Origin of the sequence: Escherichia sp. WS547 (assembly GCF_046486065.1) — a bacterium.
In the GTDB taxonomy this organism is placed as follows: Bacteria; Pseudomonadota; Gammaproteobacteria; order Enterobacterales; family Enterobacteriaceae; genus Escherichia; species Escherichia coli.
Window position 1 is genome coordinate 1 of the sequence record NZ_JBJQMA010000001.1, and the last position, 115,343, is coordinate 115,343.

97 protein-coding genes, 1 tRNA gene and 4 pseudogenes (1 of these 102 running past the window's edge) are annotated in these 115,343 nt (G+C 51.5%); 44 read left to right on the forward strand and 58 right to left on the reverse strand.

Translation table 11 applies throughout. From position 1 onward, the window contains the following. Positions 1 to 111 precede the first annotated feature (111 nt). From ACJHWK_RS00005 to ACJHWK_RS00030, 6 genes and pseudogenes are all read left to right on the forward strand, one after another. Positions 112 to 2,328, forward strand: a pseudogene (locus ACJHWK_RS00005) (DUF4132 domain-containing protein); the annotation flags it as partial. A 9-nt stretch (positions 2,329 to 2,337) separates the two neighbouring features. Next, positions 2,338 to 4,512, forward strand: a pseudogene (locus tag ACJHWK_RS00010) (hypothetical protein); the annotation flags it as partial. Then, positions 4,507 to 6,030 (forward strand): annotated as a pseudogene (locus tag ACJHWK_RS00015) (DUF5682 family protein); the annotation flags it as partial. The pseudogenes ACJHWK_RS00010 and ACJHWK_RS00015, both read left to right, overlap by 6 nt. Further along, entirely contained in the window at positions 6,023 to 7,159 is a 1,137-nt protein-coding gene (locus ACJHWK_RS00020; protein WP_410234786.1) for a vWA domain-containing protein, read from the forward strand. The pseudogene ACJHWK_RS00015 and the gene ACJHWK_RS00020, both read left to right, overlap by 8 nt. Beyond that, on the forward strand, positions 7,156 to 9,156 hold the full coding sequence (locus ACJHWK_RS00025) for an SWIM zinc finger family protein (RefSeq protein WP_021523183.1): 2,001 nt from the start codon (positions 7,156 to 7,158) through the stop codon (positions 9,154 to 9,156). The genes ACJHWK_RS00020 and ACJHWK_RS00025 overlap by 4 nt, the downstream gene beginning before the upstream one ends. 124 nt (positions 9,157 to 9,280) lie before the next feature. Then, positions 9,281 to 9,742 (forward strand): YehR family lipoprotein, encoded by a 462-nt coding sequence (locus tag ACJHWK_RS00030; RefSeq protein ID WP_001295429.1) that lies wholly within the window; start codon positions 9,281 to 9,283, stop codon positions 9,740 to 9,742. Between the two features lie 41 nt (positions 9,743 to 9,783). Here the strand turns inward: ACJHWK_RS00030 and ACJHWK_RS00035 are convergent, their stop codons facing one another. The 3 genes from ACJHWK_RS00035 to btsS are packed head-to-tail and all read right to left on the reverse strand — an operon-like array spanning position 9,784 to position 12,702. After that, complete coding sequence (locus ACJHWK_RS00035; RefSeq protein ID WP_001295430.1) at positions 9,784 to 10,254, reverse strand: DUF1456 family protein; 471 nt, start codon at positions 10,252 to 10,254, stop codon at positions 9,784 to 9,786. Between the two features lie 46 nt (positions 10,255 to 10,300). Further along, the gene (gene btsR, locus ACJHWK_RS00040) at positions 10,301 to 11,020 is read right to left on the reverse strand and encodes a two-component system response regulator BtsR (RefSeq protein ID WP_000598641.1); all 720 of its coding nucleotides are present in this window, start codon (positions 11,018 to 11,020) and stop codon (positions 10,301 to 10,303) included. Further along, a complete protein-coding gene (gene btsS, locus ACJHWK_RS00045) occupies positions 11,017 to 12,702 on the reverse strand; it encodes a two-component regulatory system sensor histidine kinase BtsS (protein WP_001309587.1) in 1,686 nt (561 codons plus the stop codon). The genes btsR and btsS overlap by 4 nt, the downstream gene beginning before the upstream one ends. Before the next feature lie 221 nt (positions 12,703 to 12,923). Between btsS and mlrA the strand changes: the two genes are divergently transcribed. Together mlrA and ACJHWK_RS00055 are read left to right on the forward strand one after the other, a co-directional pair. Then, positions 12,924 to 13,655: an HTH-type transcriptional regulator MlrA gene (gene mlrA / locus ACJHWK_RS00050; protein ID WP_001240398.1), complete on the forward strand. Its 732-nt coding sequence runs from the start codon at positions 12,924 to 12,926 to the stop codon at positions 13,653 to 13,655. A 59-nt stretch (positions 13,656 to 13,714) separates the two neighbouring features. Continuing rightward, positions 13,715 to 13,822, forward strand: coding sequence for a protein YohO (locus tag ACJHWK_RS00055; protein WP_001216963.1), 108 nt, complete (start codon positions 13,715 to 13,717; stop codon positions 13,820 to 13,822). Here the strand turns inward: ACJHWK_RS00055 and yehW are convergent. The 5 genes from yehW to bglX all read right to left on the reverse strand — a co-directional run bounded on the left by yehW (position 13,803) and on the right by bglX (position 19,985). Then, positions 13,803 to 14,534 (reverse strand): glycine betaine ABC transporter permease YehW, encoded by a 732-nt coding sequence (yehW, locus tag ACJHWK_RS00060; protein WP_000783145.1) that lies wholly within the window; start codon positions 14,532 to 14,534, stop codon positions 13,803 to 13,805. The genes ACJHWK_RS00055 and yehW overlap by 20 nt on opposite strands. 4 nt (positions 14,535 to 14,538) lie before the next feature. Continuing rightward, positions 14,539 to 15,465 (reverse strand): glycine betaine ABC transporter ATP binding protein YehX, encoded by a 927-nt coding sequence (yehX, locus tag ACJHWK_RS00065; RefSeq protein WP_000569374.1) that lies wholly within the window; start codon positions 15,463 to 15,465, stop codon positions 14,539 to 14,541. After that, complete coding sequence (gene yehY, locus ACJHWK_RS00070) at positions 15,458 to 16,615, reverse strand: glycine betaine ABC transporter permease YehY (protein WP_000220845.1); 1,158 nt, start codon at positions 16,613 to 16,615, stop codon at positions 15,458 to 15,460. Before yehY ends, yehX begins: the two co-directional genes overlap by 8 nt. Before the next feature lie 6 nt (positions 16,616 to 16,621). Continuing rightward, positions 16,622 to 17,539: a glycine betaine ABC transporter substrate-binding protein OsmF gene (gene osmF / locus ACJHWK_RS00075; RefSeq protein ID WP_001131232.1), complete on the reverse strand. Its 918-nt coding sequence runs from the start codon at positions 17,537 to 17,539 to the stop codon at positions 16,622 to 16,624. A 148-nt stretch (positions 17,540 to 17,687) separates the two neighbouring features. Continuing rightward, positions 17,688 to 19,985, reverse strand: coding sequence for a beta-glucosidase BglX (gene bglX / locus ACJHWK_RS00080; RefSeq protein ID WP_000871496.1), 2,298 nt, complete (start codon positions 19,983 to 19,985; stop codon positions 17,688 to 17,690). A 195-nt stretch (positions 19,986 to 20,180) separates the two neighbouring features. On the opposite strand from bglX, the gene dld reads away from it, so the two are divergent. Beyond that, positions 20,181 to 21,896 carry a D-lactate dehydrogenase gene (gene dld, locus ACJHWK_RS00085; protein WP_000097400.1) on the forward strand — a complete coding sequence of 572 codons (1,716 nt, stop codon included), beginning with the start codon at positions 20,181 to 20,183 and terminating at the stop codon, positions 21,894 to 21,896. A 38-nt stretch (positions 21,897 to 21,934) separates the two neighbouring features. Here dld and pbpG read toward each other — a convergent pair whose 3' ends face one another. Together pbpG and ACJHWK_RS00095 are read right to left on the reverse strand one after the other, a co-directional pair. Further along, on the reverse strand, positions 21,935 to 22,867 hold the full coding sequence (pbpG, locus tag ACJHWK_RS00090; RefSeq protein ID WP_001319943.1) for a D-alanyl-D-alanine endopeptidase: 933 nt from the start codon (positions 22,865 to 22,867) through the stop codon (positions 21,935 to 21,937). Between the two features lie 173 nt (positions 22,868 to 23,040). After that, positions 23,041 to 23,628: a Yip1 family protein gene (locus tag ACJHWK_RS00095; RefSeq protein WP_001295454.1), complete on the reverse strand. Its 588-nt coding sequence runs from the start codon at positions 23,626 to 23,628 to the stop codon at positions 23,041 to 23,043. Between the two features lie 169 nt (positions 23,629 to 23,797). Here ACJHWK_RS00095 and ACJHWK_RS00100 point away from each other — a divergent pair, with 169 nt between their 5' ends. Further along, positions 23,798 to 24,376: a DedA family protein gene (locus ACJHWK_RS00100; RefSeq protein WP_000365433.1), complete on the forward strand. Its 579-nt coding sequence runs from the start codon at positions 23,798 to 23,800 to the stop codon at positions 24,374 to 24,376. Positions 24,377 to 24,505: 129 nt separating this feature from the next. On the opposite strand, the gene ACJHWK_RS00105 is transcribed toward ACJHWK_RS00100, so the two are convergent. Together ACJHWK_RS00105 and mdtQ are read right to left on the reverse strand one after the other, a co-directional pair. Further along, positions 24,506 to 25,267, reverse strand: coding sequence for an SDR family oxidoreductase (locus tag ACJHWK_RS00105; protein WP_000079537.1), 762 nt, complete (start codon positions 25,265 to 25,267; stop codon positions 24,506 to 24,508). A 52-nt stretch (positions 25,268 to 25,319) separates the two neighbouring features. Then, positions 25,320 to 26,756, reverse strand: coding sequence for a multidrug resistance outer membrane protein MdtQ (mdtQ, locus tag ACJHWK_RS00110; RefSeq protein ID WP_001078043.1), 1,437 nt, complete (start codon positions 26,754 to 26,756; stop codon positions 25,320 to 25,322). A 223-nt stretch (positions 26,757 to 26,979) separates the two neighbouring features. On the opposite strand from mdtQ, the gene yohP reads away from it, so the two are divergent. Beyond that, complete coding sequence (gene yohP / locus ACJHWK_RS00115; protein WP_000691708.1) at positions 26,980 to 27,063, forward strand: small membrane protein YohP; 84 nt, start codon at positions 26,980 to 26,982, stop codon at positions 27,061 to 27,063. Positions 27,064 to 27,435: 372 nt separating this feature from the next. Here yohP and dusC read toward each other — a convergent pair whose 3' ends face one another. Further along, entirely contained in the window at positions 27,436 to 28,383 is a 948-nt protein-coding gene (dusC, locus tag ACJHWK_RS00120) for a tRNA dihydrouridine(16) synthase DusC (protein WP_001264849.1), read from the reverse strand. A gap of 238 nt (positions 28,384 to 28,621) precedes the next feature. Here dusC and ACJHWK_RS00125 point away from each other — a divergent pair, with 238 nt between their 5' ends. The 7 genes from ACJHWK_RS00125 to preA all read left to right on the forward strand — a co-directional run bounded on the left by ACJHWK_RS00125 (position 28,622) and on the right by preA (position 34,623). Further along, positions 28,622 to 29,020 (forward strand): CidA/LrgA family protein, encoded by a 399-nt coding sequence (locus tag ACJHWK_RS00125; protein ID WP_001295452.1) that lies wholly within the window; start codon positions 28,622 to 28,624, stop codon positions 29,018 to 29,020. Continuing rightward, a complete protein-coding gene (locus ACJHWK_RS00130) occupies positions 29,017 to 29,712 on the forward strand; it encodes a CidB/LrgB family autolysis modulator (protein WP_000968208.1) in 696 nt (231 codons plus the stop codon). Before ACJHWK_RS00125 ends, ACJHWK_RS00130 begins: the two co-directional genes overlap by 4 nt. 129 nt (positions 29,713 to 29,841) lie before the next feature. Then, on the forward strand, positions 29,842 to 30,726 hold the full coding sequence (cdd, locus tag ACJHWK_RS00135) for a cytidine deaminase (protein ID WP_000553553.1): 885 nt from the start codon (positions 29,842 to 29,844) through the stop codon (positions 30,724 to 30,726). 149 nt (positions 30,727 to 30,875) lie between these two features. Then, positions 30,876 to 31,595, forward strand: a complete 720-nt coding sequence (gene sanA, locus ACJHWK_RS00140; RefSeq protein WP_000920064.1) for an outer membrane permeability protein SanA — start codon at positions 30,876 to 30,878, stop codon at positions 31,593 to 31,595. Positions 31,596 to 31,597: 2 nt separating this feature from the next. Beyond that, positions 31,598 to 31,837: a DUF2542 family protein gene (locus ACJHWK_RS00145; protein WP_000383045.1), complete on the forward strand. Its 240-nt coding sequence runs from the start codon at positions 31,598 to 31,600 to the stop codon at positions 31,835 to 31,837. A 318-nt stretch (positions 31,838 to 32,155) separates the two neighbouring features. Next, complete coding sequence (gene preT, locus ACJHWK_RS00150; RefSeq protein WP_001136378.1) at positions 32,156 to 33,394, forward strand: NAD-dependent dihydropyrimidine dehydrogenase subunit PreT; 1,239 nt, start codon at positions 32,156 to 32,158, stop codon at positions 33,392 to 33,394. Beyond that, on the forward strand, positions 33,388 to 34,623 hold the full coding sequence (gene preA, locus ACJHWK_RS00155; protein ID WP_000956064.1) for an NAD-dependent dihydropyrimidine dehydrogenase subunit PreA: 1,236 nt from the start codon (positions 33,388 to 33,390) through the stop codon (positions 34,621 to 34,623). Before preT ends, preA begins: the two co-directional genes overlap by 7 nt. 70 nt (positions 34,624 to 34,693) lie before the next feature. Here the strand turns inward: preA and mglC are convergent, their stop codons facing one another. The 6 genes from mglC to folE form a co-directional block, all read right to left on the reverse strand. Further along, the gene (gene mglC, locus ACJHWK_RS00160; RefSeq protein WP_001275118.1) at positions 34,694 to 35,704 is read right to left on the reverse strand and encodes a galactose/methyl galactoside ABC transporter permease MglC; all 1,011 of its coding nucleotides are present in this window, start codon (positions 35,702 to 35,704) and stop codon (positions 34,694 to 34,696) included. Positions 35,705 to 35,719: 15 nt separating this feature from the next. Continuing rightward, on the reverse strand, positions 35,720 to 37,240 hold the full coding sequence (gene mglA / locus ACJHWK_RS00165) for a galactose/methyl galactoside ABC transporter ATP-binding protein MglA (RefSeq protein WP_000255032.1): 1,521 nt from the start codon (positions 37,238 to 37,240) through the stop codon (positions 35,720 to 35,722). A gap of 60 nt (positions 37,241 to 37,300) precedes the next feature. Next, complete coding sequence (gene mglB / locus ACJHWK_RS00170; RefSeq protein WP_001036964.1) at positions 37,301 to 38,299, reverse strand: galactose/glucose ABC transporter substrate-binding protein MglB; 999 nt, start codon at positions 38,297 to 38,299, stop codon at positions 37,301 to 37,303. A gap of 279 nt (positions 38,300 to 38,578) precedes the next feature. Further along, positions 38,579 to 39,619, reverse strand: a complete 1,041-nt coding sequence (galS, locus tag ACJHWK_RS00175; protein WP_001520851.1) for an HTH-type transcriptional regulator GalS — start codon at positions 39,617 to 39,619, stop codon at positions 38,579 to 38,581. A 141-nt stretch (positions 39,620 to 39,760) separates the two neighbouring features. Beyond that, positions 39,761 to 40,918 (reverse strand): DUF418 domain-containing protein YeiB, encoded by a 1,158-nt coding sequence (gene yeiB / locus ACJHWK_RS00180; protein WP_021517207.1) that lies wholly within the window; start codon positions 40,916 to 40,918, stop codon positions 39,761 to 39,763. 16 nt (positions 40,919 to 40,934) lie between these two features. Then, positions 40,935 to 41,603 carry a GTP cyclohydrolase I FolE gene (gene folE, locus ACJHWK_RS00185; protein WP_001139613.1) on the reverse strand — a complete coding sequence of 223 codons (669 nt, stop codon included), beginning with the start codon at positions 41,601 to 41,603 and terminating at the stop codon, positions 40,935 to 40,937. A 257-nt stretch (positions 41,604 to 41,860) separates the two neighbouring features. Between folE and yeiG the strand changes: the two genes are divergently transcribed. Further along, positions 41,861 to 42,697, forward strand: coding sequence for an S-formylglutathione hydrolase (yeiG, locus tag ACJHWK_RS00190; protein WP_021517208.1), 837 nt, complete (start codon positions 41,861 to 41,863; stop codon positions 42,695 to 42,697). A 30-nt stretch (positions 42,698 to 42,727) separates the two neighbouring features. Here yeiG and cirA read toward each other — a convergent pair whose 3' ends face one another. The 3 genes from cirA to yieE all read right to left on the reverse strand — a co-directional run bounded on the left by cirA (position 42,728) and on the right by yieE (position 47,554). Further along, on the reverse strand, positions 42,728 to 44,707 hold the full coding sequence (gene cirA / locus ACJHWK_RS00195) for a catecholate siderophore receptor CirA (protein ID WP_170886093.1): 1,980 nt from the start codon (positions 44,705 to 44,707) through the stop codon (positions 42,728 to 42,730). 291 nt (positions 44,708 to 44,998) lie between these two features. Beyond that, a complete protein-coding gene (lysP, locus tag ACJHWK_RS00200; RefSeq protein ID WP_000253273.1) occupies positions 44,999 to 46,468 on the reverse strand; it encodes a lysine-specific permease in 1,470 nt (489 codons plus the stop codon). Between the two features lie 204 nt (positions 46,469 to 46,672). Further along, a complete protein-coding gene (gene yieE, locus ACJHWK_RS00205; protein WP_000548286.1) occupies positions 46,673 to 47,554 on the reverse strand; it encodes a DNA-binding transcriptional regulator YeiE in 882 nt (293 codons plus the stop codon). 98 nt (positions 47,555 to 47,652) lie between these two features. On the opposite strand from yieE, the gene ACJHWK_RS00210 reads away from it, so the two are divergent. From ACJHWK_RS00210 to ACJHWK_RS00220, 3 genes are all read left to right on the forward strand, one after another. Then, complete coding sequence (locus ACJHWK_RS00210; protein WP_000182053.1) at positions 47,653 to 48,702, forward strand: YeiH family protein; 1,050 nt, start codon at positions 47,653 to 47,655, stop codon at positions 48,700 to 48,702. A 73-nt stretch (positions 48,703 to 48,775) separates the two neighbouring features. Then, entirely contained in the window at positions 48,776 to 49,633 is an 858-nt protein-coding gene (nfo, locus tag ACJHWK_RS00215; RefSeq protein WP_000873880.1) for a deoxyribonuclease IV, read from the forward strand. A gap of 2 nt (positions 49,634 to 49,635) precedes the next feature. Beyond that, positions 49,636 to 50,724: a sugar kinase gene (locus tag ACJHWK_RS00220; RefSeq protein ID WP_001520856.1), complete on the forward strand. Its 1,089-nt coding sequence runs from the start codon at positions 49,636 to 49,638 to the stop codon at positions 50,722 to 50,724. 55 nt (positions 50,725 to 50,779) lie between these two features. Here ACJHWK_RS00220 and ACJHWK_RS00225 read toward each other — a convergent pair whose 3' ends face one another. After that, positions 50,780 to 52,030: a NupC/NupG family nucleoside CNT transporter gene (locus tag ACJHWK_RS00225; protein WP_000382942.1), complete on the reverse strand. Its 1,251-nt coding sequence runs from the start codon at positions 52,028 to 52,030 to the stop codon at positions 50,780 to 50,782. A gap of 99 nt (positions 52,031 to 52,129) precedes the next feature. Next, the gene (rihB, locus tag ACJHWK_RS00230; RefSeq protein ID WP_001520858.1) at positions 52,130 to 53,071 is read right to left on the reverse strand and encodes a ribosylpyrimidine nucleosidase; all 942 of its coding nucleotides are present in this window, start codon (positions 53,069 to 53,071) and stop codon (positions 52,130 to 52,132) included. A gap of 129 nt (positions 53,072 to 53,200) precedes the next feature. On the opposite strand from rihB, the gene ACJHWK_RS00235 reads away from it, so the two are divergent. Next, positions 53,201 to 53,899 (forward strand): transcriptional regulator YeiL, encoded by a 699-nt coding sequence (locus ACJHWK_RS00235; RefSeq protein WP_000658598.1) that lies wholly within the window; start codon positions 53,201 to 53,203, stop codon positions 53,897 to 53,899. Positions 53,900 to 53,966: 67 nt separating this feature from the next. Here the strand turns inward: ACJHWK_RS00235 and ACJHWK_RS00240 are convergent. From ACJHWK_RS00240 to fruB, 6 genes and pseudogenes are all read right to left on the reverse strand, one after another. Then, positions 53,967 to 55,217 (reverse strand): annotated as a pseudogene (locus tag ACJHWK_RS00240) (NupC/NupG family nucleoside CNT transporter). Positions 55,218 to 55,310: 93 nt separating this feature from the next. After that, positions 55,311 to 56,249, reverse strand: a complete 939-nt coding sequence (psuG, locus tag ACJHWK_RS00245; protein ID WP_410234787.1) for a pseudouridine-5'-phosphate glycosidase — start codon at positions 56,247 to 56,249, stop codon at positions 55,311 to 55,313. Next, positions 56,237 to 57,178 carry a pseudouridine kinase gene (locus ACJHWK_RS00250; protein WP_001520861.1) on the reverse strand — a complete coding sequence of 314 codons (942 nt, stop codon included), beginning with the start codon at positions 57,176 to 57,178 and terminating at the stop codon, positions 56,237 to 56,239. The genes psuG and ACJHWK_RS00250 overlap by 13 nt, the downstream gene beginning before the upstream one ends. Before the next feature lie 423 nt (positions 57,179 to 57,601). Then, entirely contained in the window at positions 57,602 to 59,293 is a 1,692-nt protein-coding gene (gene fruA / locus ACJHWK_RS00255) for a PTS fructose transporter subunit IIBC (protein WP_000854461.1), read from the reverse strand. A gap of 16 nt (positions 59,294 to 59,309) precedes the next feature. Then, entirely contained in the window at positions 59,310 to 60,248 is a 939-nt protein-coding gene (gene fruK / locus ACJHWK_RS00260; RefSeq protein WP_000091263.1) for a 1-phosphofructokinase, read from the reverse strand. Further along, positions 60,248 to 61,378: a fused PTS fructose transporter subunit IIA/HPr protein gene (gene fruB / locus ACJHWK_RS00265; RefSeq protein WP_001520863.1), complete on the reverse strand. Its 1,131-nt coding sequence runs from the start codon at positions 61,376 to 61,378 to the stop codon at positions 60,248 to 60,250. The genes fruK and fruB overlap by 1 nt, the downstream gene beginning before the upstream one ends. 367 nt (positions 61,379 to 61,745) lie before the next feature. Here fruB and setB point away from each other — a divergent pair, with 367 nt between their 5' ends. Further along, entirely contained in the window at positions 61,746 to 62,927 is a 1,182-nt protein-coding gene (gene setB, locus ACJHWK_RS00270) for a sugar efflux transporter SetB (protein WP_000551977.1), read from the forward strand. Here setB and ACJHWK_RS00275 read toward each other — a convergent pair. Beyond that, a complete protein-coding gene (locus tag ACJHWK_RS00275) occupies positions 62,924 to 63,178 on the reverse strand; it encodes a YkgJ family cysteine cluster protein (protein WP_000389030.1) in 255 nt (84 codons plus the stop codon). The two genes, setB and ACJHWK_RS00275, sit on opposite strands and share 4 nt — an antisense overlap. A 154-nt stretch (positions 63,179 to 63,332) precedes the next feature. Here ACJHWK_RS00275 and yeiP point away from each other — a divergent pair, with 154 nt between their 5' ends. The 10 genes from yeiP to yejF all read left to right on the forward strand — a co-directional run bounded on the left by yeiP (position 63,333) and on the right by yejF (position 75,772). Beyond that, on the forward strand, positions 63,333 to 63,905 hold the full coding sequence (gene yeiP / locus ACJHWK_RS00280; RefSeq protein ID WP_001136827.1) for an elongation factor P-like protein YeiP: 573 nt from the start codon (positions 63,333 to 63,335) through the stop codon (positions 63,903 to 63,905). A gap of 222 nt (positions 63,906 to 64,127) precedes the next feature. Next, positions 64,128 to 65,594 (forward strand): mannitol dehydrogenase family protein, encoded by a 1,467-nt coding sequence (locus ACJHWK_RS00285; RefSeq protein ID WP_001520864.1) that lies wholly within the window; start codon positions 64,128 to 64,130, stop codon positions 65,592 to 65,594. A gap of 117 nt (positions 65,595 to 65,711) precedes the next feature. Beyond that, entirely contained in the window at positions 65,712 to 66,698 is a 987-nt protein-coding gene (gene yeiR, locus ACJHWK_RS00290) for a zinc-binding GTPase YeiR (protein WP_001520865.1), read from the forward strand. Positions 66,699 to 66,736: 38 nt separating this feature from the next. Continuing rightward, a complete protein-coding gene (lpxT, locus tag ACJHWK_RS00295) occupies positions 66,737 to 67,450 on the forward strand; it encodes a Kdo(2)-lipid A phosphotransferase (RefSeq protein ID WP_001297918.1) in 714 nt (237 codons plus the stop codon). A 411-nt stretch (positions 67,451 to 67,861) separates the two neighbouring features. Continuing rightward, the gene (gene mepS, locus ACJHWK_RS00300; protein WP_000241011.1) at positions 67,862 to 68,428 is read left to right on the forward strand and encodes a bifunctional murein DD-endopeptidase/murein LD-carboxypeptidase; all 567 of its coding nucleotides are present in this window, start codon (positions 67,862 to 67,864) and stop codon (positions 68,426 to 68,428) included. 180 nt (positions 68,429 to 68,608) lie between these two features. After that, on the forward strand, positions 68,609 to 70,165 hold the full coding sequence (locus ACJHWK_RS00305; RefSeq protein ID WP_000470599.1) for a cyclic di-GMP phosphodiesterase: 1,557 nt from the start codon (positions 68,609 to 68,611) through the stop codon (positions 70,163 to 70,165). Positions 70,166 to 70,246: 81 nt separating this feature from the next. Further along, complete coding sequence (locus ACJHWK_RS00310; protein WP_001316494.1) at positions 70,247 to 72,061, forward strand: extracellular solute-binding protein; 1,815 nt, start codon at positions 70,247 to 70,249, stop codon at positions 72,059 to 72,061. Further along, positions 72,062 to 73,156 (forward strand): microcin C ABC transporter permease YejB, encoded by a 1,095-nt coding sequence (locus ACJHWK_RS00315; RefSeq protein WP_087902965.1) that lies wholly within the window; start codon positions 72,062 to 72,064, stop codon positions 73,154 to 73,156. After that, entirely contained in the window at positions 73,156 to 74,181 is a 1,026-nt protein-coding gene (locus ACJHWK_RS00320) for an ABC transporter permease (RefSeq protein WP_000088901.1), read from the forward strand. Before ACJHWK_RS00315 ends, ACJHWK_RS00320 begins: the two co-directional genes overlap by 1 nt. Before the next feature lies 1 nt (position 74,182). Beyond that, positions 74,183 to 75,772: a microcin C ABC transporter ATP-binding protein YejF gene (gene yejF / locus ACJHWK_RS00325; protein WP_000194914.1), complete on the forward strand. Its 1,590-nt coding sequence runs from the start codon at positions 74,183 to 74,185 to the stop codon at positions 75,770 to 75,772. Positions 75,773 to 75,775: 3 nt separating this feature from the next. Here the strand turns inward: yejF and ACJHWK_RS00330 are convergent, their stop codons facing one another. The 3 genes from ACJHWK_RS00330 to rsuA all read right to left on the reverse strand — a co-directional run bounded on the left by ACJHWK_RS00330 (position 75,776) and on the right by rsuA (position 78,366). Beyond that, on the reverse strand, positions 75,776 to 76,120 hold the full coding sequence (locus ACJHWK_RS00330) for a YejG family protein (RefSeq protein ID WP_000202798.1): 345 nt from the start codon (positions 76,118 to 76,120) through the stop codon (positions 75,776 to 75,778). A 332-nt stretch (positions 76,121 to 76,452) separates the two neighbouring features. Then, positions 76,453 to 77,643 (reverse strand): multidrug efflux MFS transporter Bcr, encoded by a 1,191-nt coding sequence (gene bcr, locus ACJHWK_RS00335; RefSeq protein WP_001595981.1) that lies wholly within the window; start codon positions 77,641 to 77,643, stop codon positions 76,453 to 76,455. Positions 77,644 to 77,670: 27 nt separating this feature from the next. Beyond that, the gene (rsuA, locus tag ACJHWK_RS00340) at positions 77,671 to 78,366 is read right to left on the reverse strand and encodes a 16S rRNA pseudouridine(516) synthase RsuA (protein WP_001234850.1); all 696 of its coding nucleotides are present in this window, start codon (positions 78,364 to 78,366) and stop codon (positions 77,671 to 77,673) included. 149 nt (positions 78,367 to 78,515) lie between these two features. Between rsuA and ACJHWK_RS00345 the strand changes: the two genes are divergently transcribed. Both ACJHWK_RS00345 and rplY read left to right on the forward strand, forming a co-directional pair. Then, the gene (locus tag ACJHWK_RS00345) at positions 78,516 to 80,276 is read left to right on the forward strand and encodes a DEAD/DEAH box helicase (protein WP_000578079.1); all 1,761 of its coding nucleotides are present in this window, start codon (positions 78,516 to 78,518) and stop codon (positions 80,274 to 80,276) included. Between the two features lie 124 nt (positions 80,277 to 80,400). Further along, on the forward strand, positions 80,401 to 80,685 hold the full coding sequence (rplY, locus tag ACJHWK_RS00350; protein WP_000494186.1) for a 50S ribosomal protein L25: 285 nt from the start codon (positions 80,401 to 80,403) through the stop codon (positions 80,683 to 80,685). A gap of 138 nt (positions 80,686 to 80,823) precedes the next feature. Here the strand turns inward: rplY and yejK are convergent, their stop codons facing one another. Beyond that, the gene (yejK, locus tag ACJHWK_RS00355; protein WP_000050789.1) at positions 80,824 to 81,831 is read right to left on the reverse strand and encodes a nucleoid-associated protein YejK; all 1,008 of its coding nucleotides are present in this window, start codon (positions 81,829 to 81,831) and stop codon (positions 80,824 to 80,826) included. A 181-nt stretch (positions 81,832 to 82,012) separates the two neighbouring features. Here yejK and ACJHWK_RS00360 point away from each other — a divergent pair, with 181 nt between their 5' ends. The 3 genes from ACJHWK_RS00360 (at position 82,013) to ACJHWK_RS00370 (ending at position 84,171) form a co-directional block, all read left to right on the forward strand. Then, complete coding sequence (locus ACJHWK_RS00360; protein WP_001135667.1) at positions 82,013 to 82,240, forward strand: YejL family protein; 228 nt, start codon at positions 82,013 to 82,015, stop codon at positions 82,238 to 82,240. Positions 82,241 to 82,259: 19 nt separating this feature from the next. Next, positions 82,260 to 84,020: an LPS biosynthesis-modulating metalloenzyme YejM gene (gene yejM / locus ACJHWK_RS00365; RefSeq protein ID WP_000256203.1), complete on the forward strand. Its 1,761-nt coding sequence runs from the start codon at positions 82,260 to 82,262 to the stop codon at positions 84,018 to 84,020. A gap of 74 nt (positions 84,021 to 84,094) precedes the next feature. Next, positions 84,095 to 84,171 (forward strand) — tRNA-Pro (locus ACJHWK_RS00370). A 100-nt stretch (positions 84,172 to 84,271) separates the two neighbouring features. Here the strand turns inward: ACJHWK_RS00370 and yejO are convergent. Next, the gene (yejO, locus tag ACJHWK_RS00375; protein WP_123000197.1) at positions 84,272 to 86,863 is read right to left on the reverse strand and encodes an autotransporter YejO; all 2,592 of its coding nucleotides are present in this window, start codon (positions 86,861 to 86,863) and stop codon (positions 84,272 to 84,274) included. A gap of 319 nt (positions 86,864 to 87,182) precedes the next feature. Between yejO and narP the strand changes: the two genes are divergently transcribed. Further along, the gene (gene narP / locus ACJHWK_RS00380) at positions 87,183 to 87,830 is read left to right on the forward strand and encodes a nitrate/nitrite response regulator protein NarP (protein ID WP_001113637.1); all 648 of its coding nucleotides are present in this window, start codon (positions 87,183 to 87,185) and stop codon (positions 87,828 to 87,830) included. A 34-nt stretch (positions 87,831 to 87,864) separates the two neighbouring features. On the opposite strand, the gene ccmH is transcribed toward narP, so the two are convergent. From ccmH to napF, 15 genes are read right to left on the reverse strand one after another with little or no spacing between them, the layout of a single operon-like run. Then, positions 87,865 to 88,917: a cytochrome c-type biogenesis thiol:disulfide oxidoreductase CcmH gene (gene ccmH, locus ACJHWK_RS00385; RefSeq protein WP_001211549.1), complete on the reverse strand. Its 1,053-nt coding sequence runs from the start codon at positions 88,915 to 88,917 to the stop codon at positions 87,865 to 87,867. After that, the gene (dsbE, locus tag ACJHWK_RS00390) at positions 88,914 to 89,471 is read right to left on the reverse strand and encodes a thiol:disulfide interchange protein DsbE (RefSeq protein WP_000824439.1); all 558 of its coding nucleotides are present in this window, start codon (positions 89,469 to 89,471) and stop codon (positions 88,914 to 88,916) included. The genes ccmH and dsbE overlap by 4 nt, the downstream gene beginning before the upstream one ends. After that, the gene (gene ccmF, locus ACJHWK_RS00395; protein ID WP_001520870.1) at positions 89,468 to 91,411 is read right to left on the reverse strand and encodes a cytochrome c-type biogenesis heme lyase CcmF; all 1,944 of its coding nucleotides are present in this window, start codon (positions 91,409 to 91,411) and stop codon (positions 89,468 to 89,470) included. Before ccmF ends, dsbE begins: the two co-directional genes overlap by 4 nt. Continuing rightward, a complete protein-coding gene (gene ccmE / locus ACJHWK_RS00400; RefSeq protein WP_001026418.1) occupies positions 91,408 to 91,887 on the reverse strand; it encodes a cytochrome c maturation protein CcmE in 480 nt (159 codons plus the stop codon). Before ccmE ends, ccmF begins: the two co-directional genes overlap by 4 nt. After that, the gene (gene ccmD, locus ACJHWK_RS00405; protein WP_000186540.1) at positions 91,884 to 92,093 is read right to left on the reverse strand and encodes a heme exporter protein CcmD; all 210 of its coding nucleotides are present in this window, start codon (positions 92,091 to 92,093) and stop codon (positions 91,884 to 91,886) included. The genes ccmE and ccmD overlap by 4 nt, the downstream gene beginning before the upstream one ends. Further along, positions 92,090 to 92,827, reverse strand: a complete 738-nt coding sequence (gene ccmC, locus ACJHWK_RS00410) for a heme exporter protein CcmC (RefSeq protein ID WP_001295447.1) — start codon at positions 92,825 to 92,827, stop codon at positions 92,090 to 92,092. Before ccmC ends, ccmD begins: the two co-directional genes overlap by 4 nt. A gap of 41 nt (positions 92,828 to 92,868) precedes the next feature. Then, positions 92,869 to 93,531 (reverse strand): heme exporter protein CcmB, encoded by a 663-nt coding sequence (gene ccmB / locus ACJHWK_RS00415; protein ID WP_000971741.1) that lies wholly within the window; start codon positions 93,529 to 93,531, stop codon positions 92,869 to 92,871. Then, positions 93,528 to 94,151 (reverse strand): cytochrome c biogenesis heme-transporting ATPase CcmA, encoded by a 624-nt coding sequence (gene ccmA / locus ACJHWK_RS00420; RefSeq protein WP_000525568.1) that lies wholly within the window; start codon positions 94,149 to 94,151, stop codon positions 93,528 to 93,530. The genes ccmB and ccmA overlap by 4 nt, the downstream gene beginning before the upstream one ends. A 12-nt stretch (positions 94,152 to 94,163) precedes the next feature. Continuing rightward, positions 94,164 to 94,766: a cytochrome c-type protein NapC gene (gene napC / locus ACJHWK_RS00425; RefSeq protein ID WP_000528376.1), complete on the reverse strand. Its 603-nt coding sequence runs from the start codon at positions 94,764 to 94,766 to the stop codon at positions 94,164 to 94,166. 9 nt (positions 94,767 to 94,775) lie between these two features. Then, positions 94,776 to 95,225, reverse strand: a complete 450-nt coding sequence (gene napB, locus ACJHWK_RS00430; RefSeq protein WP_000835174.1) for a nitrate reductase cytochrome c-type subunit — start codon at positions 95,223 to 95,225, stop codon at positions 94,776 to 94,778. Then, a complete protein-coding gene (gene napH, locus ACJHWK_RS00435; RefSeq protein ID WP_000013495.1) occupies positions 95,222 to 96,085 on the reverse strand; it encodes a quinol dehydrogenase ferredoxin subunit NapH in 864 nt (287 codons plus the stop codon). Before napH ends, napB begins: the two co-directional genes overlap by 4 nt. After that, the gene (napG, locus tag ACJHWK_RS00440; RefSeq protein ID WP_000091291.1) at positions 96,072 to 96,767 is read right to left on the reverse strand and encodes a ferredoxin-type protein NapG; all 696 of its coding nucleotides are present in this window, start codon (positions 96,765 to 96,767) and stop codon (positions 96,072 to 96,074) included. The genes napH and napG overlap by 14 nt, the downstream gene beginning before the upstream one ends. A gap of 6 nt (positions 96,768 to 96,773) precedes the next feature. Next, on the reverse strand, positions 96,774 to 99,260 hold the full coding sequence (gene napA, locus ACJHWK_RS00445) for a nitrate reductase catalytic subunit NapA (RefSeq protein WP_000778069.1): 2,487 nt from the start codon (positions 99,258 to 99,260) through the stop codon (positions 96,774 to 96,776). Next, entirely contained in the window at positions 99,257 to 99,520 is a 264-nt protein-coding gene (napD, locus tag ACJHWK_RS00450) for a chaperone NapD (RefSeq protein WP_000557378.1), read from the reverse strand. The genes napA and napD overlap by 4 nt, the downstream gene beginning before the upstream one ends. Continuing rightward, positions 99,510 to 100,004, reverse strand: coding sequence for a ferredoxin-type protein NapF (napF, locus tag ACJHWK_RS00455; RefSeq protein ID WP_000686723.1), 495 nt, complete (start codon positions 100,002 to 100,004; stop codon positions 99,510 to 99,512). The genes napD and napF overlap by 11 nt, the downstream gene beginning before the upstream one ends. A 108-nt stretch (positions 100,005 to 100,112) precedes the next feature. Between napF and yojO the strand changes: the two genes are divergently transcribed. Continuing rightward, the gene (yojO, locus tag ACJHWK_RS00460; protein WP_001296837.1) at positions 100,113 to 100,277 is read left to right on the forward strand and encodes a protein YojO; all 165 of its coding nucleotides are present in this window, start codon (positions 100,113 to 100,115) and stop codon (positions 100,275 to 100,277) included. A gap of 132 nt (positions 100,278 to 100,409) precedes the next feature. Beyond that, positions 100,410 to 100,898 (forward strand): serine protease inhibitor ecotin, encoded by a 489-nt coding sequence (gene eco / locus ACJHWK_RS00465; RefSeq protein ID WP_000849207.1) that lies wholly within the window; start codon positions 100,410 to 100,412, stop codon positions 100,896 to 100,898. A gap of 149 nt (positions 100,899 to 101,047) precedes the next feature. Here the strand turns inward: eco and mqo are convergent, their stop codons facing one another. The 6 genes from mqo to ACJHWK_RS00495 all read right to left on the reverse strand — a co-directional run bounded on the left by mqo (position 101,048) and on the right by ACJHWK_RS00495 (position 108,680). After that, positions 101,048 to 102,694: a malate dehydrogenase (quinone) gene (gene mqo, locus ACJHWK_RS00470; protein ID WP_000758074.1), complete on the reverse strand. Its 1,647-nt coding sequence runs from the start codon at positions 102,692 to 102,694 to the stop codon at positions 101,048 to 101,050. Between the two features lie 217 nt (positions 102,695 to 102,911). Further along, positions 102,912 to 104,555 carry a microcin J25 efflux ABC transporter YojI gene (gene yojI / locus ACJHWK_RS00475; RefSeq protein WP_000422190.1) on the reverse strand — a complete coding sequence of 548 codons (1,644 nt, stop codon included), beginning with the start codon at positions 104,553 to 104,555 and terminating at the stop codon, positions 102,912 to 102,914. A 75-nt stretch (positions 104,556 to 104,630) separates the two neighbouring features. After that, on the reverse strand, positions 104,631 to 105,281 hold the full coding sequence (alkB, locus tag ACJHWK_RS00480) for a DNA oxidative demethylase AlkB (RefSeq protein WP_000884972.1): 651 nt from the start codon (positions 105,279 to 105,281) through the stop codon (positions 104,631 to 104,633). After that, entirely contained in the window at positions 105,281 to 106,345 is a 1,065-nt protein-coding gene (ada, locus tag ACJHWK_RS00485; RefSeq protein ID WP_000786358.1) for a bifunctional DNA-binding transcriptional regulator/O6-methylguanine-DNA methyltransferase Ada, read from the reverse strand. Before ada ends, alkB begins: the two co-directional genes overlap by 1 nt. 73 nt (positions 106,346 to 106,418) lie before the next feature. Further along, on the reverse strand, positions 106,419 to 107,474 hold the full coding sequence (apbE, locus tag ACJHWK_RS00490; protein WP_000406118.1) for an FAD:protein FMN transferase ApbE: 1,056 nt from the start codon (positions 107,472 to 107,474) through the stop codon (positions 106,419 to 106,421). 111 nt (positions 107,475 to 107,585) lie between these two features. Then, a complete protein-coding gene (locus ACJHWK_RS00495) occupies positions 107,586 to 108,680 on the reverse strand; it encodes a porin OmpC (protein WP_000865539.1) in 1,095 nt (364 codons plus the stop codon). Between the two features lie 738 nt (positions 108,681 to 109,418). Between ACJHWK_RS00495 and rcsD the strand changes: the two genes are divergently transcribed. After that, a complete protein-coding gene (gene rcsD / locus ACJHWK_RS00500) occupies positions 109,419 to 112,091 on the forward strand; it encodes a phosphotransferase RcsD (RefSeq protein WP_001590388.1) in 2,673 nt (890 codons plus the stop codon). 16 nt (positions 112,092 to 112,107) lie between these two features. Beyond that, a complete protein-coding gene (gene rcsB, locus ACJHWK_RS00505; RefSeq protein ID WP_001061917.1) occupies positions 112,108 to 112,758 on the forward strand; it encodes a response regulator transcription factor RcsB in 651 nt (216 codons plus the stop codon). A gap of 85 nt (positions 112,759 to 112,843) precedes the next feature. Here rcsB and rcsC read toward each other — a convergent pair whose 3' ends face one another. Further along, a protein-coding gene (rcsC, locus tag ACJHWK_RS00510) for a two-component system sensor histidine kinase RcsC (RefSeq protein WP_113328625.1) crosses the window boundary here: on the reverse strand, positions 112,844 to 115,343 show its 3' portion. It continues 350 nt past the right edge of the window; 2,500 of the gene's 2,850 nt are visible here — the last part of the coding sequence; its start codon lies beyond the right edge, outside the window — the gene reads right to left on this strand; it ends in the stop codon at positions 112,844 to 112,846.

Here is a 115,343-nt window from a genome sequence, read left to right on the forward strand (position 1 = left end):
GTCTAAATAGGCTGATTCAAGGCATTTACGGGAGAAAAAATCGGCTCAAACATGAAGAAATGAAATGACTGAGTCAGCCGAGAAGTATTTCCCCGCTTATTCGCACCTTCCTTAGCACCATTAGGTATTGAGCCAATCAGTTATCTGACAGAAGAAATCAGTAATCAACTTTTGGCGAAATATATCTGGTATTCAAAACACATCACGGTTAGTCATGAAGAAAGTACTGCCAATCTGTTGGCAAGGATGGGTTTTCAACGACGGATCGCTGGTACATATATTAAAGCTCCCGAAGCGGTAGTTGAGGCATGGCTAAATGAAGATTATTCAACTTTAATAAGTGAATTTAAGGTGTTTCATTCACCTACCGGGCATTATTGGCATTTGGGGATTTTGACAACATTGCCGCTGGAGAAAGCAGTAAGAGCATGGAATGCCCTTACTCTATCTCCGCATACCGATACCGAATACGCCATGTTACATTTTGGACTCAAAGGATTACCTGGGTTAGTAAACTCACTTGCACGCTATCCACAGGAAGCCTTGCCCATAACGAATTACTTCGCAGCGAGTGAGCTGGCACCTGCCGTCGCCCGCGCCTTCAACAAACTCAAAACCCTACGACAAGACGCCCGCACCTGGCTGCTGAAATACCCGGAACACGCCATTACCGGCCTGCTGTCTGCGGCGCTCGGCAAAGCCGGTGAAGCACAGGATAACGCCCGCGCTGCATTGCGTATGCTTACCGAAAACGGTCATCAACCATTACTGCAAGAAATCGCCCGGCGTTATAACCAGCCGGAAGTAACAGATGCGGTGAACGCTATGCTTGCGCTCGATCCCTTAGATAATCACCCGACAAAAATCCCCACTCTTCCGGCCTTTTATCAGCCATCGATCTGGACCCGCCCGGTATTAAAAGCAAATGCCCAATCACTGCCCGATAGCGCACTCCAGCACCTCGGTGAAATGCTCCGCTTCCATCAGGAGGAGGCGCTGTATCCGGGATTATTGCAGGTGAAAGATGCCTGTACCGCCGACTCACTGGCTGAATTTGCCTGGGATCTGTTTACCGCCTGGCAGACCGCTGGCGCGCCGTCGAAAGAGAGTTGGGCGTTCACTGCGTTAGGCGTTCTCGGTAACGATGACACCGCCCGCAAACTGACGCCATTAATACGCGCCTGGCCTGGTGAATCCCAGCATAAACGCGCCACCGTCGGGCTGGATATCCTCGCCGCTATCAGTAGTGATATCGCCCTGATGCAGCTTAACGGCATTGCCCAGAAACTGAAATTCAAAGCATTACAGGAGCGGGCGAAAGAGAAAATTGCCGACATTGCCGAAAGTCGCGAACTGACGGTAGCGGAGCTTGAAGATCGGTTAGCACCGGCTCTCGGTCTGGATGATAACGGTTCGCTGCTGCTGGATTTTGGCCCACGGCAGTTCACCGTCAGCTTTGATGAAACCTTAAAACCGTTTGTGCGCGATGTTTCCGGCAGCCGCCTGAAAGACTTACCTAAACCCAATAAAAGCGATGATGAATCACAGGCAAACGATGCTGTTAACCGCTACAAATTGCTGAAAAAAGATGCGCGTACCGTCGCCGCCCAGCAGGTAGCAAGGCTGGAATCCGCCATGTGCCTGCGCCGCCGCTGGTCGCCGGAAAACTTTCAGCTCTTCCTGGTTGAGCATCCGCTGGTTCGTCACTTAACCCGCCGTCTGATTTGGGGCGTTTATAGCGCCGAAAACCAGCTACAGGCGTGCTTTAGGGTGGCGGAAGATAACAGCTACAGCACCGCTGACGATGATCTTTTCACCTTGCAGGAAGGCGATATCTCTGTTGGCATTCCTCACGTTCTGGAAATATCACCGACGGATGCTGTCGCCTTTGGTCAGCTTTTTGCCGACTACGAACTGCTACCACCGTTCCGTCAGCTTGAACGTAACAGTTACGCCCTGACAGAAGCCGAGCGCAACGCCAGCGAACTGACCCGCTGGGCAGGCAGAAAATGCCCGAGCGGCCGGGTCATGGGGCTGGCAAATAAAGGCTGGATAAAGGGCGAACCACAGGATGGAGGCTGGATCGGATGGATGATCAAACCTCTCGGTCGCTGGTCGTTAATCATGGAAATCGACGAAGGTTTTGCGGTGGGTATGTCACCAGCCGATCTTAGCGCTGAGCAGGTCTTAAGCAAGCTGTGGCTATGGGAAGGCAAAGCGGAAAGCTATGGCTGGGGGAGTAATTCAACTCAGGAAGCGCAGTTCTCCGTGCTCGACGACATCACCGCCAGCGAACTCATTAACGATATTGAAGCCCTGTTTGAATAAGGAAAGAGCATGGACAAGGAATTACCGTGGCTGGCGGATAACGCCCAAGTGGAACTGAAATATAAAAAAGGCAAAACGCCGCTCAGCCATCGCAGTTGGCCGGGCGAACCGGTGCCTGTTATCACTGAAAGCCTCATCCAGACACTGGGTGATGAATTGCTACAAAAAGCTGAGAAGAAAAAAAACATTGTCTGGCGTTATGAAAATTTTTCACTGGAGTGGCAGTCGGCCATTACGCAGGCCATCAACTTGATTGGCGAACACAAACCCTCAGTTCCGGCCCGGACAATGGCGGCGCTAGCCTGTATCGCGCAAAATGATAGCCAACAGTTGCTCGACGAAATCGTCCAACAAGAGGGACTGGAATATGCGACTGAGGTGGTGATTGCACGCCAGTTTATTACACGATGTTATGAAAGTGATCCTCTGCTAGTGACATTGCAGTATCAGAACGAGGATTATGGCTATGGTTATCGATCAGAAACCTATAACGAATTCGATCTCCGACTGCGTAAGCATCTCTCTCTGGCAGAGGAAAGCAGCTGGCAGCGTTGCGCCGACAAACTCATTGCCGCACTGCCAGGAATAACCAAAGTTCGCCGCCCTTTTATTGCTCTGATCCTCCCGGAAAAACCAGAAATCGCCAATGAGTTGGTAAGCCTTGAATGCCCGTGGACTCATTTTCATTCTAAGGAGTGGTTAAAAGTTGTTGCTATTGACCCCAGAGCGGTGAGAAAACTCGAACGCTACTGGAGCCAGGATATATTTAGCGATCGGGAAGCCAGCTACATGTCGCATGAAAACCACTTCGGCTACGCGGCCTGCGCTGCCCTTTTGCGCGAACAAGGACTGGCAGCCGTTCCACGCCTGGCAATGTATGCCCATAAAGAAGATTGCGGCAGTCTGCTGGTACAAATTAACCATCCGCAGGTCATCCGCACCCTGCTGTTAGTTGCTGATAAAAACAAACCCAGCCTGCAACGTGTAGCTAAATACAGTAAAAATTTCCCCCATGCGACGCTTGCCGCACTGGCAGAACTGCTGGCGCTAAAAGAACCACCTACGCGCCCTGGTTATCCAATCATCGAAGACAAAAAGCTGCCTGCACAGCAAAAAGCACGTGATGAATACTGGCGTACGCTGTTACAAACGCTGATGGCATCGCAGCCACAACTGGCAGAAGAGGTGATGCCGTGGTTAAGTACTCAAGCCCGGTCAGTGCTGAATAGTTATTTATCGGCACCGCCTAAAACGGTTATTGATAGCACCGATAACAGCCAAATGCCTGAAATCCTCGTTTCACCACCGTGGCGTAGTAAGAAAAAAATGACAGTTCCACGTCTTGATTTGGCACCGTTCGAATTAACGCCGCAAGTTTACTGGCAACCAGGCGAACGAGAGAGGCTTGCCGCCACTGAGTCTGCCCGTTATTTCAGCACGGAATCTCTTGCGGAACGCATGGAACATAAAAGTGGACGAGTTGTACTACAGGAGCTGGGTTTTGGAGATGATGTATGGCTGTTTCTGAATTATATACTCCCCGGAAAACTGGATGCTGCACGCAATTCACTCATTGTTCAGTGGCATTACTACCAGGGGCGGGTTGAAGAGATCCTGAATGGCTGGAACTCCCCGGAAGCACAATTAGCAGAACAGGCGCTTCGCAGCGGTCACGTAGAAGTGTTAATTAACATATGGGAAAATGACAGCTACTCACGCTATCGTCGGGAAAAGAGTATCTGGAACCTGTATTTATTGGCACAGTTGCCGCGTGAGATGGCTTTGACTTTCTGGCTACGTATCAATGAGAAAAAGCATCTGTTCGCGGGTGAGGACTATTTTCTCAGTATCTTCGGATTGGATGCTCTACCAGGTCTGCTGTTGGCTTTTTCACATCGTCCAAAAGAAACATTTCCGTTAATTTTAAATTTTGGCGCAACAGAACTGGCCCTGCCCGTTGCCCGCGTCTGGCGACGTTTCGCGGCGCAGCGTGATCTGGCTCGCCAGTGGATTTTACAATGGCCGGAACATACGGCTACTGCACTTATCCCTCTTGTCTTCACCAAATCCAGCGATAATAGCGAAGCTGCATTACTTGCCCTACGTTTACTTTACGAACAGGGACATGGTGAATTGCTGCAAACCGCGGCAAACCGCTGGCAGCGTACAGATGTATGGCCTGCCCCGGTCTGGCAAAACTGGTGCTGACAGTGGGGCTTACAGCAGGCGGGAGAACAACTGCTAAAAACGGTTCTCACCCGTTTGCGCCAGCACCACTTGCCTGCTTCGACCGCGGATATGGCTGCCGCTCATCTGCATGCGATGGCGCTGGCACAGTTGCGCGGACATAAACTACCGTTACGCACTGACTGGCTGGATGCCATAGCAGGCTCGCTGATTAAAGAAGCCCTGAACGCGCCGTTGCCGTGGAGCTATCGCGGCGTTATTCATCCCGACACCGATCCGATTCTGCTAACGTTGATAGACACATTAGCGGGTGACGGATTCGGTAAACTTGCCCCTTCTACGCCACAACCGCCTCTGCCAAAAGATGTCACCTGCGAACTGGAACGTACCGCAATCTCTCTTCCGGCGGAGCTTACCTTAAATCGCTTTAACCCCAATGGACTAGCGCAAAGTCAGGTGTTACATCGGCTGGCAATACTGGAGATCCCAGGGATTGTACGCCAGCAGGGAAGCACACTGACACTTGCAGGCAACGGTGAAGAACAGTGGAAATTAACCCGCCCGCTTAGCCAGCATGCGGCATTGATTGAGGCCGCCTGCTTTGGTGCCACACTCCAGGAAGCCGCACGCCATAAATTAGAAGCCGATATGCTGGACGCGGGTGGAATCGGCAGTATCACCACATGTCTTAGCCAGGCGGCGTTAGCGGGTCTGGCGTCCTTCAGTCAACAATTATTGGAGCAACTCACATTATTAATCGCCCAGGAAAATCAATTTGCCGAAATGGGCCAGGCGCTGGAAGTGCTATATGCCTTATGGCGGCTGGATGAAATTAGCGGTATGCAAGGCGCGCAGATATTACAAACGACGTTATGCGCGGCTATCGATCGCACGCTGTGGCTGTGTGAATCTAACGGCAGACCAGATGAAAAGGAGTTTCACGCTCACCTGCATAGCTGGCAGGCGCTTTGCCATATCCTGCGCGATCTACATAGCGGCGTTAATTTACCCGGCGTTTCTCTTTCTGCGGCGGTAGCCTTATTGGACCGCCGCAGTCAAGCGATTCATGCCCCGGCGCTGGATCGCGGCGCGGCTCTTGGCGCACTGATGCGTCTGGAACATCCCAACGCCAGTGCCGAAGCGGCGCTGACAATGCTGGCGCAGTTATCCCCGGCACAATCCGGCGAAGCGCTGCACGGTTTGCTGGCGCTGGCCCGCCATCAACTGGCCTGTCAGCCGGCATTTATCGCCGGTTTCAGTAGTCATTTAAATCAACTGAGTGACGACGATTTTATTAACGCCCTGCCCGATTTACGCGCGGCGATGGCCTGGCTACCACCACGAGAACGCGGGACGCTGGCGCATCAGGTGCTTGAGCATTATCAACTGGCGCAACTTCCCGTTTCGGCACTGCAAATGCCGTTGCATTGTCCACCACAAGCCATTGCACATCATCAACAACTCGAACAGCAGGCACTGGCATCGCTGCAACACTGGGGAGTTTTCCATGTCTGAACTGAACGATCTTCTGACCACCCGTGAGCTACAACGCTGGCGATTAATTCTTGGCGAAGCGGCAGAAACGACGCTTTGTGGGCTGGATGACAACGCCCGGCAGATAGACCACGCGCTGGAGTGGCTGTATGGGCGCGATCCTGAACGGCTCCAGCGTGGTGAACGCTCCGGTGGATTAGGTTGCCCAAATCTCACCACCCCTGAGTGGATCAACAGTATTCACACGCTGTTTCCGCAACAGGTGATTGAACGGCTGGAAAGCGATGCCGTACTGCGCTACGGCATTGAAGATGTGGTGACGAATCTCGACGTGCTGGAACGTATGCAGCCTTCTGAAAGCCTGCTACGCGCCGTTTTGCACACCAAACATCTGATGAATCCCGAAGTACTGGCTGCCGCCCGCCGGATAGTACGCCAGGTTGTTGAAGAAATTATGGCGCGACTGGCAAAGGAAGTTCGTCAGGCTTTTTCTGGTGTCCGCGATCGCCGTCGCCGCTCATTTATTCCACTGGCGCGAAACTTTGATTTCAAAAGTACGCTGCGCGCCAACCTGCAACACTGGCACCCGCAACACGGCAAGTTGTATATCGAATCCCCCCGCTTTAACAGCCGCATTAAACGCCAAAGCGAACAATGGCAACTGGTCTTACTGGTTGATCAAAGCGGATCAATGGTGGACTCGGTGATCCACTCAGCGGTGATGGCGGCCTGTTTATGGCAGTTACCCGGTATTCGTACCCATCTGGTGGCGTTTGACACCAGCGTGGTTGATCTCACGGCAGATGTTGCCGATCCGGTAGAGTTATTAATGAAAGTGCAATTAGGCGGCGGAACCAATATCGCCAGTGCCATGGAATATGGTCGGCAACTTATTGAACAACCAGCGAAAAGCGTCATTATCCTCGTGAGCGATTTTTACGAAGGGGGTTCATCATCATTACTGACGCATCAGGTGAAAAAGTGTGTCCAGAGCGGCATCAAAGTGCTGGGACTGGCGGCGCTCGATAGCACCGCAACACCTTGCTATGACCACGATACGGCCCAGGCGCTGGTTAATGTCGGCGCACAAATAGCCGCCATGACACCGGGCGAGCTGGCATCATGGCTTGCGGAGAATCTTCAGTCATGAATTCACTACGTCCGGAATTATTAGAACTGACACCACAAGCTTTGACGGCGTTAAGCAATGCCGGTTTTGTTAAGCGCAGCCTTAAAGAACTGGAAAATGGCAACGTCCCGGAAATCAGCCATGAGAACGGCGCTTTAATCGCCACCTTCAGTGACGGTGTCCGCACCCAGCTGGCGAACGGTCAGGCACTGAAAGAGGCTCAGTGCAGCTGCGGGGCCAGCGGCATGTGCCGCCATCGCGTGATGCTGGTTTTAAGTTATCAGCGACTTTGCGCCACCACCCAGCCTACGGAAAAAGAAGAAGAGTGGGATCCGGCAATCTGGCTGGAAGAACTGGCTACCCTGCCCGATGCCACCCGCAAACGCGCGCAGGCACTGGTCGCTAAAGGTATCACCATTGAGTTGTTCTGTACGCCGGGCGAAATTCCCTCTGCCCGCTTACCGATGAGCGATGTACGTTTTTATTCCCGCAGCAGCATTCGTTTCGCACGCTGTGATTGTATTGAAGGAACACTTTGCGAACATGTCGTACTGGCAGTACAGGCCTTTGTCCAGGCCAAAGCGCAGCAAGCGGAATTTACTCATTTAATCTGGCAGATGCGCAGCGAACACGTCACATCATCTGACGATCCGTTTGCCAACGATGAGGGCGACGCGTGTCGTCAATATGTTCAGCAATTAAGCCAGGCGTTATGGCTTGGCGGCATCAGCCAGCCGCTTATTCATTACGAGGCTGCTTTCAGCCGCGCGCAGCAAGCGGCGGAACGCTGCAACTGGCGATGGGTGAGTGAATCGCTACGGCAACTGCGCGCCAGCGTTGATGCCTTCCACGCCCGCGCCAGCCACTATCATGCCGGAGAATGCTTACGTCAGCTTGCGGCATTAAACAGTCGATTAAATTGCGCACAAGAGATGGCGCGGCGCGACAGTGTTGGTGAAGTTCCTCCGATGCCGTGGCGCACGGTCGTTGGCGCTGGCATTGCCGGAGAAGCAAAGCTTGATCATCTGCGGCTGGTGTCTTTAGGTATGCGTTGCTGGCAGGATATTGAGCAGTATGGTTTACGCATCTGGTTCACCGATCCCGACACCGGCAGTATTTTGCACCTTTCGCGCAGTTGGCCGCGAAGTGAACAGGAAAACTCACCGGCAGCGACGCGTCGGCTATTTAGTTTTCAGGCTGGCGCACTGGCAGGTGGGCAAATTGTTTCACAAGCAGCAAAACGCAGTGCCGATGGCGAGCTGTTGTTAGCTACCCGCAACCGCTTGAGTAGTGTTGTGCCGCTGTCGCCAGACGCCTGGCAAATGTTGAGCGCGCCATTGCGCCAGCCGGGCATTGTGGCTTTGCGGGAATATTTACGCCAGCGTCCCCCCGCCTGCATACGGCCTCTTAATCAGGTGGATAACTTATTTATTCTGCCAGTCGCTGAGTGTATTTCACTCGGTTGGGATAGCAGCCGCCAGACGCTGGATGCGGAGGTAATCAGCGGCGAAGGTGAAGATAACGTGCTGACATTATCCCTACCAGCCTCTGCCTGTTCGCCCTTTGCTGTTGAACGCATGGCAGCTCTGTTACAACAAACAGAGGACCCCGTGAGTATGGTTTCTGGCTTTGTCAGTTTTGTAGAGGGGCAATTGACACTGGAACCACAGGTAATGATGACAAAGACTCGTGCCTGGGCTCTGGACGCAGAAACTACGCCTGTGGCACCGCTACCTTCTGCCAGCGTTTTGCCTGTGCCGTCTACCGCTCATCAGTTGCTGATGCGCTGCCAGGCGTTACTTATTCAACTGCTCCATAACGGCTGGCGCTATCAGGAACAGAGTGCTATTGGTCAGGCAGAGTTGCTGGCGAATGACCTCACCGCGGTGGGTTTTTATCGGCTGGCACATGTGTTGGCACAATTTCGTAATACAGAAAGCGAGGCACGGGTAGAAGCAATGAATAACGGTGTTTTGCTTTGCGAACAATTATTCCCCATGCTTCAGCAACAAGGATGAAATAGTGTTTTTTACTAAGAGTTCCACTCCAGTTCCGGACTGCTCACGCCACGGTATTAGGCATATCCTATATAGCCCCTGGTGAGAGTCACCAGTTTCTTGATTAAATAAAATGGAGTTTTACATGAAGGCTTTCAATAAGCTGTTTTCCCTCGTTGTTGCATCTGTTCTGGTTTTCTCTCTTGCTGGCTGCGGTGACAAAGAAGAATCGAAAAAATTCAGCGCCAATCTGAACGGTACTGAAATTGCCATTACCTATGTCTACAAAGGTGACAAGGTGCTTAAGCAATCTTCTGAAACCAAAATTCAATTTGCCTCCATTGGTGCAACCACCAAAGAAGACGCTGCCAAGACACTTGAGCCGTTAAGCGCCAAATACAAAAACATCGCGGGTGTTGAAGAAAAATTAACCTATACCGATACTTACGCGCAGGAAAACGTGACTATCGATATGGAAAAAGTGGATTTCAAAGCCCTGCAGGGTATTTCAGGAATCAACGTTTCTGCTGAAGATGCCAAAAAAGGTATCACTATGGCGCAAATGGAACTGGTGATGAAAGCCGCTGGTTTTAAAGAAGTGAAATAATCTGTCGGCGGCCATGTTTTTGCATGGCCGCCATACCCGTCTTAGCTTTTCTTCACATGCTGGCGCGCTGCCAGTCCACGCAGAAAATAACGTAAAAATTGATCGCCGCATTCGCGGAAGTTTTTATGATCCGGTGCACGCATCATCGCCGTAATTTCCGGCATCGAAACGCGGAACTGCTGTTCGGTAAGGATCGCCAGAATGTCATCGGTTTTCAGCGAAAACGCGATGCGTAATTTTTTCAGCACGATGTTGTTATTAATGCGACGTTCCGGCTCCAGTGCCGGAGCAGACTCATCCTTGCCGCGTTTTTCATAAATCAGGCCATTGAGGAAGGAAGACAAAACAATGTCCGGACAACGCTGAAAACCCTCTTCGTCTTCTTTACGTAGCCAGACGGCGATCTGTTCCGCGGTGGCTTCGACATTACCCAGCGCCAGAATACGCACCAGGTCATTATTATTGGCTTTCAAAATGTAGCGCACGCTGCGCAGAATATCGTTACTTAGCATGAGGCCTTCAGGTGTTGATGAGGCAAAAAGCCATTTTAGCAGTCTTTTAAAGGCCAATCGCCTCTTTTAAGCTTTTCAGATAACGGCGGCTGACCGGCACGGTTAAGCCATTACGCAAAATCAACTCGGCCTGGCCGTTATCTTCCAGACGAATCTCCTGTAAATGCGCGAGGTTAACCAGATACTGACGATGGCAGCGCAGTAGTGGTGTACGACTTTCCAGGGTACGTAATGTCAATTCGGTAAAGCCCTCTTTCCCTTCGTGGCTGGTAACGTAGACACCGCTCATCCGACTGCTGACAAATGCCACATCTTTCATTTGCAGCAAATAAATCCGACTATGCCCCGTACAAGGGATAAACTTCAGCGCCTGTTGATTTTCCGGTAACAGCGAAACATCCTGCTTGCTGCGCTCCTGACGCAATCGCGCCAGCGTTTTTTCCAGTCGCGCTTCATCAATTGGCTTCAGCAGATAATCAAAGGCATGTTCTTCAAAGGCTTTAATAGCGTATTCGTCAAACGCGGTGAGAAAAACGATATACGGTCGATGTTCGGGGTCGAGCATCCCCACCATTTCCAGACCACTGATGCGCGGCATCTGGATATCGAGAAACAGCACATCCGGGCGCAGTTTATGCACCGCGCCGATCCCTTCTACGGCGTTTGAACACTCTCCAACGATTTCAATATCGCTCTGCTCCTGCAAAAATACGCGCAGGTTCTCCCGTGCAAGCGGTTCATCATCGACAATTAAGACTTTAATCATGCCTCGTCCCTCCATGGTAGTCGTAACGTTATTCGGGTGTAACAATCAGGCTCACAGGCGACGCTTATCCCATAGTCATCGCCAAACCGTTCACGTAAACGCTTATCCACCAGATTCATCCCCAGCCCACTGGCATTGGTTACCGGTTGATACAAACCGGCATTGTCTTCGATCTCCAGCATCAAATGTTGCCCCTCACGTCGGGCGCTGATCGCCACTCGCCCTGTATCCAGCAGTTGTGATGTCCCATGTTTAATGGCGTTTTCCACTATCGGTTGCAGGGTAAACGCGGGCAATTGCTGCTGGGATAATTCTTGCGGAATAGCAATATTGACCTGCAACCGCGACTGGAAGCGCGCCTTTTCAATTTGCAGATAAGCGTTCACATGTTCAATTTCGTCGGCGAGAGTAACAAACTCCGAAGGCCGCTTTAAGTTTTTGCGGAAAAAAGTGGAAAGATACTGCACCAGCTGGCTGGCCTGTTCGCTGTCGCGGCGGATCACCGCTTTAATGGTGTTAAGCGCATTAAACAAAAAATGGGGGTTCACCTGGGCGTGAAGCAGTTTGATCTCTGACTGGGTGAGCATCGCTTTTTGCCGCTCATATTGCCCGGCGAGGATCTGCGCCGAAAGCAGTTGCGCAATCCCCTCACCCAGCGTGCGATTGATTGAACTGAATAAACGGTTTTTGGCTTCATACAATTTGATGGTACCCATCACCCGCTGATTTTCACCACGCAACGGAATTACCAGCGTCGACCCCAGTTTGCATTGCGGATGCAAAGAGCAACGATAAGGTACTTCGTTGCCATCAGCGTAGACCACTTCACCGGTTTCAATCGCTTTTAAGGTGTAAGTCGAAGAAATCGGTTTGCCGGGTAAATGGTGATCGTCACCAATTCCGGTAAAGGCCAGCAATTTCTCTCGATCGGTAATCGCGACTGCACCAATATCCAGCTCCTGATACAGCACCTGTGCCACTTTCATGCTGTTCACTTCGTTAAACCCCTGGCGCAAAATGCCTTCCGTCGAGGCAGCCACTTTTAGCGCAGTGGCAGAAAAAGCCGAAGTGTATTTTTCAAACATCGCGCGTTTATCGAGCAATATACGCATAAACAGCGCCGCGCCGACGGTATTGGTGACCATCATTGGCGCAGCAATATTACTCACCAGACGCACCGCATCTTCATAAGGTCGGGCGATTGCCAGGATGATCAACATTTGCACCATTTCAGCGACGAACGTGACGGCACCGGCGGTAATGGGGTTAAAGACTTTATCAGTGCGCCCGCGACGGATCAGGATGCTGTGTACCAGGCCGCCGAGCAACCCTTCAACGATGGTCGAGATCATGCAACTTAGCGCGGTCATGCCCCCCATCGAATATCGATGTAACCCGCCGGTCAGACCAACCAGCCCACCGACGACCGGACCGCCGAGTAAGCCGCCCATTACCGCGCCTATCGCACGGGTATTGGCAATAGAATCGTCAATGTGCAACCCAAACCAGGTGCCCATGATGCAGAAGATGGAAAAGACGATGTAGCAGAGAAATTTATGCGGCAGACGAACCGTGACCTGCATTAACGGTATGAATAATGGCGTTTTACTCATTAACCACGCAATGACTAAAAAAACGCACATCTGCTGAAGCAGCAGCAACACCAGATTAAAATCGTACATACCCGCAAACCACACTTCCCTTTAAAACGCGTAACATACATTGCCTGCGTTTAACTTTCTTTGAACTCTTGCAGAAAAATGAGAATTCGTGAGTACGATCACTCAAAATCGCCTGGCAAAAATAAAATCACCCTATAGATGCACAAAAAACGGGCAAAACTACCTGGTTCGCAAAACTGCGTCTAAAGTTAAACCGGGACCTCGCGAGCAAGGGTGAGACGATGGCGCTTTACACAATTGGTGAAGTGGCGTTGCTTTGTGATATTAACCCTGTCACGTTACGCGCGTGGCAGAGGCGTTACGGATTGCTGAAACCGCAACGGACAGACGGCGGCCATCGGCTGTTCAACGATGCCGATATTGACCGGATCCGCGAGATCAAACGCTGGATCGACAACGGCGTGCAGGTCAGCAAAGTTAAAATGCTGCTCAGTAATGAAAATGTTGATGTGCAGAACGGCTGGCGCGATCAGCAAGAAACATTACTGACTTACCTGCAAAGCGGCAATCTGCATAGCCTGCGAACGTGGATCAAAGAGCGCGGTCAGGATTACCCCGCCCAGACGCTCACCACACATCTGTTTATTCCTCTGCGCCGACGACTTCAGTGCCAACAACCGACTCTCCAGGCGCTGCTGGCGATCCTCGACGGCGTACTGATCAACTACATCGCCATTTGCCTGGCTTCGGCACGTAAAAAACAGGGTAAAGATGCGCTGGTGGTTGGCTGGAATATTCACGATACCACCCGTCTGTGGCTGGAGGGCTGGATTGCCAGTCAACAAGGATGGCGCATTGATGTCCTCGCCCACTCGCTCAATCAACTACGCCCTGAACTGTTCGAAGGCCGTACATTGCTGGTGTGGTGCGGTGAAAATCGAACCTCCGCCCAACAGCAGCAACTCACCAGTTGGCAGGAACAAGGCCATGATATTTTCCCACTCGGCATTTAATCATTCGTTAACAAATGCGCTTTACTGTACAATCCTTTCGTTAACATAAGGAGTGCATCATGCGCATAGCTAAAATTGGGGTCATCGCCCTGTTCCTGTTTATGGCGTTAGGCGGAATTGGTGGCGTCATGCTCGCAGGTTATACCTTTATTTTGCGTGCTGGCTAAGCGCCTGCACCAGCCTTTCAAACAGGCGGTCTGCAATGATCGCCGCCAGTGCCACCAGTAACGCCCCCTGGATCACATACGCGGTATTAAATCCGCTAAGCCCGATGATGATGGGCGTACCCAGCGTGCTGGCCCCTACCGTTGAGGCGATCGTCGCCGTACCAATGTTGATAATCACCGAAGTTCGCACGCCCGCCAGAATCACCGGAGCCGCCAGCGGTAGCTCGACCTTACGCAGTCGCTGACCACGGCTCATTCCCATACCTTTCGCAACTTCTGTCACGCTGACATCAATCGCTCCCAGCCCGGCAAGTGTCGCCTGCAGGACGGGCAGCACGCCGTAAAGGATCAAGGCGATAATCGCGGGTTGCAGACCAAAGCCGATCACCGGAACGGCAATCGCCAGCACCGCAACGGGCGGAAAAGTCTGCCCAACGGCGGCAATAGTTTCCACCAGTGGGCGAAATTCCGCGCCCCACGGGCGAGTAACAATAATTCCGGCACCAGTACCAATGATCACCGCAAACAAACTCGAAATTCCCACCAGCCAGAAATGAGCCAGTGCCAGAGCTGCAAAGCTTTCCTGCTGATAAACGGGTCGTGGCAGTTGTGGGAACAAGGCAGCAAACAGCGGCTGGCTGTAAGGCAGCCAGAAAAGCAGTGCCACAAACAAAGCAATGAGCCAGAACAGCGGATCGCGCAACATCTTCATACGCTTACGCCTCCACCAGCAGATCCTGAAAATGCAGCGTGCCGCAAGGCTGGCCCTGCGTGTTCACCACCGGCAGCACCTCGCATCCCCGCGCGACAAACAGGGAGAGCGCATCGCGTAGCGTCATCTCTTCTGCCAGTGCCTCACCTTCTGCCCGTTCTTCGCGACGCACGTAATCCGCCACACTACGTAACGAAAGCAGGCGGACACCCAGTTCACTATGCCCAAAAAACTGGCGGACAAAATCATTCGCCGGACGAGTCAGCATCGTCAGCGGATTGCCCTGCTGCACCACTTCACCGTGATCCATCAACACCAGATGTTCTGCCAGTCGTAGCGCCTCATCAATATCATGAGTGACCAGCACAATGGTACGCCCCAGCAAACGGTGTATGCGCGTCATCTCTTGTTGCAACGCGCCGCGCGTTACCGGGTCCAGCGCGCCAAAAGGTTCATCCATCAGTAAGACTTGCGGATCGGCAGCCAGTGCGCGCGCCACTCCCACACGTTGCTGCTGACCACCGGAAAGCTGATGCGGATAACGCTCACGCAAATTTGGCTCCAACCCCAGTAGCGCCATTAATTCGTCGATACGATCGTCGATCCGCGCCCGTGACCATTTTTGTAATTGCGGCACGGTGGCAATATTTTGCGCCACGCTCCAGTGGGGAAACAGGCCAATAGATTGAATGGCATAGCCCATCCGGCGGCGCAACTCCAGCACTGGCAGCGAGCGAATTTCTTCTCCGGCAAAGCGGATCACGCCACTGTCATGCTCCACCAGGCGGTTAATCATTTTCAGAGTGGTGGATTTACCGGAGCCTGATGTACCAATCAGCACCGAAAAACTCCCCTCCTGAAAATTGAGATTGAGATCGTTAACGGCTTTTTGTATGCCGAACAGTTTGCTGACATGGCTAAATTCAATCATTACGTTTCACCTTCAGCAGTGCGATAAGCAAATCGAACAGCGCATCGATCAGCACCGCCAGAACAATTACCGGGATCACCCCTAGCAACACTAAATCAATGGCACTGCTTAGCAGCCCCTGGAAAACCAGCGCACCAAAACCGCCTGCGCCGATTAACGCCGCAATCACCGCCATGCCGACGGTTTGCACCATCACCACCCGCAGGCTACGCAGAAATACCGGTAACGCCAGTGGTAACTGAACATGCAGGAATCGCTGCGCCCCGCTCATGCCCATCGCTCTGGCGCTCTCCAGCACATCGCGCGGGATCTGGTTCAAGCCGACTACCACGCCGCGCACCAGCGGCAGCAAGGCATAGAGCACCAGCGCAATCAGTGCGGGTGTCATTCCGGTTCCTGCTATGCCGAGCTTACCCAGCCACGGAAAGGCCGTAACCAGTGCGGCAAGCGGCGCAATCAACAGGCCAAAGAGCGCCACCGAAGGCACGGTCTGAATGACATTCAGCAGAGAAAAAATCGCCCCCTGCCGCGCAGTGGAAAAGTAGCACCAGACGCCCAGCGGCACACCAATCACTAACGCAGGCAGCACCGCACCAAACAGCAACGTCAGATGTTGCGCCAGCGCGTCATCAAACACATCCTGACGGTTGGCGTATTCTTTCATTAGCGAGAGATCGTTAAGCGCGCCGGAATACAGCAACCACAGCGGAATGATGGCAATCTGCATATGCAACAACCAGCGCCACAGCGGATGCGTGGAGATTCGGCGGATGGCATCGCTACAGGCCAGCAATGCCAGCGCCGCAGCCAGCCAGAAACCACTGCCGAGGCTGGTACGCGCCAGCGCACTGCCATTTTGTGCCAGTTGTGTCGCCGCCTTTCCTGCTCCCCACACCAGCAATACGAAGACGAATTGCGCCAGAATGAGTGCAAAAATGCTGCCTTTTTTAGCGGGAATAAAACAGGCTGTCATCCAGGCGCAACCAACGCCCACCAGCATCCAGATCGTTTGCGGCCACAGCTGCCAGAGATGACGCCCCTCACCCGAAACTAAACGATTAGGCGCGTAACTGATAAACGGCAGCGCCGCTGCGATTGCCGTCAGCAACAGCAGCAGCGCCAGAACAGGATTAATACGGAAATAAGTCACGGGAAATTACTTCGTCCACCCTTTTTGTTTCAGGTAGTCGGCAGCCACTTTTTTGGCATCCAGTCCTTCCACAGCAATGCTGGCATTCAGTTGCTGCAATGTTTTTTCATCGAGGCTGGCGAAGACTGGCTGTAGCCACTGTGCCATTTGTGGATACTCTTTCAACACCGACTCACGCACCACTGGTGCAGGCGCGTAGATAGGTTGCACGCCTTGCGGATCGCTTAAGGTTTGCAGCCCCAGCGCCGCGACCGGGCCGTCAGTGCCGTAAGCCATCGCCGCATTAACGCCAGAGGTTTGCTGGGCAGCGGCTTTGATCGTCACCGCCGTGTCGCCACCAGCCAGTGACAGCAACTGATCCTGACCGAGCTTAAAGCCATAGGCTTTTTCAAACGCGGGTAACGCATCGGCGCGTTCAATAAATTCTGCCGAGGCCGCCAGTTTGAAGGTGCCGCCCTCTTTCAGATAACGACTCAGGTCGGCAAGCGAAGTGAGTTTGTTTTTCTCTGCCACATCCTGACGCACGGCGATAGTCCAGGTGTTATTTGCAGGCGCGGGCGTCAGCCAGATTAACTTGTTTTGCTCTGCATCGAGTTTTTTGACTTTCTCGTAGCCTTGCCCGGCATTTTTCCATGCCGCATCGTTTTCATCTTTAAAGAAAAACGCGCCATTGCCGGTATATTCCGGATAGATATCCAGTTCACCGGAAGTAATCGCCCCGCGCACCACGGGAGTCGTTCCCAGTTGCACTTTATTTACCGTAGGAACACCGTGACTTTCCAGCACCTGCAAAATGATATTGCCGAGCAGCGCGCCTTCGGTATCGATTTTTGAACCGACCTTAACGGGGGAAGCCGCCTGTAGCGGCAGGCTCACGGCTGCCAACAAAACCAATGAACCTGCCCAGAGCTTTGAGAGTGGCATGATGCTTTCCTCATTCTTTTACTGTTGTTTTCAGCGAATTAAGAGAAAAGCATAGTTGATAATGACAGGGTTAGCCTGTCTGGGCGGATTCAGTTGCAGAATCAGATAAATACTTAAAGGGCGCAGACGTCGCGCCCTTACTAAAGCATTACAGCAACTCAAACTCGCCTTTCTTAACGCGTGCGGAATCAGTGCCGATAAAGACATTGAACTTGCCAGGCTCGGCGTCATATTTCATCTGTTGATTCCAGAACTTCAGCGCCTCGATATCAATCGGGAAGCTGACGGTCTGGGTTTCGCCCGGTTTCAGGGTGATTTTCTCAAAGCCTTTCAGCTGCTTCACCGGACGACTCATGGAAGCCGTCACATCCTGCAAGTACATCTGCACTACCGTCGCCCCTTCGCGCTTACCGGTGTTCGTCACCTGCACACTGGCGGTCACTTTGCCGTCACGCTTCATGGTCGGCGCAGAAAGTTTCACATCAGAGACGGTGAAAGTGGTATAGCTCAGACCATAGCCGAACGGATAAAGCGCCCCGTTAGCTTCATCAAAATAACGCGAAGTGTATTTGTTCGGCTTATCGGCGTTATACGGGCGACCGGTATTCAGATGGCTGTAGTACACAGGGATCTGCCCGACAGAACGCGGGAAGGACATCGGCAGCTTGCCGGACGGGTTGTAATCGCCAAACAATACATCGGCAATCGCATTCCCCCCTTCAGTCCCCGCAAACCAGGTTTCCAGAATCGCATCAGCCTGCTGATCTTCTTTCACCAGCGCCAGCGGACGCCCATTCATCAGCACCAGCACCAGCGGTTTACCGGTGGCTTTCAGCGCCGCAATCAAGTCACGTTGGCTTTGCGGAATAGTGATATCGGTACGGCTGGAAGCCTCGTGCGCCATCCCCTGTGCTTCACCGACCACAGCCACCACCACATCAGATTGTTTCGCGGTTTGCACCGCTTCATCAATCATCTCTTGCGGCGAACGCGGATCGACTTTGACCGCTTCTTCATACTGATTCAGGAAATCGATAATGCCTTTGTCACTGGTAACGTTAGCCCCTTTGGCATACAGCACTTTACCGTTTTCACCGACGGCATTTTTAATCCCGGTCAGCACGGTCACGGATTGATCGGCAACCCCTGCCGCCGACCAGCTGCCCATCACGTCACGCTTGCTGTCTGCCAGCGGGCCAACCACCGCAATGGTTGCGGATTTTTTCAGCGGTAACGTTTCGAGACGGTTTTTCAGCAACACCAGGCTTTCGCGCGCCACTTCACGCGCTTCTTTGCGGTGCAGGCGGCTTTCGGCATTGGTATCCACCGGGTCAGACTCTTTCGGCCCCAAATGGCTGTATGGGTCGTTAAACAACCCCATATCATATTTAACGTTCAGTACGTGGCGGGCTGCATCGTCCAGCTCTGCCATGGTCACTTTGCCGGATTTGATCAACCCAGGCAGATACTTCGAGTAATACTCGTCGCTCATACTCATGTTGATGCCGGATTTCAGCGCCACGCGCACCGCGTCTTCCGGGTCTGCCGCCGTGCCATGTTTAATCAGCTCTTTGATTGCGCCGTGATCGGAAACGGTGATGCCTTTAAAGCCCCACTGGTCGCGCAGAACATCTTTCAGCAGCCAGGAGTCGGAGGTGGCTGGCGTACCGTTCAGCGAGTTCAGCGCCACCATCACCGCGCCGCTGCCTGCCTCCAGCCCCGCTTTGTACGGCGGCATATAATCATTAAACAGGCGCTGCGGACTCATATCGACGGTGTTGTACTCTTTACCGCCTTCTACCGCGCCGTAAGCGGCAAAGTGTTTGACGCTGGTCATCACCGAGTAGCGATCTGCCGGACTTTTACCCTGCATCGCTTCCACCATGGTTTTCCCCATTATTGAGGTGAGATACGTATCTTCGCCAAAACCTTCGGAAGCACGTCCCCAGCGCGGATCGCGCGAGACATCGACCATTGGTGCCCAGGTCATATTCAGGCCATCATCTGCCGCTTCATAAGCAGAGACACGCCCGACTGTTTTCACCGCATCGAGGTTAAAAGACGAGGCCAGACCGAGGCTAATCGGGAACACCGTGCGCTGACCGTGCAGCACGTCGTAAGCAAAGAAAAGAGGAATTTTCAGGCGGCTTAATTCCATCACCTGATCCTGCATGGCGCGGATATCCTGACGGGTTACGGTGTTGAAAATCGCCCCAACCTGCCCGTCTTTGATCATCTCGCGGATCGCCTCTTTCGGGTTATCCGGGCCGACGCTGATTAAGCGCAGCTGACCAATTTTCTCATCAACTGTCATTTTCTTAAGCAGTTCGGTGACGAACGCATCCCGCGCTTCAGGCGTTAATGGATGGTTACCGAATAAATCATCCGCCAGTGCTGGCTGCAGAGCCAGACTCACCGCGATTCCTACTGAACATAGCCATTTCATATGGATTTTTCTTCCTTTGTTGCCCGACGTGGCAGCGAAAATGGTGCAAAAACCGTAGTTTGCCATAAGCATGATGGAGAGAGAAAAAGAATGCTCAGTTTATTGTCTGAATTTTCAAAATATTCACTCGCTGAATTGTCATACAAGGCGCTATTCTAGTTTGTGATATTTTTTCGCCACCACAAGGAGTGGAAAATGTCTTCCATGACAACAACTGATAATAAAGCCTTTTTGAATGAACTTGCCCGACTGGTGGGTTCTTCACACCTGCTCACCGATCCCGCAAAAACGGCCCGCTATCGCAAGGGCTTCCGTTCTGGTCAGGGCGATGCACTGGCTGTCGTTTTCCCTGGCTCACTACTGGAATTGTGGCGGGTGCTGAAAGCCTGCGTCACCGCCGACAAAATTATTCTGATGCAGGCAGCCAATACAGGTCTGACCGAAGGCTCGACGCCAAACGGTAACGACTATGATCGCGATATCGTGATCATCAGCACCCTGCGTCTCGACAAGCTGCACGTTCTTGGCAAGGGCGAACAGGTGCTGGCCTATCCGGGCACCACGCTTTATTCGCTGGAAAAAGCCCTCAAACCGCTGGGACGCGAACCGCACTCGGTGATTGGCTCATCGTGTATAGGCGCATCGGTCATCGGCGGTATTTGTAACAACTCCGGCGGCTCGCTGGTGCAGCGTGGCCCAGCGTATACCGAAATGTCGTTATTCGCGCGTATAAATGAAGACGGCAAACTGACGCTGGTGAACCATCTGGGGATTGATCTGGGCGAAACGCCGGAGCAGATCCTTAGCAAGCTGGATGACGATCGCATCAAAGATGACGATGTGCGCCACGATGGTCGTCACGCCCACGATTATGACTATGTCCACCGCGTTCGTGATATTGAAGCCGACACGCCCGCACGTTATAACGCCGATCCGGATCGGTTATTTGAATCTTCTGGTTGCGCCGGGAAGCTGGCCGTCTTTGCGGTACGTCTTGATACCTTCGAAGCGGAAAAAAATCAGCAGGTGTTTTATATCGGCACCAACCAGCCGGAAGTACTGACCGAAATCCGCCGTCATATTCTGGCTAATTTCGAAAATCTGCCGGTTGCCGGGGAATATATGCACCGGGATATCTACGATATTGCGGAAAAATACGGCAAAGACACCTTCCTGATGATTGATAAGTTAGGCACCGACAAGATGCCGTTCTTCTTTAATCTCAAGGGGCGCACCGATGCGATGCTGGAGAAAGTGAAATTCTTCCGTCCGCATTTTACCGACCGTGCGATGCAAAAATTCGGTCACCTGTTCCCCAGCCATTTACCGCCGCGCATGAAAAACTGGCGCGATAAATATGAACATCATCTGCTGTTAAAAATGGCGGGCGATGGCGTCGGTGAAGCCAAATCGTGGCTGGTAGATTATTTCAAACAGGCCGAAGGCGATTTCTTTGTCTGTACGCCGGAGGAAGGTAGCAAAGCGTTTTTACACCGTTTCGCCGCTGCGGGCGCAGCAATTCGTTATCAGGCGGTGCATTCCGATGAAGTCGAAGACATTCTGGCGCTGGATATCGCTCTGCGGCGTAACGACACCGAGTGGTATGAGCATTTACCGCCGGAGATCGACAGCCAGCTGGTGCACAAGCTCTATTACGGCCATTTTATGTGCTATGTCTTCCATCAGGATTACATCGTTAAAAAAGGCGTGGATGTGCATGCGTTGAAAGAACAGATGCTGGAACTGCTACAGCAGCGCGGCGCGCAATACCCTGCCGAGCATAATGTCGGTCATTTGTATAAAGCACCGGAGACGTTGCAGAAGTTCTATCGCGAGAACGATCCGACCAACAGTATGAATCCGGGGATCGGTAAAACCAGTAAGCGGAAAAACTGGCAGGAAGTGGAGTAATAATTACGGATGGCAGAGTATCGCCATCCGTAATTCATTTAATCGTTCTGTGCCGTCTGCCCCGCCGCCGCCATTTGGGCGGCTTTTTGTTTTTTATAGCTCAACGCTGCTGCCGGAACAGGCATCACTTTACCGGTTTCAATCCAGGTACGCAGGCGGCTGGCATCGGCAAAATGGGTATATTTGCCAAACGCGTCCATCACTACCAGCGCCACCGGTTTATTATTGATAACCGTACGCATCACCAGACAATGGCCCGCCGCATTGGTAAAGCCGGTTTTGGTTAACTGAATATTCCAGTTATCGCGATACACCAGATGGTTAGTATTGCGGAACGGCAGCGTATACGTCGGGTTAGAGAAGGTTGCCATATCTTCCCGGGTGGTACTTAACTGCCCGATCAACGGATATTGTTTGCTGGCAATGAGCAGTTTGGTTAAGTCACGGGCGGTTGAAACGTTATGCACCGACAATCCGGTCGGTTCAACAAAGCGCGTGTTGTTCATTCCGAGCGATTTCGCTTTCGCATTCATCGCCTTAATAAAGGCTTTGTAACCACCGGGATAATGGTGCGCAAGGCTTGCCGCCGCGCGGTTTTCTGAAGACATCAGCGCCAGCAACAGCATATCTTTACGGCTGATTTCGCTATTCAGTCGTACGCGCGAATAGACCCCTTTCATCTCCGGCGTCTGGCTGATATCCACTTTTAGTTTTTCATCCAGCGGCAGTCGTGCATCCAGCACAACCATCGCGGTCATTAATTTGCTGATAGACGCAATCGGGCGCACCAGATCCGGGTGGTTCGAATAGATCACTTTGTTGGTATTCAGATCAACAATCATCGCGCTACCGGAGGCAATTTCCGGCTGTGAAGCGGTGGTAGCGGCTGCCGTTTTCGCAACGGCCTGCGGTGCAAAAGGCACAGCCAGCATCAGGGCCAGGCTAAATAAAGAAACTCGAAATTTCGGCATGATGAGCATTCAGATAGTGGTTCACGCGCACGGGTTGCGCACCGCCGGAGTAAGGATTTACTGAGGCTAGCGACGCCATCATAACGAGCAAAAAGTGCGATCGTCAAAGGAGAATCGTGAGGAAATGCTGCATTGCTGACATTTACGCCAGCAATGCAACACAAAAGAACTTTCTAGAACAAACGATAACCGTAACCCCATAGTATAACGGTAAGGGCGAGCAGCACTTCCAGCACCAGCACGCCTATCGCCAGCGTCGAACTGGAGAAGCTAAGGCCTTCCTCTTTGTTGATATTCAGGAAGCTCGGAATACCGAGATAAAGCAGGTAGCCGGTGTAAAACAGCGCCACCGTGCCGACCAGCGCACACAACCAGACCAGCGGATAAAGCGCCACCAGACCGCTTAAAAACAGCGGAGTTGCAACGTAGCCCGCGAAGACCATGCAGTGCGCAAGTGACGGACGCTGTGGGTAATTGCGCGCCATCCACCAGATGACCCGCCCCATCACCGCGACCCCAGCCAGCATAACGCCGTAAAACAAGACAGCCAGCGCCAGTCCGGTAAACCAGGATAACTTCAGAATAGTGCCATCGCCAAAATTCCAGCCAATCTGTGTAGTGCCAATGAAGGCGCAAATCACCGGAATCGCCGCCATCAGCAAAACGTGGTGGGTGTAGTGATGAGAAATCGTTTCGTTTTCACGATTAATCACCTGCATTTCACGATCGGGATGGGAAAACAGTCCCCAGACATGGCTCATACCGCCCCCTTGTTGTGAGTTCATGAACCTGACAGTTCAAGTATAAGCCAGCTTGTGATTATTTTTTGTTCGCTCATATAATTTGCACCGTCTGATGTACGTCCTTTTTCAGCGTGAACTATTCACAGGGTGTATGCTTACAGGCAACTAAAGGGAGACAGACTGGCCTATGGATCTCAATACACTCATCTCACAATATGGTTATGCCGCGCTGGTGATCGGTAGCCTGGCGGAAGGTGAAACCGTGACTTTGCTGGGAGGCGTTGCGGCACATCAGGGGCTATTAAAGTTCCCGCTGGTGGTACTTTCTGTGGCGCTTGGCGGCATGATTGGCGACCAGGTGCTTTATCTGTGCGGGCGGCGGTTTGGCGGCAAGCTGTTACGCCGTTTCTCGAAACATCAGGATAAAATTGAGCGGGCGCAGAAACTTATCCAACGCCATCCGTATCTGTTTGTCATTGGTACGCGTTTTATGTATGGCTTTAGGGTGATTGGCCCGACGCTGATTGGTGCCAGCCAGCTGCCGCCGAAAATCTTTCTGCCACTGAATATCCTTGGCGCATTTGCCTGGGCGTTGATTTTTACCACTATCGGTTACGCTGGTGGTCAGGTGATTGCGCCGTGGTTGCACAATCTCGACCAGCATTTGAAGCACTGGGTCTGGTTGATTCTGGTCGTGGTTCTGGTGGTAGGCGTGCGCTGGTGGCTGAAACGACGCGGGAAGAAAAAGCCGGATAATCAGGCGTAAAACCATTGCCTAGGATAAGGCGTTCGCGCCGCATCCGACATCCGGTGCACCATGCCTGATGCGACGCTTGTGCGTCTTATCATGCCTACCCAAATATTACCCATTGAAATAACCACGCACCTCACTGCGCTATTCTGGGTTGAACTGCGGATTCGCCAGCATAAAGCCGCCATCCACTATCAACGACTGCCCAGTGGTGTAATTTGCGCCCTCCGAACAAAGCCACACCACCAGGCTGGCAATCTCATGCGTTGCGCCAAAACGCCGCAAGGGAATCGAAGGCTCCGCGCCGGGCTTCACGTCGCCATCATCCATGCCGTTCATTGGCGTGGCGATCGCCCCAGGTGCAACCGCATTCACCAAAATCTTATGCCTGACCAGCTCCAGCGCCATCGCTTTGGTTAACCCGCCGAGCGCATGTTTAGCGGCTGTGTAGGCGCTGGCATCCGGCAACGGCGTATGTTCATGCACCGACGTAATGTTGATGATGCGACCACCCTGCCCTTGTTTCACCATCTGGCGGGCAGCAATTTGCGAGCATAAAAATGCACCATCGACATCAACGGTAAAAATCTTGCGCCACTCATCGAAAGCCATATCAAGAAACGGCGCTTTGGTCATTGCACCCGCATTATTCACCAGCACATCAATACGCCCCAGCCGTTGAATGAGTTTCTCCAGCGCCAGTGCCCCTTCTGGTAGATTGCCGAGATCCAGCTGCACGATCTCCGCACGTACGCCGTGGCTAACTACCTCACGCGCGGTATCTTTTGCCCCTTCTTCATCTGAGTGCCAGGTAATACCAATATCAAACCCCTGCTGCGCCAGTAATAACGCGCACTCTTTGCCGATCCCCGAATCGGAAGCGGTAATAATCGCAACCTGTGCCATCGAGTTCTCCACTTAACGCTGAATAAACGTTAAGTATAGAAGGCGCATATCATCAGCGTTTGTAACCCCCGCCCAACGCACCAGTGAGTTGAATGGAGGCATCCAGCCACTGCCCTTGCAATAACAGGCCATTGGCCCGCTCACGCAGCGCGGGGATTCTGGCTTCGCTGACCCGGGAACCCGCAATGAGGCCCGCGTTAAAGCGCGCCTGCGCAAGACCTACTACACGCAAGGCATCGCGCTCAATTTGCGCCTGATGCTGGTTTTTCTCCGCCAGTGTCTGAACCTGACTGGCTGCCTGCGCCACGTCATTCACCGCTTCAACCACCGCTTTGTTGTAGCTGGCGATAGACAAGTTGCTTTCGGCTTTTGCGATATCGAGGTTGGCGTTAAGACGACCACTATCGAAAATGGGTAGCGTCAGGCCTGCCGTAACGCCCATTTGCTGCGCGGAATGACGGAACAGATCGCTTAAGTGCAACGCATCCTGTTGCAGGAAGGCCATCAGGTTGATGTCAGGATAAAATGCCGCTTTTGCCGCATCAATAGTGCTTAACGATGACTCAACGTACCAGTGCGCCGCCTGCAAATCTGCCCGCCGGGCCAGTAAGGAGTACCCCAGTTCATCAGGAAGCTGGCTTGCCACTTTCGGCAACGCGACCGGATTAAGCTTCAATGCCTTTGTCTGGTGATTTGTAAGTGCGCTTAACCGTGCCTCAATAATTTTCATTTTCCCCGCGACATCGTTGAGCTGCTGCCGGGTTTTGCTGGCATTAATATCGGTTTCCACACCTTCAACTGAAGAAGTAATCCCGTTCTGATATAGCTGGCGATCGGTGGCGATAATAGTGTTCTGCTCTTTTTCGATTTGCTGTAAGACCGTGTTTAACGCCGCCTGGGTTTGCCACTCCCAGTACAGACGGGCTACGCTGCCAGCCAGCAATTGGCGGGTTTGCTCGCGTTCCGCCGCCCGTGCTTTAACCGTACCCAGGCGAGCAGTAACCTCCGCCCGATTCTTTCCCCAGATATCGAGATGCCAGCCCGCCGTTAAGCCAAAAGTACCGTTGGTGTACCACGGACCGGTCGTACCTGCGGCAGGATCGTTCAGAGCAAACGGCCCCATTAACCCTTCTGCAGACATTTTTTGCCGCTCCATATCCGCAGAAAAGTCGATCTGCGGACCATCCTGAGTGGCAATTGCCTTCGCCTGGGCTTCAGCCAGCTGAATGCGCTGTTCAGCCACCTGCATATCCGGTGCGCTCTGTAGTGCGTTATTAATTAAGGAAGTGAGTTGATTATCGTGATACTCCAGCCACCATTGGCTGTCTGGCCAACCATTTTTCAGCGCCGTGGGTAATGCGGTGTCAACTTGTGCAGCGGGCGTTTGCTGGCTTAACGCCTGGCGGGTTTCATGCATAGGCGCACACCCGGTCAGCATCAGTAACAGCGGAAAACAGGCGATGGCTGGATAAAAAAAATCACGATTCATGGGGGAATAATCAGGTAAGAAAAGGTGCGCGGAGATTACCGTGTGTTGCGATATATTTTTTAGTTTCGCGTGGCAATACATCAGTGGCAATAAAACGACATATCCAGAAAAATATACACTAAGTGAATGATATCTTCCGATTTATCTTAATCGTTTATGGATAGCGGCAAAGGGCTTCGTTTTTTCCTATACTTATTCAGCACTCACAAATAAAGGAACGCCAATGAAAATTATACTCTGGGCTGTATTGATTATTTTCCTGATTGGGCTACTGGTGGTGACTGGCGTATTTAAGATGATATTTTAAAATTAATTAATGTCATCAGATCCGAAAATAACGAGAATATTTCAGTCTCTCATCCTGTTGCGCTCCTGTCATGTGCATTGCTTCATATAATCACTGGCGCAAGGAGCGCGCAGGGGGCGACCAATCGCCGCCGCCCCCTGCACCCCCGGGCTCTGGCGAACAAAATCGCCGCTGCGCGGTGCCCTCGGCTTATCCCTTACGGCTACCGGGTCGGGCGCGAGGTAACATCCCTGTAAAACGCGCCCTCAGCCCACATCCATGTGGGCTGCCCCGGCCTTCAGGGAACGCCTCGGCGATTTTGACGCCACCAAACAACCGTGCGGCCTATTGATAAAGAGCTAACACATTGTCAAAAAACATCACTATGGTTTCTTAGAGTTTCTCGATATCAATTGCCTGAATAGCCCTTGCAATATCATGGGAATTATTCAACACCCGAACATGCTGAAATAATTCCGTTGCTTCATCGTATTCTTTACGCAAATAACTCAACCACTGTTTAATCCGCGCTACGTGATATAACCCGGTATCGCCCTGCTTTTCCAGACGGGTATATTTTTGCAGCAAAGCAACCACCTCCGGCCACGGCATTCGCGGTTCGTTATATTTTACCACACGGCTCAGGTTGGGAATATTGAGCGCCCCGCGACCAATCATCACTGCGTCGCAGCCGCTGATCGCCATGCATTGTTGCGCGCTCTGCCAGTCCCAGATTTCACCGTTGGCAATCACCGGAATATTCAGCCGCTGGCGAATATCGCCAATCGCCTGCCAGTCAATATGCTCCGCGCGGTAACCCTGCTCTTTCGTCCGCCCATGCACCACCAGCTCCGTAGCGCCAGCCTGTTGCACCGCGTCGGCGATTTCAAATTTCTTCTCACCGCTGTCCCAGCCCAGACGCACTTTTACGCTGACGGGCAAATGCGCTGGTACAGCTTCACGCATCGCTTTTGCCCCCTGGTAGATGAGTTCAGGATCTTTGAGTAACGTCGCCCCACCGCCGCTACCGTTAACCGTTTTCGACGGGCAGCCGCAATTGAGATCCACGCCCCAGGAACCTAACTCCACCGCACGGGCGGCGTTCTCTGCCAGCCATTGTGGGAACTGACCTAACAACTGCACGCGCACCAGCGTACCGGAAGGTGTCCGGCTGGCATTTTGTAGCTCAGGGCAAATGCGATGAAAGACTTTTATTGGCAGCAGTTGATCCACCACGCGGACAAACTCGGTGATGCACAGATCGTAGTCGTTAACTTCGGTCAGCAATTCACGCACCAGAGAGTCAAGCACTCCCTCCATCGGTGCCAGTAACACACGCATATCATCACCCGCAAAAAAATGAGGCGCTATGTTAGCGCCTATAGTCAACGGATTAAAGGTCTGCAAAGAGGGATTGCTGCAAACTGCAATCCCTCTCTATTCTTGATGTATGCCTGAGTTCGCTGCTCATTGCGTAATGCCCGGGAGCGAAAAAATAAGCGCTGATTTCTTAATGTGATCGGTAGCACGTTTTACGAATTAATTGTATGATGAATCCATCTCATCTGGGGTGTTGATTATGAGTAAGACACTGAACATTATCTGGCAATATTTACGTGCTTTTGTCCTGATTTATGCCTGCCTGTATGCAGGCATTTTCATTGCTTCACTGCTACCGGTAACCATTCCGGGCAGCATCATCGGGATGCTGATCCTGTTTGTCCTGCTGGCCTTGCAAATTCTTCCGGCGAAATGGGTCAATCCGGGGTGCTACGTACTGATTCGCTATATGGCGCTATTGTTTGTGCCGATTGGCGTAGGCGTCATGCAATATTTTGATTTGCTCCGCGCACAGTTTGGCCCGGTAGTGGTTTCCTGTGCAGTCAGTACGCTGGTGGTTTTTCTGGTGGTGAGCTGGAGTTCGCAACTGGTGCATGGTGAACGTAAAGTCGTAGGTCAGAAAGGATCAGAAGAATGATGGCGAATATCTGGTGGTCATTACCGCTGACATTGATTGTCTTTTTTGCCGCCCGCAAACTGGCGGCACGGTATAAGTTTCCCTTGCTTAACCCGTTGCTGGTAGCAATGGTGGTGATCATTCCTTTTTTAATGCTGACCGGCATCTCTTACGACAGCTACTTTAAAGGTAGCGAAGTGCTAAACGATCTACTGCAACCGGCGGTCGTTGCGCTGGCCTATCCTTTATATGAGCAGCTACACCAGATCCGCGCGCGCTGGAAATCGATCATCACCATCTGTTTTATCGGCAGCGTGGTTGCGATGGTGACGGGGACTTCCGTGGCATTGTTGATGGGCGCTTCACCGGAAATCGCCGCGTCAATCCTGCCGAAATCAGTCACCACGCCTATTGCAATGGCGGTTGGCGGCAGTATTGGCGGTATTCCGGCAATCAGCGCAGTTTGCGTGATTTTCGTCGGCATCCTCGGCGCTGTGTTTGGCCATACATTGCTTAATGCGATGCGTATCCGTACCAAAGCTGCGCGCGGTCTGGCAATGGGGACTGCCTCGCACGCCCTCGGTACGGCGCGCTGCGCCGAGCTGGATTATCAGGAAGGTGCGTTTAGTTCGCTGGCACTGGTGTTATGCGGGATTATTACTTCGCTGATCGCACCGTTCCTTTTCCCGATTATTCTGGCAGTAATGGGCTAAAATTTGCGATGCGTCGCGCATTTTTGATGTAAGTTTCACGCGTTGCATAATTAATGAGATTCAGATCACATATAAAGCCATAACGGGTTCGTAAACTGTTATCCCATTACATGATTATGAGGCAACGCCATGCATCCACGTTTTCAAACCGCTTTTGCCCAACTTGCGGATAACTTGCAATCTGCACTGGAACCTATTCTGGCAGACAAGTACTTCCCCGCTTTGTTGACCGGGGAGCAAGTCTCATCGCTAAAGAGCGCAACGGGGCTGGACGAAGACGCGCTGGCATTCGCACTACTTCCGCTGGCGGCGGCCTGTGCGCGTACGCCATTGTCGAATTTTAATGTTGGCGCAATTGCGCGCGGTGTGAGCGGAACCTGGTATTTTGGTGCCAATATGGAATTTATTGGTGCGACAATGCAGCAAACCGTTCATGCCGAACAAAGCGCGATCAGCCACGCCTGGTTGAGTGGTGAAAAAGCGCTTGCAGCCATCACCGTTAACTACACGCCTTGTGGTCACTGCCGTCAGTTTATGAATGAACTAAACAGCGGTCTGGATCTGCGTATTCATCTGCCGGGCCGCGAGGCACACGCGCTGCGTGACTATCTACCGGATGCCTTTGGGCCGAAAGATCTGGAGATTAAAACGCTGCTGATGGACGAGCAGGATCACGGCTATGCGCTGACGGGTGATGCGCTTTCTCAGGCAGCGATTGCGGCGGCAAACCGTTCGCACATGCCTTACAGTAAGTCGCCAAGCGGTGTCGCGCTGGAATGTAAAGACGGTCGTATTTTCAGCGGCAGTTACGCTGAAAACGCCGCATTCAACCCGACTCTGCCACCGTTGCAGGGAGCGTTAATTCTATTGAATCTCAAGGGTTATGATTACCCGGATATCCAGCGCGCGGTTCTGGCAGAAAAAGCCGATGCGCCGTTGATTCAGTGGGATGCCACCTCCGCAACACTGAAAGCTCTCGGCTGTCACAATATCGACCGCGTGCTTCTCGCTTAAGCCTGGTGCCGGATGCGGCGTGAACGCCTTGTCCGGCTTGCCAGCCCTCTCCTGGTGTCGAAAATCCCGGCAAACAGTTTGCCGTTTCTTGCGCAAAACCAGCGGGTAAAGTAGCCTGATGGAAATTTTCCTTAGATCGAGTCTCCTGCATGTTAAAGCGCGTGTTCCTCAGCCTGTTAGTCCTGATCGGCTTGCTGCTGTTGACTGTGCTCGGCCTCGATCGCTGGATGAGCTGGAAAACCGCGCCTTATATCTACGACGAATTGCAGGATCTCCCCTACCGCCAGGTCGGTGTGGTGCTCGGCACAGCAAAATATTATCGTACTGGTGTAATTAATCAGTATTATCGCTACCGTATTCAAGGAGCGATTAATGCCTATAACAGCGGTAAGGTAAATTATCTATTACTGAGCGGCGATAACGCATTGCAAAGTTATAATGAGCCGATGACCATGCGCAAAGATTTAATCGCTGCTGGTGTCGACCCATCAGATATTGTTCTCGATTACGCAGGCTTTCGTACGCTGGATTCCATCGTGCGTACACGCAAAGTTTTCGATACTAATGATTTCATTATTATCACCCAACGTTTCCACTGTGAGCGGGCATTATTTATTGCGCTGCATATGGGGATTCAGGCTCAGTGTTATGCCGTACCGTCACCGAAGGATATGCTGTCAGTACGTATTCGCGAATTTGCCGCCCGTTTCGGTGCGCTGGCTGACCTTTATATTTTTAAACGTGAACCGCGTTTTTTAGGGCCGCTGGTCCCTATTCCGGCTATGCACCAGGTGCCGGAAGATGCGCAGGGGTATCCCGCCGTCACGCCCGAACAGTTACTTGAATTACAAAAGAAACAAGGAAAGTAGTTATGGATGTACAGCATTTTTTTGTCGTTGCCGTTTTTTTCCTCATTCCGATATTTTGTTTCCGCGAAGCATGGAAAGGCTGGCGCGCAGGCGCGATTGATAAACGGGTTAAAAATGCACCGGAACCGGTGTATGTCTGGCGAGCAAAAAATCCCGGACTCTTCTTCGCTTATATGGTGGCATATATCGGCTTCGGAATTTTATCTATCGGCATGATTGTTTATCTTATTTTCTATCGTTAATATTTTCTCTTTTCTGTTAATTATTGAGAATAATTATTACTTCACTCAATAAGCTGCGGATATAACATTCTGAACCGCAGCTATTTGTGAATCCTTTCACAGTTTAAATTTCCCCACGCGCATAGCCTTAATATCAGCACGCAATATTTATACTCTAAATAATTCAAGTTGCAGGAAGGCGACAAGTGAGTGAGTCCCCAGGAGCTTACATAAGTAAGTGACTGGGGTGAGCGAACGCAGACGCAGCACATGCAACTTGAAGTATGACGAGTATATTTAGCGTTCGCCTTAATTACTCATAGCATTAAGGAAGATCACATGCCGCAACAAAATTATCTGGATGAACTCACTCCGGCTTTTACACCGTTACTGGCGATTAAAGAAGCCTCTCGCTGCTTATTATGTCACGACGCTCCCTGTAGTCAGGCTTGCCCGGCACAGACCGATCCGGGGAAATTTATTCGCTCAATCTACTTTCGTAATTTTAAAGGCGCTGCCGAGACAATTCGTGAAAATAATGCCCTCGGTGCCGTTTGTGCCAGAGTGTGCCCGACGGAGAAATTATGCCAAAGCGGTTGTACCCGTGCCGGTGTTGATACTCCCATTGATATCGGTCGCTTACAGCGTTTTGTTACTGATTTTGAACAACAAACTGGGATGGAAATTTATCAGCCCGGTACTAAAACGCTCGGCAAAGTCGCCATTATTGGCGCGGGTCCTGCCGGATTGCAGGCCAGTGTGACACTGACAAACCAGGGTTATGACGTCACGATCTATGAGAAAGAAGCACAACCCGGTGGCTGGTTGCGTAACGGCATTCCGCAATTCCGGTTACCGCAATCAGTACTGGATGCAGAAATCGCCCGTATTGAAAAAATGGGCGTGACCATTAAGTGCAATAACGAAATCGGTAAAACACTCACCCTGGAGCAGCTGAAAGCGGAAAACCGCGCGGTACTGGTCACCGTGGGGTTATCTAGCGGTTCCGGGCTACCACTGTTTGAGCATAGCGACGTTGAGATTGCCGTCGACTTCTTGCAACGTGCACGACAGGCGCAAGGCGATATCAGCATTCCACAAAGCGCATTAATTATCGGCGGCGGTGATGTCGCGATGGACGTAGCCAGCACGCTGAAAGTTCTCGGCTGTCAGGCAGTAACTTGCGTAGCGCGTGAAGAGTTAGATGAGTTTCCGGCAAGCGAAAAAGAGTTTGCCAGCGCCCGGGAGCTGGGCGTTTCGATCATTGATGGATTCACGCCAGTAGCCGTGGAAGGCAATAAAGTCACGTTTAAGCATGTACGGTTACCGGGCGAACTGACGATGGCGGCAGATAAAATTATTCTCGCCGTCGGTCAGCATGCCAGACTGGATGCCTTTGCGGAGTTAGAGCCGCAGCGTAACACCATCAATACACAAAATTACCAGACCCGCGACCCGCAAGTCTTTGCTGCTGGCGATATTGTTGAGGGTGACAAAACCGTGGTCTATGCAGTGAAAACCGGGAAAGAAGCCGCCGGGGCGATTCATCATTATTTAGAGGGAGCTTGCTCATGTTAACGAAAGATCTTTCTATTACCTTTTGCGGCGTGAAGTTTCCCAACCCGTTCTGCCTCTCTTCTTCGCCGGTAGGCAACTGCTATGAGATGTGTGCCAAAGCCTACGACACAGGCTGGGGTGGCGTGGTGTTTAAAACGATCGGTTTTTTTATCGCCAACGAAGTCTCGCCGCGTTTTGATCATCTGGTGAAAGAAGATACCGGTTTTATCGGCTTCAAAAATATGGAGCAAATTGCTGAACATCCGTTGGAAGAGAATCTGGCCGCCCTGCGTCGGCTGAAAGAAGATTACCCGGACAAAGTATTGATCGCTTCGATCATGGGCGAAAATGAGCAGCAATGGGAAGAGCTGGCGCGTCTGGTGCAAGAAGCTGGCGCGGATATGATCGAGTGTAACTTCTCCTGTCCGCAAATGACTTCTCATGCGATGGGTAGCGATGTCGGGCAAAGCCCGGAGCTGGTAGAAAAATATTGTCGGGCAGTAAAACGTGGTTCCACGCTGCCGATGCTGGCGAAGATGACGCCGAATATCGGTGATATGTGCGAAGTGGCGCTGGCTGCGAAGCGCGGCGGCGCAGATGGCATTGCGGCGATTAACACCGTTAAATCCATCACCAATATCGATCTTAATCAGAAAATTGGTATGCCGATCGTTAACGGTAAATCGAGTATTTCCGGATATTCCGGTAAAGCGGTAAAACCGATCGCTCTGCGCTTTATTCAGCAAATGCGCACCCATCCAGAGCTGCGCGATTTCCCGATCAGCGGTATCGGCGGTATCGAAACCTGGGAAGATGCGGCAGAGTTTTTATTGCTCGGTGCAGCGACGTTGCAGGTGACCACCGGCATTATGCAGTACGGCTATCGCATCGTAGAAGATATGGCGAGCGGGTTGTCGCATTATCTCGCCGATCAGGGATTTGATTCGTTGCAGGATATGGTAGGTCTGGCGAATAACAATATTGTCCCGGCGGAAGATTTAGACCGCAGTTATATTGTCTATCCCCATATCAATCTCGATAAATGTGTTGGCTGTGGACGCTGTTATATTTCCTGTTACGACGGCGGTCACCAGGCGATGGAATGGAGCGAGAAAACACGCACGCCGCATTGTAATACCGAGAAATGTGTTGGTTGCCTGCTTTGTGGTCACGTCTGCCCGGTGGGTTGTATTGATCTCGGAGAAGTGAAGTTTAAGAAGGGAGAGAAAGAACACCCGGTAACGTTGTAAAACCAGCGACGCATCCGGCATTTGGCACCGATTGCCGGATGCGACGCATCCGGCAATACCCACAATCACATCACTTCTTACGCGCGTATTTCAGTGAATCCAGCGCTACGGCGAAGATAATAATCGCCCCTTTGATGATGTACTGCCAGTATGGGTTTACACCGATGTACGTCAGGCCATAGTTAATGACCGTAAAGATAATTACCCCGGTCACCACGCCAATCACCGTCCCCACACCGCCGCTGAACGATACACCGCCTACCACGCACGCCGCGATAGCATCCAGCTCATACATAAAGCCGAGGTTGTTGGTGGCAGAGCCGATACGTCCGGCTTCTAACATCCCGCCAAAGGCATAGAACACGCCAGACAACGCGTAGATCATCAGCAGGTTCAGGCCGACGTTGACACCAGATACTTTTGCCGCTTCCGGGTTACCGCCAATGGCAAAAATGTTCTTACCGAAGCGGGTTTTGTTCCACAACACCCAGACGAACGCCACCGCAATCAACGCGTAGAAGGTGATGTAAGAGAGACGGAAACTCCCCAGCGCGACAAAGCCCTGAGCAAAGGTAGAGAAGCCACTGTCAAAACCAGAAATTGGCGACGCACCGACAAAGTCGTAATAGAGCGAGTTGATGCCATAGACGATGATCATCGTGCCGAGCGTGGTAATGAACGGCGTCACGTTGAGATAAGCGATAATCAGGCCGTTAATCAAACCGATCACCGCACCAATGGCACAGACAATCAGAATAACCAGCGCAATCGGCATCGTCGCCATTTCCGGGAACACTTTGTTGGCGTTATCCATCGACTGCAATAACGTCGCCGCTACTACTGCCGCCAGCCCCACCTGGCGACCTGCGGAAAGGTCAGTCCCCTGGGTGACAATTAACCCTGCCACGCCGAGCGCGATAATAATACGCACCGATGACTGGGTGAGAATATTACTTAAGTTCAACAAACTTAAAAATGTTGGATCCTGGAAAATAATAATGGCCAGCAAAACTAAAAGAACGACGTAAATTCCGCCCTCTTTCAGGTAAGTAAGAAAACTTTTCTTATTTAACGCACTCATGGGAAGCCCCTAATCTTAAAGGTGCAAAGACGCAAGACGCAGAATTTCGTTTTGCGTTGTTGTTTTTGTATCGACAATTCCAGAAACGAGACCATTGCTCATGACCAGAATACGGTCTGTTATCCCTAACAGCTCTGGCATTTCGGAGGAGATAATAATAATCCCCTTGCCTTTCTTCGCCAGCTCGGCAATTAACTGATAAATTTCAAACTTCGCTCCAACATCAATACCGCGCGTCGGTTCATCGAGCATTAATATTTCTGGTTGCGTTAGTAGCCAGCGACCAATAATCACCTTTTGCTGATTACCACCGGAGAGCGAACCAATTTGCGTCCGATGACCCGGCGTTTTTACCCGCATCGAATCAATCACCCACTGGGTATCGCTTTTCATCCGCGAGTTATCCAGTAAACCAACTTTATTTTTGTAGTTGCGAATATTGGAAATTAACGAGTTAAAACCGATATCCAGATAGGCATAAATTCCCGTTGAGCGGCGCTCCTCAGTTACCAGAGCAAATCCGTGGTTTATGGCTTCATTGGCATTATGGTTATTGATCTTTTTGCCGTGCAACGTAATGGTGCCAGCCGATTTCTCGCGAATACCAAATAACGTCTCAACAATATCGGTACGTTTCGCCCCCACCAGCCCGGCAATACCGAGGATCTCCCCTTTATGCAGGTCAAACGACACATCGCGAATCGATGGCTGGCGCAGCGACGTCAGGTTACGTACTTCAAGAATCACTTCGCCCGGCTTGTTTTCTTTGTCAGGGAAACGCTGGTTAAGAGAACGCCCAACCATCATGGCGATGATCTTGTCCATCGTCAGCCCTGCCAGCGGTTCGGTAGCGATCCACTGACCGTCGCGCAATACGGTAACTTCATCACATAACTGGAAGATTTCTTCCATTTTATGCGAGATATAAACAATACCGCAGCCGCGCTCTTTTAATTTACGAATAATAGTGAACAGATGATTGACCTCTTTTTCGGTTAACGAAGAAGTCGGTTCATCCATAATCACAATTTTCGCGTTATAGGAAAACGCTTTGGCGATTTCGATCATCTGCATTTGCGAAACGGATAATGTGCCGACGCGCGCACGCGGATCGATATCAATATCCAGTTCATCAAAAATCGCTTTGGTTTCGCGGTACATTTTGTCCTGATCGACAAACATGCCTTTGGTGGGATATCGCCCCAGCCACATGTTATCCATCACCGAACGTTGTAATACCAGGTTTAACTCCTGGTGTACCATCGAAATACCATTTTCCAGCGCTTCTTTTGCAGAATGGAAATCGATCTCTTTACCCTGGAATAAAATGGTGCCGGAGTCTTTTTGATAAATACCAAACAGGCATTTTAATAATGTTGATTTTCCTGCGCCGTTTTCCCCCATTAATGCATGGATAGAATGTGGCCGGACTTTTAAATTAACGTTATCAAGTGCCTTAACACCAGGAAAAGACTTGTTGATACCGCTCATTTCCAACAAGTATTCCCCGGAAGACGGAGTCGTTGAGCTGACCATATAATTTTACCTTGTTGGCCATACAATAAGGGCGCAGTAAACGACTGCGCCCAATCAGTCTTATTTCTTGCTGAATTCAGCCAGGTTGTCTTTATCTACGCCAACATAAGGTACGCGGACCACTTTGTTGTCGATTTTCCAGTTGGTGCCATCAGCCGCACCTTTGCCATCGGCCAGGTTTTTCGCCAAATCAAAGGTCGCTTTCGCCTGGTTGTTAGCATCGTTCAGTACGGTGCCCGCCAGTGCACCGGATTTCACCAGCGCCAGCGCTTCTGGCAGCGCATCGACGCCAAACACCGGAATGCTGGACTTGTTGTGTGCTTTCAGTGCTTCTACCGCGCCCATTGCCATCGCATCGTTGTTGGCGATAACCACTTCGATTTTGTTGGCGTTCGGGCCAGACAGCCAGGCGTCCATCTTATCTTTCGCCTGAGCGGTATCCCACATAGCGGTATCTAACTGTAACTGTTCAGTTTTGATGCCTTTGTCGTTCAATTCTTTAATCACGTAAGTGGTACGTGCTTCTGCATCCGGATGGCCCGGCTCACCTTTCAGCAGTACGAACTGAATCTGACCGTCTTTGTTCAGATCCCAACCCTGATTCGCCGCCCAGTGTTTAGCAATCAAATCGCCCTGAATAATGCCGGACTCTTTGGAGTCAGTGCCAACGTAGTAGGCTTTGTCGTAGCTATCCAGCGCCTTACGAGATGGTTCTTTGTTAAAGAAAACCACCGGCACGTTTTGCCCACGCGCTTTCTCAATCACCGTACCCGCAGCTGCCGGGTCAACCAGGTTGATTGCCAGTGCCTTCACCCCTTTCGCCAGCAATACGTCGATCTGATCGTTCTGCTTGGACTGGTCATTCTGAGAATCATTCATCAGCAGCTGAACATCTGGCGCGGCTTTCGCATCTTGCTCAATAGCCTTGCGCACTACAGACATAAAGTTATCGTCGTACTTATAGATTGTTACACCAATGCGAGTATCAGCAGCGTGTGCAGCGGCACCGAATAACATGCTGGCCATCACAGCAGATAGGGTTAACACCTTCTTATTCATGGTATCTCCGGTTTTTCTTATGCAGGGTAGTGCTTGAGATAAATGCTCGGCGGGGCAGTAGAGTTAATGAAGTGTTACTGAACGCCGAAGCTCACTTTTTAAAATTCGTTCTTCCATGCCCGGTAACGCTCCAGAAAACGGCTTTAATTGTTGTTATGACGCTATTACCTCGGTGAAAGTGATTATTCACTGTTACATACGGGTTACAACGTTAAAACGGTGCAATCATAGCTATCACATTGTTAAGATACTGTGAAATCACTCACAGATTGAAAGCGGTTACATCGCCAGATTTGTTGAGTTAGTGATCGCCGCCGCATTCTGGCGCGTTGCGACAGAATGGCGACGCACTAACGTCGGCATAAAACAGTGGCTGGCACGCGGATCAATATTGCCTGCTGCCCCCTGCAAGGCCAGTTCGGTGGCTAATTTAGCCATTGAAGCAATGGGATAACGCACAGTCGTTAATTGCGGGTCGGTGTAACGGGCGATGGGAATATCATCGAAACCGATGATTGAGAGATGTAACGGAATCGCAATGCCATTATCTTTTAATGCTGTCAGTGCGCCAGCGGCCATATTGTCGTTATAAGCAAATACAGCGGTAAGTTGTAGATTGCGCCCCAGCAGTTCAACCATCGCCGCCTCACCGCCCGGCATGTCCGGCGTGCCAGTGCCAATCCAGCTTTCCGGCGGAATAATATCCTGCTCTTTCAACGCACTCATCCAGCCTGCTTTACGCATGGCGTCATCTTCAATGCCGTGACTGGAAGAAAGATAACCAATACGTTGATGACCGTTATTCAGCAACATGCGCGTCGCCATTCGGGCACCGCTGAGATTATCCAGGCAAACGCAACGATGGGCGTACCCCGGCACAACGCGGTTGATTAACACCATACCGGGAATGTTATCCATAAATTGTGCCAGTTCATCGTCACTCAATGCTTTTGAGTGAACAATCAACGCATTACAACGCTGGCGAATTAACACCTCAATGGCGTGACGCTCTTTTTCCGCTTCATGATAGCTATTGCCGATTAGCACGTATTTCTGATGCTGCTGGGCGACCAGACCCACCGCTTTTACCAGCGCGCCGAAAAACGCATCAGAAACGTCCATCACCACCACGCCAATGGTGTCGCTAACCTGAGTTGCCAGCGCCTGGGCATTGGCATTTGGTCGATAATCCAGCTCACTAACGGCTTTCATTACTGCTTCACGCGTGTCGGCACTGACCAGCGTGCTGTTATTGAGCACTCGGGAAACCGTTGCCACAGAGACGCCAGCCTGACGCGCTACATCACGAATGGTGATCATATTCACTACCTGTTATGAGATTGCAGTAAATGACTGCTTGCTGGCGGCTATTTTGTCAGCACTGAATACAGGACTTCGTGAATCGAGTCACAGCAATGGAAACGGTTACAGCCGTTTTGTTAACGAATGTGATCCAGATCGTTATCTTGATGTTTTAGATATTGCCGGTCCGGCAGCACGCAAAGTTAACTGACGCCAGAGCCATTCCATCGGCCCCTGGCGGAAGTAACGCAGCCAGATAACAGAGAAGAGGATATTCGCCAGCCATACCGGAATAACAAACGCCAGCAGCTCCAGGCGGTCAAACAGCATAAACAAACCGAGGTGGTAAAAAAGCGTGGTACAAATCAGCGTTTGCAATAGATAGTTGGTCAGTGCCATCCGTCCGACGCAGGCGATTGCCAGTACCAGCTTAAAGCGGCTTAATTGCGGCCAGAAGCCATAAAACAGCGACGCATAGCCAATCGCCTGAAACGGCGCACTCAGTTCCCGCGGCATTTGAAGTAAGAAGGCACACCAGCGATACGCCCAGTCCAGCTGCCATTGCAGGGCGATGGCAGGAAGGTTAATGGTCACCCCAATCGCCACCAGCACAAAACCAGTACGACGATAGTGACGTAAGCTGAACTGCCCTTTCAGCCAGCCGCTGCGCATCAGCGCCGCACCAATGAGCATCATCCCTGCCAGTTGCCAGCCATACTGTGCGCCCAGTGCCAGTAAACTGTTGCCAACACCGTCGGCACGATTACTGATCGCTTCAACGCCGCCGTGAAGCTTCCAGTATTTTTCATACAAAATAGCCGATGCATCCGGCGTCCAGGCGCGGCTGGTCTGGCTGTCGGAAATCAGCCCCAATAACATCAAAACGCCAAGCCCCACCAGATAAAGCATGACGCCTGTATTAAACAGGCTTTTTACTGATGGCGCATCGCGCACCAGCCGCCAGCAGATTAAGCCCACCAGCCCGTAAGCCAGCAGAATATCGCCGTCCCAGAACAATAAACCGTGAATAAAGCCCAGCAAGACTAACAGCGTTAACCGCGACTGGATCCAGCGTCTGCCACGGGGCAGCAACATTTGCAGGCCAGCACCAAACAGCAGCGCAAAAAGCGTGAGGAATTTCACCTGGCCGATGAGATCGAGAAATGCCCAGGTCCATGCATCCTGCGGCGTAATAGCGCCGTACCAGGCGGGATTGAGATAAGCCGCCTTTGGTAGCCCAAAGGCGCTGATGTTTAATAGCAGGATCCCCAGAATGGCGACGCCGCGAACAAAATCGAGCGTGACGTTGCGCTCCATGGTTCCTGCCTTTTAATCAGTTGTGATGACGCACAGCGCGCAGAAATTCGTGGCGCGTATTCTGACTGGATTTGAACAATCCACCAAGAGAGGTCGTTGTTGTGGCACTGGTTGCGTCGCGGATGCCACGCGCTTTCACGCAGTAATGCACCGCGTCGATAGAGACAGCCACGTTATTGGTGCCCAGCAGCGTTTGTAGCGCAATGAGAATTTGCTGGGTCAGACGTTCCTGCACCTGCGGACGCTGGGCAAAGAACTGCACGATGCGGTTAATTTTTGACAGACCGATCACCGAATCTTTCGGGATATAAGCCACCGTCGCTTTGCCATCTATGGTAACAAAATGGTGTTCACAGGTGCTGGTCAGGGTGATATCGCGCACGGTGACCATTTCATCGACCTTCATTTTGTTTTCAATGAGGGTGATTTTCGGGAAATTGGCGTAATCCAGACCGGAGAAAATTTCATCGACATACATTTTAGCGATGCGATGCGGCGTTTCCATCAAACTGTCATCAGCCAGGTCGAGATTCAGCAGCTGCATGATTTCGGTCATATGACCAGCAATAAGGCTTTTGCGCGTTTCGTTATCCATTTCATGCACGGGCGGGCGCAGCGGTGTTTCCAGTCCTCGCGCAACTAACGCTTCATGAACCAGGGCCGCTTCTTTACTGAGTGATGGCATTTATGATTTCTCCTGCAGGTGTGACGCCTCCGCCCTGCGTGGGGGCAAAGTTATTAAGCTGATTTACAGCCTGATTATTGTGCGTGAGGCGGCGCACATAATCCAGTATTCACAGCGATAATTATTGTAATTGCCGCTGCCTTTCATCAGCAGATGTTAAAACATCGTTATGCAAATACGGAAGTGAAAGTTACTCACAGCACATTGAATAAACGGTATGATGAAGAAATTGCAAACAACACAACAAGGAGCCACGCATGGAAATGCTCGAAGAGCACCGCTGTTTTGAAGGCTGGCAGCAACGCTGGCGACACGACTCCAGTACCTTAAACTGCCCGATGACGTTCAGTATCTTTCTCCCACCACCTCGTGATCACACCCCGCCACCAGTGCTGTACTGGCTTTCCGGATTAACCTGCAATGACGATAACTTCACCACCAAGGCGGGTGCCCAGCGCGTGGCGGCAGAACTGGGGATTGTACTGGTAATGCCAGACACCAGCCCGCGCGGCGAACAGGTTGCCAACGACGATGGCTACGATTTAGGCCAGGGCGCGGGGTTTTATCTTAACGCCACGCAACCGCCTTGGGCGACGCATTACCGGATGTATGATTATCTGCGCGATGAATTACCGGCGCTGATTCAGTCGCAATTTAATGTCAGCGACCGCTGCGCTATTAGCGGTCATTCAATGGGTGGTCACGGTGCATTGATTATGGCGCTGAAAAACCCGGGCAAATACACCAGCGTTTCCGCCTTTGCGCCGATTGTGAATCCATGCAGCGTACCCTGGGGCATTAAAGCGTTTAGCACCTATTTAGGTGAGGACAAAAATGCATGGCTGGAATGGGACAGTTGTGCGCTGATGTATGCCAGTAACGCGCAGGATGCGATCCCGACGCTTATCGATCAGGGTGATAATGATCAGTTTCTTGCCGACCAGCTGCAACCCGCAGTGCTGGCAGAAGCCGCGCGCCAGAAAGCGTGGCCGATGACGCTGCGTATTCAGCCGAGATATGATCACAGTTACTACTTCATCGCCTCTTTTATAGAGGATCATTTGCGCTTCCATGCGCAACATTTACTGAAGTAAAGTCTGCCCGGTTCGCCGGGCATCTTCTCATCAGAAGCGATAATCCACTGCCATAAAGTAACGACGTCCGTCTTCGTTATAGCTGTAATCGTCACGACTGAGATCCTTGTCGCCAAGGTTCAGCACGCCTGCGCGCAGTTTGACGTCTTTAGTCACCTGCCAGGCCGCACCGGTATTCCAGATGGTATAACCGCCCGGTGTTTTAGCCGTCGCGCTGTCGGCGCGTTTCTGCCCGGTATAGTGACCAGAAACATAGAATGACCAGTCTTCCAGCGCCAGCGGTTTCCAGTCCAGCGTACCGTTAGCGGTATGGAACGGCAGATCGGATAAAGGTTTATTTTCGCCGTTGCTGACATCACGACCATCGTTGTAGGTGTAGTTGAGTGACAGTTTCCATTCATCGTTGAACGGAATTTTCAGCTCGGTTTCCACGCCCTGAATACGTGCTTTGTTAACGTTGTAGTAGCTGAATACCGGCACACCGTTCGCTGTAAAACCAACAAAGTTTTGGTAGCCCGGTGCAGCGTTGACGTCAGACGTACGGCTGATGCTGATACGATCTTTCACATCGTTACGGAAAACGGTAACGCTGGACTCCACCCCTTCCAGCCAGCCGTCTTCGCCCATGTAGTAAAGCCCCAGTTCCCAACTTTCGCTGGTTTCTGGTTTCAGATCCGGGCTACCCACAATCTTACATGCGCCACGGCAAGAATTGCTCGTCCAGTCAGGGCTAAGTTGCAACAGAGAAGGTGCTTTAAATGCCGTCGCCCAGCCCCCTTTTACCGTTACGGTGTCGGTGGCGTTATAAACCAGGTAGGCACGCGGACTCCAGCGTTCACCGTAGGTTTCATGATCGTCCATACGTACGCCGGTCGTCAGCGCCAGCGGCTCGAAGATCCGCCATTCATCTTCCACAAACAGCGCGTACTGGCTGGCAGACGTTTTGGAGCTGGTTCCCCCAGTCAGGTTCACCGCATCGCTAAGTTTGTCGTGACGCCATTCACCGCCAACCGTGAGAAACTGATTAATCGCCGTCAGCGGCAACGTGTATTTGCCGTCGACCGTATTGCTTTCGGAAGTTATCGGGCTGCTGTTGCCAGGGTTTTTGTTCTCGACTTTCTCACCGTAGTATTTCAGTTCGCTGGTGCCGTAATCCCAACGCCCATTATGGCTGACGGAGTAGTTCTGGCGTTCCAGGCGGTTTTTGTCCAGCGAGTCGGAATCACGATCCTGACGGTCGAAACCGTATCCGGCAGTAAAATCGTGATTTTGATTCGGTGTCCAGGCAAATTCGACATTGCCGTCGCGGCTGGAGAATCCTTCAATACGCGGCGTTTCTCCGGTATCGGTGGTCGTTGAGTTTTGCGGGTCATCCTTTTCACGTTTTGCCAGGCTGCCGTAAGCTTTCATTCCCAGCACACCGTCAATTAATGGTCCGCTGGTAAAGAACTGACCGTTATAGGTATCACCGCGATCGCGATGTTCCTGAATGGTGGTATCGACGGTAACGGTACCCGACCATTTCTGACCGATTTTTTTGGTGATGATATTCACTACACCGCCGAGCGCATCGGAACCGTACAGCGACGACATCGGGCCACGGACCACTTCAATACGTTCGATGGAATCGACCGGGATCCAGTTCAGATCGAAATCATTGTGGCGGAAGACGGCATTGCGGGAGTTAACGCGTTTACCGTCGACGAGAATCAGGGTGTAGCTGCTGTCAAGACCACGAATACTAACGCCCTTACGGTTATCCCCTTCGTTCGTCAGTTGTACGCCAGGCACTTCTTTGAGGACATCCTTCAGATTCTGTACCGGTTTTCGCTGCAGGTCTTCCTGGGTAATGACGCTGATACTGGCGGGTGCATCTTTAAGGTTTTGCTCAACGGAAGATGCAGTGACAACCATCGTTTCGCCATCATCATCGACCGCTAACACAGGCCATGCACAAGAAATAGCGGACAAACACAGCCCGACCCGTACGAAAGGGTTCAACCTAAACATTCCATATCTCCATGAGGTAACTACGAAAATAAAATGGGTATCGCTCACATCTTCTTTACGTCCCCTTGCGTACGGCAGCATCGCGGTGGACTTATTTGTATGCAGGTGATCATCCCAGAAAGCCGGAACAGCCTCTGATTTGTCAGCCTTTTTTGATTGCGGCGTAACGATAATGCAAACGATAACAATTATCAATCCAAATGTTAAATTTTATATCCGCATGATTTGTCAGGGAAATGGAATTGAAAAAGCCCTCTCGGTTGAGAGGGCTTAGCAAGGAAGGGAGGAAACTTATTTCTTATCGTTCTGCGGGAACTTCATTTCACTGTAGCGTACGAAGTGAGTTCCTTTAATCAGCTTGTAGCCGAACCAAATAATCAGGAACAGCGGGATACCAATATACGTTGCCGCTACGCCGCCCCAGTCAATGGTATCTTTAAGGAACGCTTCGTAGTTCTGGCCCAAAGTGATAATCAGACACAGAATGAATGCGAAGATCGGCCCCAATGGGAAGAAACCTGAACGGTACGGCAGATCGTTAATGTCGTGTCCCTGCAATACGTAACCGCGACGGAAGCGATAGTGGCTAATGGCAATCCCCAGCCAGGCGATAAAACCGGTCATCCCGGAGGTGTTCAGCAGCCACAGGTATACCGTCTGGTTGCCAAACATGGAGGTCAGGAAGCACAGACCGGCAATCACCGTCGTCGCATACAGCGCATTACGCGGCACGCCACCACGCGACAGTTTAGCGAAAATGCGCGGCGCTTTACCGTCACACGCCAGGGTGTACAGCATACGAGTAGACGCATACATACCGGAGTTACCCGCTGACAGCACCGCCGTCAGAATAACTGCGTTCATCACCGCCGCCGCAGAGAGCAGACCCGCGTGCTGGAACACCAGGGTGAACGGACTGACGCTGATGTCTTTAACATCGTTACGCAGCAGGCTCGGATCGGTGTACGGAATAATCAGGCTGATAATCAGGATCGCGAACACATAGAACAACAGGATTCGCCAGAACACCTGACGTACCGCGCGTGGAATGTTTTTCGCCGGATCTTCGGACTCGCCTGCAGCAATACCGATCAGCTCGGTTCCCTGGAAAGAGAAGCCGACAATCATAGCTACGCCGATCATCGCCGCAAAACCACCAGCAAACGGCGCTTCGCCGATTGTCCAGTTGCTCCAGCCCGCAGGCTGCGCGCCTTTGAAGATACCGATAATCATCAGCACGCCAACGATGATAAAGACAATAACTGTCGTGACTTTGATCAGTGAGAACCAGTATTCCGCTTCACCAAAGCCGCGAACTGAGATGTAGTTCAGCAGGAAGATAACGCCGAGGAACAGCGCACTCCAGATCCAGCCCGGTGTATCCGGGAACCACCAGCTCATGACCAGCTGAGCTGCAACCAGGTCAACGGCGATAGTCACCGCCCAGTTGTACCAGTAGTTCCAGCCCAGCGCGAAGCCAAAGCCTTCTTCAACATAGTTCTGACCATAAGTGGCAAACGAACCGGAAACCGGCATATATGCAGCCAGTTCACCGAGACTGGTCATCAGGAAGTAAACCATCAGGCCAATCAACATATACGAGAGCAATGCCCCGCCCGGACCTGCCTGAGAAATCGTTGCGCCAGAGGCAACAAAAAGACCTGTACCGATGGAACCGCCAATGGCAATCATCGTCAGGTGACGCGCCTTTAATTCACGGCGTAAGCCCGGCGCTTCTGTGGTTTTAGTTTCGGAAACCATACAAAAATGCTATCCATCTTAAAAATGAGGCGCGATTGTAGCAGACGATTGGCAATCCTTCCGGCAGAAATACACGGTTATAAGACACCTTCATGATCGCCCAGGGATTATAAGTAAAGCAGCCAATCTCTTTTCTGGCGAATGCATGCTGAGGGCGCTGCGTCACGAAATCGACACAGCACCAGCATGTTCTTGTACAGCAACTTAACGCGGTACATTCGCGGGATCGCAATAGTCCAGAAAGCGCCGTAGCGCGTTGGAAAGGTGTTTTTGCCGATGATGTATACGCCACAACGTACGCATCAGGCGCGGCAGAGGGACCGCAACTTCACTTAATGTGCCTGCCTGCAATTGATCTTCAATCACCCGTCGCGACAGGCAACTAATTCCCAACCCATGACGCACCGCATGTTTGATTGCCTCGGAGTTACCTAATTCCATCGCCATCTCAAACTTCGGTAAATGTGACAGCAACAGATAATCGACAATCTCCCGCGTGCCGGAGCCGCGTTCACGCAGGATCCACGGCGCAGCGGCCAGCTGTTCTAAGGTGACAGGTCCACGAGCCAATGGCGAAGTCGGCGCGGCGAAAACCACCAGCTCGTCTTCCAGCCACGGTTCTGAGATGATTTCAGTGCTGTGGCACGGTCCTTCAATAAAGCCAATATCAACGCGGAAATCCAGCACCGCTTGCATCACGTCCTGGCTGTTCCCAACGCTAAGTTCAATCGGCAACTGCGGATAATCATGGCGATAACGGGCGATAACTGCAGGCAGAATGTAGTTACCGATGGTACTACTGGCATAGATACGAATCGCACCGTTGTCTTCGCGAAACAGTTGTTCGATTTCGATCGCCTGTTCAAGCAGTGCCAACGCGCGCGGATAGAGCAGCCGCCCGTGTTCATTAACAACCAGTCTTTTCCCCACGCGATCAAACAGTTGCACGCCAAGCTGCCCTTCCAGGTCGGTCAAGGCTGCGCTCACTGCTGATTGCGACAACGCCAGCATCACCGACGCCTGGGTGGTTGATCCACTTTTCAATACTTCTGCAAAAACTTCCAACTGCCGGAGGGTGATGTGCATAGTCGCTTACCACTTATAAAGATTAATTATAAATATATAATCAATTTTATTTTTAAACCAGTTAGTCGTAACCTTATGCCCGGTTAAAGGAGAGGGTTATGACGAATATCACCTTACAGAAACAACATCGTACACTGTGGCATTTTATTCCGGGGTTAGCCCTGAGTGCAGTTATCACCGGGGTCGCCCTGTGGGGTGGTTCCATTCCCGCGGTTGCGGGTGCCGGGTTTAGTGCCCTCACCCTCGCAATCTTGTTGGGGATGGTTTTAGGCAACACCATCTATCCGCACATCTGGAAAAGCTGTGACGGTGGTGTGCTGTTTGCCAAGCAATATTTATTACGTCTGGGTATCATTCTTTATGGCTTCCGTCTGACGTTCTCGCAAATTGCCGATGTCGGTATCAGTGGGATCATCATTGACGTGTTGACGCTGTCCAGTACCTTCCTGCTGGCTTGCTTCCTGGGGCAGAAAGTGTTTGGTCTGGATAAGCACACCAGCTGGTTGATCGGTGCCGGTAGCAGTATTTGTGGTGCTGCCGCGGTACTGGCGACTGAGCCGGTAGTGAAAGCGGAAGCCAGTAAAGTAACCGTGGCTGTTGCAACCGTTGTTATCTTCGGGACCGTCGCGATTTTCCTCTACCCGGCGATATATCCGCTGATGTCTCAATGGTTTAGTCCGGAAACTTTCGGTATCTACATTGGTTCTACTGTGCACGAAGTGGCGCAGGTGGTGGCGGCAGGTCATGCCATCAGCCCGGATGCAGAAAACGCAGCAGTTATTTCCAAAATGCTGCGCGTGATGATGCTGGCTCCGTTCCTCATCCTGCTGGCGGCGCGTGTTAAACAGCTGTCTGGGGCGAACAGCGGCGAGAAAAGCAAAATCACTATTCCGTGGTTTGCCATCTTGTTCATCGTAGTTGCCATCTTTAACTCGTTCCACCTGTTACCGCAGAGCGTGGTGAACATGCTGGTAACGCTGGATACCTTCCTGCTGGCAATGGCGATGGCGGCGCTGGGTCTGACCACTCACGTCAGCGCGCTGAAAAAAGCCGGGGCGAAACCTCTGCTGATGGCACTGGTACTGTTTGCCTGGCTGATTGTTGGTGGTGGTGCGATTAACTATGTGATTCAAAGCGTCATCGCATAAACCACTACATCTTGCTCCTGTTAACCCGCTATCATTACCGTTTTCCTCCAGCGGGTTTAACAGGAGTCCTCGCATGAAATACATTGGAGCGCACGTTAGTGCTGCTGGCGGTCTGGCAAATGCCGCAATTCGCGCCGCCGAAATCGACGCAACCGCGTTTGCCTTGTTCACCAAAAACCAACGTCAGTGGCGTGCCGCACCGCTCACGACGCAAACCATCGATGAATTCAAAGCCGCCTGTGAAAAATATCACTACACATCGGCGCAAATTCTTCCCCACGACAGTTATCTGATTAACCTCGGACATCCGGTCGCTGAAGCTCTGGAAAAATCGCGCGATGCGTTTATAGATGAAATGCAGCGTTGCGAACAGCTGGGGCTTTCTTTGCTCAACTTCCACCCTGGCAGCCATCTGATGCAGATTTCAGAAGAGGATTGCCTTGCGCGTATTGCCGAATCCATCAACATTGCGCTGGATAAAACTCAAGGTGTAACCGCGGTGATTGAAAACACCGCCGGTCAGGGCAGTAACTTAGGGTTTAAATTCGAACATCTCGCGGCGATTATCGACGGCGTGGAAGATAAATCCCGCGTCGGCGTCTGCATTGATACCTGCCATGCTTTTGCTGCCGGGTATGATTTGCGTACTCCTGCCGAATGCGAGAAAACGTTCGCGGATTTTGCCCGTATTGTCGGCTTTAAGTATCTGCGCGGGATGCACCTTAACGATGCGAAAAGCACCTTTGGCAGCCGCGTTGACCGCCATCATAGCCTCGGTGAAGGCAATATCGGTCATGATGCGTTCCGCTGGATCATGCAGGACGACCGTTTCGACGGCATTCCGCTGATCCTTGAAACCATCAACCCGGATATCTGGGCAGAAGAGATCGCCTGGCTGAAAGCGCAACAAACTGAAAAAGCGGTAGCCTGAAGATGAACAACCGGGAGAAGGAGATCCTTGCAATTTTACGGCGTAACCCGCTGATTCAGCAGAACGAAATTGCGGATATGCTGCAAATCAGCCGTTCGCGCGTTGCGGCGCATATTATGGATTTAATGCGCAAAGGCCGGATTAAAGGCAAAGGTTACATTCTCACCGAGCAGGAATACTGCGTAGTGGTGGGGACAATCAATATGGATATTCGCGGGATGGCGGATATCCGTTACCCGCAAGCGGCTTCTCATCCCGGTACCATTCATTGCTCGGCAGGCGGCGTTGGACGCAATATCGCCCACAATCTGGCGCTGTTAGGCCGCGACGTCCATTTGCTTTCAGTGATTGGCGATGACTTTTATGGCGAAATGCTCCTGGAAGAAACGCGCCGCGCCGGCGTGAATGTCTCCGGCTGCGTTCGTTTACATGGCCAAAGCACATCGACGTATCTGGCAATTGCCGATCGAGACGATCAAACCGTGCTGGCGATTAACGATACCCATCTGCTGGATCAGTTGACACCGCAACTACTGAACGGGTCGCGCGATTTACTTCGTCATGCGGGCGTGGTACTGGCTGATTGCAACCTGACAGCCGAGGCGCTGGAGTGGGTCTTTACCCTCGCTGATGAAATCCCGGTGTTTGTCGATACCGTTTCAGAATTCAAAGCGGGCAAAATCAAACACTGGCTGGCGCATATTCACACCCTGAAACCCACTTTACCGGAGCTGGAAATTTTATGGGGACAGGCGATCACCAGCGATGCTGACCGTAATGCCGCAGTGAATGCGTTGCATCAGCAAGGCGTTCAGCAACTGTTTGTTTATTTGCCCGATGAGTCAGTTTATTGCAGCGAAAAGGATGGAGAGCAATTTTTGCTGACAGCGCCAGCGCATACGACAGTAGACAGTTTTGGTGCTGACGATGGTTTTATGGCGGGCCTGGTATATAGCTTTCTGGAGGGAAACAATTTCCGTGACAGCGCCCGTTTTGCGATGGCCTGCGCGGCAATTTCACGCGCCAGCGGCAGCTTAAACAACCCTACCCTGTCTGCCGATAACGCGCTTTCATTAGTGCCGATGGTGTAACAATGTTGCCGGATTCGACGCTTGACCGCGTCTTATCCGGCTCATAACTCGCGCACTACGCTAAGCCAATAAAGAATCCTGCAATGGTGGCACTCATCAGGTTAGAAAGTGTCGCCGCCGCCAGCGCGCGTAAACCAAGCTGGGCGATTTCCGGTGCACGGTGTGGCGCAACCGCAGAAAACGCCCCCACCACCACCCCGATAGAACCAAAGTTAGCGAAACCGCACAACGCGAAGGAAATAATCGCCACGGTTTTAGCATCCAGAGTGCCAGCTGTTTGCAGATAAGGTGAGAAATTGAGGTAAGCGACAAATTCATTAATCGCCAGTTTCTGTCCAATCAAACTCCCGGCAAGATTCGCATCACTCCAGTCAACCCCCATCACCCACGCCAGCGGGGCCAGCAGGTAACCTAAAATGGACTCCAGCGAGGCATGTTCAAAACCAAACCAGCCGCCAACGCCGCCGATAATACCGTTAATCAACGCAATTATTGCAACAAATGCCATCACCACTGTCGCCACACCTGCGGCGATTTTCAGTCCGGTCATAGCCCCTGTAGCGGCGGCTTCAATAATGCTTTTTGGCGGTGTTTCGGTGAAAGAGAGGTTATTAAAGGAAACCTGCGAAGATTCGGTAGCCGGGCTTAACAGGCGGGCAAACAAGATCCCGCCGGGGATCGCCATTAACGATGCCGCTAGCAGATATTCCACAGGCACGCCCAGTGCGGCGTAACCAATCATTGTCGAACCAGCAATCGAGGCCATGCCACTACAAATAGCCGTAAATAATTCATTGCGATTCAGACGATCGATAAAGGGTTTGACGATTGCCGGAATTTCGTTTTGCCCGAGGAAAATGGTAGTGACCGCGACGAATGACTCGATCTTGCTGATATTTAATGCTTTCTGGAAGATACCGCCGAGAATGCGAATTAAGATCCCCATCACACCGATGTAGTAGAGAATACTCACCAGTGCTGTAACGAAGATAATTGCCGGTAATACCCTGAAACCAAAGATAAATCCTGCGCCATCAAATAAGGTATCCATTTTCGGTCCGACCAGAGAACCAAAGATAAATGCGCTACCTGCATCGCTGTACGCCATCACTTTATGCACGCCAAAAGCGACTTTTTCTGCGACCCAACGCCCTGGTGGTAACCAAAGCATAATGCCGCCAATCACGACCTGTAACACTAACGCCGCGCCAACGGTACGCAGGCTGATCTTCTTCTTGTTTACTGACAGCAAAAACGCAATTGCCAGCAATACCACCATTCCCAGAACACTTCTCATGACATCCATAGTTATTATCTCTTCATGTCATTTTGGGCGACGGCTTTCTGCCCATCAGAAATAGCCGGGCCTGCATCTTGCGATACTGTCCCGGCTTGTTATCAACACTTAATGGGTTTTGATGTAGCCGCGCACGCACTCTTCGACTAATCCCCAGAACCAGTCGGTATCAATAGTGATGCCGACTTTGGTATTGGCGGGCTTGCCAAGAACGCCCAGCTCGTCGCAGACGGTACGCCCATAGCAAGGGCCACTGTTAACGTCCACGTCGACGTACATCTCCTGGGTTTTAATGCCATCAGGGTTAATCAGATAACCGATGCAGGTGGCGTCATGCACCGGGCCGCCAGCAAGGCCGTAGTTTTCGAACTGCGTTTTGAGAGTGAAGTTCATGATGTCGCTGAACAGCTCTCCGGCGGGGCCGCCTGCCCTTTCCATCCGTGCAATCACGTCCGGGGTGCAAACGGTCTGGTTGGTGAGATCGAGGCCCATCATCACTAATGGAACGCCGGAGGTGAACACCACGCGTGCGGCTTCCGGGTCAGCAAAGATGTTGAACTCGGCGGATGGCGTAAAGTTGCCAGTACCGTAAGCGCCGCCCATCAGCACAATTTCACGGATTTTCGGCAGGATCGCGGGTTGCATACGCATTGCCACCGCGATGTTTGAAAGTGGACCAACCGGCACCAGAGTGATATCGCCATCGCTTGCCATCAGGGTATCAATGATGTATTTCACCGCATGGGTACTTTCTGCCTGGCGGGTCAGCGGCTCGAATACCGGGCCATCCAGTCCTGTTTCACCATGAATATTGTCGGCAACGATTTGTTGACGCATAATGGGCTGTGGCATCCCCGCATAAACCGGAACATTAATCTCCAGTTTCTGGCAAACATTCAGGCCATTAATTAATGTTTTATCAAGCGTCTGATTACCCGCCACAATGGTGATGCCTAATAAATCTATTGCCGGATGTTTCGCTGCCATCATTATGGCAATAGCATCATCATGACCCGGATCACAATCCAGAATAATTTTTCTCTTTTCCATTGTTTATTTCCTCTGTTTCCAGTTGCGTTATTTTTTCTACAGCAAAGAAAATTCGACCGGGCCGATGATTGAATCTTAACAACAGCGTAAGTATGCTAAATATGAGAAATCTCATAGCGGATAAACATCGTGAAAGAAATCCACAATAATGACCTTAAGCAGCAATTGATGAGTGAATCCGCGTTTAAGGATTGCTTTTCAACGGATGTTTCAGCCGATACGCGGCTGTTTCATTTTTTAGCGCGTGACTACATTGTGCAGGAAGGGCAACAGCCGTCCTGGCTGTTTTACCTGACGCGAGGCCGCGCCAGGCTTTACGCCACGCTAGCTAATGGTCGCGTGTCGCTGATCGATTTCTTTGCCGCTCCCTGTTTTATTGGCGAGATTGAGTTAATCGACAAAGACCATGAACCGCGTGCGGTACAGGCTATTGAAGAGTGTTGGTGCCTTGCGCTCCCTATGAAACATTACCGTCCGCTGTTATTAAACGACACGCTATTTTTACGAAAACTCTGCGTTACTTTAAGCCATAAAAATTATCGCAATATTGTTTCTTTAACTCAGAATCAATCATTTCCGTTAGTGAATCGCCTGGCAGCTTTTATATTACTCTCGCAGGAAGGTGATCTTTATCACGAAAAGCATACGCAAGCGGCAGAGTATTTAGGCGTTTCTTATCGACATCTTTTATATGTTCTAGCGCAATTCATTCACGACGGTTTATTAATTAAAAGCAAGAAAGGGTATCTAATTAAAAACAGAAAGCAGTTGTCAGGACTGGCACTGGAGATGGACCCGGAAAATAAATTCTCAGGGATGATGCAGTAAAAATTATTTGCAATAGAGCGATTGCCGGATGTGACGCTAAATAAGCGCGTACATCCGGCAATGAAACTCAAGCTAAACCAATAAAGAACCCGGCAATGGTCGCGCTCATCAGGTTGGAAAGCGTTGCTGCTGCCAGCGCCCGTAAACCAAGCTGGGCGATTTCCGGTGCGCGTTTAGGCGAAATAGCCGAAAATGCGCCAACGACAACACCGATAGAACCAAAGTTAGCAAAACCACAAAGCGCAAAGGAGATAATCGCAATGGTTTTCACTTCCAGCGTGCCGCCCGTTTGCAGGTATGGGGAGAAACTCAGGTAAGCGACGAATTCGTTAATCGCCAGTTTCTGCCCAATCAGGCTACCCGCAAGATTGGCATCACTCCAGTCCACACCCATGATCCACGCCAGCGGTGCCAGCACATAGCCAAAAATACTTTCCAGAGAGGCATTGGCGAAACCAAACCAGCCGCCAATTCCGCCGATAATGCCGTTGATCAGCGCAATAATTGCGACAAACGCCATTACCACCGTCGCTACACCAGCGGCGATTTTCAACCCGGTCATCGCACCGCTCGCCGCTGCTTCGATAAAGCTTTTTGGCGGCGTTTCGCTGAACGACAGATTTTCAAATGTGACCTGCGAAGGCTCGGTTGCCGGACTAAGAATACGTGCAAACAAAATACCACCAGGGATCGCCATCAGCGATGCCGCTAACAGGTAGTCAATTGGTACGCCCATTCCGGCATAACCAATCATCATCGAACCCGCAATGGACGCCATCCCGCAACAAATTGCGGTAAACAGCTCGTTGCGATTCATGCGATCGATAAACGGTTTAACGATCGCCGGGATCTCATTTTGCCCGAGGAAAATAGTGGTAACCGCAACAAAAGATTCGATTTTGCTGATGTTGAGAGCTTTCTGAAAAATGCTGCCAAGAATGCGGATTAGCAGCCCCATCACGCCAATCTAGTACAGCAGGCTGATGAGCGCAGTGACGAAGATAATCGCCGGGAGTACGCGAAAGGCGAAGGTAAAACCCGCACCGTCAAAGAGGACATCCATTTTCGGCCCGACCAACGAACCAAAAATGAAGGCGCTACCGGCATCACTGTAAGACATCACTTTATGTACGCCTAATGCCGCCTGCTCTACCGCCCATTTTCCTGGTGGAAAATAGAGCATGATGCCGCCAATGGCGATTTGTAGCAGCAACGCGGCTCCAACCGTGCGCAAACTGATGCTCTTTTTATTCACTGACAACAAAAATGCTATTGCCAGTAACACCACCATCCCCACAACACTTCTCATTATATCCATAATGATTTTCCCTTCATGCCAGTAAACCCGGCGTCAGCGCCAGGTTTTGGTATGTATGATCAGTACGGGCGACGGCTTTCTGCCCGTCAGAAATTAACCCGCGAGACGCTGGTATTCTTTGGCTATTTCACTCGCCAGGATGGCGTTGTTGAACACCAGCTGGATGTTGGATTTCAGGCTGTCACCGCCGGTCAACTCAGCAACGCGCGCCAGCAGGAATGGCGTACTTTCTTTACCAATAACACCCTGCGCTTCAGCTTCAGCTACCGCCTGATCGATCGCCGCATTGATAGTGTGTTCCGGCATAGCAAACTGTTCCGGGATCGGGTTCGCTACCACGAGGCCACCGTTCAGCCCGCTTTGCCATTTCACCGCCATTGCACGGGCAATTTCGCTGGCGCTGTCGAGACGAATGCTCACGTCAAACGGGCTGGTGCGGCAGAAAAACGCAGGCAGCGCTTTGGTCTGATAGCCAATTAGCGGTACACCGAAAGTTTCTAAATACTCAGTGGTTAATCCTAAATCGAGAATAGATTTCGCCCCGGCACAAACAACGGTGACATTAGTATTTGCCAGCTCTTGCAAATCGGCAGAAATATCGAAGGTATGTTCCGCCCCGCGATGCACACCACCAATTCCCCCGGTGGCAAATACTTTAATTCCGGCAAGCGCCGCAATAATCATCGTTGAAGCAACGGTAGTTGCGCCATTTTTTCCGACGGCAACAACAAAAGGTAAATCGCGACGACTAACTTTGGTCACGTTATGCCCTTCACGACCCAGCAATTCAATTTCTTCTTTGCTTAAACCCACTTTCATCACGCCGCCAATAATGGCGATAGTGGCAGGTACAGCGCCCTGTTTACGAATAGTTTCTTCAACTTCAATTGCGGTCTGGGCATTTTGTGGGAACGGCATCCCGTGAGAAATAATGGTCGATTCCAGCGCCACAACCGGTTTTTTTTTTTTTAAAGCGTCCTGCACTTCCGGGGAAATTTGTAATAATTCAGGGGGAATTTTTAATTCAGACATTCGGCGTTCTCCACTAACGATATAACGTTGGCAATCGATAAATCGGGGTTATTGGTGTATTCACAGGAGAGCGCCATTGACGAACATCCCTGTGCGAAACGAACAGATTCGGCAAACGGCATTCCGTCTACCCAACACGAAGCAAGTCCCGCCATCATGGCATCGCCCGCTCCGGTAACATTAATGACATTGGTTTTGATCGGCGCAGACCAACCACTTTCACCGCTGATATCACTGTAATAAACGCCGTCGCCGCCCATGCTCAATACCAGTCGGTTCAGGCCATGTTGATGGAACCAGGCAGCAACTATTGCCACATCTTCACGCCCTGACAAAGCAATCCCACTCAGGGTTTCCGCTTCAAGGCGGTTTGGCTTGAGAGTGTGGATTTGATTTAGACGGTCGCGCACTTTGACACATTTCCATGCGGAAACCGGATCGACAAATACAGGTACATTGGCGGCATTATCCAGAATCCATGCCAGTGCCTCTTCACTGATATTACAGTCTGCGACAATGACCTTTGCCCTCTGAATAAATTCACCGTGCTGTGCGAGATATTCAGCTGTAATAGCGTTGCTAATATTCATGTCATTTATAGCAACCAGCATTTCACCGGTATTATCGAGTAATGATAAATAGCTTGACGTATTTTCTCCCGGCACAATCAGGCATTTATCGACATAAACGCCAGATTGATTGGTTTGCGTTAGCAGCGATTGACCATAAAAGTCACTGCCTACTGCGCTCATTAGCCAGGCTTTGTTCCCCAGCAACGCTAGATTTTGTGCAATATTGCGCCCGACTCCACCAGGCGTAAATTTTATTTTACCTGGATTTGAATCCGCATAATTTAATGATTCATGTGAATATCCGGCGACATCAATATTCGCCGAACCTATAATTACGACATAATCCTTTTCGCGCATAGCACGTCCTCTGGTAAAAAATTACCAACCCTGTCAATCCACAAGAATATTGATACTGCAAAGACGGTTTAAACATGTGTTCATATTTAAACATGTGCTCATAGTATGCATGTTTTACGTAAAGTAAATTACCGCCAGAGAGGCAAAATGGGCAGATTTGAGCAGGCTCACAAAACGCGATTAAATGCCTGAATTACAAAAACGGGGAATTTGTGACGGGATGCACAGAACAGGAACAATAAAAAAGGGCAGAAATTAATCTGCCCTTGAGGAAATAACCTTAGTGTTTGATGAACGTTTCAGGTTTCTACTGAAAGATAAAACCATTTAAATTCATAAAATTACATTCACAAACCGGTCATTCCCTTTGCGCTCATCAAATGTTCCAGGGCAGGAAATTTCTGCCCTGGAACACACCTTTTATTACGCTGCTTTCGCTACTGCGTCCACTTCCGGACGTTTCAGGAAGGCATAGGCCAAACCCGCCACCAGCGTACCGGCAATAATGGCTACCAGGTAACCCAATACCGGCGTAATCGCGCCAGGGATCAGCAGAACAAACAGACCACCGTGCGGTGCCATCAGTTTCGCACCAATCGCCATTGAGATTGCGCCAGTCAGCGCCCCACCCACGATACAGCACGGCAGCACACGCATCGGATCACGAGCAGCAAACGGAATTGCACCTTCCGAAATGAAGCACAGTCCCAGTACCAGAGCGGCTTTGCCCCCTTCCTGCTGCGCTTTGTCGAATTTGCGACGCGCCACCATTGTTGCCAGACCCATTGCCAGCGGTGGCACCATACCTGCCGCCATAATCGCCGCCATCGGGCCATAGGTTTGAGTACTCAGCAGACCCACACCGAATGCGTACGCTGCTTTGTTTACCGGACCGCCCATGTCAGTACACATCATGCCACCGAGGATCGCCCCCAGCAGAACCGCATTCGCAGTCCCCATGGTCTGCAGCCAGTGAGTCAACCCTTCGAGAATGCCAGCAACCGGTTTACCGATCAGGTAAATCATCGCCAGACCGACCACCAGACTGGAAATTAGCGGAATGATCAGGATCGGTTTCAGCGCCTCCATACTCTGCGGCAGTTTCAATTGCGTACTGATTAACTTCGCAATGTAACCAGCCAGGAAGCCCGCAATAATACCGCCAATGAAGCCAGAACCGGTGCTGACCGCCAGCATACCGCCAATCAGACCCGGCGTGAGACCCGGACGATCGGCAATGGAAAAGGCAATATAACCTGCCAGTACCGGCACCATCAGCGCAAAGGCTGAACCACCACCAATCTGCATCAGCGCCGCAGCCAACGTACCCGGCTCTTTAAACGCTTCGATACCAAAAGCAAAAGAAAGCGCGATACACAGACCACCTGCAACGACCATCGGCAGCATGTAAGAGACGCCCGTCAGCAAGTGACGGTAAGCGCCTGCACTCTCTTTCTTACCTTCAGTGGTCGCTGTTTGAGTTTTGCCCGCCGGTTCATACGGCGTTGCTTCAGCAACCGCTTTATCCAGTTCCTGCGCGGTTTTCTTCAGCGCCAGACCGGTAGAGGTACGATACATCGGTTTACCAGCAAATTTCGCCAGATCCACTTCAATATCTGCCGCCACAATCACCAGATCCGCTGCGGCTACTTCTTCAGGGGTGATTGCATTACCCGCGCCAACAGAACCACGGGTTTCAACTTTCACCCACCAGCCACGTTTTTTCGCTTCGGTTTCAATGGCTTCAGCCGCCATAAAGGTGTGTGCTACGCCAGTCGGGCAAGCAGTCACCGCAACTACGCGTTTCGGACCGCTGGCGGCAACCGGTGCTGTCGCAGAGACCGGCGCAGTGTAAGGTTTCGCATGGCCTTTGGCTTCACTCAGGAACAGCTCAGGGTGCGCAACTGCCCGGGAAATATCGCCCAGCCAGACATTTTTACCGTTCAGCGCGCTGTCGTTCGGGATGGAATCACCGAGAACAATCGCCATTTCAGCGTCGTTCGGATTGTCGATGATTTCCAGTTTTGCTTTTCGCGCCGCCGCGCCCAGCAGGGTCTTCGCCATATAGGCGCGTGCCTGACCGAGATTAGCGTCAATAATCAGCAGCGTTTTCATTATGCCTCTCCTGCTGTCAGTTAAAAGGTTGTAAGTCGACGCGCGCCATCATTGCGGCCAACTGCGGACGATCGGTAATACCCACATTGCTTTGACTTACCGCCAGGGCTGCAACAGCTGTCGCCAGACGCAGTGTGTGTTCACTGGATTCACGCATCAGCAAGCCATAAATCAGGCCACCAACCATAGAATCCCCTGCGCCAACGGTGCTTACGACATCGACTGACGGTGGTTTGGCGATCCATTCGCCGGAGGCATTAACCCAAAGCGCGCCTTCGGCACCCAGTGAAATAACAACATGCGCAATACCTTGTTCACGCAGCGCATGTGCAGCTTCAATCACATCTTTCATTTCAGGCAGTTTACGGCCTGCCCAGATTTCCAGCTCGCGGCGGTTAGGTTTCACCAGCCACGGTGCCGCTTTCAAACCTGCTACTAACGCTTCACGGCTACTATCAAAGATAATGCAAGGACACTGACTACGCAGGCGAGTCATCCAGTCGGTGAACGCTTCCGGGCTGACGCCTGACGGTAAGCTTCCGCTGACACAGACCATATCGAACTGACCGAGCCAGCTCAGAGAATCAGTCACAAAGCGTTCCCAGTCGGCGGGGGTGACTTCAAAACCCGAGAAGTTGAAGTCGGTCACTTCGCCGTCTTTTTCCGTCAGCTTAACGTTAATTCGGGTGCGCCCCTGTACAACCTGGAAACGGTTGGCAATGCCCAGCTCGCTGAACAGTTGCTGAAAACCATCCTGATTGTCTTTACCGAGGAAGCCGCCAACGGTGACATCAATTCCCAGGTCTTTTAATACTTTGGCCACGTTGATGCCTTTACCCGCCGCATGCAGACCGGTGGTTTTCACCAGGTTCACTTCGCCGCGTTCAATTTCCGGGCAGAAACCAACAAGGTCATAAGCCGGATTAAGGGTGATAGTAGCAACACGTCTGCTCATTATGCGCCCTCCCCAAGACCAGCAGCGATAGCGTCGCCAATGGCTTTCAGCGCCTGTTCAGCATCTGCACCCTGGGCGGTAAAGCGTAGGCGATGACCTTTCTTAACGCCAAGTGCCACAACTTTCATCAGACTACGTCCGTTTGCCGGTTTGCCGGTGCCATCAAGGTTTGTCACGGTAATATCACTGTTAAATTGTTTAATGGTATTGACCAGCATGGTACCTGGACGAGCATGCAGGCCGTGTTCATTGCGCACCACAAACTCCGCGCTTAACACATCGTCGGTCGGCGCATCATCGCTGGTCAGCAGCGCCAGCAACGTTGCCGCATCCGCTTTCAGCAAGCGGTCAGCTTTATTATCGAGCAACAAATCGGCGAGACGCTTAAGAACCGCAATGGGCTGATCGTCATTCATCGCCACACTCACCAGCATGGCTGCCGTTTCGCCGTCCACATCAAAAGCATTTGCCGCACGGCTTACCGCAATCGCGCTACGCAGATTGCCTTCGGCGCTATCGCTCAGCCAGATACCCTGTCCGAGGTTCAGCGGTTGTTCATTGATGGCTTTGGTGACGAAAGTGGCGTTAACTGCCCCCGCTTCTTTCAGACGTGCAGCGTTCAGCGCCTGAAGAGTCAGCAGATCGCTGGCGACGATATCCAGCGTCAGCATTTCGTTGTCGAGCTTCAGCTGCTCACTCTGCTTTTCGCCCATCAGCAATGCGCGAAGTTCTTCTGCTGTTGTTGCTGACTTCAGTTGTTCAGCAACGGAATCATCGCTCAGTACGTGGGTCAGCTGGCGTAGCAGGCCCAGATGTTCATCCGAGCTGGCAGCAATACCGATCGCCACGTACGCTACCTGGCCGTCACCCCAGGTGACGCCTTCCGGGAACTGAAATACCTGAACGCCGGTTTTCAGCACCTGATCGCGGGTGTCGGTAGTGCCGTGTGGAATAGCAATACCATTGCCGAGGAACGTAGAGGTTTGCTGTTCGCGCGCCAGCATGCCATTGACGTAGCCTTCAGCTACATTACCGGCCTGCACCAGCGCCGCAGCGACCTGGCGAATCGCCTCTTCTTTGTCTCCGGCCTTTTCGCCCGGATGGATGTCCTGTACGGATAACTGGAACATAGTTCTCCTCTCTTGCTGAATTGAAACGATTCAGCTTCTATGAGAAAAAAAGCGCCAACCTGGCTTAGGGTTAAAGACAAGATCGCGCTGAAACGTTTCAAGAAAGCATAATACTTCTGTTTCAGCACGCAAGGAAAGCCGTAAAGTTATGAGCAAAAGTTTGATGTGCTGCACAATTTTTTGCCATTTTTCCTAATTGCTGATGGGAAAATCCGTTATCAGCAATTTCATTTCAGCAGCGTCAGCAGCCAATCAGCAACAGTGAAATGGCATTTTGATTATTCGTGGCGCTTTTGATTTCGCTGTCTGTTTATTTTCTGACAAGCAGCGTAAACTCCGCGTCTTCCTCTTCCAGTGATCGACCAGCATGCATAACTCCCCCGCAGTCTCCAGCGCGAAATCGTTTGACCTGACCTCGACGGCGTTTTTAATCGTTGCCTTTCTCACCGGTATTGCGGGCGCTCTGCAAACCCCGACACTCAGTATTTTTCTTACCGATGAAGTACATGCCCGTCCGGCGATGGTGGGATTCTTCTTTACCGGCAGCGCTGTCATTGGGATTCTGGTAAGTCAGTTTCTCGCCGGGCGCTCTGATAAGCGCGGCGATCGCAAATCGCTGATTGTCTTTTGCTGCCTGTTAGGCGTGCTGGCCTGCACCCTTTTTGCCTGGAATCGCAACTACTTTGTTTTGCTATTCGTTGGCGTCTTTCTTAGCAGCTTTGGCTCGACCGCTAACCCGCAAATGTTTGCCCTTGCCCGTGAACATGCCGACAAAACCGGACGTGAGGCGGTGATGTTCAGCTCTTTTTTACGCGCTCAGGTTTCACTGGCATGGGTCATTGGCCCACCGCTGGCTTATGCGTTAGCGATGGGTTTCAGCTTTACGGTAATGTATCTGAGCGCAGCGGTAGCGTTTATTGTTTGCGGCGTGATGGTGTGGCTGTTTTTACCGTCGATGCAAAAAGAGCTTCCGCTGGCGACCGGCACGGTTGAAGCGCCGCGCCGTAACCGTCGCGATACGCTACTGCTGTTTGTCATTTGTACATTGATGTGGGGCTCGAACAGCCTGTACATCATCAACATGCCGCTATTTATTATCAACGAACTGCATCTTCCCGAGAAACTGGCCGGTGTGATGATGGGGACCGCCGCCGGGCTGGAAATCCCGACGATGTTGATTGCCGGATATTTCGCCAAACGTCTGGGTAAGCGTTTCTTAATGCGCGTTGCTGCCGTGGGTGGCGTCTGTTTTTACGCAGGAATGCTGATGGCGCATTCACCTGTCATTCTGTTGGGCTTGCAGCTGCTAAATGCTATTTTTATTGGCATTCTGGGCGGCATCGGGATGCTCTATTTTCAGGATCTGATGCCCGGTCAGGCGGGTTCAGCCACCACGCTCTATACCAACACGTCGCGCGTGGGCTGGATCATCGCAGGATCAGTGGCGGGCATCGTCGCCGAGATCTGGAATTATCACGCTGTGTTCTGGTTTGCGATGGTGATGATTATCGCCACTCTGTTTTGCTTACTGCGGATTAAAGATGTTTAAGGCGCGGTCAGCATTTCCAGATCGATAAGCCAGGTCATCGCCTGCTGACGCGAGTTACCGCACATTTCAGCGCTGGCTTGTAAGCCTGCACAGACTTTCGGTCGCAGTGGCGAGGTGAAAATTTTACAGCGTTGCTGTTCATCAAGCTGAATGCAGGGCGTATTGGCGGGCTTGCCATCTGGCATACCGGGAATAGGGCTGGAAATTGAAGGGGCAGTGCAACACGCCCCGCAACCCGGACGGCATTCCATACGTTGTTCTCTTAAGGTTAACCACCGGATTGATGAGCGCGCACAGTACCACCTTTTTTGCACCAGCAAAAGTGCGAATACCACTTGCCCGAAAGGCCCGTCGCGAGTACTTTGTCGCGATATTTTTGACATTTTCGACTACAGGAATTTTTCGATGCCAAGAGCGAACGAAATTAAAAAAGGTATGGTACTGAATTACAACGGCAAACTGCTGCTGGTTAAGGATATTGATATTCAGTCGCCCACTGCCCGCGGTGCCGCTACGCTGTACAAAATGCGTTTTTCTGATGTCCGTACCGGGCTGAAAGTAGAAGAGCGTTTCAAAGGTGATGACATCGTTGACACCGTGACGCTGACCCGCCGTTACGTTGACTTCTCCTATGTCGATGGTAACGAATATGTCTTTATGGATAAAGAAGACTATACCCCGTATACCTTCACCAAAGATCAGATTGAAGAAGAGTTGCTGTTTATGCCAGAAGGCGGCATGCCGGACATGCAGGTGCTGACCTGGGACGGTCAACTGTTGGCGCTTGAGCTGCCGCAGACCGTTGATCTGGAAATCGTTGAAACCGCACCAGGCATCAAAGGGGCATCTGCCAGCGCCCGTAACAAACCGGCGACATTGAGCACTGGTCTGGTGATTCAGGTACCAGAATACTTAAGCCCGGGCGAAAAAATTCGTATCCATATCGAAGAACGCCGTTATATGGGTCGTGCTGACTAACTTCAGCCGCATGCAGAAAAGGGATAGCTCAGGCTGTCCCTTTTTTAATTTATTATACCAATCTTCTATTTTGCGCTTCCTGAACACCTTACGTCCTCAATTTTCACTCGTTGATTGATCGCCCTCACACTTCATCGCATTAACAATCCAGACCAATTTCAATTGCTGTCATATAACTTTACACTGTCATTGTTAATTAATCGTTACTAAGACGTGACTCCTATGAATACAATCGCCTCCGTTACGCTCCCGCATCATGTACACGCTCCACGCTACGATCGCCAGCAGTTGCAATCACGTATCGTTCATTTTGGCTTTGGAGCCTTTCACCGCGCACATCAGGCGTTACTGACCGATCGTGTGCTGAATGCCCAGGGCAGCGACTGGGGGATCTGTGAAATCAGCTTGTTCAGCGGTGATCAACTGATGAGCCAGCTCCGCGCACAGAACCATTTATATACCGTGCTGGAGAAAGGGGCGGACGGCAATCAGGCGATAATTGTCGGTGCCGTTCACGAATGCCTTAATGCAAAACTGGATTCCTTAGCGGCAATTATTGAGAAATTTTGCGAGCCACAGGTGGCAATTGTTTCCCTGACGATTACCGAAAAAGGCTATTGTATTGACCCGGCCACCGGTGCACTCGACACCAGCAATCCGCGGATTATTCACGATCTACAAAACCCTGAAGAACCTCACTCCGCGCCGGGTATTCTCGTCGAAGCACTGAAACGACGCCGTGAACGCGGCCTTGCACCGTTTACCGTACTCTCCTGCGACAATATTCCCGACAATGGCCATGTGGTGAAAAACGCGGTGCTGGGGATGGCGGAAAAACGTTCACCAGAACTCGCCGGGTGGATAAAAGAACACGTCAGTTTTCCGGGAACCATGGTCGACCGTATTGTTCCGGCAGCAACCGACGAATCACTGGCGGAAATCAGCCAGCATCTGGGGGTGAATGATCCCTGCGCGATTAGCTGCGAACCGTTTATCCAGTGGGTGGTGGAAGATAACTTCGTCGCTGGGCGTCCTGCCTGGGAAGTCGCAGGTGTACAAATGGTGAATGATGTCCTGCCATGGGAAGAGATGAAACTGCGTATGCTTAATGGCAGCCACTCTTTTCTCGCTTATCTGGGTTACCTCTCAGGATTCGCCCATATCAGTGATTGCATGCAGGATCGCGCATTTCGCCATGCCGCCAGAACATTAATGCTGGATGAGCAAGCGCCAACATTGCGAATTAAAGATGTCGATTTAACACAATATGCGGATAAGTTAATTGCACGTTTTGCTAATCCGGCGCTGAAACATAAGACCTGGCAAATCGCGATGGATGGCAGCCAGAAATTACCGCAACGTATGCTGGCAGGTATTCGCATACATCTGGGGCGCGAAACGGACTGGTCGTTGCTGGCATTAGGCGTTGCAGGCTGGATGCGTTACGTCAGCGGCGTTGATGATGCCGGAAATGCCATTGATGTTCGCGATCCGCTTAGCGATAAAATTCGCGAACTTGTTGCGGGCAGTAGCAGTGAACAACGCGTAACCGCCCTGCTTTCCCTGCGTGAAGTTTTCGGTGATGATCTGCCAGATAACCCGCATTTTGTGCAGGCTATCGAACAAGCCTGGCAACAAATCGCACAATTCGGCGCGCATCAGGCGCTATTAAACACCCTCAAAATTTAACGATTTCTGCGGTTAAAGCGGATGAAGCTCGCCTTCGTCCGCTCCCCCCTTCTCTTTTCTGCCTTTTTTAGCCAGGATTAACGCTCAGTTAACTTTTAAGAGTATTGCGGAGCCGTTGTGACCAGGACCAACCTCATCACCGGTTTTCTCGGCAGCGGGAAAACTACGTCGATTCTTCATCTGTTAGCCCATAAAGATCCCAACGAAAGATGGGCGGTACTGGTTAATGAATTTGGGGAAGTCGGAATTGATGGTGCTTTGCTCGCCGATAGCGGCGCATTGCTGAAAGAGATCCCCGGCGGCTGCATGTGCTGCGTTAATGGTTTACCCATGCAGGTAGGGTTGAATACCTTACTGCGTCAGGGAAAACCAGACCGCTTGTTGATAGAGCCGACCGGACTGGGTCATCCGAAACAGATCCTAGATCTCTTAACCGCGCCCGTGTATGAACCGTGGATAGATCTGCGCGCCACGTTGTGCATTCTCGATCCACGCCTGCTGCTGGACGAAAAAAGCGCCAGCAATGAAAACTTCCGTGACCAGCTGGCTGCCGCAGACATTATTGTCGCCAATAAATCCGACCGTGCGACGCCCGAAAGTGAGCAAGCGCTACAGCGCTGGTGGCAGCAAAATGGTGGCGATCGGCAATTAATTCACAGCGAGCATGGGAAAATTGACGGTCATCTTCTGGATTTGCCGCGTCGCAATTTAGCCGAGTTGCCCGCCAGCGCCGCACATTCTCATCATCATAGCGTGAAAAAAGGGTTAGCAGCGTTAAGCCTGCCAGAGCATCAACGCTGGCGTCGCAGTCTGAACAGCGGGCAAGGATATCAGGCCTGCGGCTGGATATTCGACGCTGATACGGTATTCGACACCATTGGCATTCTGGAATGGGCGCGACTTGCATCGGTAGAACGCGTCAAAGGCGTGCTGCGTATTCCCGAAGGGCTGGTGCGAATCAACCGTCAGGGCGATGACCTGCACATTGAAACGCAAAACATTGCGCCACCGGACAGCCGTATTGAGCTGATTTCCAGCAGCGAAGCTGACTGGAATGCCTTGCAGAGCGCGCTGTTGAAGCTTCGTTTAGCGACTACCGCGTAAGGTTGCCTGCGTTTTTCAGTAAGATAATTAGAGAAAATATGATTAAAAATTTGCCGCAAATAGTGTTGTTGAATATTGTCGGCCTCGCGCTGTTTCTTTCCTGGTATATTCCCGTTAATCATGGATTCTGGTTGCCGATTGATGCGGATATTTTTTATTTCTTTAATCAGAAACTGGTCGAAAGTAAGGCCTTTTTGTGGCTGGTTGCATTGACCAACAATCGCGCTTTCGACGGTTGTTCTCTGCTGGCGATGGGAATGTTGATGCTGAGTTTCTGGCTGAAAGAAAACGCCCCTGGCAGACGACGTATCGTGATTATTGGTCTGGTCATGCTATTAACTGCAGTGGTATTAAACCAGCTGGGTCAGGCATTAATTCCTGTAAAACGGGCCAGCCCAACATTGACTTTTACCAATATTAACCGCGTCAGCGAACTGCTCTCTGTTCCCACGAAAGATGCCTCACGAGATAGCTTTCCCGGCGATCACGGCATGATGCTGCTTATTTTTTCGGCATTCATGTGGCGTTATTTCGGCAAAGTTGCAGGCCTTATCGCCCTTATTATTTTTGTGGTTTTTGCGTTTCCCAGAGTAATGATTGGCGCACACTGGTTTACTGACATCATTGTAGGTTCGATGACCGTGATATTGATCGGTTTGCCCTGGGTGTTGCTGACACCATTAAGTGATCGATTAATCACCTTTTTTGACAAATCACTACCGGGAAAAAACAAACATTTCCAAAACAAATAACTCACAGTAATTAACATCATCAGGGTTATTTTTATAGTGAGGATAATCCTGATGATGCGCACCGTGCTTTCATCCATCGCGCGCAAAAATCATTCTCTAAGTAAATGAATGGATTGCATGCGTTTCACTCAATCGTACTTTAATTGACCAATCCCGCTTATTAACTTTCTGTATCACTTTTTCTTATAAAAAATCATGTAAAACCGCTCGCCAAGACCGCACCAATCGGGTAATCTCGAACTCGTTTTGCCTCGGCGGTAGATTATCCTCACAGCATATAATTTTGTGCGTTAGTCCACAGATTTGGCCTTAAGGAATTGTTTCAACATGCCCAGGTAATTAGTCTCGTGTCGCTTGGCATTTTTTTATAACGATATTTGTCGTTAAGGACTTCAAGGGAAAACAAACAACATGGTCAAATCTCAACCGATTTTGAGATATATCTTGCGCGGGATCCCCGCGATTGCAGTAGCGGTTCTGCTTTCTGCATGTAGTGCAAATAACACCGCAAAGAATATGCATCCTGAGACACGTGCAGTGGGTAGTGAAACATCATCACTGCAAGCTTCTCAGGATGAATTTGAAAACCTGGTTCGTAATGTCGACGTAAAATCGCGAATTATGGATCAGTATGCTGACTGGAAAGGCGTACGCTATCGTCTGGGCGGCAGCACTAAAAAAGGTATCGATTGTTCTGGTTTCGTACAGCGTACATTCCGTGAGCAATTTGGCTTAGAACTTCCGCGTTCGACTTACGAACAGCAGGAAATGGGTAAATCTGTTTCCCGCAGTAATTTGCGTACGGGTGATTTAGTTCTGTTCCGTGCCGGTTCAACGGGACGCCATGTCGGTATTTATATCGGCAACAATCAGTTTGTCCATGCTTCCACCAGCAGTGGTGTTATTATTTCCAGCATGAATGAACCGTACTGGAAGAAGCGTTACAACGAAGCACGCCGGGTTCTCAGCCGCAGCTAATAAACCGTTTGGATGCAATCCCTTGGCTATCCTGACGAGTTAACTGAAAGCACTGCTTAGGCAGTGCTTTTTTGTTTTCATTCATCAGAGAAAATGATGTTTCCGCGTCTTGATCCAGGCTATAGTCCGGTCATTGTTATCTTTTAAATGTTGTCGTAATTTCAGGAAATTAACGGAATCATGTTCATACGCGCTCCCAATTCTGGACGTAAGCTCCTGCTTACCTGCATTGTTGCAGGCGTGATGATTGCGATACTGGTGAGCTGCCTTCAGTTTTTAGTGGCCTGGCATAAGCACGAAGTCAAATACGACACACTGATTACCGACGTACAAAAGTATCTCGATACCTATTTTGCCGACCTGAAATCCACTACTGACCGGCTTCAGCCGCTGACCTTAGATACCTGCCAGCAGGCTAACCCCGAACTGACCGCCCGCGCGGCGTTTAGCATGAATGTCCGTACGTTTGTGCTGGTGAAAGATAAAAAAACATTCTGTTCATCTGCGACCGGTGAGATGGACATTCCACTCAATGAATTGATTCCGGCGCTCGACATTAATAAAAACGTCGATATGGCGATCTTACCCGGCACGCCGATGGTGCCGAACAAACCCGCAATCGTCATTTGGTATCGCAACCCGTTGTTGAAAAATAGTGGCGTGTTTGCCGCGCTGAATCTCAATCTGACGCCTTCACTCTTCTATAGCTCACGGCAGGAAGATTACGATGGTGTCGCCCTCATTATTGGTAATACTGCGCTATCTACCTTTTCGTCACGTTTGATGAATGTTAATGAATTAACCGACATGCCGGTCCGTGAAACTAAAATTGCGGGCATTCCTCTGACCGTTCGGCTTTATGCGGATGACTGGACATGGAACGATGTGTGGTACGCATTTTTACTGGGCGGCATGAGTGGAACTGTCGTTGGCCTGCTCTGCTATTACCTGATGAGTGTACGTATGCGCCCCGGCAGAGAAATCATGACCGCCATCAAGCGCGAACAATTTTACGTGGCCTATCAACCGGTGGTGGATACACAATCTTTGCGAGTAACGGGCCTGGAAGTACTGCTACGCTGGCGGCATCCTGTCGCGGGAGAAATACCCCCGGATGCCTTCATTAACTTTGCCGAATCGCAAAAGATGATTGTGCCACTGACTCAGCACCTGTTTGAGTTGATTGCCCGCGATGCCGCAGAATTAGAAAAAGTACTGCCGGTAGGCGTCAAATTTGGCATTAACATTGCGCCGGACCATCTGCACAGCGAAAGCTTTAAAGCAGATATCCAGAAACTGCTCACTTCCCTGCCCGCACACCATTTCCAGATTGTGCTGGAAATTACCGAGCGCGATATGCTGAAAGAGCAAGAAGCCACGCAACTCTTTGCCTGGCTACACTCGGTCGGCGTAGAAATTGCTATTGATGACTTCGGTACCGGGCACAGCGCGCTTATCTACCTTGAGCGTTTTACGCTCGATTATCTGAAAATTGACCGTGGATTTATCAACGCCATCGGTACGGAAACGATCACTTCACCTGTACTTGACGCGGTGCTGACGCTGGCGAAACGCCTCAATATGCTGACGGTTGCTGAAGGGGTCGAAACGCCGGAACAGGCGCGATGGCTAAGCGAACGCGGCGTTAATTTCATGCAAGGCTACTGGATTAGTCGCCCGTTACCGCTGGACGATTTTGTTCGCTGGCTGAAGAAACCGTATACGCCGCAGTGGTAAGGTGTGCTTACGTCCCTTATTATTCATAGAGAAAGCATGCCGGATTGCGGCTAATGATGAGTAAAAGGAAATCCGTTGCAGATGATTGTGCGCATACTGCTGCTGTTTATCGCTCTGTTCACCTTTGGTGCGCAGGCGCAGGCTATCAAGGAAAGCTATGCCTTTGCCGTGCTGGGCGAACCCCGGTACGCCTTTAATTTCAACCATTTTGATTATGTGAACCCCGCCGCGCCAAAAGGGGGGCAGATAACGTTGTCAGCCCTCGGCACCTTCGATAATTTCAACCGCTATGCACTGCGCGGCAACCCGGGCGCACGCACCGAGCAGCTGTACGACACGCTATTTACGACTTCCGATGACGAACCAGGCAGTTATTACCCGCTGATTGCTGAAAGTGCACGCTATGCTGACGATTATTCCTGGGTGGAGGTCGCTATTAATCCGCTCGCCCGTTTTCATGATGGTTCGCCCATTACTGCCCGCGATGTAGAGTTTACTTTTCAAAAATTTATGACCGAAGGCGTGCCGCAATTTCGTCTGGTCTACAAAGGCACCACCGTCAAAGCCATTGCGCCGTTAACCGTGCGCATTGAGTTAGCTAAACCCGGCAAAGAAGATATGCTGAGTCTGTTTTCGCTGCCGGTGTTTCCAGAAAAGTACTGGAAGAATCACAAACTTAGCGACCCGCTCGCCACGCCTCCGCTTGCCAGTGGTCCGTACCGAATTACGTCTTGGAAAATGGGGCAAAATATTGTCTATTCCCGCGTGAAAGATTACTGGGCAGCAAACTTACCGGTAAACCGTGGACGCTGGAATTTCGACACCATTCGCTACGATTATTACCTCGATGATAATGTCGCCTTTGAAGCGTTTAAAGCCGGTGCCTTTGATTTGCGTATGGAAAACGACGCCAAAAACTGGGCCACGCGCTATACCGGTAAAAATTTCGATAAGAAATACATCATCAAAGATGAGCAAAAGAACGAATCAGCCCAGGATACGCGCTGGCTGGCGTTTAATATCCAACGTCCGGTATTCAGCGATCGCCGGGTGCGGGAAGCGATCACTCTCGCCTTTGACTTTGAATGGATGAACAAAGCGTTGTTTTACAATGCCTGGAGTCGCACGAACAGTTATTTTCAGAATACCGAATACGCGGCCAGAAATTACCCCGACGCCGCGGAGCTGGTGCTTCTGGCACCAATGAAAAAAGATCTACCGCCAGAAGTCTTCACGCAAATCTACCAGCCGCCGGTATCCAAAGGCGATGGCTACGATCGTGACAACCTGTTAAAAGCCGACAAACTTCTCAACGAAGCGGGCTGGGTGCTGAAGGGTCAGCAACGCGTAAATGCCACAACGGGTCAGCCGCTCAGCTTTGAGTTATTGCTACCTTCGAGCAGCAATAGTCAGTGGGTATTGCCGTTCCAGCACAGCCTGCAACGGCTGGGTATCAACATGGACATTCGCAAAGTGGATAACTCGCAAATCACCAACCGCATGCGCAGTCGCGACTATGACATGATGCCGCGCGTATGGCGGGCGATGCCGTGGCCCAGTTCCGATTTACAGATTTCCTGGTCATCGGAATATATCAATTCCACTTATAATGCCCCCGGCGTGCAAAGCCCGGTTATCGACTCGCTGATCAACCAAATTATTGCCGCGCAGGGAAATAAAGAAAAATTACTGCCGTTGGGGCGAGCACTGGATCGCGTATTAACGTGGAATTATTACATGCTGCCAATGTGGTATATGGCGGAAGACCGTCTCGCCTGGTGGGATAAATTCTCTCAACCCGCAGTGCGCCCTGTTTACAGCCTGGGTATCGATACCTGGTGGTATGACGTTAATAAAGCGGCCAAACTGCCGTCAGCCAGACAACAGGGAGAGTAGATGGGCGCTTATCTGATTCGCCGTCTGTTGCTGGTGATCCCAACGTTATGGGCGATTATCACTATCAACTTTTTCATCGTGCAAATTGCGCCTGGCGGTCCGGTCGACCAGGCTATCGCCGCCATTGAGTTTGGTAATGCCGGAGTATTACCCGGCGCAGGCGGTGAAGGTGTTCGCGCCAGCCATGCGCAAACGGGCGTCGGCAATATCAGCGACAGTAATTACCGTGGCGGACGCGGATTAGATCCAGAAGTGATCGCCGAGATCACTCATCGCTACGGTTTCGATAAGCCGATCCACGAACGTTACTTCAAAATGCTCTGGGACTACATCCGCTTTGATTTTGGCGACAGCCTTTTTCGCAGCGCCTCGGTACTGACGCTGATTAAAGATAGTCTGCCGGTTTCCATCACCCTCGGATTATGGAGCACGCTGATTATCTATCTGGTGTCGATTCCGTTAGGCATTCGCAAAGCTGTTTATAATGGTAGCCGCTTTGACGTCTGGAGTAGTGCATTTATCATCATCGGCTACGCCATTCCAGCCTTTTTGTTTGCCATCCTGCTGATTGTCTTCTTCGCGGGCGGCAGCTATTTCGACCTGTTCCCTCTGCGCGGCCTGGTTTCCGCTAACTTTGATTCGCTGCCGTGGTATCAGAAAATCACCGATTATCTGTGGCATATCATGCTGCCGGTGCTGGCGACAGTGATTGGCGGCTTTGCGGCGCTGACCATGCTGACAAAAAACTCATTCCTTGATGAAGTGCGCAAGCAATACGTGGTGACCGCCCGTGCGAAAGGGGTAAGTGAAAAAAATATTCTCTGGAAACATGTGTTCCGCAACGCCATGCTGCTGGTGATTGCCGGTTTTCCGGCGACGTTTATCAGCATGTTTTTTACCGGCTCGCTGCTGATTGAGGTGATGTTTTCACTCAATGGTCTTGGCTTACTGGGCTACGAAGCGACCGTCTCGCGCGATTATCCTGTAATGTTTGGTACCTTGTATATTTTCACCCTGATTGGCCTGCTGCTGAATATTGTCAGTGATATCAGCTATACGCTGGTCGATCCGCGTATAGATTTTGAGGGACGTTAATGTCGCGACTCAGCCCCGTCAATCAGGCCCGTTGGGCGCGTTTTCGTCATAACCGTCGCGGCTACTGGTCGTTATGGATTTTCCTCGTTTTGTTTGGTTTGAGTTTGTGTTCTGAACTGATCGCCAACGATAAACCGTTGCTGGTACGTTATGACGGCAGTTGGTATTTCCCGTTGTTGAAAAACTACAGCGAAAGCGATTTTGGCGGCCCGCTGGCAAGCCAGGCTGATTATCAGGACCCGTGGCTGAAACAGCGGTTGGAAGATAAAGGCTGGGTACTATGGGCACCGATTCGCTTTGGCGCTACCAGTATCAACTTTTCTACCGACAAGCCCTTCCCCTCCCCACCCTCCCGGCAAAACTGGCTGGGAACGGATGCCAATGGCGGCGATGTGCTGGCACGTATTCTCTATGGCACGCGGATCTCAGTTCTGTTTGGCCTGATGCTGACCCTCTGCTCCAGCGTGATGGGCGTGCTGGCGGGGGCGCTACAAGGCTATTACGGCGGTAAAGTCGATCTCTGGGGGCAACGTTTTATTGAAGTATGGTCGGGGATGCCGACGCTGTTTTTGATTATTTTACTTTCCAGCGTCGTACAGCCTAACTTCTGGTGGCTGTTGGCAATTACCGTCTTGTTTGGCTGGATGAGTCTGGTCGGCGTGGTGCGGGCGGAGTTTTTACGTACCCGTAATTTCGACTACATCCGCGCGGCGCAGGCGCTTGGCGTCAGCGATCGCAGTATCATCCTGCGTCATATGTTGCCAAATGCCATGGTCGCTACCCTCACCTTTTTACCGTTTATTTTATGTAGTTCGATCACCACCCTGACCTCACTCGATTTCCTCGGCTTCGGTCTGCCGCTCGGTTCACCGTCACTCGGCGAACTGCTGTTACAAGGGAAAAATAACCTTCAGGCCCCGTGGCTTGGGATCACCGCCTTCTTGTCGGTGGCGATATTGTTGTCTTTGCTGATCTTTATTGGTGAAGCCGTCCGCGACGCATTTGATCCTAATAAGGCGGTGTAGCATGACGCAAACTCTGTTAGCGATTGAAAATTTGTCGGTGGGTTTTCGCCATCAGCAAACCGTACGTACAGTAGTCAATGATGTTTCACTTCAGATTGAGGCTGGCGAAACGCTGGCGCTGGTGGGTGAGTCAGGTTCAGGCAAAAGCGTTACCGCGCTGTCAATTTTACGCCTGCTCCCTTCCCCGCCGGTTGAATATCTCTCCGGCGATATTCGTTTTCATGGCGAATCGCTGCTTCATGCCAGCGATCAAACGTTGCGCGGTGTACGCGGTAATAAGATCGCCATGATTTTTCAGGAGCCGATGGTGTCATTAAATCCATTGCATACCCTGGAAAAACAGCTTTATGAAGTGCTTTCACTCCACCGCGGGATGCGTCGGGAAGCGGCTCGTGGCGAAATTCTTAACTGCCTTGATCGCGTCGGTATCCGCCAGGCGGCAAAACGGCTGACAGATTATCCGCATCAGCTCTCCGGCGGCGAACGCCAGCGGGTGATGATTGCGATGGCGCTGTTAACGCGACCGGAATTATTAATTGCCGATGAACCAACCACCGCACTGGACGTCTCTGTTCAGGCGCAAATTTTACAGCTGTTGCGCGAACTGCAAGGCGAGCTGAATATGGGTATGCTGTTTATTACTCATAACCTCAGCATTGTCAGAAAACTGGCCCATCGCGTGGCGGTAATGCAAAACGGTCGCTGTGTCGAGCAAAATAACGCCGCTACGCTATTTGCCTCACCCACTCATCCTTACACACAAAAGCTACTCAACAGTGAACCGTCAGGCGACCCGGTACCATTGCCAGAACCTGCCTCAACGTTGCTGGATGTTGAACAGCTTCAGGTTGCCTTCCCCATTCGCAAAGGGATTTTGAAGCGCATTGTGGATCATAATGTGGTGGTGAAAAACATCAGTTTTACGCTACGAGCGGGTGAAACACTGGGTTTAGTAGGCGAGTCAGGTTCCGGGAAAAGCACGACGGGACTGGCGCTGCTGCGACTGATTAACTCTCAGGGCAGCATTATCTTTGACGGTCAGCCACTGCAAAATTTAAATCGTCGCCAGCTGTTACCTATTCGTCATCGCATTCAGGTGGTATTTCAGGATCCAAACTCCTCGCTCAACCCACGACTCAACGTTTTGCAGATTATTGAGGAAGGCTTACGGGTTCACCAGCCGACGCTTTCTGCCGCACAACGCGAACAACAAGTGATAGCCGTGATGCATGAAGTGGGATTAGATCCTGAAACACGCCACCGTTATCCGGCGGAGTTCTCTGGTGGTCAGCGGCAACGTATTGCGATTGCCAGGGCGTTAATTCTTAAGCCCTCGCTGATCATTCTTGATGAACCAACATCATCGCTCGACAAAACGGTACAGGCGCAAATATTGACGCTATTGAAATCATTGCAACAAAAGCATCAACTGGCCTATTTGTTTATCAGTCACGATTTGCACGTTGTCCGCGCGTTATGTCATCAGGTTATCGTACTGCGACAAGGGGAAGTAGTGGAACAAGGACCGTGCGCGCGCGTGTTTGCCGCACCGCAGCAGGAGTATACGCGTCAGCTACTGGCGTTGAGCTGACGCTTAAAAAGGATTGTAGTTTGAGAAGGGTTCGGCAATTGCCACACCAAAATTTTTCAATCGGCATGTTGCAGCAAACTCGTCCTGGCGATTTACAAACAGGCACGGCTCACCTTCACACTCCAGTACCGAACATGGAACTTCGATGTCGCTTAACGCCTGGCTGAGTTTGTACATCACCGACCATGCATTATCACCATCCGGGCTAAGCAATTTAAGCGCCACCAGGCTGTTGTCACCGCACGGTCCATTTTGCGGAATCGGTTCAACCTTCGAACCTGCGAAACCAGCAGACCAGCGATAGTTCTGCGGCAGTCGATGGACGATTGAGAGTTGTAATGAAGTCACTTATTTTCCCCGGAAGCACATTTACCTCACAATTTGTTTACATAAATTTTAACACATCATCAACAATCCGTCTTTATACAGATCGTAAAGATTGATGCCTCGCCAGCGTGGCCTCTATGGCTCTGATTTAAATAATATCTGCGGGCGTGGTCACGTTTGCGGGGCTATATGTACCCGTTTCTGCGATCTAACTCAACCTTTTTAACTACAATGATGTGACTTTTTACATAAATTGATTTTACATAAAATAAACATATATCGGGGGAATGATGGATTTGTGGTTGACATGCATCAACAAAGGAAGCCTTTTAGCTTCCTCGTTGTGCAATAGATCACCGTTTTTTCGGCCGACTGGCGTACAGACAGAAGAGAATGGAGCTGGTTGCGCAGAATGCAATTGACCAAATCATCGGCCATGCAGAGTTAAAGGTCGCAAGAGAAAGTAATGCGCCAACAATTGCCCCTATGCCGAAACGGAAGGTTCCTGCCAGCGAAGATGCCGTTCCCGCCATATGGGGAAACTCATCAAGAATGACCGCCATCGCATTAGATGACACCATCGACACGCAGCCCACAAACGCCGCAACGCCAACCACCAGCGACCAGAATCCCAGCCCCAGCAGCGCACTGATGACCATCCACGCCGCCATAATAAACTGTATCCACAACCCCGAGCGGAACATATTTAACGCGCCAATTCGGCGGACGAAGCGGCTGTTAAAGATGGTCATCACGAACAGGAAAACAATGTTTAGCGCAAAGTAATAACCAAAGTTTTCCGGCGCGACGTGGTTAATTTCAATATAGACAAACGGTCCGGCGCTCAGGAACGAGAACATCCCGGCAAAGCTGAAACCGCTGGCCAGCATATAACTCAGGACACGCTTATGACGGAACAGCGCCGCAAAGTTACCAATAGTGGTACGAATGTGAAAAGGCTGGCGACGCTCCGGTGGTAAGGTTTCTTTGATCAGAAAGAAGATCATTGCCGAAGCCAGAATCGCCGCCACGGCGAGGATCCAGAAGATGTAATGCCAGCTCAGCCACACCAGTACCCAGCCGCCAACTATCGGTGCCATCAGCGGTGCAATGGTCGTCACCAGCATGACAAACGACATCATCCGCGAGAACTCTTCTTTCGGGTAGATATCACGCATTAAAGCGTTGATAACCACGCTGGCCGCAGCAGCCGCCAGTCCGTGGAAGAAACGCATCACAATCAGCTGCTCGATAGTTTGTGCCAACGCACACGCCACCGCGGCGGCGGCAAACACCAGCGTACCGCCAAGAACCACCGGCTTACGCCCGAAGCTGTCTGCCATCGGCCCGTAGATTAACTGCCCCAACGCAAAGCCCAGAATATAAGTACTGAGGGTCATCTGCGTACTGCCCGCCGGTACGCCAAACTGAGCTGAAATTACCGGTAGCGCAGGCAGATACATATCAATCGACAGCGGCATCAACATGGCCAGCAGGCCAAGGATAAAAACAATAGCAAACGACGAATGCTGTCGGGTGGTCACAACGGGCTCCTGAAAGTCATTGAAAAGTTAGACGACGCTGGCAATTTCTTCTTCAGTTAACGGACGATATTCACCGGGGGCTAAATCAGCATCCAGCGTAATGCCGCCAATACGTTCACGATGCAGCTCAACCACATGGTTACCCACGGCGGCGAACATACGTTTCACCTGATGATAACGCCCTTCGCTGATGGTCAGACGAACCTGCGTTGGGGTAATCACTTCCAGCACCGCCGGCTTAGTGAGATCTTTTTCGTTATGCAGCTGCACGCCTTTAGCAAATTGCTCTGCCGTATCGTCAGCTACGGGTGATTCCAGCGTCACCAGATAGGTCTTCTCGCAATGATGGCGCGGGGAAGTAATGCGGTGCGACCACTGACCATCATCTGTCATTAGTACCAGACCGGTGGTATCGATATCCAGACGCCCTGCGGCGTGCAGTTTCCACGCTACCGGTTCATCCAGAAAATAGAGCACCGTTGGGTGATCCGGGTCGTCCGTGGAGCAAACATAGCCCTGAGGCTTATTGAGCATGAAGTAACGTGGACCGTGTTGCTGCGCCAGCGGGTTGCCATCGTAAGCGACATCATGTTCAGGGAGCAGTTTGAACGCTGCATTACGGACGATTTCGCCATCGACCGTGACACGATTGCCGCGGATTTCACGCCCGGCAATAGCACGGCTAACGCCGAGTTGCTGTGCGATAAATTTATCAAGTCGCATGTGTGTGATTTTGCCTGTAAAAAACGGAGGTCGGGTAATTACCCGAAAATCTGAACTGTTGTCTGCCCAGTATAGCGGTCTAATAACTTCCCTCAAGGGAAAAAGATCCGTGGCATACTATTAGCAGAATAATCTACCTACGCGAGACCATGATTTTTACACTCCGCCCATATCAGCAAGAAGCCGTGGATGCCACGCTCAACCATTTTCGTCGTCATAAAACCCCTGCCGTCATCGTGCTGCCCACCGGTGCAGGTAAAAGCCTGGTGATAGCGGAACTGGCGCGGCTGGCTCGTGGTCGCGTGCTGGTGCTGGCACACGTTAAAGAACTGGTGGCGCAAAACCATGCAAAATATCAGGCGCTGGGGCTGGAAGCCGATATTTTTGCCGCCGGGCTAAAGCGCAAAGAGAGCCACGGTAAAGTGGTATTTGGCAGCGTGCAGTCGGTCGCCCGTAATCTTGATGCCTTTCAGGGTGAATTCTCGCTGTTGATTGTCGATGAATGTCACCGTATTGGTGACGATGAAGAGAGCCAGTATCAGCAAATCCTCACTCACCTGACCAAAGTGAATCCCCACTTACGCCTGCTGGGGCTGACTGCCACGCCTTTTCGACTGGGCAAAGGCTGGATTTATCAGTTCCATTATCACGGCATGGTACGCGGGGATGAGAAAGCCCTTTTCCGTGACTGCATTTATGAGCTGCCGCTGCGTTATATGATTAAACACGGCTATCTGACGCCGCCAGAACGGCTGGATATGCCGGTAGTGCAATACGATTTCAGCCGCTTGCAGGCACAGAGTAACGGGCTTTTCAGCGAAGCCGATCTCAACCGCGAGCTGAAAAAACAGCAACGTATTACCCCGCACATCATCAGCCAGATTATGGAGTTCGCCGAAAAGCGTAAAGGAGTGATGATTTTCGCCGCCACCGTTGAACACGCCAAGGAGATAGTGGGACTGCTGCCTGCCGAAGATGCAGCACTGATTACTGGCGACACACCCGGCGCTGAGCGCGATGTGTTAATTGAAGATTTTAAAGCCCAGCGTTTTCGCTATCTGGTCAACGTCGCGGTACTGACCACTGGATTTGACGCCCCGCACGTCGATCTTATTGCTATTCTGCGCCCTACCGAATCGGTGAGTCTTTACCAACAAATTGTCGGGCGCGGTCTGCGTCTCGCTCCAGGCAAGACTGATTGCTTAATTCTTGATTATGCGGGTAACCCTCACGATCTCTACGCGCCGGAAGTTGGTACACCGAAAGGCAAAAGTGACAACGTTCCGGTACAGGTTTTCTGCCCTGCCTGCGGTTTTGCCAACACCTTTTGGGGGAAAACGACCGCCGACGGGACATTGATTGAACACTTTGGTCGCCGCTGTCAGGGATGGTTTGAAGATGACGACGGTCATCGAGAACAGTGTGATTTCCGTTTCCGTTTTAAAAATTGCCCGCAATGTAACGCGGAAAACGATATTGCCGCCCGCCGCTGCCGCGAATGTGACACCGTACTGGTTGATCCGGATGATATGTTAAAAGCGGCGCTACGACTGAAAGACGCGCTGGTATTACGCTGTAGCGGCATGTCTTTGCAGCATGGGCACGACGAGAAAGGCGAATGGTTGAAAATCACCTATTACGATGAAGACGGCGCGGATGTGAGTGAGCGTTTCCGTCTGCAAACGCCCGCTCAGCGTACCGCCTTCGAGCAGCTTTTTATCCGCCCGCATACGCGCACACCGGGCATCCCTCTGCGCTGGATCACCGCCGCCGATATCCTCGCCCAGCAAGCCTTACTGCGACACCCGGATTTTGTCGTCGCCCGCATGAAAGGTCAGTACTGGCAAGTGCGTGAAAAAGTGTTCGATTACGAAGGTCGTTTTCGTCGGGCGCACGAATTACGCGGTTAATGGTAGTTTTGATTGATGTATAAGGCGATTGAGTATAGAATCTCGCCCGCTTTTGCATACGCAAAGCAGATCACTTACCTGTTGCTGGGTCGCCTGTAGCAGGATTAATTTAAGAGAGAAAGAAATGTTTACTATCAACGCAGAAGTACGTAAAGAGCAGGGTAAGGGTGCGAGCCGCCGCCTGCGTGCCGCTAACAAGTTCCCGGCAATCATCTACGGTGGCAAAGAAGCGCCGCTGGCTGTCGAACTGGATCACGACAAAGTCATGAACATGCAAGTTAAAGCTGAATTCTACAGCGAAGTTCTGACCATCGTTGTTGACGGTAAAGAAATCAAAGTTAAAGCTCAGGACGTACAGCGTCACCCGTACAAACCGAAGCTGCTGCACATCGACTTCGTTCGCGCTTAATTGCTGAATAAGTTGTAAAAAACCCCGCTCCGGCGGGGTTTTTTGTCTCTGCAAATTATGCCTGATTACGGTATTGCTATTTTTTGCAGGCCAGATAAGGCGTTCACGCCGCATCTGGCATTCAGAACACAAAACCGATTAATTGCCGCCGGACGTCCGGCGCTGCAATTGATCGCGCAGGTTCGGCGGCGTGCCTTTAATAGTCAGGGTATCGGTCGCCGGATCCCAGAAAATCCGTTCGCCCAACAGCATCGCATCAAAGTTAATAGTCAAGCCACCGCCGCTACCGGCAAACTTCGTCAACTGACGCAGTGTGCTACGGTCTGCCGGGAAGCTCTCTTCCAGTTCGTAGCCTTTTTCAGCCGCAAACTCCGTGAAGCTCACTTCGCTGACGCCTGCCAGCTCTTTCGACAGCGATTCCAGTTCAATCTCTTCACCTGCCTGTAGCTGCTCATTACAGTAGCTATAAACCTGCTGGCGCACGTTCTGTCGCTCTGCTTTATCCAGTTGTGCTTCGGCAGTGAAATCATCGACCGCTTGCAACAGCCCACGGTTTTGCGCTTTCGCGTTTAACCCTTCGCTGGCACCGAGGAAATCCATAAAGAAATCTGCCACTTTGCGCCCTACTCGCCCTTTCAGGAAAGTGAGATAGCGGGTCGACTCTGGATTGGTTTCCCATTCGGTTAAATCGATACGCGCAACAATATCTGCATGATTGATATCAAGATAATGGGTTGGATTGATGTCGAGATTTTCGTTAACGCGCATACTGCTCAGGTTGCTCAGGACTGCCACCAGCAGATACTCCACCGCCAGATAGCGATAGTGGCAAAACAGCACGAATCCACCGTCAGCAAAAGGATATTTCGCTAATTCGTCACGCAGGCGACCGGTTGCCGCGCGGCTAAATGCCAGAAAGTCCTCTTCGCCCTGACGCTGTAAGCGCAGCGTCTGCGCCAGTTCACTCTCTTCGCTAAACAAGCCGTAAGCTTTATTTTTGGCGCTATAGACCCGATGCAGTTCTGCCACCATCTCAACGACGGTTTCCGTCGGTTCCAGCAATGAATCGCGCAACACCAGCTCAAGGTTCTGCTCATCACGCTTGATAAGCTGGTGCAGAGCAATCTGGTTGATATCCAGACTCATGATAAACTCTCCTTTAAGACCGGGCGGTATTCAACCACCGCCGGTTAAGCGACGCAATAAAAGATGGCGGTCATTTTACAGAAGGCAGCGTAACGAGAATGATTTAACGCATAAAAAAGCAGAAAAAAAACCGTTGCTACGGTAATATGTTGCCCTTTCATCAACTAACTGATTTCGATTTATGCCACAAATTTCCCGCTACAGTGATGAACAGGTTGAACAATTGCTCGCAGAGCTGCTCAACGTACTGGAAAAACATAAGGCTCCGACCGACCTTTCCCTGATGGTGTTAGGCAACATGGTCACTAACCTTATCAACACCAGCATTGCCCCGGCCCAACGCCAGGCAATTGCCAACTCTTTTGCCCGCGCCTTACAGTCCTCTATCAACGAAGACAAAGCGCACTAAGGGAAACAGATAACAGGTTATGGTAACTCATCGTCAGCGCTACCGTGAAAAAGTCTCCCAGATGGTCAGTTGGGGGCACTGGTTTGCACTGTTCAATATTCTGCTTTCGCTCGTCATTGGCAGCCGTTACCTGTTTATCGCCGACTGGCCGACAACGCTTGCTGGTCGCATTTATTCCTACGTAAGCATTATCGGCCATTTCAGCTTCCTGGTGTTCGCCACCTACTTGCTGATCCTCTTCCCGCTGACCTTTATCGTCGGCTCCCAGAGGCTGATGAGGTTTTTGTCCGTCATTCTGGCAACGGCGGGAATGACGCTATTACTGATCGATAGCGAAGTCTTTACTCGTTTCCATCTCCATCTTAATCCCATCGTCTGGCAGCTGGTTATCAACCCAGACGAAAATGAGATGGCGCGCGACTGGCAGCTGATGTTCATCAGCGTGCCGGTTATTTTATTGCTTGAACTGGTGTTTGCGACGTGGAGCTGGCAAAAGCTACGCAGCCTGACGCGTCGTCGGCGCTTCGCGCGCCCGCTGGCCGCATTCTTATTTATCGCCTTTATCGCCTCGCATGTGGTGTATATCTGGGCCGATGCCAACTTCTATCGCCCGATCACCATGCAGCGCGCTAACCTGCCTCTTTCGTACCCGATGACGGCGCGACGTTTTCTTGAGAAGCATGGCCTGCTTGATGCGCAGGAATATCAACGCCGTCTTATTGAGCAAGGTAATCCAGACGCCGTTTCCGTTCAGTATCCGTTAAGCGAACTGCGCTATCGCGATATGGGCACCGGGCAGAATGTGCTGTTGATTACTGTCGATGGCCTGAACTACTCACGCTTCGAGAAGCAGATGCCTGCGCTGGCAGGTTTTGCTGAGCAAAATATTTCGTTCACGCGCCATATGAGCTCCGGCAACACTACAGACAACGGCATCTTTGGCCTGTTCTATGGCATCTCGCCGAGCTATATGGATGGCATTCTGTCGACCCGTACGCCTGCGGCGTTAATTACTGCGCTTAATCAGCAAGGATATCAGCTGGGGTTATTCTCGTCAGATGGCTTTACCAGCCCGCTGTATCGCCAGGCATTGTTGTCAGATTTCTCGATGCCAAGCGTACGTACCCAATCCGACGAGCAGACCGCCACGCAGTGGATCAACTGGCTGGGCCGCTACGCACAAGAAGATAACCGCTGGTTCTCGTGGGTTTCTTTCAATGGCACTAACATTGACGACAGCAATCAGCAGGCATTTGCACGGAAATATAGCCGGGCGGCAGGCAATGTCGATGACCAGATCAACCGCGTGCTCAATGCACTGCGTGATTCTGGCAAACTGGACAATACGGTGGTAATTATCACTGCCGGTCGGGGTATTCCGCTGAGCGAAGAGGAAGAAACCTTTGACTGGTCCCACGGTCATCTGCAGGTACCATTAGTGATTCACTGGCCAGGTACGCCGGCGCAGCGTATTAATGCTCTGACTGATCATACCGATCTGATGACGACGCTGATGCAACGCCTGCTACATGTCAGCACACCTGCCAGCGAATATTCGCAAGGTCAGGATTTGTTCAACCCTCAACGCCGTCATTACTGGGTTACCGCCGCGGATAACGATACGCTGGCAATTACCACCCCGAAAAAGACGCTGGTGCTGAACAATAACGGTAAATACCGTACTTACAACTTACGTGGTGAAAGAGTGAAAGATGAAAAACCACAGTTAAGTTTGTTATTGCAAGTACTGACAGACGAGAAGCGTTTTATCGCTAACTGATTAATTATAAATCAGTTAGCAAAATATCTTACTTGCAATCGGTGTGGAAAACGGTAGTATTAGCAGCCACGAGTCGGCACGTAGCGCAGCCTGGTAGCGCACCGTCATGGGGTGTCGGGGGTCGGAGGTTCAAATCCTCTCGTGCCGACCAAAAATCCCAAAAAAACCAACCTTTACGGTTGGTTTTTTTATATCTGCATTTAATTCGATAAACAGACCGCGACACATCACGGCCTGTTTATTTTCTGTTATCAGAACGACCAGACCACACCCGCCTGAGTATTCCACGGTGATTCTACCCCTGCGCCATTGCCATAACTGACTGACAAATGACCGCTTAACGTCGGGGTAAACGATGACCTTATCCCAGCCTGATAAACGCCACGGGTTCCAGCCACATCATTATTAAATTTGCCATCGTCATTAACTTTCACCTGGTTAGAATCGGCGTATTCCTGACGCACGGCGGCTTTCAGCCAGGGTTCCAGCGTCGTACCGTTTTGCAGGTCCATGTGATAGCTTACCGCCGTTCCCGCTTCAGCGCGTAATATCCGGGTATTTCCCACATCCGCGCGCATGCCGTTTGATAACGTGTAGTCCTGACCATCTGTGGTAAAGCCGGTAAAGGCCAGATAGGGTCTAACACTCCACAATCCGTCAACCCAACGGAACCCGCTCTCAACATGAGCACCCGCGCCGTTACTATTGTAATCGCCAAACGCTGTTGCCCCATTACTCATCTTGCCATGGATGGTGTTGGCAAAACGGTCAACTTTCACCACCCCATCAACATAGGCACCGTTCTGATGCTCCCAACCGGCATAAGCCCCCAGGGTGTAGCTATCGACATTGCCTTTGCCGCCGCGATCAAAACCAATATCAGAATGAGAGTAACCAAAGAACAAGCCGCGAATTGTACTGCTTTCTTCACGGGAGAAACGGCTATCGATACCGAGCGTCAGCCCCGTCAATGTTTGCTCAAAGCCAGCTCCCGCATCAGTGGTCACGTTGTTGCGGGTGTTAATTGCCGAACTCCACATCGCCGTATCGTAATTAACGCCTTTTACGCTACCAAGACGCTCACGCACGGTGTCCAGTTCTGCATCAAATACCAGCGGTTGTGCTGCCGCCATATTCAGCACATCAGTGGTTGAAGGGGTAATTTGCGCGCGATTCTCTGCGAGGCTCCAGCTATGGTTGCCATTATCCAGCAAGGTATATTCATACGTACCGATATCAACAACGCCTCCGGCATTGCCCAACGTAAATGCAGCATCACCGCCGCCCGTTGTTACCAGTGTAAGGCTATCACCTGCTGCCGGGCTGGCACCGGTGTCCGTAACGAATATTTTGAAATCACCTGTTGCCTGACCGGTGACGTTGAGCTGATCGCTCTGATGATTAGCCATATCGGTACGCATATAAAAATTGCCGTTTCCCGATAGGGTATTGGTGGTCAACGTAGTGAAATTTTCCGCACTTGCCGTCACAGATGAACGAGTCACTGGCTCAGCCATCATAATCACATTTGCGCCAGACATCGCAAGGTTGGCTAAGTTGAGGCGAGTGTTTTGGTTCGTCGTAGTGATATCGGCAATGATGGTCCATGCGCTATTTTCGAGCGAAACATCCGCTTTGCTGGTATCCACGGCTCCATGCGTTCTAAAAGAAGCGCCCTCAGAAACCACTACCTTACCCACCAACATAGCGGGTGCATAATTTATTTGCGGCTTCATGACCTCAAGAATGCCATCATTCCCTCTGACTGAAACGTTAACCATCGTGCCAGCCCAGACATTAGCGCGGCCATTGTTGATAACCATATTTTCAGAGATGGCTTTAGAGGAATACGTTATACATCCATTCTGATCTGATCGACCGAGATCATATACCGCATTTGCCTGCACTCTCGTACCAGTATCCTTTCCCAGCGATTGCATAGTGGCATGCTCATCAAGGATAGTGTCAATGGCCTGCGTGTCCTCCATAACAATAAGCCCGGAACCATCATCCAGCTCATAATTTTTTGACACGCCATCTTTTATACTAAATTGGCCTTTACTGTTTGTACCACTCACTTCCAGCGCATTCGTTGAGACAATTAATTTTCCGCCTGCTTTTTTATCAACGCCAGTTGCAGTCCCGCCATCCATAACCTCCAGTAAGCCGCCACTATCCACAGTGGTATTATAAGCGAAGTCATTTTCTTCAACTCGCAAACTTCCGCCGTTTTCCAACAGCATATTATTAGCAATACCATCCTTGATATCGAACTGACCGAGACGGTTTGTTCCGAATACCTCCATGGCCCGGGTGGTTGTTTTAATCGCACCGCCTGCTTTCTGATCTACCGCAAATGCTAATCCCCCCTCTTTAACCTCCAGTAATCCTCCCTTTTCGATAGCGGCAAAGACGGTAATCCCATCTTTTTCAATAATTAAGCGCCCGCCTTTAATGGTAGTATCATTCGCTGCGCCATAAACCTGTAGCACACCATTATTGAGGGTAGTCTGGTTTGCCGCGCCACCCATTTGAACAATTTGATAACCATCATTTAATACTGAGTATTCTGCGGTGCCATTCATTTCAATGTACTGATACCCGCCGTTAATTTCAGTATTACTACTTATACCAAATTCTTTAATATGCTGTTCTCCGCCAGGATTGATTTTCGTATTATTGGCGGTCCCATAAACCAGCTGGATATCTTTTTCCAGGACAACACCATCAACTGTCTCACCATACTCAACTGTTGATGCCAATGCTATGGGTGAATATAACGCTGTAGCCACCAGAACAGATATTGCGGAACGACAAAGAGAAACAGAACCAGATTGATGCATTGAGCTTTCATCCTATGAAATTAATTGCTGTTAAAAGCATTGGGTAAAGAAAATACCCATAGCTCCATACCCGGAGTCAGTTTTTAAAAACTGTTTAAAGAAATGCACAAGTATTGTGATTGATTTTTTAGTTGTTTTTCTTGATGAGAAGCTGATGCAAAATTCCGTCTTTATAATGAAAATGATGCCAAAGCGAACGACAAGGTTGTAGTTTTCACTACATGTCCATACATAAAATGGGGTAACATTCACGCGCCTGGTAGCGTTACCAACGCTACGCTCAAACATAATGATTCTAATAAAACCTCAGGAGACTACTATGCCTGAAGCAACGCCTTTTCAGGTGATGATTGTGGATGATCATCCACTTATGCGACGCGGTGTTCGTCAGTTACTGGAGCTTGATCCTGGCTTTGAAGTGGTCGCCGAAGCGGGCGACGGCGCGAGCGCGATCGATCTGGCGAATAGACTGGATATCGACGTGATCTTGCTGGATCTCAATATGAAAGGTATGAGTGGCCTGGATACCCTCAATGCCTTGCGCAGGGATGGCGTTACCGCGCAAATTATTATCCTGACTGTATCAGATGCCTCCAGCGATGTCTTTGCGCTGATAGACGCAGGCGCAGACGGTTATCTGTTGAAAGATAGCGACCCGGAAGTGTTGCTGGAAGCGATTCGTGCCGGAGCGAAAGGCAGCAAAGTCTTTAGCGAACGCGTCAATCAGTACTTACGTGAACGTGAAATGTTTGGCGCGGAAGAAGATCCCTTCAGCGTGCTGACGGAGCGCGAGCTGGATGTTCTGCACGAGCTGGCACAGGGGCTGTCAAATAAACAGATTGCCTCGGTGTTGAATATTTCCGAGCAGACAGTAAAAGTACACATTCGCAATCTGCTGCGTAAACTCAATGTCCGCTCACGCGTGGCGGCCACCATTCTGTTCCTGCAACAACGCGGGGCACAATAAAAATAGCCCGATGGCATCACCATCGGGCCTCTTTTTATTTACTCTCCTGCGGCGACAAATGTTGCATCGCCTGCGCGATACTACGTTCAATCACTGCACGGCGAGTATCGTTGGCAGGTAAGAGTTTCAACATCATCTCCCACGCGGCAACCGCTTCGCCAAATCGCTGCTGCTCAAAGGCATTAAACGCATACATGCTTAACACACGGATATTGCTATGGTCCGTTCTCACCAACTGGCGTAGCAGTTCACCACCGAGGCGGTTGTCGTTGGGATCAGATGAACGTGTCAACGCTTCAGCGTATCCGAGCGCCGCATCACTGTTCTTCGGATCGAGGCGATATGCAGTAGCGTATGCATCGGTGGCAATACTGGCGTTACCCAGCGCCATGCCAACGCGGCCCAACATAATCCAGCCTTCTATATCTCCCGGATTTTTTTGCAGTTGAGTACGCATCCCCAGCGCCAGGCGCGACATCTCTTCTTCGTTGAGCGGATCGGCTTTCGGATCCAGCGCCCTGTCCAGTAACGCCGGAGCCTGTGCCGTGGCCTGCTGCCAGATTTTCACCTGCTGATAATTGCCCGTCTGGTAGTAGCTGACGCCAGCCACAATTAACGCCACCACAATACCCGGCAGATAAACAATATATCCGGCACGCTTACCTTCCGGCACGCTTTGTTCAGGAAACGCGTCCGGCACCACGCGTACCCGACGCCGCGAGCGGGCGTATATGACCCAACCGCCAATGCCAATAGCCACTACCGGAAGCACCCACAGCAGCATGGTCAGCGGCGTTAACGGCGGATCGTAAGTGACGAAGTTGCCGTAACGCGCCACCATATAATCGACAATCTCTTTTTTACTTTTACCTTCCTGCATCAGTTCATACACTTTCTGGCGCAGGTCGGTGGCAATCATCGAGTTGGAATCGGCAATGCTGTTGTTCTGGCATTTCGGGCAGCGTAGTTCTTCAGTGAGTTGCCGGAACTGCTGCTCCTGCGCTTCATCCTTAAACTGCAACACGTCGATGGTCGCCAGCGCTGAGCCGGAGATCATCAGCATCAGCACGCCCAATAAAAACCTCATTGTGCGGCCTCCTTACTGTATTTCTCCCACAGCGGCTTGATCTCTTCTTCCCAGACGCGAGGATTGAGATCGCCCGCATGGCGATAGCGAATGATGCCGTTGCCGTCGATGAGGAACGTTTCTGGCGCGCCATAGACACCGAGATCCAGTCCTAACATGCCGTCGCCATCAAACAGGCTTAGTGCGTAAGGATTGCCCAGCTCTTTCAGCCAGCTGATTGCCTTCTGGCGATCGTCTTTATAGTTCATGCCGACCACGCGGATGCCCTGCGCAGAAAGCTGATTCAGATATTGATGTTCCGCACGGCAGGTCGGACACCAGGTCGCCCAGACGTTAAGCAGCACTGGTTTGCCCTGAGTCAGCACATCCGCCTGATAAAACTGCCCCGGATTGTCCAGTGATTCGAGGCGAAACTTCGGCACCGGCTTGCCAATGAGCGCCGATTCCAGATTGGTCGGATCATCCCCTTCGGCATTACGCGCCAGCTGCCACAGTAGCGCCGCGGCAATCGCCAGGAAGATAATCAACGGAATTAACAATACTTTGCGCTTCATACAGCCTCCGGCGCAGTTTTTTGCGGACTCACGCGCTTACGATAGCGAGGATCAAACAGACACAGCAGTCCGCCCAACGCCATCATCAGCCCGCCCGCCCAAATCCAGCGAACAAACGGTTTGTAGTAAAGACGCACAGCCCACGCGCCGTTTTCCAGCTCTTCACCGAGCGCGGCGTACAGGTCACGCGTGATGCCACCGTCAATCGCCGCTTCGGTCATCATCGACCCGGCAGTGTTGTAATAACGTTTTTCCGCATACAGCACTGTTTCCGGCTTGCCATCGCGCGTTACGCCGATAGTCGCCACACCGCCACGCCAGTTCGGACCAGTCACCTCTTTGACATCACGGAAAGTGAAGCGATATTCATGAATATCGACGCTATCGCCGGACTTCATGCGCACATCACGCTCAACGCTATAGTTCTGACTAAAAGCAATGCCAACAATTGTCACTGCCAGCCCCAGGTGAGCCGCCACCATTCCCCAATAACTGAAGGTGGTTTTCGTACCGCGTGAAATACGCAGCGCAGCTTCCGCAATTGCCAGCACCGCAATCCAGCAGGCCATTGCCAGGCCGAGCACCGTCATCGCCACAACTTTGCTTTCGAACAGCCACGGCAACAGCAGAGACAGCACCAGCGTAGAGATAAAGGCGAAAATCAATAAATTGCGGATCTTACGTGGGCGATCGCGCCCCCAGCGCACCAGAGGACCGACACCAAGCAGTAGCGCAAACGGCACCATCAGCCAGGTAAACATGGTGTTGAAGAACGGTTCGCCAATCGAAATACTGCCCAGTCCCAGTTGCTTGTGCACCAGCGGCAGCAACGTCCCCAGCAACACCACCAGCATCGCGGCGACCAGCAAAACGTTGTTCGCTAACAGCAAAGATTCCCGCGACCACAGTGCATTGTTTACGCGTGAGCGAACTTTGTGTCCACGCGCGGCAAAAAGCAGCAGCGAACCGCCAATCACCAGCACCATAAAGGCGAGGATAAACATACCGCGTGCCGGATCAGACGCAAACGCGTGTACCGATACCAGTACGCCGGAACGCACCAGGAAAGTCCCCAGCAGACACAACGAGAAGGCACTGATTGCCAGCAGTAATGTCCACGCTTTGAAGCTGGCGCGTTGTTCAGTGACCGCCAGTGAGTGCATCAGCGCAGTCCCCACCAGCCACGGCATAAACGAGGCGTTTTCTACCGGATCCCAGAACCACCAGCCACCCCAGCCGAGTTCGTAATAGGCCCATGCGGAACCAAGCACAATGCCGAGCGTCAGGAAAATCCACGCTGCCAGCGTCCACGGACGAGTAAAACGCGCATAAGTGCTGTCCAGACGCCCACTCAACAAAGAAGCAATGGCGAAAGCAAACGCCACCGAGAAACCGACGTACCCCATATAGAGCAGAGGCGGATGGAAGATCAGCCCCGGATCCTGCAACAGCGGGTTAAGATCGCGCCCTTCAATCGGGAAATTCGGCAGCGTGCGTGAGAATGGGTTAGAGGTAAATAGAATGAACAGCAAAAAGCCGACACTGACCATCCCCATTATCGCCAGTACGCGGGCCACAATATCCAGCGGAATACGCTGACTAAAAATCGCCACCGCAAAGGTCCAGCCGCTCATCAGCAGCACCCACAGCAGCAGTGAGCCTTCATGTGCGCCCCAGGTAGCCGCCACGCGATACCACACCGGAAGCTGGGTATTGGAGTTGCTGGCAACATAGGTGACGGTAAAGTCGTTGACCACGAAGGCATTGACCAGTACCAGAAATGCGCCAGCCACAGACATAAACAGCAGCCAGGCAAACAAGCGGGAAGACGCCATCATGCGCGCATCTCCGCGCGCTACGCCCCATAGCGGATACACGGACAGCAGCAGCGCAATCCCTAACGCCAGGCACAGCAGCCCGTTACCAATTTCCGGCATCATGATGCTGGGTCCTTATAAACACTCGCCGGGCGACGGTGGTTAGCTTCCATCGCTTTCTCAACTTCTGGCGGCGTATAGTTTTCATCATGTTTCGCCAGCACTTCTTTCGCGAGGATATGATTGCCTTTTTCCAGCTCGCCCTGCACTACAACGCCCTGCCCTTCACGGAACAGATCCGGCAAAATGCCTTCGTAAGAGACATCTACTGAACCTTCAGCGTCGTAAATGGTGAAAGTTACTTTTAGCGAATTGGGATCGCGCTGCACACTCCCCGGCATCACCATCCCGCCAACGCGCAGACGCTGACCGACTTCCGGCATTTGCTGAGTTTCACGCTTGCCGTAGAGAATTTCCCCCGGCGTATAAAAGAGATCGATATTCGAGCGCAGCGCATACAGCACCAGACCGATAGTCAGCGCCAGCCCCGCCAACACGGCACAGGCAATCCACAAGCGGTTTTTACGGCGAATATTCATGCAGCCTCCTGCTGTTGCGCAGCACGTAAACGCGCCTCACGCGCCCGCTGTTGCGCCACGCCACGCAGAATTGCGCGATGCTGCATCACCGAGTGCACGACCAAAACCACCAGCGGAATAACGGTCATCACCACCGCCAGCCAGACAAAAAAGGCGTAACCGCCCATTGCGAAAAATTCATTCCAGGAAGCAAATGCAGGGGTCATTTACGGCCTCTTTTCAGTATCAGTTCACTCACCCACGGACGGCGTTTTTCCATCAGCAAAATCAAATTACGCATCCGCATCAGCGTCAGCGTGGCAGACAGCAGCAGGAAGCCAAAAATCGACCAGCGCAGCGGCGAACGCATCGCCGGATCGATACTTTGCTGCATCCGCGTTGATCCCTGATGCAGGGTGTTCCACCACTCCACGGAGTAATGAATAATCGGCAGATTCACCACGCCAATTAGCACCAGAATACCTGCCGCACGGCCCGCCAGACGGCGGTCGTCGAAGGCGTGCCACAGGGCAATTACACCAACATACAGAAACAGCAGCACCAGTTCAGAAGTCAGACGTGCATCCCATACCCACCAGGTGCCCCACATCGGTTTTCCCCATGCAGAGCCGGTAACCAGGGCAATAAAGGTAAACACGGCACCAATGGGGGCCATCGCCGCTACCGCCAGGTTGGCCATTTTCATCTGCCAGACAAGGCCAATAAAAGCCGCCACCGCCATTGATGCATAAATGCCCATCGACCAGATCGCCGCAGGCACATGCAGGTAGATAATGCGGTAGCTATTTCCCTGCTGATAATCAGCCGGAGCAAAGCCGAATCCCCAGATCCAGCCAACGGTAAGCACGACCACACTGGCAATTGCCAGCCACGGTATAAACCAGCCACAGATTTGATACAGCCGTGGTGGGATCGCCAGTTGATGCAGTGTTTTCCACATAGTTTCGATACCAGACTCGAACAAAAATCAGTAATCCAGCGTTATTGAATGCTGATTCGTAACGCTGCCGCCGTCGCAAAAGGACTTAATGTCGCGGTGCCTGCCAGCAACGCGCCTAAAATTGCCAGATACCCGTCAACGGGCAAATGCATGGAAGCCGCGTCCATCGCGGCGGTGGCAAAGATGAGTAATGGGATAGTCAGCGGTAACACCAGTATGCTGAGCAGCACACCACCGCGCTTAAGTCCCACTGTCAGCGCCACGCCCGGTGCACCGAGAAAGCCAAGCGTAGGCGTTCCCAGCAGCAGCGTCAGCGCCATCACTTGCCAGCCATAAACATCCATTCCCAGTAGCATTGCTACCAGTGGCGAAAGGATGAGTAACGGCAGACCGGTTACCATCCAGTGCGCCATCACCTTCGCCAGCACAACGGCGGGCAAGGGTAACGGCAACAACATCAATTGTTCAAGACTGCCGTCCTGCAAATCGTCACGGAACAGACGCTCCAGTGCCAGCAAGGATGAAAGCAGCGCAGCAACCCAGATAACGCCCGGTGCAATACGCGCCAGCAGTTGCGGCTCCGGACCGATACTGAGCGGAAAAAGGGTAATGACAATCAGGAAGAACCACAGCGGGTTGGCGATTTCGGCGCTGTGGCGAAACGCTACGCGCAGCTCAAGACGGAAAATGCGCCAGAACATCATGCGGCCCTCGTTTGCGTCAGTGAAATGCGGCGAATTTTACTTTCAGCAACGTTGAGCGGCTGGTGGGTAGTCAGAATCACAATCCCCCCCTGCTCCGTATGCTGCGCCATACGCTGGGTCAGACGATCGACGCCGTTAACGTCAATCGCGGTAAAAGGCTCGTCGAGGATCCATAACGTGGCACGGGTCAGCCACAGACGCGCTAAAGCGACGCGGCGTTGTTGCCCGGCAGAAAGTTGATTTACCGGAATATCTTCGAATCCGGCAAGCCCAGCCTGCGCCAGGGCTTCCAGACATTGTGCGGTATCGCCATCGCGATGATAAAAGTGCAGATTTTCTAACGCCGTCAGCCGGGTTTTGATCCCCGGCTGATGGCCTATCCATAACAGGTTTTGATGGTAGCTGTCGCGTACCTGATGCAAGGGCTGCCCTTGCCAGAGAACGTCACCCGCATCAGGGCGAGACAACCCCGTCAGCAAACGGAGAAGCGTTGTCTTCCCCGCGCCGTTGCTACCGGTGATTTGTACCCACTCTCCTGCGTTCAGCGTAAATGACAAGCCACTAAATAAGGTTCGTTCATCCCGCTCGCAAAGTAACTCTCTGGCTTCAAGCATACCCACGCAATAACCCTGTTAAAAACCTGGCTCGACTTCGCGCATATCGGGCAGCTTGTGCGCTATCCCTTTATGGCAATCAATACAGGTTTGCCCATCTTTCACCGCCTGGTCATGCATCTTCGCGGCAACCGATTTCTGGGCGGTTGTATCCATATACTCGAAGTTGTGACAGTTACGGCACTCCTGCGAGTTATTGTCCTTCATGCGCCGCCACTCATTCTGTGCCATCGTCAGGCGATGAGCTTCAAATTTCTGCGGCGTGTCAATAACGCCAAAAATTTTACCATACAGCTCTTTACTTGCTTTGAGCTTGCGTATCATCTTCGGCACAAACTCGTGCGGAACGTGACAATCCGGACAGGTCGCACGAACGCCGCTACGGTTGTTGTAGTGCACGGAATCCATGTATTCCTGATACACCGTGTTACGCATTTCGTGGCAGCTAATGCAGAACTCTTCGGTATTGGCTTTTTCCATCCCGGTGTTAAAGCCGCCCCAGAAGACGATGCCGCCAACAAAGCCGATCAACAGCAGCGTCCCCAGCGCCAGACGGCTGGGGGTACGCCACCATTTCCACAGGCGCTTAATCAGACCAGGCTTACGGTCAGAATTTCCCATAATAACCTCTTATTTCCCGTAACCTTTTGATGGGGTAAAGGTATTCCCCACGATTGGCGCGGTATCGGCCTGCGGTACGTGACATTGCAGACAGAAATAACGACGCGGAGCCACTTCCGCGCCCACTTTGCCGTCGCTGTCCATAAAGTGAGTAGGACTGATGCGCGGCGCGCCAGTGGTGCGATAGCTTTCGACACCGTGGCACTGCAAGCAGCGGTTGGTATTGGTCGTTACCTGATAACCTTCAACGCTATGCGGGATCATTGGCGGCTGATTCACATAGTTCAGCGGCATCCGATCCTGCTCTTTTGGCATCCGAATGGCCCCTTCCTGCGTCCCGGATACTTCCGGCGACTGGCTAAAATCGACGCCATTAGCCGCCCAAACCGCGCCGCTCACCACCAGGGCCAGCATCGCCGTCCATTGACACAGCGCTTTCTTCAGGTCATGGCTTTTCATGATTTCGCTCCCGAACTCCATCGTGTAGTTATTGTAAATACATCCTCAGAACAGACATCCACGCAGCGACCGCACGTCATGCAATCGCGGCTGGTGACCTGCACCGGGCTTTGTTCATCCAGCACCGGGGCACGTAGCACATGCGGTTCCGGGCAAACATGAAAACAATCCATACAGCGGTTACATTTCTGCCGATCGGTGGCCGCAACGGTAATGACACCTTTGCTACCCAGCACGCCATACAGCGCGCCAACCGGACAAATGTGCCCGCACCAGCCGTGTTCAACGACCAGTAGATCAAATAAAAACAGCGCGAGAATAAGCAGCGCGCCGCTGCCGAATCCCATTACCAGACTGCGCCCCATCAGGGAAACGGGGTTGATCCATTCCCAGATGAGTGTGCCGGTTAAGGCCGATCCCAGCAGAATGACCACCAACAGCACGTAGCGAATGTGGCGAGGGATCGTCGCAGACTGATTGAGGTCAAAGCGCCTGCGTAACCAGTTCGCTAAGTCGGTAATCGGGTTCAGCGGGCAGACCCAGCTGCAAAATAATCGCTTTGCTGCCAGGGCGTAGAGCACGGTGATAATTACCGCACCGGTCAACGCCACCGTGGCAGGCAGATGACCGCTGGCAAGACTTTGCAGCGTCATCAGCGGATCGGTCAGCGGAACGGTGTCGAATAACAGGCTACTGCTGTAGTTGCCGTGCAAGATCCACACACCAAACCACGGACCGCTCAAAAACATCCCCAGCACGAAGAACTGACAAAGGCGACGTAACACCAGCCAACGGTGGCTGCGCCACCAGCCTTTTTTCTCCAGCGCCTCGCGCCCGGCGTCACGTTTACGATTTGCCATTGTTCCCCTCCAGCCAGCCGAAGCGGTAATGGTGACCTAACTCCCCTTTCGCCAGTGACAGCGGTAACACCTTGATTGCCGGTTGTTCCAGCACGCACACTTTTTCGCACTTACCGCAGCCGGTACAGGCGTCGCTGTGAACCGTCGGCAGAAAGCGGGCGTGCTTACCGGTACGCGTGTTGCGCTCCAGCTCCAGGGTGATTGCCTCATCAATTTTCGGGCATTCGCGATAACAAACATCGCAGCGCAGCCCCTGAAAGTTGAGACAGTTTTCCTGGTCCACCAGTACCGCCAACCCCATCCGCGCGTCGTCGATCGATTCGATCTCACGATCCAGCGCACCGCTCGGGCACACTTTGGCGCACGGAATGTCCTCACACATTTCGCAAGGAATATCCCGTGCGACAAAATATGGCGTGCCCGCCGACAGGCCAGAAGCCAGCGTCGCCAGTTTTAAGGTGTCATAAGGGCAAGCCTGAACACACTGACCGCAACGCACACAGGCACTGGCAAAGGCGTTCTCGTTTATGGCTCCGGGCGGGCGCAACCGCACGCCAGATGCGCGTGCGGTTTGCTGTTGTAACCCCAGCGCCACACCCACGGCAGCCAGCCCGCCAGCTGTGCGAACGACATCGCGCAGAAAGCGGCGGCGACCATTTTGAGGTTTCGCTGACCGGGACATAATGGCTTACACCTTCTCCAGTTTGACCGCGCACTTCTTGAAGTCCGTCTCTTTCGAGAGCGGATCGGTCGCGTCCAGCGTCAGTTTGTTAACCAGCTGTGCGGCGTCGAAGAACGGCATGTACACCAGGCCCTGCGGCGGACGGTTACGACCGCGCGTTTCGACAATCGAGATCACTTCGCCACGGCGAGAAACCACTTTCACTTTGTCGCCACGGCGCAGATCGCGCGCTTTCGCATCCAGCGGGTGAATAAACAGGACCGCTTCCGGGAAGGCGCGATGCAGTTCCGGCACACGGCGAGTCATACTGCCGGTGTGCCAGTGCTCCAGGACGCGTCCGGTAGAGAGCCACAGGTCGTACTCTTCATCCGGTGCTTCCGCCGCCGGTTCGAACGGCAGTGCGAAGATCACCGCTTTGCCATCCGGTTTACCGTAGAACTTATAGCCTTCGCCCGCTTTCACGTACGGGTCGTTACCTTCGCTGTAACGCCACTGTGTTTCTTTACCGTTCACCACCGGCCAGCGCAGACCGCGCGCTTTGTGGTAGTCATCGAACGGTGCCAGATCGTGACCGTGACCGCGACCAAACCATGCGTACTCTTCGAACAGCCCTTTTTGCAGATAGAAGCCCAGCTCGCGGGATTCATCGTTCAGCTGATCTTCCGCCAGTTCGGATACAGGGTATTTGCTCACTTCCGGGGTGGCATACAGAACTTCGTACAGCGTTTTGCCACGCAGTTCCGGTTTCTTCGCCAGCAGCTCTTCCGGCCATACTTCTTCAGTTTTGAAGCGGCGGGAGAACTGGACTAACTGCCAGAGATCCGATTTCGCTTCGCCCGGTGCCTGTACCTGCTGACGCCAGAACTGAGTACGGCGTTCGGCGTTACCGTAAGCGCCCTCTTTTTCTACCCACATTGCGGTCGGCAGGATCAAGTCCGCTGCCAGCGCACTGACTGTCGGATACGGATCGGAGACGATGATGAAATTGCGCGGATCGCGCCAGCCCGGCATACGCTCTTCATTGATGTTCGGCCCGGCCTGCATGTTGTTGGTACACATGGTCCAGTAAACATTCAGCTTGCCGTCTTTCAGTGCACGGTCTTGTGCTACCGCATGCAGACCGATTTTTGCCGGAATGGTGCCGCTCGGGATATTCCACTTCTTCTCGCAGATATCACGATGTTTCTCGTTAGTCACCACCATGTCCGCAGGCAGACGGTGAGCAAAGGTGCCCACTTCACGCGCAGTACCACACGCGGAAGGCTGCCCGGTCAGGGAGAACGGACCGCAACCCGGCTGGGAAATTTTGCCGGTCAGCAGGTGCAGGTTGTAGACCAGGTTGTTGGCCCACACGCCACGAGTATGCTGGTTGAAGCCCATCGTCCAGTAGGAGATGACTTTCTTGTTCGGATCGGCATACAGCTGCGCCAGTTGTTCCAGCTGATCTTTTGGTACGCCAGTCATTTCGGCGGTTTTTTCCAGCGTATACTCGGCAACGAAGGCTTTGTAATCTTCAAAGCTCATCGGTTCGGAGGCGTCAGAACCTGGATTCTTCGCTGCTTTTTCCAGCGGATGGGTCGGACGTAAACCGTAGCCGATGTCCGTCGCCCCTTTGCGCAGGTTAACGTGTTTGCTGAAGAAGTCCTGATTTATCGCATTGTTTTGAATGATATAGTTGGCGATATAGTTCAGGATCACCAGGTCAGATTGCGGCGTAAAGATGATGCCGTTATCTGCCAGCTCGAAGCTACGATGCTGGTAGGTAGAAAGCACCGCCACGGTAACGTTCTGGTTAGAGAGACGACGGTTAGTGATGCGCGACCAGAGGATCGGGTGCATCTCCGCCATGTTTGCGCCCCACAGCACAAACGCGTCAGCCTGCTCGATGTCGTCATAGCAGCCCATCGGCTCATCCATACCAAAGGTACGCATAAAGCCAACTACCGCCGACGCCATACAGTGACGCGCGTTCGGGTCGATGTTGTTCGAACGGAAGCCCGCTTTGAACAGCTTGGACGCGGCATAACCTTCCCAGATAGTCCACTGACCAGAACCGAACATACCGATCGATTCCGGCCCTTTTTCTTTCAGGGCGGTTTTGAATTTCTCTTCCATCACATCGAAGGCCTGATCCCAGGTGATTGGGGTAAATTCGCCTTCTTTGTCATATTTACCGTTTTTCATACGCAGCAGCGGCTGCGTCAAACGGTCTTTACCGTACATGATCTTGGGCAGGAAATAGCCCTTAATGCAGTTCAGACCACGGTTAACCGGTGCGTCCGGGTCGCCCTGACAGGCCACCACACGCCCCTGCTGCGTTCCGACCAGAACGCCGCAACCAGTACCGCAGAAACGGCACGGCGCTTTATCCCATTTAATGGCTTCCTGCTGACCAACAACGGCGCGGGCAACGCCCGGCACGCTGAGACCGGCAGCCGCCGCAGCGGCCGCAACGGCGTTAGCTTTCATAAAGCTACGACGACTGAGTTTCATGGTGTTTCCTCACCTTGCTCTTCCTGCTGGTGATAAACCAGCGACACCGCCAGCACGCCCTCTACGTTGCGTACTGACTCAATGGTTTGGATCAGCGTTTCGCTGTCTTCTGCTTCCACCACCACAATCAACTGACCGCTCGGCGCGTCGCTGACAGCAACTTCACAGCCGGGAAAGGCGTTCAGTTGGGTGCTGATGTCTGAAATTCGTTCGCTTTTGGCCTGCACGACCAGGCTGCAAACTTGCCAGTTAGTGTGCATGGAGATACTCCGCAGTTATGGCTGATACCGGACAGCTGGCTGCACATGCTCCACATCCGTTGCAAAGTTGGCTATTAAGTTGCGGCTGGTAGATCCCGGAGAGCGTCGGGCGAAAGATAATTGCCATTGGCTCACAGCTATCCTGACAGCGGCGGCATTCAACTGACTGATACGCCAGGCACGCGTCCCCAATGGTGAACTGCAAATCCCAGGCCCTGGTGTGGCGCGGAGAAAATAGCGATTCGGGGCAAGCCTGCGCGCAGGCGTAACAGAAGCTGCACTCGTTATTTTTGAAGTTAACGCTCGGATAGCCGCCCGCGCCGCGTTGCAGAATGTTGTTTTCACAAGCATTAATACAGGCGTCGCAGCGGGTGCAATGGGTCAGAAAATGAGATTCATCACCGGACCAGGGCGGACGGATACCGTTACTGGCTTTGCGCCAGCGACCAGTGAGTATGCCCCGACGGGATGCATCAATCTTCACATTGACCTTCCATCATTAACGCGCTCTGAAAATTGAGAGCGACCAAATAAACCGCATAATTAATAAGCCATTTTTATAGCCGCTAAGATATTAAAGGATGTGTCAAAGATGCATACCCCGATCGGGGTAAAACCTGTAGCAGGATCAAAAGAGTGGCGGGAAGCGTGGCAAAAACGGGCTTTTGCTCACATTTCAAATGGTTATAAACATATTTATATAGCGATTAATTCACCAGAAATATTTCTGTTGGTTTGCTCTCTCATCAGAATTTAACACTAAAAGAGCAGGTAAAATCATCTGAATGTTCTTTAAGTTATTCATAAAGCAAATTAATAAATCTGATGAATATGTTAACCTTCAGCGACATCATCGGTGAAAACCTATAAATGAAGAAGGAAAGCAAAAATGAAGACCATTCTACCTGCAGTATTGTTTGCCGCTTTCGCCACCACCTCCGCCTGGGCGGCAGATAGCGTCCAGCCACTGGAAAAAATCGCGCCTTATCCGCAAGCTGAAAAAGGCATGAAGCGTCAGGTGATTCAGTTAACCCCGCAAGAAGATGAATCTACCCTGAAAGTAGAACTGTTAATCGGTCAGACGCTGGAAGTCGATTGCAATTTGCATCGTCTCGGCGGGAAGCTGGAAAGCAAAACGCTGGAAGGCTGGGGCTATGATTATTATGTCTTTGATAAAGTCAGTTCCCCGGTTTCGACGATGATGGCCTGCCCGGATGGCAAAAAAGAGAAGAAATTTGTCACCGCGTATCTGGGCGATGCTGGAATGCTGCGTTACAACAGCAAGCTGCCGATCGTGGTGTATACGCCAGACAATGTGGATGTGAAGTACCGCGTCTGGAAGGCGGAAGAGAAAATTGACAACGCGGTAGTTCGCTAAACTGCTGTGAAGTGCGGCACCCCGTAGGTCGGATAAGGCGGTCACGCCGCATCCGACATCTAACGCCCGAGCCGGTTGACTGATGCGACGCTGACGCGTCTTATCTGCATACGCCACATCCGGCATACCATGCCGGATGTGGCACATCATCACAACGCAATATCCGCCACTTCTTTTTGAACGGGTTGCGGTTTCAACTGCGGTTTCGGCGTACTATCTGCTGCCTGCGGCTTGTCGTATTTCAGCCCCAGCACTTCGCTGGTGTACTGCAACTCGCGCTCCGTTGCCGCTACATCACCGTTCAGCTTGCGTCCATAAGACGGAACGATCGCTTTCAACGTAGCCTGCCATTGCGGGCTGGAAACGCGATCACCAAATACTTTTTCCAGCAGATCCAACATAATCGGCGCGGCGGTTGACGCCCCTGGCGATGCCCCCAGCAGCGCGGCAATAGTCCCTTGCTGGTCACTGACGACTTCGGTACCCAGACGCAGTACGCCACCTTTCTCTGCATCACGCTTGATAATCTGCACGCGCTGCCCCGCTTGCCACAAACGCCAGTCCTCTTTTTTCGCCTGCGGATAGTACTCTTTCAACGCTTCAAAACGATCCTCTTCACTCAACATCACCTGACTCACCAGATATTTAACCAGATCGAAATTATCCAGCCCGACGTGCATCATCGGCATCACGTTAGAGGTGGTGGTGGAACTCATCAGATCCCACAATGAACCGTTTTTGAGGAATTTGGTTGAGAAGGTGGCAAATGGCCCAAACAGCACGACGCGTTTACCGTCCAGAACACGGGTATCGATATGCGGAACCGACATCGGTGGTGCGCCAACGGATGCTTTACCGTAAACCTTCGCCAGATGGTGATTAACCACGTCCGGGTTTTCCGAAACAAGGAACTGACCGCCCACCGGGAAACCGGCGTAGTCTTTCGCTTCCGGAATCCCCGATTCCTGTAACAACTTCAGCGCCGCACCGCCCGCGCCGATAAAGACAAATTTGGCGCGGATGTTCTGTGCAGTGCCGTTTTTCAGATCGGCAACAGTGACGGTCCAGGTGTTATCGTCATTACGCTTTAGGGCGCGGACTTCGCTGCTGAGTTGCAGCGAAAAATTAGATTTCTTCTGCAAGGAAGCAATTAACTGGCGGGTGATCTCGCCATAGTTCACATCAGTACCGATTTCCGTACGCGTGGCTGCCACTTTCTGTTGCGGATCGCGCCCTTCCATCACTAACGGTGCCCACTCTTTGATCTGCGCGTGATCTTCAGAGTAACGCATACCACGAAACAGCGAGCTTTGTTGTAACGCGGCGTAACGGGCGCGCAGGAAATTGACGTTATCCTCGCCCCAGACAAAGCTCATATGCGGAACGGTATTGATAAATGAACGCGGAGTACGCAGCACGCCGCGCTCGACCTGGTGTGCCCAAAACTGGCGGGAAATCTGAAATGCTTCGTTAATGGCGACTGCTTTTTCAATACTGATGCTGCCATCGGCGTTTTGCGGAGTGTAATTGAGTTCCATCAGTGCAGAATGCCCGGTTCCGGCGTTGTTCCAGCCGTTCGAACTCTCCTGCGCGACACCCTCCAGGCGCTCCACCATGGTCATCGACCATTCAGGCTCCAGCTCGCGTAAATAGGTCCCCAACGTGGCGCTCATAATGCCGCCGCCAATCAACAGTACATCAGTTTCCTGCTCCTCGGACGCTTTCGCTTTTGCCGCCATCGAAACGGCATTAAGCCCCACGGCCATCGAGAAGAGCATGGCAGTCACTTTTTTCATCTTGTTAATGCCTTACTTTTAGTCGCTTTATTGCAGGTGAGATTTGCGCGGCATCAACGGTAACACTTAAGTAACAATATTTAAATAATGTTTATAAATTATATTCTAATTTTAGAAACATTATAATTTCGTTGATTAATTATAGGGTTATTAGAAATGAAGGGATTTTTAGCATATTGACCTGGCGACAGCAGTCCGCCAGGTCAGCGTCGTAATATTATGCCGTCCGGGCAACGGCATCACGCGAAGCAGCATCGCGCTCTTCGCCTATCAGCTCGCTAAGTTGCCCGTTGCGCATTTCCAGCAGGCGGTCGGCGTGGATAAAGTAATGATCATCATGACTGATGGCGAAAATAGTTTTACCCATCTCCTGCATCAGCGGCAGCAACACCTGATAAAACTCACGACGGAAGTGTGGGTCCTGATCCGCCGCCCATTCATCCAGCAGGATAATATCGCGTTCTTCTGCCAGCGCCAGCAACAGCGCGACGCGTTTTTTCTGCCCTTTCGATAACTTCAGGTTAACAATACGCCCGTTGCTTAACTCAAGCTTATGAGCCATTTTCAGTTGCGCCAGCCACTTCTCAATCAGTTGCGGGTTAGCGGGTTGACCCTCCGGCCCCAGCAGTTGATCGAACAGCCAGACATCGGTAAACACTGCCGAAAACAGTTTGCGATAATCTTCCGGTTGTTCGCCGCTGACAGGTTTGCCATCCAGCAAGATTTCGCCGCTTTGTGGCTGATACAAGCCCGTCAGCAACATCGCCAGCGTCGATTTTCCGCTACCGTTGCCGCCAATCAGAAACAGCAGCTCGCCACGTTTGATGGTGAGATTAATCGGACCAACGGAAAACGCGTTATCCTGATAAGCAAACGTCACGTTACGCAGCTCCAGCGTTTGCCAGTTGGGAAACGCCTGCGGGCGCGGAAACTCTGCTTTGAAAGGCGCGAGCGCGAATTTGTTCAGCTTGTTAAACGCCACCTGCGCCGTCAGCAGCGTCGGTAATGCGCCAACCGCCGAAAGCAGCGGCGTACGCAGGAATAACAGCGTCAACGAATAGGTCGCGGCAACGTTGGTATCAGCCCAACCGAGACTGTTCGCCATCCAGAACACCAGGCCGATTGCGCCCAGCATCATGATGTTTGACCAGTTCACGGCACTAAGATGGAAGGTGTCTGCGCGGATAATATGATGGCGATACTCTTGCGCATCAGGAGTGTAGAGGTTGTTAAACACATACTCGGCGCGTTCACGGTTCAGAGTCAGCTCTTTGCGCCCTTCGAGTACGGTTTGAAAATCCGTGTACAGCTTATCTTCGGTTTCACGCAGGGTCGCCATATGTTTGTACACCCGCGCCACCAGCACAAAACCGCCCCAGATGGTGATCGCCATCCAGATAGCCGTTACCAGCAACATTTTGCCCGACAGCATCCACAGATACGCCGCTGAACCGATAGTGAGAATGATCCCCTGCACCAGTTCCGGCAGACGCACAAAAGCAATGGTGATATTGCGCACATCGCTGGTTAACCCCGCCAACAACGAGGCGCTACCAAGTTGTTCAATGCGCTCAACATGGGTATCCAGAATCCGCTTGATAAATTCACTACGCAGTCGGTAAACGAAGTGATGCCCCAAAGTGGTGAGCGCCAGTTGCGATCCGAGAGTGACTGCCATCAACAGCAGCAATAATCCCAGAAACTCCGGCAACACCAGCAGACTGGTATCCGCCGTTTCGATAAGGCGCTGATTGATAAAAGCAATTAAGCCAATGCCTAATGCCGCACTGGCGAGGCTTAGCGCCATCACACTGATAAATGGCCAGCGATACTGCCGCCAGACAAGTACAAGAAGTTCCATGCAGAAAACCCGGACAATGAATTGCAGCCCGCAGTTTAAACATCTTCGCGCACACAGCAATAATAATTCTTATTTTTATTCTTTTTTACCTGCCTGACGGAATGTCAGGTTGTAGCGGCAGTCGGTGGTGAGTGGATGAAACCCCGCTTTCAACGGTTGAATGCCATGATAAAACAGCCGCGATTCACCGCCCCATACCACCACATCGCCATGTTCCAACAACAAACGTTTTAGCGGATCATTTCGTTTCAGGCCGCCAAATTGAAAAATCGCGGGTAAGCCCAGAGAAACAGAAACAATCGGCGCGCGCAGATCCGGTTCGTCTTTATCCTGATGCAGCGACAGTTTCGCGCCAGGAGCGTAGCGGTTGATAAGACAAGCATCTGGCTGGAAATCTGGATAGCCCGCCGCCGTAGCCGCACGTTGACATAAATTATGAAAACTCTGCGGCATGGCGGGCCACGGTTTATTTGTTTGCGGATCAATGGGCGAATAGAGATAACCTTGCCGATGGGTCGTCCAGCCCAGATGCCCACAGTTGGTCATCGCCACCGACATGGTATATCCGCCTGGAGTGACCATCTGGCGAAACGGCGACTGGCTGGCAACATCATTAATATCGCGGATCAGTTGCTCCGCAGCGTTAAAAGCAAAACGCCGTAAAATTACCGCACCAGCCGCCAGTGGCTCTTGCCACGGTTCAGCATCGGCAAACAGATCCAACATTACCTCTCCTCATTCTCAGCTTCGCGGCGCAGCAGTTGCGCTTTACGCGACACGCCCCAGCGGTAACCGGAAAGTGTGCCATCACCACGGACCACCCGATGACAGGGTATTATGATAGCCAGCTTGTTGGCGGCACAGGCGCTGGCAACGGCACGTACCGCTTTCGGTTTGCCGATGGCGTTCGCCAGTTGCTGATAACTGACGGTTTCACCACAAGGTATCGTGCGCAGTGCCTGCCAGACTTGTTGCTGAAAAGCAGTGCCGCGAATATCCAGCGGTAACGTCAGCGGCGTATCGCGTTGATTGAGGCTGGCGATCACTTCACGCACATGTTGCTGAAACATCAAATCGGCAGGCGCGTTGTCGGCAGCGGGAAACATCTGCTGCAACTCGCTGATTAGTGTCGCGTCATCATCGCCCAGCAATATCGCGCAAATCCCCCGCTCGCTTTCTGCCACCAGGCAACGGCCCAGCTCACAATCAGCCAGCGCGTAACGCACCGCCAGATTTTCGCCACCGTGACGGAATTGTTTAGCCGTCATGCCCAGCGTTTCGTCGGCTTTGCGGTAGTAACTGCTGCTGTCGGGGAATCCGGCGTTAAGAATAGATGTAGTCACGCTCTCCCCTTTCGCTAACGACTCGCGCAAACGGCGAGCGCGCCAGGCCTGTTGCCAGGCTTTCGGTGTCATCCCGGTGGTGGCTTTAAACAATCGATGCAGATGGAACGGACTCATCGCCACCTGATCGGCTAAGGCTTCCAGCGTTACAGGCGTTTCCTGTTCCAGAAGTCGGCAGGCGTGGGTAATTTTATCCAACCGATGTTGCTGGGCATTGGCTTTGTCTGGCTGACAACGTTTGCAGGGGCGAAATCCGGCGGCGAGTGCCTCGCTGGCATTTGCGTAGAAGGAGACATTTTCCCGCAAGGCATGTCTGGCGCGGCAAGACGGACGGCAAAAGATACCCGTGGTGCGCACGGCGAAAACGAATTCGCCGTCGGCATTCGGGTCGCGGGCTAAGACAGATTGCCAGCGTTGATCGTCAGTTAAGCATGTGGCGTTTTTCATAATCAGCTCCCTGGTTAAGGATAGCCTTTAGTCTGCCCGGTCACCATCACGCAAAAACCAACAATCTTGCGCTTTAATTTTTTTCGCTGACAAGGAAGCTTTTAAACTGTGGTGACATCCAGGTTTTAAAGCTATCGTCTTCTTTGGTGATCATATAAACCGCCAGCCCTTCCCGGCGAACAACCTCTTTGGCTTTCTCCGGCCCGAGTACCATCAAGCCAGTATCCCAGGCATCGGCTTCCAGCGCCGTCGGAGCAATCACCGTCACGGATACCAGATTGTGTTCGATGGGACGCCCGGTTTGCGGATCGATAACATGGGAAAGACGTTTGCCGTCCAGTTCGTAATAGTTACGGTAGCTGCCAGAGGTGCTAATGCCATGACCGTTGATATCCACCACGGCCTGAACCGCATTTTCTTTATCAGTTGGTTTTTGAATCGCTACCCGCCACGGCTGGCCTTCACCGTTCATACCACGGCTGTTCAGCGCGCCGCCCACCGATACCAGATAGCGGGAAATCCCTTCCTGCTCCATCAAGCGTGCCAGGTGATCCGCCGCATAACCTTCACCGACAGTGGAGAGATCGACATATAAATCCGGCAGGTCTTTTTGCAGATATTGCTGATGCGACTGATTAATGACCGACAGGTGCTGTAAGCCGGTTTTGGCTTTCATCGCATCGATCTGTTCCTGGCTCGGAATTTGAACCGGCTGTTGTTCCGGGCCAAAGCCCCACAGATTCACCAGCGGCCCGACGGTTATATCCATCGCACCATCGGTCCTTGCGCCAATGCGCAGCGAGGTGGTGACGATATCGGCCATCGCTTCACTTACCGGCCACGGCGATAAACTTTGCGAGTCGTTAAATCGCATCAGCGCGGAATCTTTTTTATAGGTCGAAAGCAGCTGATCGTCGGCGTCCAGCTGGGTCTGAATCTTTTCTTTAAGTTCGGCACTGCGTTTGGCGTCAATGCCCGGAATGCTGGCACGCCAGAAGGTACCCATGGTTTTGCCTTCAAGAACGGTAACTTCAGTAGCGTGGGTTTTGGCGGGTTGTGTTTTTTGATCGCAACCAACAAAGAAGAGCGCGGCAGCCAGCAGTGCCACGCGGGTAAAGCTTATTTCCATACGTGATTATCCTCATGCGAACGGTCGCAAGAGTACACCAAAAAACTGTGTTTGTACGCTGAAAACAATGAAAAAAGGGCCCGCAGGCCCTTTGTTCGATATCAATCGAGATTAGAACTGGTAAACCAGACCCAGAGCTACGATGTCATCAGTGTTGATGCCAGCGTCACGGGTGAAGCGGTTGTCGTCCAGCAGGTTGATTTTGTAGTCAACGTAGGTGGACATGTTTTTGTTGAAGTAGTAGGTCGCACCAACATCAACATATTTCAGGATATCTTCGTCGTCGTAGCCACGACCCAGGTTTTTACCTTTAGACTGCAGGTAAGCCAGGGACGGACGCAGACCGAAGTCGAACTGGTACTGAGCAACAGCTTCGAAGTTCTGTGCTTTGTTCGCCCAACCCAGGGAACCTACGCGAGTTGCGTTGTAGGTCTGGGTGTACTGAGCAGCCAGGTAGATGTTGTTAGCGTCGTATTTCAGACCACCAGTGTAGGTTTCAGCACGGTCGCCAGTACCGATCAGGCCAGTGTTGTTCTGATCCCAGGTACGTTTGGAGCTGGAAACTGCAGCACCGATACCAAAGCCTTCATAATTGTAAGTAATAGAACCACCAACACCGTCACCGTTCTGCTCAAATACATCATCACGGCCATTAGTGGTCATACCTTCGCCATGAGCACTACCGTTTTTACCCTGATACTGAACAGCAAAATCAAGACCGTCAACCAGACCGAAGAAGTCGGTGTTACGGTAGGTCGCGAAACCGTTACCACGCTGCTGCATGAAGTTATCAGAATCGTAGGTATCACCACCGAATTCTGGCAGTACGTCGGTCCAGGAAGTAACATCGTAAACAACGCCGTAGTTACGACCATAGTCAAAAGAACCAACGTCCTGGAATTTCAGACCAGCGAATGCCACACGGGTCCAGGAACTATTGTCACTTTCAGGTTCGTTACCTTGAATCTGATATTCCCACTGACCATAACCGGTCAGTTGATCAGTAACCTGAGTTTCACCTTTGAAGCCAAGACGCATGTAGGTCTTGTCGCCATCTTTAGAGTCGTTATCGGAGAAATAGTGCAGGCCGTCAACTTTACCGTACAGATCTAATTTGTTGCCGTCTTTGTTGTAAATTTCAGCAGCGTTTGCTGCGCCTGCTACCAGCAGAGCTGGGACCAGGAGGGACAGTACTTTAACTTTCATGTTATTAACCCTCTGTTATATGCCTTTATTTGCTTTTTTATGCCACTGCATACTGATTAACCCTCATTAATCAGTCGGCAGGTCCATTCTCCCCAAAAATGCAGAATAATCCAACACGAATATGATACTAAAACTTTTAAGATGTTTCATTTATCGCTATAGATGTTTCAAAATGTAAATTCAAGGGAACTTTTTAAGATTATTGCGGAATGGCGAAATAAGCACCTAACATCAAGCAATAATAATTCAAGGTTAAAATCAATAACTTATTCTTAAGTATTTGACAGCACTGAATGTCAAAACAAAACCTTCACTCGCAACTAGAATAACTCCCGCTATCATCATTAACTTTATTTATTACCGTCATTCATTTCTGAATGTCTGTTTACCCCTATTTCAACCGGATGCCTCGCATCCGGTTTTTTTTACCCTTCTTTACACACTTTTCATTATTCTGTGCTACCACAGAAAAACTATAACGCTTGTTAACTATTTCACAAATAATTAACATCAGCATAATTTCCAGCAATCTTCGTTTATTTGCAATTAATTTCGTTGGGCTTTTTGTAGGTTATTTGTACAGCAAAATGGCGCTTGTACATCTATTTTCCCCAATGCAGGATGATAAATATCACGGGAGAATAGAGAATCATCAATCAGGTAAGAGTCTGGAATTTCACACTGTACCCTTTATACTGCCCTATCACTTCGCGAAGTTTTAACAGGTCATAAACACGAATGCGTCAGAAAGAGACAACGGCCACGACCCGCTTTTCACTCCTACCGGGGAGCATTACCCGCTTCTTTTTACTGTTGATCATTGTGTTACTGGTGACGATGGGTGTAATGGTACAAAGCGCCGTTAACGCCTGGCTGAAAGATAAAAGTTACCAGATTGTCGACATTACCCACGCTATCCAAAAGCGCGTCGATACCTGGCGTTACGTGACCTGGCAGATCTACGACAACATTGCCGCGACGACCACCCCCTCCTCCGGCGAAGGTTTACAAGAGACGCGCCTGAAACAGGATGTCTACTATCTGGAGAAACCACGCCGCAAAACGGAAGCGTTAATCTTTGGCTCTCACGACAACTCAACGCTTGAGATGACTCAACGGATGTCCACTTATCTGGATACATTGTGGGGCGCAGAAAATGTACCGTGGTCGATGTATTACCTGAATGGTCAGGATAACAGTCTGGTGCTGATCTCAACCCTGCCCCTTAAAGATCTCACCTCCGGATTTAAAGAATCGACCGTCAGCGACATTGTTGATTCACGTCGTGCAGAGATGTTGCAACAGGCCAACGCCCTCGATGAACGCGAAAGCTTTTCTAACATGCGCCGCCTGGCCTGGCAGAACGGTCATTACTTTACCTTGCGTACCACGTTCAACCAGCCGGGACATCTGGCAACGGTCGTGGCTTTTGATCTGCCGATTAATGATTTGATCCCACCGGGCATGCCGCTGGACAGTTTCCGCCTTGAGCCAGACGCGACGGCAACGGGAAACAATGATAATGAGAAAGAAGGGACGGATAGCGTCAGTATCCACTTTAACAGTACGAAGATTGAAATCTCCTCGGCACTCAACTCTACCGATATGCGCCTGGTCTGGCAGGTTCCTTATGGCACCTTACTGCTGGATACGTTGCAAAACATTCTGCTGCCACTGCTGCTGAATATCGGTTTGCTGGCGCTGGCGTTATTTGGCTATACCACATTCCGCCATTTCTCCAGCCGCAGTACAGAAAACGTCCCCAGCACGGCGGTCAATAACGAATTGCGCATTTTACGGGCAATCAATGAAGAGATAGTCTCACTGCTGCCGCTTGGCCTGCTGGTTCACGATCAGGAATCGAACCGCACTGTCATAAGTAACAAAATTGCCGATCATTTGCTGCCGCATTTGAATCTGCAAAACATCACCACCATGGCGGAACAGCATCAGGGGATTATTCAGGCGACGATCAATAACGAGCTGTATGAGATCCGCATGTTCCGCAGCCAGGTCGCGCCGCGCACACAAATTTTCATTATTCGCGATCAGGATCGCGAAGTGCTGGTAAACAAGAAACTCAAGCAGGCGCAGCGTCTGTATGAGAAAAACCAGCAGGGGCGGATGACCTTTATGAAAAACATTGGCGATGCGCTGAAAGAACCCGCACAGTCCCTGGCGGAGAGCGCGGCTAAACTCAACGCCCCGGAAAGCAAACAACTGGCGAATCAGGCTGATGTGCTGGTGCGGCTGGTCGATGAAATACAGTTAGCGAACATGCTTGCGGACGATAGCTGGAAAAGTGAGACGGTGCTGTTCTCCGTGCAGGATTTGATTGATGAAGTTGTGCCTTCAGTGTTGCCTGCCATCAAGCGTAAAGGTCTGCAACTGCTGATTAACAATCATCTGAAAGCACACGATATGCGCCGCGGCGATCGCGATGCCTTACGACGTATTTTGCTGCTACTGATGCAATATGCCGTGACCTCAACGCAATTGGGAAAAATCACCCTTGAGGTTGATCAGGATGAGTCCTCCGAAGACCGCCTGACGTTCCGCATTCTGGACACCGGAGAAGGCGTAAGCATTCATGAAATGGATAATTTGCACTTCCCGTTTATCAACCAGACCCAAAACGATCGCTATGGCAAGGCGGACCCGCTGGCATTCTGGCTGAGCGATCAACTGGCGCGTAAACTGGGCGGTCATTTAAACATCAAAACGCGGGATGGGCTTGGTACACGCTACTCTGTGCATATCAAAATGCTCGCAGCTGACCCGGAAGTTGAAGAGGAAGAAGAGCGATTACTGGATGATGTCTGCGTAATGGTGGATGTTACTTCAGCAGAAATTCGGAATATTGTCACTCGCCAGTTAGAAAATTGGGGTGCAACCTGTATCACACCCGATGAAAGATTAATTAGTCAAGATTATGATATCTTTTTAACGGATAATCCGTCTAATCTTACTGCCTCTGGCTTGCTTTTAAGCGATGATGAGTCTGGCGTACGGGAAATTGGGCCTGGTCAATTGTGCGTCAACTTCAATATGAGCAACGCTATGCAGGAAGCGGTCTTACAATTAATTGAAGTGCAACTGGCGCAGGAAGAGGTGACAGAATCGCCTCTGGGCGGAGATGAAAATGCGCAACTCCATGCCAGCGGCTATTATGCGCTCTTTGTAGACACAGTACCGGATGATGTTAAGAGGCTGTATACTGAAGCAGCAACCAGTGACTTTGCTGCGTTAGCCCAAACGGCTCATCGTCTTAAAGGCGTATTTGCCATGCTAAATCTGGTACCCGGCAAGCAGTTATGTGAAACGCTGGAACATCTGATTCGTGAGAAGGATGTTCCAGGAATAGAAAAATACATCAGCGACATTGACAGTTATGTCAAGAGCTTGCTGTAGCAAGGTAGCCTATTACATGAACAATATGAACGTAATTATTGCCGATGACCATCCGATAGTCTTGTTCGGTATTCGCAAATCACTTGAGCAAATTGAGTGGGTGAATGTTGTCGGCGAATTTGAAGACTCTACAGCACTGATCAACAACCTGCCGAAACTGGATGCGCATGTGTTGATTACCGATCTCTCCATGCCTGGCGATAAGTACGGCGATGGCATTACCTTAATCAAGTACATCAAGCGCCATTTCCCAAGCCTGTCGATCATCGTTCTGACCATGAACAACAACCCGGCGATTCTTAGTGCGGTATTGGATCTGGATATCGAAGGGATCGTGCTGAAACAAGGTGCACCGACCGATCTGCCGAAAGCTCTCGCCGCGCTGCAGAAAGGGAAGAAATTTACCCCGGAAAGCGTTTCTCGCCTGTTGGAAAAAATCAGTGCTGGTGGTTACGGTGACAAGCGTCTCTCGCCAAAAGAGAGTGAAGTTCTGCGCCTGTTTGCTGAAGGCTTCCTGGTGACCGAGATCGCTAAAAAGCTGAACCGCAGTATCAAAACCATCAGTAGCCAGAAGAAATCTGCGATGATGAAGCTGGGTGTCGAGAACGATATTGCTCTGCTGAATTATCTCTCTTCTGTGACCTTAAGTCCGGCAGATAAAGACTAATCATCTGTAGGCCAGATAAGACGCGTCAGCGTCGCATCTGGCATTTGCACTGAATGCCAGATGCGGCGTAAACGCCTTATCCGTCCTACGAATCCCGCGATTTCCTGACCCTCTCGGCATATACCGTTAGCGTCTGTTTTATCACATCCAGCGTTACCGGCTTCGACAGGCAGCTGTCCATACCGGACTCCAGACACCGCTGCTTCTCTTCAGCCAACGCATTAGCAGTTACTCCGATTACCGGCAACGTCAGTCCCAACTGACGAATGCGTTGCGTCAAGCGGTAACCATCCATATTTGGCATGTTGACGTCGCTAAGCACGATATCAATATGATTCTTGCTAAGTACATTAAGCGCATCGACGCCATCATTCGCGGTTTTACATTGATAGCCCAACGAACCCAACTGATCTGCCAGAAGACGCCGGTTAATCGGATGATCATCCACGACCAGAATCATCATATCGTCGTTATCGCTGACCGCTTTGTCCGTCGACGGCAGAGCGTTCGCAGGATCATCGCTCTCCATCTCGATCAAATAAATACGCGCCAACAATGCCGGTAGCTCATGCGGGGCAGCCACACTGTGTACCCACTCCCCTGGCGCTTTCTCCAGCGGAATACCAATATGGCGACGACAGAAGGTCACTACCGCTCTACCCTGCCATTTTTGGCTCACTACCTCGTCAGTGATTAACACATCTTCGGGAGTCGGTTCCTGCCCTTCGTATGTTGTAACGACGATGCCGCTGCGCTGCAAACTGGTTTCCAGGAACTGACAGAGCGACGCATTGCGGACCGCCAGCCAGCAGCGTTTACCACTCAACCCTTCCACGCCTTTTTTCTGCGGATACTGAGCGCCGTACAACGGAATACGCACGGTAAACTGGCTGCCCATTCCCGGTTCTGAATCTACCGAGATATCGCCGTCCATCATGCTGATCAGTTTTTCACAAATCGCCAGACCCAGACCGGTCCCCTGGAAGTTTCGCTGTACGCCCGTTCCGACCTGGAAGAAGGGATCAAACAAGCGCACCACTTCTTTCGCCGGTATCCCCACGCCGGTATCGCGAACACGGATAGAGAGATAATCGCCATCAGCGCGAACATGCAAAACTATACAGCCGGTATCGGTGAATTTTATGGCGTTACTCAACAGGTTGGAGATGACCTGCTGTAAACGCATCGGGTCGCCATTTAAGGCCACTGGCACATCCGGTTCAATAAAGCAGTACAAGCCTAACTGCTTGCGTACCACCAGCGGTAAATAGTTGGCGGTGATGTGGTTCATCACTTCACGCGGTGAAAACTCACGCGGTTCGATCTTCAACTGTTCTGATTCAATTTTCGAGAAATCGAGAATATCGCTGATAATTTTCAACAACAGGCTGGAAGAGTTGTTCATTGCCGTCACCAGACGATCGACGCCTTTCGGTAACTCTTTGGTTTGCAACAGATCCAGGTTACCGATAATGCCATACAGCGGCGTTCGCAGCTCATGACTGACGGTGGCAAGGAACATCGATTTTGACTGGCTCGCCTGTTCCGCTGCTTGTGCCATCTCCTGCAACGACTCTTCCATCTTCACGCGCGAAGAAACATCCACCAGCACACAAATGGCCACGTTTTCATTACGATAGCGCGAATGGACGAAGCTGATTTGCAGATTGGTATTGTTGCTGGTCAGGACATCAACAAAATTGACCTGCTGCCCACAGATAATTTGCGTCAGTCGTTGGCGATCCTCATGCGTAAGCATATTGAGATAGGTATGCGCCAGTTCGTTACTTAAAATATTGACGCCATCAGCGGTACGCAAAATGCAGATACCCACTGGCGCGGAGGCGACAATCTTGCGATTAAACTGCTCATGTTCTTCCAGTCGCAGGGCGTCGCTTTCCGCCGGAATGAAAATACGTCGCTCGTACATCCGCGCGAGAGTAAACAATGCAGCTCCGGCAAGCACATTCAGCAAAATTGCGTTAAGGATCAACATGCGAATGCGTTCCAGCACCTTATCAACCGGCACCGAATACACGATGCTTAGCGATGAGGGTGGCAGATTTTTCTTCAGCACCAGCTCCCGGAACCCTTCCGTATAGCCAAACCAGGAGCGTTCCTGCATCCAGCGAGGATCGCCCTTAATTTTACTTTCTGGTCCGGTAAGCGAAATCAGGGTATGACCATTTTCATCAAGAATGGTACCCCCCATCGGCAACGTACCAGGTAAGAAAAAGTTCTCCATCCGGATGGTCTGCTCGACACCCAAAAGCGCCTGCAACCGGTTCGCCAGATAAACTGGCGTCAACGCGTAAAAATACCCGACGCCAGGGCGCGGACCTTCGCTGATCCAGTAGAGGTTACTGCCGCTATCATCTTGTGGTGCATTTCGATATTTATTGATGCGTTCATGCAACGCTTTCAACGCGGTATCGCGTTCCACTGGCATATCACGCAGACCGAAATTGGCCATGCAGAGGTTATCGCTGCCGATTAAAAATACCCGGTTGAGATCGTAAGCCGCAGAGAAATTATCGCGCCAGTAGCGCATAAACCACGCCAATGACTCCAGAGAACCTCGCCAG

What these genes read in the sequence shown, in the direction of transcription:
- ACJHWK_RS00250 (WP_001520861.1), bottom strand. Translation starts at nt 57,178, where the DNA reads ATGCGCGAAAAGGATTATGTCGTAATTATAGGTTCGGCGAATATTGAT.
- yejM (WP_000256203.1), top strand. Translation starts at nt 82,260, where the DNA reads ATGGTAACTCATCGTCAGCGCTACCGTGAAAAAGTCTCCCAGATGGTC.
- ACJHWK_RS00275 (WP_000389030.1), bottom strand. Translation starts at nt 63,178, where the DNA reads ATGGAATGCCGTCCGGGTTGCGGGGCGTGTTGCACTGCCCCTTCAATT.
- yeiG (WP_021517208.1), top strand. Translation starts at nt 41,861, where the DNA reads ATGGAAATGCTCGAAGAGCACCGCTGTTTTGAAGGCTGGCAGCAACGC.
- eco (WP_000849207.1), top strand. Translation starts at nt 100,410, where the DNA reads ATGAAGACCATTCTACCTGCAGTATTGTTTGCCGCTTTCGCCACCACC.
- preA (WP_000956064.1), top strand. Translation starts at nt 33,388, where the DNA reads ATGTTAACGAAAGATCTTTCTATTACCTTTTGCGGCGTGAAGTTTCCC.
- btsR (WP_000598641.1), bottom strand. Translation starts at nt 11,020, where the DNA reads ATGATTAAAGTCTTAATTGTCGATGATGAACCGCTTGCACGGGAGAAC.
- yehW (WP_000783145.1), bottom strand. Translation starts at nt 14,534, where the DNA reads ATGAAGATGTTGCGCGATCCGCTGTTCTGGCTCATTGCTTTGTTTGTG.
- rplY (WP_000494186.1), top strand. Translation starts at nt 80,401, where the DNA reads ATGTTTACTATCAACGCAGAAGTACGTAAAGAGCAGGGTAAGGGTGCG.
- yejK (WP_000050789.1), bottom strand. Translation starts at nt 81,831, where the DNA reads ATGAGTCTGGATATCAACCAGATTGCTCTGCACCAGCTTATCAAGCGT.
- napG (WP_000091291.1), bottom strand. Translation starts at nt 96,767, where the DNA reads ATGTCCCGGTCAGCGAAACCTCAAAATGGTCGCCGCCGCTTTCTGCGC.
- ACJHWK_RS00345 (WP_000578079.1), top strand. Translation starts at nt 78,516, where the DNA reads ATGATTTTTACACTCCGCCCATATCAGCAAGAAGCCGTGGATGCCACG.
- preT (WP_001136378.1), top strand. Translation starts at nt 32,156, where the DNA reads ATGCCGCAACAAAATTATCTGGATGAACTCACTCCGGCTTTTACACCG.
- alkB (WP_000884972.1), bottom strand. Translation starts at nt 105,281, where the DNA reads ATGTTGGATCTGTTTGCCGATGCTGAACCGTGGCAAGAGCCACTGGCG.
- ACJHWK_RS00320 (WP_000088901.1), top strand. Translation starts at nt 73,156, where the DNA reads ATGTCGCGACTCAGCCCCGTCAATCAGGCCCGTTGGGCGCGTTTTCGT.
- ccmC (WP_001295447.1), bottom strand. Translation starts at nt 92,827, where the DNA reads ATGTGGAAAACACTGCATCAACTGGCGATCCCACCACGGCTGTATCAA.
- yeiP (WP_001136827.1), top strand. Translation starts at nt 63,333, where the DNA reads ATGCCAAGAGCGAACGAAATTAAAAAAGGTATGGTACTGAATTACAAC.
- lpxT (WP_001297918.1), top strand. Translation starts at nt 66,737, where the DNA reads ATGATTAAAAATTTGCCGCAAATAGTGTTGTTGAATATTGTCGGCCTC.
- ACJHWK_RS00035 (WP_001295430.1), bottom strand. Translation starts at nt 10,254, where the DNA reads ATGCTAAGTAACGATATTCTGCGCAGCGTGCGCTACATTTTGAAAGCC.
- dsbE (WP_000824439.1), bottom strand. Translation starts at nt 89,471, where the DNA reads ATGAAGCGCAAAGTATTGTTAATTCCGTTGATTATCTTCCTGGCGATT.
- yohP (WP_000691708.1), top strand. Translation starts at nt 26,980, where the DNA reads ATGAAAATTATACTCTGGGCTGTATTGATTATTTTCCTGATTGGGCTA.
- yehX (WP_000569374.1), bottom strand. Translation starts at nt 15,465, where the DNA reads ATGATTGAATTTAGCCATGTCAGCAAACTGTTCGGCATACAAAAAGCC.
- galS (WP_001520851.1), bottom strand. Translation starts at nt 39,619, where the DNA reads ATGATCACCATTCGTGATGTAGCGCGTCAGGCTGGCGTCTCTGTGGCA.
- narP (WP_001113637.1), top strand. Translation starts at nt 87,183, where the DNA reads ATGCCTGAAGCAACGCCTTTTCAGGTGATGATTGTGGATGATCATCCA.
- ACJHWK_RS00145 (WP_000383045.1), top strand. Translation starts at nt 31,598, where the DNA reads ATGGATGTACAGCATTTTTTTGTCGTTGCCGTTTTTTTCCTCATTCCG.
- folE (WP_001139613.1), bottom strand. Translation starts at nt 41,603, where the DNA reads ATGCCATCACTCAGTAAAGAAGCGGCCCTGGTTCATGAAGCGTTAGTT.
- mlrA (WP_001240398.1), top strand. Translation starts at nt 12,924, where the DNA reads ATGGCGCTTTACACAATTGGTGAAGTGGCGTTGCTTTGTGATATTAAC.
- nfo (WP_000873880.1), top strand. Translation starts at nt 48,776, where the DNA reads ATGAAATACATTGGAGCGCACGTTAGTGCTGCTGGCGGTCTGGCAAAT.
- dusC (WP_001264849.1), bottom strand. Translation starts at nt 28,383, where the DNA reads ATGCGTGTGTTACTGGCACCGATGGAGGGAGTGCTTGACTCTCTGGTG.
- osmF (WP_001131232.1), bottom strand. Translation starts at nt 17,539, where the DNA reads ATGCCACTCTCAAAGCTCTGGGCAGGTTCATTGGTTTTGTTGGCAGCC.
- ACJHWK_RS00310 (WP_001316494.1), top strand. Translation starts at nt 70,247, where the DNA reads ATGATTGTGCGCATACTGCTGCTGTTTATCGCTCTGTTCACCTTTGGT.
- napH (WP_000013495.1), bottom strand. Translation starts at nt 96,085, where the DNA reads ATGGCAAATCGTAAACGTGACGCCGGGCGCGAGGCGCTGGAGAAAAAA.
- ccmH (WP_001211549.1), bottom strand. Translation starts at nt 88,917, where the DNA reads ATGAGGTTTTTATTGGGCGTGCTGATGCTGATGATCTCCGGCTCAGCG.
- pbpG (WP_001319943.1), bottom strand. Translation starts at nt 22,867, where the DNA reads ATGCCGAAATTTCGAGTTTCTTTATTTAGCCTGGCCCTGATGCTGGCT.
- yejO (WP_123000197.1), bottom strand. Translation starts at nt 86,863, where the DNA reads ATGCATCAATCTGGTTCTGTTTCTCTTTGTCGTTCCGCAATATCTGTT.
- yojI (WP_000422190.1), bottom strand. Translation starts at nt 104,555, where the DNA reads ATGGAACTTCTTGTACTTGTCTGGCGGCAGTATCGCTGGCCATTTATC.
- ACJHWK_RS00360 (WP_001135667.1), top strand. Translation starts at nt 82,013, where the DNA reads ATGCCACAAATTTCCCGCTACAGTGATGAACAGGTTGAACAATTGCTC.
- ACJHWK_RS00305 (WP_000470599.1), top strand. Translation starts at nt 68,609, where the DNA reads ATGTTCATACGCGCTCCCAATTCTGGACGTAAGCTCCTGCTTACCTGC.
- ACJHWK_RS00125 (WP_001295452.1), top strand. Translation starts at nt 28,622, where the DNA reads ATGAGTAAGACACTGAACATTATCTGGCAATATTTACGTGCTTTTGTC.
- lysP (WP_000253273.1), bottom strand. Translation starts at nt 46,468, where the DNA reads ATGGTTTCCGAAACTAAAACCACAGAAGCGCCGGGCTTACGCCGTGAA.
- rihB (WP_001520858.1), bottom strand. Translation starts at nt 53,071, where the DNA reads ATGGAAAAGAGAAAAATTATTCTGGATTGTGATCCGGGTCATGATGAT.
- ACJHWK_RS00495 (WP_000865539.1), bottom strand. Translation starts at nt 108,680, where the DNA reads ATGAAAGTTAAAGTACTGTCCCTCCTGGTCCCAGCTCTGCTGGTAGCA.
- ACJHWK_RS00020 (WP_410234786.1), top strand. Translation starts at nt 6,023, where the DNA reads ATGTCTGAACTGAACGATCTTCTGACCACCCGTGAGCTACAACGCTGG.
- fruA (WP_000854461.1), bottom strand. Translation starts at nt 59,293, where the DNA reads ATGAAAACGCTGCTGATTATTGACGCTAATCTCGGTCAGGCACGCGCC.
- mepS (WP_000241011.1), top strand. Translation starts at nt 67,862, where the DNA reads ATGGTCAAATCTCAACCGATTTTGAGATATATCTTGCGCGGGATCCCC.
- ACJHWK_RS00030 (WP_001295429.1), top strand. Translation starts at nt 9,281, where the DNA reads ATGAAGGCTTTCAATAAGCTGTTTTCCCTCGTTGTTGCATCTGTTCTG.
- ACJHWK_RS00095 (WP_001295454.1), bottom strand. Translation starts at nt 23,628, where the DNA reads ATGAGCCATGTCTGGGGACTGTTTTCCCATCCCGATCGTGAAATGCAG.
- mqo (WP_000758074.1), bottom strand. Translation starts at nt 102,694, where the DNA reads ATGAAAAAAGTGACTGCCATGCTCTTCTCGATGGCCGTGGGGCTTAAT.
- dld (WP_000097400.1), top strand. Translation starts at nt 20,181, where the DNA reads ATGTCTTCCATGACAACAACTGATAATAAAGCCTTTTTGAATGAACTT.
- napB (WP_000835174.1), bottom strand. Translation starts at nt 95,225, where the DNA reads ATGAAAAGCCATGACCTGAAGAAAGCGCTGTGTCAATGGACGGCGATG.
- mglC (WP_001275118.1), bottom strand. Translation starts at nt 35,704, where the DNA reads ATGAGTGCGTTAAATAAGAAAAGTTTTCTTACTTACCTGAAAGAGGGC.
- ACJHWK_RS00130 (WP_000968208.1), top strand. Translation starts at nt 29,017, where the DNA reads ATGATGGCGAATATCTGGTGGTCATTACCGCTGACATTGATTGTCTTT.
- apbE (WP_000406118.1), bottom strand. Translation starts at nt 107,474, where the DNA reads ATGGAAATAAGCTTTACCCGCGTGGCACTGCTGGCTGCCGCGCTCTTC.
- ccmF (WP_001520870.1), bottom strand. Translation starts at nt 91,411, where the DNA reads ATGATGCCGGAAATTGGTAACGGGCTGCTGTGCCTGGCGTTAGGGATT.
- napA (WP_000778069.1), bottom strand. Translation starts at nt 99,260, where the DNA reads ATGAAACTCAGTCGTCGTAGCTTTATGAAAGCTAACGCCGTTGCGGCC.
- napD (WP_000557378.1), bottom strand. Translation starts at nt 99,520, where the DNA reads ATGCACACTAACTGGCAAGTTTGCAGCCTGGTCGTGCAGGCCAAAAGC.
- cdd (WP_000553553.1), top strand. Translation starts at nt 29,842, where the DNA reads ATGCATCCACGTTTTCAAACCGCTTTTGCCCAACTTGCGGATAACTTG.
- ACJHWK_RS00105 (WP_000079537.1), bottom strand. Translation starts at nt 25,267, where the DNA reads ATGGCACAGGTTGCGATTATTACCGCTTCCGATTCGGGGATCGGCAAA.
- btsS (WP_001309587.1), bottom strand. Translation starts at nt 12,702, where the DNA reads ATGTACGATTTTAATCTGGTGTTGCTGCTGCTTCAGCAGATGTGCGTT.
- setB (WP_000551977.1), top strand. Translation starts at nt 61,746, where the DNA reads ATGCATAACTCCCCCGCAGTCTCCAGCGCGAAATCGTTTGACCTGACC.
- mglB (WP_001036964.1), bottom strand. Translation starts at nt 38,299, where the DNA reads ATGAATAAGAAGGTGTTAACCCTATCTGCTGTGATGGCCAGCATGTTA.
- ccmB (WP_000971741.1), bottom strand. Translation starts at nt 93,531, where the DNA reads ATGATGTTCTGGCGCATTTTCCGTCTTGAGCTGCGCGTAGCGTTTCGC.
- ccmD (WP_000186540.1), bottom strand. Translation starts at nt 92,093, where the DNA reads ATGACCCCTGCATTTGCTTCCTGGAATGAATTTTTCGCAATGGGCGGT.
- ada (WP_000786358.1), bottom strand. Translation starts at nt 106,345, where the DNA reads ATGAAAAACGCCACATGCTTAACTGACGATCAACGCTGGCAATCTGTC.
- ACJHWK_RS00225 (WP_000382942.1), bottom strand. Translation starts at nt 52,030, where the DNA reads ATGGATGTCATGAGAAGTGTTCTGGGAATGGTGGTATTGCTGGCAATT.
- ACJHWK_RS00220 (WP_001520856.1), top strand. Translation starts at nt 49,636, where the DNA reads ATGAACAACCGGGAGAAGGAGATCCTTGCAATTTTACGGCGTAACCCG.
- ACJHWK_RS00100 (WP_000365433.1), top strand. Translation starts at nt 23,798, where the DNA reads ATGGATCTCAATACACTCATCTCACAATATGGTTATGCCGCGCTGGTG.
- psuG (WP_410234787.1), bottom strand. Translation starts at nt 56,249, where the DNA reads ATGTCTGAATTAAAAATTCCCCCTGAATTATTACAAATTTCCCCGGAA.
- mglA (WP_000255032.1), bottom strand. Translation starts at nt 37,240, where the DNA reads ATGGTCAGCTCAACGACTCCGTCTTCCGGGGAATACTTGTTGGAAATG.
- yejF (WP_000194914.1), top strand. Translation starts at nt 74,183, where the DNA reads ATGACGCAAACTCTGTTAGCGATTGAAAATTTGTCGGTGGGTTTTCGC.
- yeiB (WP_021517207.1), bottom strand. Translation starts at nt 40,918, where the DNA reads ATGGAGCGCAACGTCACGCTCGATTTTGTTCGCGGCGTCGCCATTCTG.
- fruB (WP_001520863.1), bottom strand. Translation starts at nt 61,378, where the DNA reads ATGTTCCAGTTATCCGTACAGGACATCCATCCGGGCGAAAAGGCCGGA.
- ACJHWK_RS00285 (WP_001520864.1), top strand. Translation starts at nt 64,128, where the DNA reads ATGAATACAATCGCCTCCGTTACGCTCCCGCATCATGTACACGCTCCA.
- rsuA (WP_001234850.1), bottom strand. Translation starts at nt 78,366, where the DNA reads ATGCGACTTGATAAATTTATCGCACAGCAACTCGGCGTTAGCCGTGCT.
- cirA (WP_170886093.1), bottom strand. Translation starts at nt 44,707, where the DNA reads ATGTTTAGGTTGAACCCTTTCGTACGGGTCGGGCTGTGTTTGTCCGCT.
- ACJHWK_RS00025 (WP_021523183.1), top strand. Translation starts at nt 7,156, where the DNA reads ATGAATTCACTACGTCCGGAATTATTAGAACTGACACCACAAGCTTTG.
- ACJHWK_RS00210 (WP_000182053.1), top strand. Translation starts at nt 47,653, where the DNA reads ATGACGAATATCACCTTACAGAAACAACATCGTACACTGTGGCATTTT.
- ccmE (WP_001026418.1), bottom strand. Translation starts at nt 91,887, where the DNA reads ATGAATATTCGCCGTAAAAACCGCTTGTGGATTGCCTGTGCCGTGTTG.
- ACJHWK_RS00055 (WP_001216963.1), top strand. Translation starts at nt 13,715, where the DNA reads ATGCGCATAGCTAAAATTGGGGTCATCGCCCTGTTCCTGTTTATGGCG.
- yieE (WP_000548286.1), bottom strand. Translation starts at nt 47,554, where the DNA reads ATGCACATCACCCTCCGGCAGTTGGAAGTTTTTGCAGAAGTATTGAAA.
- napC (WP_000528376.1), bottom strand. Translation starts at nt 94,766, where the DNA reads ATGGGAAATTCTGACCGTAAGCCTGGTCTGATTAAGCGCCTGTGGAAA.
- rcsB (WP_001061917.1), top strand. Translation starts at nt 112,108, where the DNA reads ATGAACAATATGAACGTAATTATTGCCGATGACCATCCGATAGTCTTG.
- fruK (WP_000091263.1), bottom strand. Translation starts at nt 60,248, where the DNA reads ATGAGCAGACGTGTTGCTACTATCACCCTTAATCCGGCTTATGACCTT.
- sanA (WP_000920064.1), top strand. Translation starts at nt 30,876, where the DNA reads ATGTTAAAGCGCGTGTTCCTCAGCCTGTTAGTCCTGATCGGCTTGCTG.
- yojO (WP_001296837.1), top strand. Translation starts at nt 100,113, where the DNA reads ATGCATACCCCGATCGGGGTAAAACCTGTAGCAGGATCAAAAGAGTGG.
- mdtQ (WP_001078043.1), bottom strand. Translation starts at nt 26,756, where the DNA reads ATGAATCGTGATTTTTTTTATCCAGCCATCGCCTGTTTTCCGCTGTTA.
- rcsD (WP_001590388.1), top strand. Translation starts at nt 109,419, where the DNA reads ATGCGTCAGAAAGAGACAACGGCCACGACCCGCTTTTCACTCCTACCG.
- bglX (WP_000871496.1), bottom strand. Translation starts at nt 19,985, where the DNA reads ATGAAATGGCTATGTTCAGTAGGAATCGCGGTGAGTCTGGCTCTGCAG.
- ACJHWK_RS00315 (WP_087902965.1), top strand. Translation starts at nt 72,062, where the DNA reads ATGGGCGCTTATCTGATTCGCCGTCTGTTGCTGGTGATCCCAACGTTA.